Annotated in this window: 111 protein-coding genes, 1 tRNA gene and 4 pseudogenes (2 of these 116 cut by a window edge); 68 read left to right on the top strand and 48 right to left on the bottom strand. The window is 62.1% G+C overall.

The window, feature by feature from the left end; genetic code table 11:
- Window positions 1-694, bottom strand: the start of a protein-coding gene (locus tag SINAR_RS0121070) for an ATP-binding protein (RefSeq protein WP_028000904.1). It extends 1,343 nt beyond the left edge of the window; the window shows 694 of its 2,037 coding nt (coding positions 1-694); it begins with the start codon at window positions 692-694; the stop codon falls past the left edge of the window.
- A 359-nt stretch (window positions 695-1,053) separates the two neighbouring features.
- On the opposite strand from SINAR_RS0121070, the gene SINAR_RS0121065 reads away from it, so the two are divergent.
- Window positions 1,054-2,832, top strand: a complete 1,779-nt coding sequence (locus SINAR_RS0121065) for an acetolactate synthase 3 large subunit (RefSeq protein WP_028000903.1) — start codon at window positions 1,054-1,056, stop codon at window positions 2,830-2,832.
- A gap of 22 nt (window positions 2,833-2,854) precedes the next feature.
- Window positions 2,855-3,427, top strand: coding sequence for an acetolactate synthase small subunit (gene ilvN, locus SINAR_RS0121060; RefSeq protein ID WP_003534906.1), 573 nt, complete (start codon window positions 2,855-2,857; stop codon window positions 3,425-3,427).
- A 218-nt stretch (window positions 3,428-3,645) separates the two neighbouring features.
- Here the strand turns inward: ilvN and SINAR_RS0121055 are convergent, their stop codons facing one another.
- Window positions 3,646-4,491, bottom strand: coding sequence for an aldo/keto reductase (locus SINAR_RS0121055; protein WP_028000902.1), 846 nt, complete (start codon window positions 4,489-4,491; stop codon window positions 3,646-3,648).
- A gap of 323 nt (window positions 4,492-4,814) precedes the next feature.
- Here SINAR_RS0121055 and SINAR_RS0121050 point away from each other — a divergent pair, with 323 nt between their 5' ends.
- Window positions 4,815-5,024 carry a cold-shock protein gene (locus tag SINAR_RS0121050; protein WP_028000901.1) on the top strand — a complete coding sequence of 70 codons (210 nt, stop codon included), beginning with the start codon at window positions 4,815-4,817 and terminating at the stop codon, window positions 5,022-5,024.
- Window positions 5,025-5,281: 257 nt separating this feature from the next.
- Entirely contained in the window at window positions 5,282-5,503 is a 222-nt protein-coding gene (locus SINAR_RS0121045) for a hypothetical protein (protein WP_028000900.1), read from the top strand.
- 64 nt (window positions 5,504-5,567) lie between these two features.
- On the opposite strand, the gene SINAR_RS0121040 is transcribed toward SINAR_RS0121045, so the two are convergent.
- Window positions 5,568-6,296 (bottom strand): class I SAM-dependent methyltransferase, encoded by a 729-nt coding sequence (locus SINAR_RS0121040; RefSeq protein ID WP_028000899.1) that lies wholly within the window; start codon window positions 6,294-6,296, stop codon window positions 5,568-5,570.
- A 380-nt stretch (window positions 6,297-6,676) separates the two neighbouring features.
- Here SINAR_RS0121040 and SINAR_RS0121035 point away from each other — a divergent pair, with 380 nt between their 5' ends.
- The 4 genes from SINAR_RS0121035 (at window position 6,677) to SINAR_RS0121020 (ending at window position 9,007) form a co-directional block, all read left to right on the top strand.
- Window positions 6,677-7,270, top strand: a complete 594-nt coding sequence (locus SINAR_RS0121035) for a LysE family translocator (protein WP_028000898.1) — start codon at window positions 6,677-6,679, stop codon at window positions 7,268-7,270.
- 66 nt (window positions 7,271-7,336) lie between these two features.
- The gene (gene nthA / locus SINAR_RS0121030; protein ID WP_028000897.1) at window positions 7,337-7,978 is read left to right on the top strand and encodes a nitrile hydratase subunit alpha; all 642 of its coding nucleotides are present in this window, start codon (window positions 7,337-7,339) and stop codon (window positions 7,976-7,978) included.
- Entirely contained in the window at window positions 7,975-8,634 is a 660-nt protein-coding gene (gene nthB, locus SINAR_RS0121025) for a nitrile hydratase subunit beta (protein ID WP_028000896.1), read from the top strand. Before nthA ends, nthB begins: the two co-directional genes overlap by 4 nt.
- A 4-nt stretch (window positions 8,635-8,638) precedes the next feature.
- Window positions 8,639-9,007 carry a nitrile hydratase accessory protein gene (locus tag SINAR_RS0121020; protein ID WP_028000895.1) on the top strand — a complete coding sequence of 123 codons (369 nt, stop codon included), beginning with the start codon at window positions 8,639-8,641 and terminating at the stop codon, window positions 9,005-9,007.
- A gap of 81 nt (window positions 9,008-9,088) precedes the next feature.
- On the opposite strand, the gene SINAR_RS0121015 is transcribed toward SINAR_RS0121020, so the two are convergent.
- The 4 genes from SINAR_RS0121015 to SINAR_RS0121000 form a co-directional block, all read right to left on the bottom strand.
- Window positions 9,089-9,898, bottom strand: coding sequence for an anti-sigma factor family protein (locus tag SINAR_RS0121015; RefSeq protein ID WP_028000894.1), 810 nt, complete (start codon window positions 9,896-9,898; stop codon window positions 9,089-9,091).
- Complete coding sequence (locus tag SINAR_RS0121010) at window positions 9,895-10,449, bottom strand: RNA polymerase sigma factor (RefSeq protein ID WP_028000893.1); 555 nt, start codon at window positions 10,447-10,449, stop codon at window positions 9,895-9,897. Before SINAR_RS0121010 ends, SINAR_RS0121015 begins: the two co-directional genes overlap by 4 nt.
- Window positions 10,433-10,807 (bottom strand): COG4315 family predicted lipoprotein, encoded by a 375-nt coding sequence (locus tag SINAR_RS0121005; RefSeq protein ID WP_028000892.1) that lies wholly within the window; start codon window positions 10,805-10,807, stop codon window positions 10,433-10,435. The genes SINAR_RS0121010 and SINAR_RS0121005 overlap by 17 nt, the downstream gene beginning before the upstream one ends.
- Before the next feature lie 116 nt (window positions 10,808-10,923).
- The gene (locus SINAR_RS0121000; protein ID WP_028000891.1) at window positions 10,924-12,012 is read right to left on the bottom strand and encodes an AbrB family transcriptional regulator; all 1,089 of its coding nucleotides are present in this window, start codon (window positions 12,010-12,012) and stop codon (window positions 10,924-10,926) included.
- A 183-nt stretch (window positions 12,013-12,195) separates the two neighbouring features.
- On the opposite strand from SINAR_RS0121000, the gene SINAR_RS0120995 reads away from it, so the two are divergent.
- Window positions 12,196-13,323 (top strand): ATP-dependent DNA helicase, encoded by a 1,128-nt coding sequence (locus tag SINAR_RS0120995; RefSeq protein WP_028000890.1) that lies wholly within the window; start codon window positions 12,196-12,198, stop codon window positions 13,321-13,323.
- A gap of 50 nt (window positions 13,324-13,373) precedes the next feature.
- On the opposite strand, the gene suhR is transcribed toward SINAR_RS0120995, so the two are convergent.
- On the bottom strand, window positions 13,374-15,275 hold the full coding sequence (gene suhR, locus SINAR_RS0120990; protein ID WP_028000889.1) for an RpoH suppressor SuhR: 1,902 nt from the start codon (window positions 15,273-15,275) through the stop codon (window positions 13,374-13,376).
- Window positions 15,276-15,667: 392 nt separating this feature from the next.
- On the opposite strand from suhR, the gene SINAR_RS0120985 reads away from it, so the two are divergent.
- Genes SINAR_RS0120985 through SINAR_RS0120965 form a run of 5 tightly spaced genes read left to right on the top strand, consistent with a single transcriptional unit; the run spans window position 15,668 to window position 22,679 of the window.
- On the top strand, window positions 15,668-18,742 hold the full coding sequence (locus tag SINAR_RS0120985; RefSeq protein WP_028000888.1) for an ATP-binding protein: 3,075 nt from the start codon (window positions 15,668-15,670) through the stop codon (window positions 18,740-18,742).
- Window positions 18,726-19,955, top strand: a complete 1,230-nt coding sequence (locus SINAR_RS0120980; protein WP_028000887.1) for a YcaO-like family protein — start codon at window positions 18,726-18,728, stop codon at window positions 19,953-19,955. The genes SINAR_RS0120985 and SINAR_RS0120980 overlap by 17 nt, the downstream gene beginning before the upstream one ends.
- A gap of 7 nt (window positions 19,956-19,962) precedes the next feature.
- A complete protein-coding gene (locus SINAR_RS0120975) occupies window positions 19,963-20,745 on the top strand; it encodes a TfuA-like protein (RefSeq protein ID WP_028000886.1) in 783 nt (260 codons plus the stop codon).
- 32 nt (window positions 20,746-20,777) lie between these two features.
- Window positions 20,778-21,962, top strand: coding sequence for a gluzincin family metallopeptidase (locus tag SINAR_RS0120970; protein WP_028000885.1), 1,185 nt, complete (start codon window positions 20,778-20,780; stop codon window positions 21,960-21,962).
- A gap of 21 nt (window positions 21,963-21,983) precedes the next feature.
- Window positions 21,984-22,679 (top strand): hypothetical protein, encoded by a 696-nt coding sequence (locus tag SINAR_RS0120965; RefSeq protein WP_028000884.1) that lies wholly within the window; start codon window positions 21,984-21,986, stop codon window positions 22,677-22,679.
- Between the two features lie 27 nt (window positions 22,680-22,706).
- On the opposite strand, the gene SINAR_RS0120960 is transcribed toward SINAR_RS0120965, so the two are convergent.
- The 5 genes from SINAR_RS0120960 to SINAR_RS0120940 form a co-directional block, all read right to left on the bottom strand.
- Complete coding sequence (locus SINAR_RS0120960; RefSeq protein WP_028000883.1) at window positions 22,707-23,060, bottom strand: EF-hand domain-containing protein; 354 nt, start codon at window positions 23,058-23,060, stop codon at window positions 22,707-22,709.
- 17 nt (window positions 23,061-23,077) lie between these two features.
- A complete protein-coding gene (locus SINAR_RS0120955; RefSeq protein ID WP_028000882.1) occupies window positions 23,078-23,320 on the bottom strand; it encodes a glycine zipper 2TM domain-containing protein in 243 nt (80 codons plus the stop codon).
- A 332-nt stretch (window positions 23,321-23,652) separates the two neighbouring features.
- Window positions 23,653-24,318 (bottom strand): HAD family hydrolase, encoded by a 666-nt coding sequence (locus SINAR_RS0120950; RefSeq protein ID WP_028000881.1) that lies wholly within the window; start codon window positions 24,316-24,318, stop codon window positions 23,653-23,655.
- A gap of 118 nt (window positions 24,319-24,436) precedes the next feature.
- The gene (locus tag SINAR_RS0120945) at window positions 24,437-25,543 is read right to left on the bottom strand and encodes a hypothetical protein (RefSeq protein ID WP_028000880.1); all 1,107 of its coding nucleotides are present in this window, start codon (window positions 25,541-25,543) and stop codon (window positions 24,437-24,439) included.
- A 185-nt stretch (window positions 25,544-25,728) separates the two neighbouring features.
- The gene (locus SINAR_RS0120940; protein ID WP_028000879.1) at window positions 25,729-26,439 is read right to left on the bottom strand and encodes a DUF899 family protein; all 711 of its coding nucleotides are present in this window, start codon (window positions 26,437-26,439) and stop codon (window positions 25,729-25,731) included.
- A 195-nt stretch (window positions 26,440-26,634) separates the two neighbouring features.
- On the opposite strand from SINAR_RS0120940, the gene SINAR_RS0120935 reads away from it, so the two are divergent.
- Window positions 26,635-27,387, top strand: a complete 753-nt coding sequence (locus SINAR_RS0120935) for a pyridoxine 5'-phosphate synthase (protein WP_028000878.1) — start codon at window positions 26,635-26,637, stop codon at window positions 27,385-27,387.
- Window positions 27,388-27,632: 245 nt separating this feature from the next.
- Window positions 27,633-28,313 carry a LuxR C-terminal-related transcriptional regulator gene (locus tag SINAR_RS0120925; protein WP_028000877.1) on the top strand — a complete coding sequence of 227 codons (681 nt, stop codon included), beginning with the start codon at window positions 27,633-27,635 and terminating at the stop codon, window positions 28,311-28,313.
- A 54-nt stretch (window positions 28,314-28,367) separates the two neighbouring features.
- On the opposite strand, the gene SINAR_RS0120920 is transcribed toward SINAR_RS0120925, so the two are convergent.
- Entirely contained in the window at window positions 28,368-29,702 is a 1,335-nt protein-coding gene (locus tag SINAR_RS0120920; RefSeq protein ID WP_028000876.1) for a GDSL-type esterase/lipase family protein, read from the bottom strand.
- Between the two features lie 427 nt (window positions 29,703-30,129).
- Here SINAR_RS0120920 and SINAR_RS0120915 point away from each other — a divergent pair, with 427 nt between their 5' ends.
- Genes SINAR_RS0120915 through SINAR_RS0120905 form a run of 3 tightly spaced genes read left to right on the top strand, consistent with a single transcriptional unit; the run spans window position 30,130 to window position 32,601 of the window.
- Window positions 30,130-30,561, top strand: coding sequence for a hypothetical protein (locus SINAR_RS0120915; RefSeq protein WP_028000875.1), 432 nt, complete (start codon window positions 30,130-30,132; stop codon window positions 30,559-30,561).
- A gap of 45 nt (window positions 30,562-30,606) precedes the next feature.
- Entirely contained in the window at window positions 30,607-30,756 is a 150-nt protein-coding gene (locus SINAR_RS1000000135645; protein WP_084617576.1) for a DUF5989 family protein, read from the top strand.
- A gap of 12 nt (window positions 30,757-30,768) precedes the next feature.
- A complete protein-coding gene (locus SINAR_RS0120905) occupies window positions 30,769-32,601 on the top strand; it encodes a carbamoyltransferase family protein (protein WP_028000874.1) in 1,833 nt (610 codons plus the stop codon).
- Between the two features lie 44 nt (window positions 32,602-32,645).
- Here SINAR_RS0120905 and SINAR_RS0120900 read toward each other — a convergent pair whose 3' ends face one another.
- Window positions 32,646-33,167 carry a hypothetical protein gene (locus SINAR_RS0120900; RefSeq protein ID WP_084617574.1) on the bottom strand — a complete coding sequence of 174 codons (522 nt, stop codon included), beginning with the start codon at window positions 33,165-33,167 and terminating at the stop codon, window positions 32,646-32,648.
- A gap of 316 nt (window positions 33,168-33,483) precedes the next feature.
- Between SINAR_RS0120900 and SINAR_RS0120895 the strand changes: the two genes are divergently transcribed.
- Window positions 33,484-34,878, top strand: coding sequence for an aminotransferase-like domain-containing protein (locus SINAR_RS0120895; protein WP_028000872.1), 1,395 nt, complete (start codon window positions 33,484-33,486; stop codon window positions 34,876-34,878).
- Window positions 34,879-35,062: 184 nt separating this feature from the next.
- Window positions 35,063-35,488: a DUF983 domain-containing protein gene (locus SINAR_RS0120890; RefSeq protein ID WP_028000871.1), complete on the top strand. Its 426-nt coding sequence runs from the start codon at window positions 35,063-35,065 to the stop codon at window positions 35,486-35,488.
- Between the two features lie 117 nt (window positions 35,489-35,605).
- Here the strand turns inward: SINAR_RS0120890 and SINAR_RS0120885 are convergent, their stop codons facing one another.
- A complete protein-coding gene (locus SINAR_RS0120885; RefSeq protein ID WP_028000870.1) occupies window positions 35,606-36,493 on the bottom strand; it encodes an SDR family oxidoreductase in 888 nt (295 codons plus the stop codon).
- A 164-nt stretch (window positions 36,494-36,657) separates the two neighbouring features.
- Between SINAR_RS0120885 and SINAR_RS0120880 the strand changes: the two genes are divergently transcribed.
- The 6 genes from SINAR_RS0120880 (at window position 36,658) to SINAR_RS0120855 (ending at window position 42,693) form a co-directional block, all read left to right on the top strand.
- Window positions 36,658-37,062 carry a winged helix-turn-helix transcriptional regulator gene (locus SINAR_RS0120880; protein ID WP_028000869.1) on the top strand — a complete coding sequence of 135 codons (405 nt, stop codon included), beginning with the start codon at window positions 36,658-36,660 and terminating at the stop codon, window positions 37,060-37,062.
- Between the two features lie 463 nt (window positions 37,063-37,525).
- Window positions 37,526-37,990 carry an Lrp/AsnC family transcriptional regulator gene (locus SINAR_RS0120875; protein ID WP_028000868.1) on the top strand — a complete coding sequence of 155 codons (465 nt, stop codon included), beginning with the start codon at window positions 37,526-37,528 and terminating at the stop codon, window positions 37,988-37,990.
- Window positions 37,991-38,105: 115 nt separating this feature from the next.
- The gene (locus SINAR_RS0120870) at window positions 38,106-39,374 is read left to right on the top strand and encodes an NAD(P)/FAD-dependent oxidoreductase (RefSeq protein ID WP_028000867.1); all 1,269 of its coding nucleotides are present in this window, start codon (window positions 38,106-38,108) and stop codon (window positions 39,372-39,374) included.
- Between the two features lie 85 nt (window positions 39,375-39,459).
- On the top strand, window positions 39,460-40,302 hold the full coding sequence (locus SINAR_RS0120865) for a MurR/RpiR family transcriptional regulator (protein WP_028000866.1): 843 nt from the start codon (window positions 39,460-39,462) through the stop codon (window positions 40,300-40,302).
- Between the two features lie 271 nt (window positions 40,303-40,573).
- The gene (locus tag SINAR_RS0120860) at window positions 40,574-42,037 is read left to right on the top strand and encodes an MFS transporter (RefSeq protein WP_028000865.1); all 1,464 of its coding nucleotides are present in this window, start codon (window positions 40,574-40,576) and stop codon (window positions 42,035-42,037) included.
- On the top strand, window positions 42,034-42,693 hold the full coding sequence (locus SINAR_RS0120855) for an aspartate/glutamate racemase family protein (RefSeq protein ID WP_028000864.1): 660 nt from the start codon (window positions 42,034-42,036) through the stop codon (window positions 42,691-42,693). The genes SINAR_RS0120860 and SINAR_RS0120855 overlap by 4 nt, the downstream gene beginning before the upstream one ends.
- A gap of 149 nt (window positions 42,694-42,842) precedes the next feature.
- On the opposite strand, the gene SINAR_RS0120850 is transcribed toward SINAR_RS0120855, so the two are convergent.
- Together SINAR_RS0120850 and SINAR_RS0120845 are read right to left on the bottom strand one after the other, a co-directional pair.
- Window positions 42,843-43,604, bottom strand: a complete 762-nt coding sequence (locus SINAR_RS0120850; protein ID WP_028000863.1) for a thermonuclease family protein — start codon at window positions 43,602-43,604, stop codon at window positions 42,843-42,845.
- Between the two features lie 375 nt (window positions 43,605-43,979).
- On the bottom strand, window positions 43,980-44,741 hold the full coding sequence (locus SINAR_RS0120845; protein WP_028000862.1) for a hypothetical protein: 762 nt from the start codon (window positions 44,739-44,741) through the stop codon (window positions 43,980-43,982).
- Window positions 44,742-44,911: 170 nt separating this feature from the next.
- Here SINAR_RS0120845 and SINAR_RS0120840 point away from each other — a divergent pair, with 170 nt between their 5' ends.
- From SINAR_RS0120840 to ilvC, 3 genes are all read left to right on the top strand, one after another.
- Window positions 44,912-45,502, top strand: coding sequence for a transglutaminase-like cysteine peptidase (locus SINAR_RS0120840; RefSeq protein ID WP_028000861.1), 591 nt, complete (start codon window positions 44,912-44,914; stop codon window positions 45,500-45,502).
- 430 nt (window positions 45,503-45,932) lie between these two features.
- Complete coding sequence (locus tag SINAR_RS0120835) at window positions 45,933-46,580, top strand: TetR/AcrR family transcriptional regulator C-terminal domain-containing protein (RefSeq protein WP_028000860.1); 648 nt, start codon at window positions 45,933-45,935, stop codon at window positions 46,578-46,580.
- A 58-nt stretch (window positions 46,581-46,638) separates the two neighbouring features.
- The gene (gene ilvC, locus SINAR_RS0120830) at window positions 46,639-47,658 is read left to right on the top strand and encodes a ketol-acid reductoisomerase (protein WP_028000859.1); all 1,020 of its coding nucleotides are present in this window, start codon (window positions 46,639-46,641) and stop codon (window positions 47,656-47,658) included.
- A 65-nt stretch (window positions 47,659-47,723) separates the two neighbouring features.
- On the opposite strand, the gene SINAR_RS0120825 is transcribed toward ilvC, so the two are convergent.
- Window positions 47,724-47,978 carry a hypothetical protein gene (locus tag SINAR_RS0120825; RefSeq protein ID WP_028000858.1) on the bottom strand — a complete coding sequence of 85 codons (255 nt, stop codon included), beginning with the start codon at window positions 47,976-47,978 and terminating at the stop codon, window positions 47,724-47,726.
- A 197-nt stretch (window positions 47,979-48,175) separates the two neighbouring features.
- On the opposite strand from SINAR_RS0120825, the gene SINAR_RS0120820 reads away from it, so the two are divergent.
- From SINAR_RS0120820 to SINAR_RS1000000135640, 4 genes are all read left to right on the top strand, one after another.
- Window positions 48,176-49,126: an adenylate/guanylate cyclase domain-containing protein gene (locus tag SINAR_RS0120820; RefSeq protein WP_028000857.1), complete on the top strand. Its 951-nt coding sequence runs from the start codon at window positions 48,176-48,178 to the stop codon at window positions 49,124-49,126.
- Window positions 49,127-49,281: 155 nt separating this feature from the next.
- On the top strand, window positions 49,282-50,226 hold the full coding sequence (locus SINAR_RS0120815; RefSeq protein ID WP_028000856.1) for an ABC transporter substrate-binding protein: 945 nt from the start codon (window positions 49,282-49,284) through the stop codon (window positions 50,224-50,226).
- Window positions 50,214-50,912 carry a L,D-transpeptidase gene (locus tag SINAR_RS0120810; RefSeq protein WP_028000855.1) on the top strand — a complete coding sequence of 233 codons (699 nt, stop codon included), beginning with the start codon at window positions 50,214-50,216 and terminating at the stop codon, window positions 50,910-50,912. Before SINAR_RS0120815 ends, SINAR_RS0120810 begins: the two co-directional genes overlap by 13 nt.
- 47 nt (window positions 50,913-50,959) lie before the next feature.
- Complete coding sequence (locus SINAR_RS1000000135640) at window positions 50,960-51,295, top strand: hypothetical protein (protein WP_150824043.1); 336 nt, start codon at window positions 50,960-50,962, stop codon at window positions 51,293-51,295.
- Window positions 51,296-51,461: 166 nt separating this feature from the next.
- Here SINAR_RS1000000135640 and SINAR_RS0120800 read toward each other — a convergent pair whose 3' ends face one another.
- Both SINAR_RS0120800 and SINAR_RS0120795 read right to left on the bottom strand, forming a co-directional pair.
- Window positions 51,462-52,058, bottom strand: a complete 597-nt coding sequence (locus SINAR_RS0120800) for a TetR/AcrR family transcriptional regulator (protein WP_028000853.1) — start codon at window positions 52,056-52,058, stop codon at window positions 51,462-51,464.
- 2 nt (window positions 52,059-52,060) lie between these two features.
- Window positions 52,061-52,525 (bottom strand): nuclear transport factor 2 family protein, encoded by a 465-nt coding sequence (locus SINAR_RS0120795; protein ID WP_028000852.1) that lies wholly within the window; start codon window positions 52,523-52,525, stop codon window positions 52,061-52,063.
- Between the two features lie 362 nt (window positions 52,526-52,887).
- On the opposite strand from SINAR_RS0120795, the pseudogene SINAR_RS0120790 reads away from it, so the two are divergent.
- A pseudogene (locus tag SINAR_RS0120790) lies at window positions 52,888-53,061 on the top strand (transposase); the annotation flags it as partial.
- A 328-nt stretch (window positions 53,062-53,389) separates the two neighbouring features.
- On the opposite strand, the gene SINAR_RS0120780 reads toward SINAR_RS0120790, so the two are convergent.
- A complete protein-coding gene (locus SINAR_RS0120780; RefSeq protein ID WP_028000850.1) occupies window positions 53,390-53,992 on the bottom strand; it encodes a class I SAM-dependent methyltransferase in 603 nt (200 codons plus the stop codon).
- Window positions 53,993-54,186: 194 nt separating this feature from the next.
- Between SINAR_RS0120780 and SINAR_RS0120775 the strand changes: the two genes are divergently transcribed.
- A complete protein-coding gene (locus tag SINAR_RS0120775; RefSeq protein ID WP_028000849.1) occupies window positions 54,187-55,413 on the top strand; it encodes an aminotransferase-like domain-containing protein in 1,227 nt (408 codons plus the stop codon).
- A gap of 57 nt (window positions 55,414-55,470) precedes the next feature.
- Here the strand turns inward: SINAR_RS0120775 and SINAR_RS0120770 are convergent, their stop codons facing one another.
- Window positions 55,471-56,520 (bottom strand): aldo/keto reductase, encoded by a 1,050-nt coding sequence (locus SINAR_RS0120770; RefSeq protein WP_028000848.1) that lies wholly within the window; start codon window positions 56,518-56,520, stop codon window positions 55,471-55,473.
- 37 nt (window positions 56,521-56,557) lie between these two features.
- Window positions 56,558-57,232, bottom strand: a complete 675-nt coding sequence (locus SINAR_RS0120765; RefSeq protein WP_028000847.1) for a glutathione S-transferase family protein — start codon at window positions 57,230-57,232, stop codon at window positions 56,558-56,560.
- A 183-nt stretch (window positions 57,233-57,415) separates the two neighbouring features.
- On the opposite strand from SINAR_RS0120765, the gene SINAR_RS0120760 reads away from it, so the two are divergent.
- Window positions 57,416-57,961 (top strand): metal-dependent hydrolase, encoded by a 546-nt coding sequence (locus SINAR_RS0120760; RefSeq protein ID WP_028000846.1) that lies wholly within the window; start codon window positions 57,416-57,418, stop codon window positions 57,959-57,961.
- A gap of 102 nt (window positions 57,962-58,063) precedes the next feature.
- Here the strand turns inward: SINAR_RS0120760 and rpsU are convergent, their stop codons facing one another.
- The 3 genes from rpsU to SINAR_RS0120745 form a co-directional block, all read right to left on the bottom strand.
- A complete protein-coding gene (gene rpsU / locus SINAR_RS0120755) occupies window positions 58,064-58,300 on the bottom strand; it encodes a 30S ribosomal protein S21 (RefSeq protein WP_026617658.1) in 237 nt (78 codons plus the stop codon).
- A 42-nt stretch (window positions 58,301-58,342) separates the two neighbouring features.
- On the bottom strand, window positions 58,343-58,648 hold the full coding sequence (locus SINAR_RS0120750; RefSeq protein WP_028000845.1) for a hypothetical protein: 306 nt from the start codon (window positions 58,646-58,648) through the stop codon (window positions 58,343-58,345).
- A gap of 184 nt (window positions 58,649-58,832) precedes the next feature.
- A complete protein-coding gene (locus SINAR_RS0120745; RefSeq protein ID WP_028000844.1) occupies window positions 58,833-59,042 on the bottom strand; it encodes a cold-shock protein in 210 nt (69 codons plus the stop codon).
- A gap of 381 nt (window positions 59,043-59,423) precedes the next feature.
- On the opposite strand from SINAR_RS0120745, the gene SINAR_RS0120735 reads away from it, so the two are divergent.
- From SINAR_RS0120735 to SINAR_RS0120720, 4 genes are all read left to right on the top strand, one after another.
- Window positions 59,424-60,404, top strand: coding sequence for an ABC transporter substrate-binding protein (locus tag SINAR_RS0120735; protein WP_028000843.1), 981 nt, complete (start codon window positions 59,424-59,426; stop codon window positions 60,402-60,404).
- 7 nt (window positions 60,405-60,411) lie between these two features.
- Window positions 60,412-62,445 (top strand): ABC transporter permease, encoded by a 2,034-nt coding sequence (locus SINAR_RS0120730; protein WP_028000842.1) that lies wholly within the window; start codon window positions 60,412-60,414, stop codon window positions 62,443-62,445.
- Window positions 62,433-63,491, top strand: coding sequence for an ABC transporter ATP-binding protein (locus SINAR_RS0120725; RefSeq protein ID WP_028000841.1), 1,059 nt, complete (start codon window positions 62,433-62,435; stop codon window positions 63,489-63,491). The genes SINAR_RS0120730 and SINAR_RS0120725 overlap by 13 nt, the downstream gene beginning before the upstream one ends.
- A 133-nt stretch (window positions 63,492-63,624) precedes the next feature.
- Entirely contained in the window at window positions 63,625-65,337 is a 1,713-nt protein-coding gene (locus SINAR_RS0120720) for an HAD-IIB family hydrolase (protein WP_028000840.1), read from the top strand.
- 35 nt (window positions 65,338-65,372) lie between these two features.
- Here the strand turns inward: SINAR_RS0120720 and SINAR_RS0120715 are convergent, their stop codons facing one another.
- Complete coding sequence (locus SINAR_RS0120715) at window positions 65,373-65,567, bottom strand: hypothetical protein (RefSeq protein WP_003537108.1); 195 nt, start codon at window positions 65,565-65,567, stop codon at window positions 65,373-65,375.
- Between the two features lie 224 nt (window positions 65,568-65,791).
- Between SINAR_RS0120715 and ftsZ the strand changes: the two genes are divergently transcribed.
- The gene (gene ftsZ / locus SINAR_RS0120710) at window positions 65,792-66,829 is read left to right on the top strand and encodes a cell division protein FtsZ (protein WP_028000839.1); all 1,038 of its coding nucleotides are present in this window, start codon (window positions 65,792-65,794) and stop codon (window positions 66,827-66,829) included.
- A gap of 78 nt (window positions 66,830-66,907) precedes the next feature.
- Here ftsZ and SINAR_RS0120705 read toward each other — a convergent pair whose 3' ends face one another.
- The 3 genes from SINAR_RS0120705 to SINAR_RS0120695 all read right to left on the bottom strand — a co-directional run bounded on the left by SINAR_RS0120705 (window position 66,908) and on the right by SINAR_RS0120695 (window position 72,453).
- Window positions 66,908-68,839, bottom strand: coding sequence for an alpha/beta hydrolase domain-containing protein (locus SINAR_RS0120705; RefSeq protein ID WP_028000838.1), 1,932 nt, complete (start codon window positions 68,837-68,839; stop codon window positions 66,908-66,910).
- A gap of 334 nt (window positions 68,840-69,173) precedes the next feature.
- A complete protein-coding gene (locus tag SINAR_RS0120700) occupies window positions 69,174-70,943 on the bottom strand; it encodes an adenylate/guanylate cyclase domain-containing protein (RefSeq protein ID WP_028000837.1) in 1,770 nt (589 codons plus the stop codon).
- A gap of 178 nt (window positions 70,944-71,121) precedes the next feature.
- Entirely contained in the window at window positions 71,122-72,453 is a 1,332-nt protein-coding gene (locus tag SINAR_RS0120695) for a PQQ-dependent sugar dehydrogenase (protein ID WP_028000836.1), read from the bottom strand.
- Between the two features lie 276 nt (window positions 72,454-72,729).
- Here SINAR_RS0120695 and SINAR_RS0120690 point away from each other — a divergent pair, with 276 nt between their 5' ends.
- The 9 genes from SINAR_RS0120690 to SINAR_RS0120645 all read left to right on the top strand — a co-directional run bounded on the left by SINAR_RS0120690 (window position 72,730) and on the right by SINAR_RS0120645 (window position 82,832).
- Complete coding sequence (locus SINAR_RS0120690; RefSeq protein ID WP_028000835.1) at window positions 72,730-73,869, top strand: TRAP transporter substrate-binding protein; 1,140 nt, start codon at window positions 72,730-72,732, stop codon at window positions 73,867-73,869.
- Between the two features lie 39 nt (window positions 73,870-73,908).
- Window positions 73,909-74,610, top strand: a complete 702-nt coding sequence (locus SINAR_RS0120685) for a TRAP transporter small permease subunit (RefSeq protein WP_028000834.1) — start codon at window positions 73,909-73,911, stop codon at window positions 74,608-74,610.
- Window positions 74,607-76,346, top strand: a complete 1,740-nt coding sequence (locus tag SINAR_RS0120680) for a TRAP transporter large permease (RefSeq protein WP_028000833.1) — start codon at window positions 74,607-74,609, stop codon at window positions 76,344-76,346. Before SINAR_RS0120685 ends, SINAR_RS0120680 begins: the two co-directional genes overlap by 4 nt.
- 545 nt (window positions 76,347-76,891) lie before the next feature.
- Window positions 76,892-78,226 (top strand): TadE/TadG family type IV pilus assembly protein, encoded by a 1,335-nt coding sequence (locus SINAR_RS0120675; protein WP_028000832.1) that lies wholly within the window; start codon window positions 76,892-76,894, stop codon window positions 78,224-78,226.
- A gap of 865 nt (window positions 78,227-79,091) precedes the next feature.
- Window positions 79,092-79,535 carry an NlpC/P60 family protein gene (locus SINAR_RS0120665; protein WP_028000830.1) on the top strand — a complete coding sequence of 148 codons (444 nt, stop codon included), beginning with the start codon at window positions 79,092-79,094 and terminating at the stop codon, window positions 79,533-79,535.
- 147 nt (window positions 79,536-79,682) lie between these two features.
- On the top strand, window positions 79,683-80,789 hold the full coding sequence (locus SINAR_RS0120660; protein ID WP_028000829.1) for an endonuclease/exonuclease/phosphatase family protein: 1,107 nt from the start codon (window positions 79,683-79,685) through the stop codon (window positions 80,787-80,789).
- Between the two features lie 2 nt (window positions 80,790-80,791).
- A complete protein-coding gene (locus SINAR_RS0120655) occupies window positions 80,792-81,538 on the top strand; it encodes an NUDIX hydrolase (RefSeq protein WP_028000828.1) in 747 nt (248 codons plus the stop codon).
- A 174-nt stretch (window positions 81,539-81,712) separates the two neighbouring features.
- Complete coding sequence (locus SINAR_RS0120650) at window positions 81,713-82,630, top strand: PhzF family phenazine biosynthesis protein (RefSeq protein ID WP_028000827.1); 918 nt, start codon at window positions 81,713-81,715, stop codon at window positions 82,628-82,630.
- Window positions 82,631-82,756: 126 nt separating this feature from the next.
- Window positions 82,757-82,832: transfer RNA gene (locus tag SINAR_RS0120645), tRNA-Lys, on the top strand.
- A 123-nt stretch (window positions 82,833-82,955) separates the two neighbouring features.
- On the opposite strand, the pseudogene SINAR_RS1000000138330 reads toward SINAR_RS0120645, so the two are convergent.
- Window positions 82,956-83,131: pseudogene (locus SINAR_RS1000000138330) on the bottom strand (type II toxin-antitoxin system HicB family antitoxin); the annotation flags it as partial.
- A gap of 255 nt (window positions 83,132-83,386) precedes the next feature.
- Between SINAR_RS1000000138330 and SINAR_RS0120640 the strand changes: the two are divergent.
- Entirely contained in the window at window positions 83,387-84,289 is a 903-nt protein-coding gene (locus SINAR_RS0120640; RefSeq protein WP_028000826.1) for a glycosyltransferase family 2 protein, read from the top strand.
- A 12-nt stretch (window positions 84,290-84,301) separates the two neighbouring features.
- Here SINAR_RS0120640 and SINAR_RS0120635 read toward each other — a convergent pair whose 3' ends face one another.
- The 7 genes and pseudogenes from SINAR_RS0120635 to SINAR_RS0120610 all read right to left on the bottom strand — a co-directional run bounded on the left by SINAR_RS0120635 (window position 84,302) and on the right by SINAR_RS0120610 (window position 92,892).
- Window positions 84,302-85,612 (bottom strand): HlyD family type I secretion periplasmic adaptor subunit, encoded by a 1,311-nt coding sequence (locus SINAR_RS0120635; RefSeq protein WP_028000825.1) that lies wholly within the window; start codon window positions 85,610-85,612, stop codon window positions 84,302-84,304.
- Window positions 85,599-87,449 (bottom strand): type I secretion system permease/ATPase, encoded by a 1,851-nt coding sequence (locus tag SINAR_RS0120630; RefSeq protein ID WP_028000824.1) that lies wholly within the window; start codon window positions 87,447-87,449, stop codon window positions 85,599-85,601. The genes SINAR_RS0120635 and SINAR_RS0120630 overlap by 14 nt, the downstream gene beginning before the upstream one ends.
- A 21-nt stretch (window positions 87,450-87,470) precedes the next feature.
- Window positions 87,471-88,280 carry a hemolysin gene (locus SINAR_RS0120625; RefSeq protein ID WP_028000823.1) on the bottom strand — a complete coding sequence of 270 codons (810 nt, stop codon included), beginning with the start codon at window positions 88,278-88,280 and terminating at the stop codon, window positions 87,471-87,473.
- Between the two features lie 275 nt (window positions 88,281-88,555).
- Window positions 88,556-91,204 carry a TonB-dependent receptor gene (locus SINAR_RS0120620; RefSeq protein ID WP_028000822.1) on the bottom strand — a complete coding sequence of 883 codons (2,649 nt, stop codon included), beginning with the start codon at window positions 91,202-91,204 and terminating at the stop codon, window positions 88,556-88,558.
- A gap of 121 nt (window positions 91,205-91,325) precedes the next feature.
- Window positions 91,326-92,069, bottom strand: coding sequence for a FecR family protein (locus tag SINAR_RS0120615; RefSeq protein WP_234710658.1), 744 nt, complete (start codon window positions 92,067-92,069; stop codon window positions 91,326-91,328).
- A gap of 72 nt (window positions 92,070-92,141) precedes the next feature.
- Window positions 92,142-92,288 (bottom strand): annotated as a pseudogene (locus SINAR_RS1000000137875) (FecR/PupR family sigma factor regulator); the annotation flags it as partial.
- Between the two features lie 91 nt (window positions 92,289-92,379).
- Window positions 92,380-92,892 (bottom strand): RNA polymerase sigma factor, encoded by a 513-nt coding sequence (locus SINAR_RS0120610; RefSeq protein WP_028000820.1) that lies wholly within the window; start codon window positions 92,890-92,892, stop codon window positions 92,380-92,382.
- A gap of 305 nt (window positions 92,893-93,197) precedes the next feature.
- Here SINAR_RS0120610 and SINAR_RS0120605 point away from each other — a divergent pair, with 305 nt between their 5' ends.
- Together SINAR_RS0120605 and SINAR_RS0120600 are read left to right on the top strand one after the other, a co-directional pair.
- The gene (locus SINAR_RS0120605) at window positions 93,198-94,208 is read left to right on the top strand and encodes a Tim44 domain-containing protein (protein ID WP_028000819.1); all 1,011 of its coding nucleotides are present in this window, start codon (window positions 93,198-93,200) and stop codon (window positions 94,206-94,208) included.
- 238 nt (window positions 94,209-94,446) lie between these two features.
- Entirely contained in the window at window positions 94,447-95,172 is a 726-nt protein-coding gene (locus SINAR_RS0120600) for a pentapeptide repeat-containing protein (RefSeq protein WP_028000818.1), read from the top strand.
- Between the two features lie 19 nt (window positions 95,173-95,191).
- On the opposite strand, the gene SINAR_RS0120595 is transcribed toward SINAR_RS0120600, so the two are convergent.
- From SINAR_RS0120595 to SINAR_RS0120585, 3 genes are all read right to left on the bottom strand, one after another.
- On the bottom strand, window positions 95,192-95,464 hold the full coding sequence (locus SINAR_RS0120595) for a hypothetical protein (RefSeq protein WP_028000817.1): 273 nt from the start codon (window positions 95,462-95,464) through the stop codon (window positions 95,192-95,194).
- Window positions 95,464-95,793 carry a hypothetical protein gene (locus SINAR_RS0120590; RefSeq protein WP_028000816.1) on the bottom strand — a complete coding sequence of 110 codons (330 nt, stop codon included), beginning with the start codon at window positions 95,791-95,793 and terminating at the stop codon, window positions 95,464-95,466. Before SINAR_RS0120590 ends, SINAR_RS0120595 begins: the two co-directional genes overlap by 1 nt.
- A gap of 214 nt (window positions 95,794-96,007) precedes the next feature.
- Window positions 96,008-96,697, bottom strand: coding sequence for a S24 family peptidase (locus SINAR_RS0120585; protein WP_028000815.1), 690 nt, complete (start codon window positions 96,695-96,697; stop codon window positions 96,008-96,010).
- A 134-nt stretch (window positions 96,698-96,831) separates the two neighbouring features.
- Between SINAR_RS0120585 and SINAR_RS0120580 the strand changes: the two genes are divergently transcribed.
- From SINAR_RS0120580 to SINAR_RS1000000135625, 3 genes are all read left to right on the top strand, one after another.
- Window positions 96,832-97,350, top strand: coding sequence for a helix-turn-helix domain-containing protein (locus SINAR_RS0120580; RefSeq protein ID WP_028000814.1), 519 nt, complete (start codon window positions 96,832-96,834; stop codon window positions 97,348-97,350).
- Between the two features lie 141 nt (window positions 97,351-97,491).
- Window positions 97,492-98,112, top strand: a complete 621-nt coding sequence (locus SINAR_RS0120575; RefSeq protein WP_028000813.1) for a hypothetical protein — start codon at window positions 97,492-97,494, stop codon at window positions 98,110-98,112.
- 241 nt (window positions 98,113-98,353) lie between these two features.
- On the top strand, window positions 98,354-98,716 hold the full coding sequence (locus SINAR_RS1000000135625; RefSeq protein WP_084617760.1) for a BA14K family protein: 363 nt from the start codon (window positions 98,354-98,356) through the stop codon (window positions 98,714-98,716).
- Between the two features lie 14 nt (window positions 98,717-98,730).
- Here the strand turns inward: SINAR_RS1000000135625 and SINAR_RS0120565 are convergent, their stop codons facing one another.
- The 3 genes from SINAR_RS0120565 to SINAR_RS0120555 all read right to left on the bottom strand — a co-directional run bounded on the left by SINAR_RS0120565 (window position 98,731) and on the right by SINAR_RS0120555 (window position 100,544).
- Window positions 98,731-98,910: a hypothetical protein gene (locus tag SINAR_RS0120565; protein ID WP_028000811.1), complete on the bottom strand. Its 180-nt coding sequence runs from the start codon at window positions 98,908-98,910 to the stop codon at window positions 98,731-98,733.
- 145 nt (window positions 98,911-99,055) lie between these two features.
- Complete coding sequence (locus SINAR_RS0120560; protein ID WP_028000810.1) at window positions 99,056-99,256, bottom strand: hypothetical protein; 201 nt, start codon at window positions 99,254-99,256, stop codon at window positions 99,056-99,058.
- Between the two features lie 880 nt (window positions 99,257-100,136).
- Window positions 100,137-100,544, bottom strand: coding sequence for a hypothetical protein (locus SINAR_RS0120555; RefSeq protein ID WP_028000809.1), 408 nt, complete (start codon window positions 100,542-100,544; stop codon window positions 100,137-100,139).
- Window positions 100,545-100,722: 178 nt separating this feature from the next.
- Between SINAR_RS0120555 and SINAR_RS0120550 the strand changes: the two genes are divergently transcribed.
- Window positions 100,723-101,085 (top strand): hypothetical protein, encoded by a 363-nt coding sequence (locus SINAR_RS0120550; protein ID WP_028000808.1) that lies wholly within the window; start codon window positions 100,723-100,725, stop codon window positions 101,083-101,085.
- On the opposite strand, the gene SINAR_RS0120545 is transcribed toward SINAR_RS0120550, so the two are convergent.
- A complete protein-coding gene (locus SINAR_RS0120545) occupies window positions 101,086-101,490 on the bottom strand; it encodes a hypothetical protein (protein ID WP_028000807.1) in 405 nt (134 codons plus the stop codon). It lies immediately after the preceding gene.
- Window positions 101,491-101,825: 335 nt separating this feature from the next.
- Between SINAR_RS0120545 and SINAR_RS1000000135620 the strand changes: the two genes are divergently transcribed.
- Complete coding sequence (locus SINAR_RS1000000135620) at window positions 101,826-101,981, top strand: DUF3309 family protein (protein WP_020487478.1); 156 nt, start codon at window positions 101,826-101,828, stop codon at window positions 101,979-101,981.
- Window positions 101,982-102,011: 30 nt separating this feature from the next.
- On the opposite strand, the gene SINAR_RS0120535 is transcribed toward SINAR_RS1000000135620, so the two are convergent.
- Window positions 102,012-102,353 carry a GFA family protein gene (locus tag SINAR_RS0120535; protein WP_028000806.1) on the bottom strand — a complete coding sequence of 114 codons (342 nt, stop codon included), beginning with the start codon at window positions 102,351-102,353 and terminating at the stop codon, window positions 102,012-102,014.
- A 43-nt stretch (window positions 102,354-102,396) separates the two neighbouring features.
- Here SINAR_RS0120535 and SINAR_RS01000000133740 point away from each other — a divergent pair, with 43 nt between their 5' ends.
- From SINAR_RS01000000133740 to SINAR_RS0120500, 6 genes and pseudogenes are all read left to right on the top strand, one after another.
- Window positions 102,397-103,764 (top strand): terminase large subunit domain-containing protein, encoded by a 1,368-nt coding sequence (locus SINAR_RS01000000133740; protein WP_502362166.1) that lies wholly within the window; start codon window positions 102,397-102,399, stop codon window positions 103,762-103,764.
- Window positions 103,668-104,960 (top strand): annotated as a pseudogene (locus tag SINAR_RS01000000133735) (portal protein); the annotation flags it as partial. The gene SINAR_RS01000000133740 and the pseudogene SINAR_RS01000000133735, both read left to right, overlap by 97 nt.
- A complete protein-coding gene (locus SINAR_RS01000000133730; protein WP_234710624.1) occupies window positions 104,957-105,484 on the top strand; it encodes a GNAT family N-acetyltransferase in 528 nt (175 codons plus the stop codon). The pseudogene SINAR_RS01000000133735 and the gene SINAR_RS01000000133730, both read left to right, overlap by 4 nt.
- Window positions 105,481-106,836, top strand: coding sequence for a hypothetical protein (locus tag SINAR_RS1000000137870; protein WP_234710623.1), 1,356 nt, complete (start codon window positions 105,481-105,483; stop codon window positions 106,834-106,836). The genes SINAR_RS01000000133730 and SINAR_RS1000000137870 overlap by 4 nt, the downstream gene beginning before the upstream one ends.
- A complete protein-coding gene (locus tag SINAR_RS01000000133720; protein WP_050577528.1) occupies window positions 106,833-107,360 on the top strand; it encodes a hypothetical protein in 528 nt (175 codons plus the stop codon). The genes SINAR_RS1000000137870 and SINAR_RS01000000133720 overlap by 4 nt, the downstream gene beginning before the upstream one ends.
- Window positions 107,361-107,408: 48 nt before the next feature.
- Window positions 107,409-107,846: a hypothetical protein gene (locus tag SINAR_RS0120500; RefSeq protein WP_033057772.1), complete on the top strand. Its 438-nt coding sequence runs from the start codon at window positions 107,409-107,411 to the stop codon at window positions 107,844-107,846.
- A gap of 295 nt (window positions 107,847-108,141) precedes the next feature.
- Here the strand turns inward: SINAR_RS0120500 and SINAR_RS0120495 are convergent, their stop codons facing one another.
- Window positions 108,142-108,984: a glycosyltransferase family 2 protein gene (locus SINAR_RS0120495; RefSeq protein WP_028000803.1), complete on the bottom strand. Its 843-nt coding sequence runs from the start codon at window positions 108,982-108,984 to the stop codon at window positions 108,142-108,144.
- A 171-nt stretch (window positions 108,985-109,155) separates the two neighbouring features.
- On the opposite strand from SINAR_RS0120495, the gene SINAR_RS0120490 reads away from it, so the two are divergent.
- The 3 genes from SINAR_RS0120490 to SINAR_RS0120480 form a co-directional block, all read left to right on the top strand.
- Entirely contained in the window at window positions 109,156-109,971 is an 816-nt protein-coding gene (locus tag SINAR_RS0120490; protein ID WP_028000802.1) for a lysozyme family protein, read from the top strand.
- Window positions 109,972-110,091: 120 nt separating this feature from the next.
- Window positions 110,092-110,343 carry a hypothetical protein gene (locus tag SINAR_RS0120485; protein WP_028000801.1) on the top strand — a complete coding sequence of 84 codons (252 nt, stop codon included), beginning with the start codon at window positions 110,092-110,094 and terminating at the stop codon, window positions 110,341-110,343.
- Window positions 110,336-110,444, top strand: the start of a protein-coding gene (locus SINAR_RS0120480; RefSeq protein WP_028000800.1) for a DUF1515 family protein. The gene runs 230 nt beyond the window's last position; 109 of the gene's 339 nt are visible here — the first part of the coding sequence; it begins with the start codon at window positions 110,336-110,338; the stop codon falls past the right edge of the window. The genes SINAR_RS0120485 and SINAR_RS0120480 overlap by 8 nt, the downstream gene beginning before the upstream one ends.

The raw sequence follows: 110,444 nt of genomic DNA, 5'->3' as shown, positions 1-110,444 counted from the left end.
AGAAAGGGAGGTCGAGCGTGTCCGTGTCGATGACCACCGCCTGGTCCGGAAAGGCGGCGGCGAACTCGTTGTGCGGATCGAGGATCAGCACGCGCAGCTTCGGATCGGCGGCGATCGCCTTGTTCAGGAGCAGTGTCACGGCCGTCGACTTGCCGACGCCGGTGGTGCCGACGATCGCAAAATGTTTGGCAAGCATAGAGGGCACATGGATGGTCGCGTCGAGACTTTCGTCCTGCGTCAACTTTCCGATGACGCAGCTGTCCACTTGACCGGAATCGTAGATGCGGGCGAGATCGCTTACGCGGATGCGGTGAGCGATCGCTCCGAGATAGGGATAGCGGCTGATGCCGGCGGAGAATTCTTCCCGCCCATCCGGACCGACGTGAACCTCTCCCATCAATTCCACTTCGATGCGGAACGTATTGTTGGCCTCTTCGCCCCAACCCTCGGATACGGTCTGCATCGAATAGACGAGGGCGACGACACGATTGGCGCCGACAGAAATCGAAACCAGTTTGCCGACCGACCAGAGCTCGGTGAGCGAAGTCTCGCCATTTTCGGCAACCGCTGCGATGGTGGCGCGCGAGCCGTTGCAGCCGACGACCCGCCCGAGAAAACGATTGCCGGGCTTCAAGCTATCGCGTCGATCCGTCTCGCCGGCGCGAGGCGCCGTTTGATTTCCACTTTCGAGCACGCAGCACCTCGGGCGAAAACGCCAAATCAGCCGCAGGATACGCGCCGAAAGCCGGCGCCTGTTCCCTTGCGGCGTCCCACGATAGCGGCTGCAGTTTAATAACTGGTTGCTCACGAGCCGTGACGTCTGTGCCGGTCAGAGCGCGCCAAAAGGCGTTGACGGGTGGAGATTTTCCGTTTAACAAATCGCCCCATGAAAAAATTCGCGGTTATTCTTGTGGTGGGACGGCGCATGGGCAGGGTGGTGTAACCATCCGGCGGTAGCCACCCATGCGCTGAACGAGGCTCCTGACGGGGCCTTTTTTTATGCCTTCAAACACGTTATTCACGCAAACCTGAACGAGGGACGGAAGCAGGCAAATGAGCGGAACTGAGAACCAGATGACGGGCGCGGAGATCGTTCTCCAGGCTTTGAAAGACAACGGCGTCGAACACATCTTCGGCTATCCCGGCGGCGCCGTGCTCCCGATCTATGATGAGATCTTCCAGCAGGAGGAGATTCAGCACGTCCTCGTCCGTCATGAGCAGGGTGCCGGGCACATGGCCGAGGGCTATGCCCGCTCCACCGGCAAGGTCGGCGTCATGCTGGTGACATCCGGCCCCGGAGCGACCAATGCGGTCACGCCGCTGCAGGACGCGCTCATGGACTCGATCCCGCTCGTCTGTATCTCGGGGCAGGTTCCGACTTCGCTGATCGGTTCGGACGCCTTCCAGGAATGCGACACGGTCGGCATTACGCGGCCCTGCACCAAGCACAACTGGCTGGTCAGGGACGTCAACGACCTCGCCCGCGTCATCCACGAGGCTTTCCGCGTGGCCCAGTCGGGCCGTCCGGGTCCGGTCGTCGTCGACATTCCGAAAGACGTCCAGTTCGCGACCGGTACCTATACGCCGCCCTCGGCCGTTCCGACGCAGAAGAGCTATCAGCCGAAGACGCAAGGAGACCTGAAGAAGATCGAGGAGGCCGTCGCGCTCATGAAGACGGCGCGCCAGCCGGTCATCTATTCGGGCGGCGGCGTCATCAATTCCGGGCCGCAGGCTGCGCATTTCCTGCGCGAGCTGGTCGAACTTACCGACTTCCCGATCACTTCCACGCTGATGGGCCTCGGCGCCTATCCTGCCTCCGGCAAGAACTGGCTCGGCATGCTCGGCATGCACGGGACCTATGAGGCCAACATGGCGATGCATGATTGCGACGTCATGATCTGCATCGGCGCGCGCTTCGACGACCGCATCACCGGCCGGCTCAATGCCTTCTCGCCCAACTCGAAGAAGATCCACATCGATATCGACCCGTCCTCGATCAACAAGAACGTCCGGGTCGACATTCCGATCATCGGCGACGTTGCCGCTGTTCTCGAGGACATGGTTCGCCTCTGGCGCGCCGCGGCCAAGACGGTCGACCAGAAGCGGCTCGAGGACTGGTGGAAAGCGATCTCCAAGTGGCGGGCGCGCAATTCACTTGCCTATACGCCGAGTGCCGACGTCATCATGCCGCAATATGCGATCCAGCGGCTCTACGAGCTGACCAAGGACCGCGACACCTACATCACCACCGAAGTCGGTCAGCACCAGATGTGGGCCGCGCAGTTCTTCGGTTTCGAAGAACCCAACCGCTGGATGACCTCGGGCGGCCTCGGCACCATGGGTTACGGCTTCCCGGCCGCCGTCGGCGTTCAGGTCGCCCATCCGGAGAGCCTCGTCATCGATATTGCCGGCGACGCCTCGATCCAGATGTGCATCCAGGAAATGTCATGCGCGGTTCAGTACGGCCTGCCGGTCAAGATCTTCATTCTGAACAATCAATATATGGGTATGGTCCGGCAGTGGCAGCAGCTTCTCCACGGCAACCGCCTGTCGCACTCCTATACCGAGGCGATGCCCGACTTCGTCAAGCTCGCCGAAGCCTATGGCGGTGTCGGCATCCGTTGCGAAAAACCGGATGAGCTCGATGATGCGATCAAGCAGATGATCGACACTCCGGCTCCGGTCATCTTCGACTGCCGTGTCGCCAATCTCGCCAATTGTTTCCCGATGATCCCCTCGGGCAAGGCGCATAACGAAATGCTGCTTCCGGACGAGGCGACGGACGAAGCGGTTGCCAACGCCATCGATGCCAAGGGACGCCAGCTCGTTTGAGGATAAGGGTAGGAACAGGAAAATGAACGCACATCTTCAGCCGACGGGCTCCGCCTACTTCATCGCCAAGGAAACGGAGCTTGCGGAAACGCATACGCTTTCCGTTCTCGTCGACAACGAGCCGGGCGTGCTCGCCCGCGTCATCGGCCTTTTCTCCGGCCGCGGCTACAATATCGAGAGCCTGACGGTCTCCGAGACGGAGCACGAGGCGCATCTCTCGCGGATCACCATCGTGACCCGCGGCACGCCGCATGTTCTCGAGCAGATCAAGAATCAGCTCGAAAGGCTCGTTCCGGTGCATCGAGTCGTCGATCTCACCGTTCGTGCTGCCGGCCTCGGCCATGAGCGTCCGATCGAGCGCGAACTGGCGCTCGTCAAGGTGCACGGCTCGGGCGAACACCGGGTAGAGGCGCTCAGACTCGCCGACGCCTTCCGCGCCTCGGTCATCGATGCGAATATCGATCACTTCGTCTTCGAGATCACCGGCAAGCCTTCGAAGATCGAGCAGTTCATCGCGATCATGAAGCCGCTCGGTCTGATCGAAGTCTGCCGCACCGGCATCGCCGCGATGAATCGCGGACCCCAGGGGATGTAAGGAAGCGAGGAGGATTGCGCCCCCTACAGGCCCTGATTGTCCCTCATCCTGCTCCTCTCGCCGCAGGCGGGGAGAGGAGACGTGCTTCGCATGTGCAACCATTTACGGCAACGTTTGAGAAGGGGCAGGGGTGCCGCTTGTCTCTTCGCCCCGCTTGCAGGGAGAAGTGCCGGCGGGCGGATGAGGGGCAATCGGGGCCACGCCGCTGAGATTGCTCCTCAGATGACTTCCAGCCGCGTCTTCCTCCGCGGTGGCGGGAAATGGCGGTCCAACTCGGCGAGGTTTTCCGTCGTCAGATGAATATCCATCGCGTCGCGGTTTTCGCGGGCGCGTTCGGGAGACCCGGTCTTGGGGATCGAGATGACGCCGGAACGCGTCTTCAAAAAGGCGAGGGCCACCTGGGCGGGCGTCGCCTGATGCGCCTTGGCGATGTGGATCAGATCGGTATCATGCAGCAGGCGGCCCTCGTCGAGAGGCGAATAGGCCATGGCCGGCACGCCGCGGTCACGGCACCAGGGCAACAAGTCGAATTCGATGCCGCGTCGGGCGAGATTGTAGAGTACCTGATTGGCTGCGACCTTACCGCCGTCGGGCACGGCCGACAGTTCCTCCATGTCGTCGGCGTCGAAGTTGGAGACGCCCCAAGCGCGGATCTTGCCGGCCTTCTTCAGCTCTTCGAAGGCGGCGACGGTCTCGGCGAGCGGATGGCTGCCGCGCCAGTGCAGAAGATAAAGATCGATGCAGTCGATGCCGAGATTGCGCAAGCTGCGGTCGCAGGCGGCGAACGTGCCCGTCCGGCTGGCATTGGAGGGCAGCACCTTGCTGACGACGAACGCCTCGTCACGCCGGCCCCTGATCGCCTCGCCGACGATACGCTCGGCGGCGCCGTCGCCGTACATCTCTGCTGTGTCGATCAGCGTCATGCCGAGGTCGAGCCCGGTCTTCAGACTGCGGATCTCGTCAGCGGCCTTCATGCGATTTTCGCCCATCCGCCAGGTGCCCTGACCGAGTGTGGGGACCGTGCTGCCATCTGGAAAAGTGACGGTCGGAATCGGATCGTGCATCGGAAATGGTCCTGAGATTTGCGCCACCGCCGAGATTTAATGCCCTTTGCCGGAAAGTCCATAAATATAACCCGCGGTATGGCGGACCCCGGAACGACCTGTCCTTGAGGTGCAGTCGCACCAACGCCCTTCTCACGGAAGAATATGAAATTGTGCCTTGTAAGAAACACAATGATGACCTACATAACACGGTACATCGATATTGATCGACGATATTTGTTTCTGCGCCGCGGCGCGTCGTCACGAAAATCCTGACAACATCGGTTTTGATACACCGCCATTCCGCGGTGGCGTTTTTCCATGGCTATTGAAAGGACATCGACGTGGCTTCTGGAACGGTAAAATGGTTCAACAGCACCAAGGGCTTCGGTTTCATCCAGCCGGATGATGGAGCTGCGGACGTGTTCGTCCATATTTCGGCGGTTGAACGCGCCGGCCTGTCCACGCTGAAAGACGGACAGAAGGTAAGCTACGAGCTGACGCAGGACCGGCGCTCGGGCAAGACTTCGGCGGACAACCTTCGCGCGCTCTGAACGGTCCGCGCGATTGTGCCCTACAGCGCCGCGCGTCTTGTCAGACGCGCAAAGGTCGCGGTAGCTCTTTGATCTGCTGCACGTTTTTGCCCTTCAATCGATTGGGATTCACGGCGACATGCAGTAGCACGGCACTTGATGAGATTGTTATCTCCCCGCCCGTGACCACGGATGTACTGGCACAGCGGGTTGAGATGATGTGGAAGGTCGGGCCTGTCCCGGCCTTTTTTATTGGCTGAAATGATGGAGGATCTCGCATGAAGGACGTCGGCAATCGCCTTTTCAAGGCCGAGAAGAAGAATCCTGCGGATCGCGCGGATCAGGCCACACTTGCGTCACGCGCCATTATCGAGCAGGAGGCTGCCGCGCGCGTGAAGAAGACGGCTCGCCTTAAACAAATGCGGCTCGAGAAAGAGGCAGAGGAGGCGGCAAATCCGGTGGTTCCCACCAAGAAGGGGAAGGCGCAGAAGCGGAAATAGGCGAACGCCACCGCTACGCCAGGAGAGGAGCGGCAGGACGGCTCTCGCTCATCCGCGTCCACGCTTACCTCTGTGCTGCAACGAGCAGTATCATCGGTCGATCGACCTCTTCCGCGAGGTCCGGATTGCGGGCGATCTCGTCGGCGGTCGGGCTCCACTCCTGAACGCGGCGGATCGTGAAGCCGGCTGCGATCAGAGCATTCAACGTCGTGCCGAGCGTGCGGTGATATTTGACGACCCCTTTGGCGAGCCAGTCGGTGACGCGCTTTCCTTCGACCGAGTAGCGATCGAGCGGCCAGATGCGGCGGCCTTCCGTATCCGTGGACCAGCCGGGATTCGTCGGAGCCATGTAGACCGGATGCTCGATGGTAAAGACGAAATGGGAGCCGGGCAGGAGGCTCGCATGGATCGTTCGCGCCAGACGGTCGAAGTCCTCGATATAATGAAAGGCAAGCGAGCTATAGGCGAAGTCGAAGCTTGCCTCCGGCAGAACCAGTTGCTCGAGGTCGACGATGTCGTATTCGATCGCCGGATCGCTCGTATCCTGTCGCGCCCGGTCGATCATGTTTTCGGAAAGGTCGATCCCGAGCACATGGGCCGCGCCATTCTCCCGCGCCCAGCGGGCAAACCAGCCGAAGCCGCAGCCGAGGTCGACGACGCGCAAATTCCCGAGCGCAGGCAGCATGGCGCGGATCGCCGGCCATTCGGCTGCGCCGTCGTGACCATGCAGCGACCGCCCGAGCTGGCTGTATCCCGTGAAGAATTCAGGTTTATCGTAAATGTTCTGTGCCATTTTCCATCTCCAGATGCCGATGGACGGGCGCCTGAACCGCAAAGAGCCCCGTCCGGTCCGGCGAGGCTGCGGATTACGCGTGACGCTGTGATCAGCGTGTGCGAAGTCCCTGCATCCCGCCTGTTGGGATGCCGGCGACCCGAGCGACAATGCGGGTGTCATGTTCACGCATAACGTGCCTATTCCACGGAAATGGACAAGGGTCAAGCCGGAGGCCCACCGATCAAATTCGGGTTTGTCACCGTGACAAGATTTGGGTGGCGGTTGCATTTGGGTCAGCTAGGCTGACCCATCAAGGGCACCTGCCGCCCGGGAGATTACTCGACGCAGATCGCAATTTTACAACGGCGCCCTCGACAGATGCGCGCTTCGGAGGACCCATGCAACTGGATACGCTTCTGGCGTTGTTCCTCTTTGCCTTCACGACATCGATCACGCCGGGACCGAACAACATGATGCTGTTCGCGTCGGGTGTGAACTTCGGTTTCGTGCGCACCATTCCGCATATGCTGGGCATCGGCAGCGGCTTCTTCGTTCTTCTCATCGCCGTCGGGCTCGGACTCGGCGCGCTGCTTCACTCCGTACCGCTCCTTTATGCGGCGCTGAAATTCGCCGGAGGCGCCTATCTCGCCTGGATCGCCTGGAAGATCGGCACCTCACGCTCGCTCGGCGAAGGGAAGGCGAATGCGGTACCCATGACATTCCTGCAGGCGGCGGCCTTCCAATGGGTCAATCCGAAGGCCTGGGTGATGGCGGTTTCGGCCATGGCCACTTATACGAGCAGCGACAGCTATCTCATGAGCGTGCTCGTCGTCGGCCTCGTCTTCGCGCTCGTCAACGTACCCAGCGTTTCGACCTGGGCAGGTTTCGGCTCGGCCCTCAGGCAGTGGCTCTCGGAGCCTGCGCGGCTCAAATGGTTCAACATCACCATGGCCGTCTTGCTCGTCGTCAGCCTTTGGCCGATGCTCAGGTAGTCGGTCGACACGACGCTTTGGTGTCTATGCACAAAGATCAGTAGCCTACTGCAGAGGAGCCACGGGATGTCCGAGCATCATCATGGGCATGGCGACAATCACGGCCATCACCACGACAACCATTTCACCGATATGGAAGCGCGGGTGAAGGCGCTGGAGACGGTGCTGACGGAAAAGGGCCTGATCGATCCGGCAGCGATCGACGCGATCGTCGACGCATACGAGACGAAGGTTGGACCGCGAAACGGCGCGCGTGTCGTCGCCAAGGCCTGGAGCGACGGGGATTTTGCCGATTGGCTGAGACGCGACGCGACCGCGGCGATCGCCAGCCTCGGTTTCACCGGGCGCCAGGGCGAGCACATGCGTGCGGTGTTCAACACGCCCGAGACGCATAACCTCGTCGTTTGTACGCTCTGCTCCTGCTATCCCTGGGCGGTGCTGGGGCTGCCGCCGGTCTGGTACAAGGCACCACCCTATCGTTCGCGCGCCGTTATCGATCCCCGTAGCGTGCTGGCCGAGTTCGGGCTGGATCTGCCGGCGGAGAAGAAGGTCCGCGTCTGGGATTCGACGGCCGAGCTGCGTTACCTCGTCGTGCCCGAGCGGCCGGATGGTACAGACGGCTTCGGCGAAGACGCTCTGGCAGAACTCGTGACGCGCGACTCGATGATCGGCACCGGCTTCGCGCTTTCACCGGAGGCTGTGCGATGAACGGGCCGCATGATCTCGGCGGGCAGCATGGAATGGGCCCGATCGCTCCGGAAAAGGACGAGCCCGTTTTCCATGCGGAATGGGAGAAGCGCGTGCTTGGCATCACGCTTTCCTGCGGCGCTTTCGGTGCCTGGACACTGGACGAGAGCCGGCACGCGCGCGAAAGCCTGCCCCCGGCGACCTATCTTTCGGCGAGCTATTATGAAATCTGGACGCGTGCCTTGGAAATGCTTCTCAAGCGCCACGGCTTCGTGACGGAAGCCGAACTCGACGCGGGCCATATGCACGACAGGGGGCGAGAGCCGAAGCGGGTGCTCAGAGCCGACATGGTGGAGAGCGTGCTCGCCAAGGGCGGTCCATGCGACCGGCCGGTCGCATCGCCGCCGCGCTTTGCTGCCGGCGAGAGGGTACGCACGAAAAACTTCAATCCGGAGAGTCACACGCGGCTGCCGCGCTACGCCCGCGCCAGGACAGGCGTGGTGGAAGCCGTGCAGGGCAGCTTCGTCTTCCCCGACGACAACGCGCACGGGAGGGGCGAGAGCCCGCAATGGGTCTACACGGTCGTCTTCGACGCAAGCGAGATCTGGGGCGAGGGAGCTGACCCGACCCTCACCGTCTCCATCGATGCCTGGGAGAGCTATCTCGAACATGCGTAATTCGATGCCTCCTCATCCTCCATCGCCGCTTTTGGCCTCCGCGGAACTGCCGAAATCATGCGAGGGCGATCCCGTTTTTGCCGAGCCCTGGCAGGCGATCGCCTTCGCGATGACCGTGCGACTTCATGAGCAGGGTGTGTTTTCGTGGAGCGAATGGGCCGAAGCACTTTCGGCCGAGCTCTACAAGCCGGAGCGCCGGGCCGACGGCAGCGATTATTACGAGTGCTGGGTTGCTGCTCTCAGCCGCCTGGTGACGGAACTCTCCATCACCTCCGGTTCCGAACTGGAAGCGCTGGTCAAGAGCTGGCAGCGCGCGGCGGAGGCGACGCCGCACGGAAAGCCGATCGCGCTCGGGAACGATCCTCTGCGTTGAGGTCCGTCGAACGGCGATCCAACGCTCTGAACCTACGCACCTCCTCGCGGAAAACCGTCACGCACTTCTCCGCATCCCGCGCTAAGAGGTTTCCGAGCTCTCGAATTGCCGATAGCATTCGTCGGCAACCTTCTGCAGCAGTCCGCGTGGCACTTCGCCGGTTACGGCGTAACCGATTTCGCCGTCGATCCAGTAGAAGGTCTCGACATTGCCCTGGCTGGCAATCCGGAAGCTGGTTTCGCGGTTCTCGGTGTTGCGCCCGAGAAGCACGGTCAGCCGGCTGCCGGTCCCGTCCTCATACATCAGCATCGCGCCTGCTTTGCCATTGACGGGGATGAGCCGACCGCCGACCAGCGAAAAGCCTAGCGGGGAAAGATCGGGAATTTTCAGCGTGTAGTCGAGCCGCTTGCCGAGCCATTTGGCGAGATGGTCCCGCTCGCCGGCGCCGACCTCCACCGGATGGCGTACCTCGCTGGCATAGATCAGAAAAGCCGACTGCGCCTGCCTGGGGAAAGTCTCGGAAGCCGCGGCGGCCAATTGCGATCGCGGGGCGATGAGATCGGGCGCATAGGCGCCGGCGACCACGCCAACGCCGAAGATCAGAAGTCCAGCCGCCAGGCGTCGCAGCATGAACGCAGGCGTGGCAGAGCGGACGGCTCCGGCCGCCCGGTGGGCCGCGATCATCGCCCGATCTTCTTCGCCGCTGCGGGCATAAGATGCGAAATGCTGCTTCAGCGTAGCCGCCTGGGCCTGCCACTGACGTAGCTCCTCGGCCCTTGCCGGATGCTTCTCCAGCCAGGCTTCGATGCGCTTGTGTTCCGGCTGGCTCAACTGGCCATCCACATAGGCGTGCAGTTCATCTTCGGAGACGGTTTCGAATTCTTCGGTCATTTCGGTCTCCGCAGGGCGATCACGTTATCGTCCTTCATCGCTTCGGCAAGCTGGCGGCGGGCCCGCGATAGGCGGGACATCACGGTCCCGATCGGGATTTCCATCATATCGGCCACGTCCTGGTAGCGATAACCCTCAATGACGACGAGCATCAAGACGGCGCGGTTGTCGACCGAGAGCCGCTCGAGCCCGCGCATCAGGCGTTGCCGTTCCAGGGGATCCGCATTGTCCTCCACCGCACGAACGCCGAGGGCCTCGTCGAACTCTACTTCCGGATGCTGGGCGCGGCGGCGGTGGCCGTTGCGGAAAAGATTGGTCATGATGGTGAAGGCCCAGGCACGCAGGTTCACGCCGCGCCATTGTTCACGTCTTGCGAGCACTTTCTCGACGCAGTCCTGCAACAGATCTTCACCATCGGGATCGGAGTGGGCGAGGCTGCGCGAATAGCGCCTGAGCGCCGGAATCAATGCCAGGACCTCTTCCTCGAAAATATCAGGGGCGGCGGGACCGGCCCGCGCCCCAGTTTCCGGACCATCAGGGCCGTGCGGCATCCCATTCGCCCTTCACGCCGTCGCCGGTAACGTCACCCATCTTCTTGTCCTTCACCCAGAAATAAAGCGGCATCCCGTCTTTCGCCCATTGCTTGGTGCCGTCCTTTCGCTCAACGATCGAATAGGTACCGTCAGCCGTTGCATCGCCTTCCACCATGAAGGGCGGCCAATTCTTGGCGCAGGCATCATAGCAGGCGGAGACGCCATTCTGGTCGTCCTTGTAGGTGTAGAGCGTCATTCCGTTCTCGGCGGCGAGCACAGGGCCTTTCTCGGTTTCGACCGTTTTCACCGGCGGCGCGGCGAAGGCGGCGGCGGCCGTGCCAAGGGAAATGGCGACGGTCAACGAAAGCGTTCTCATAAGCGTTTCCTCCTCAAGATGTCTTCAACGCAGAACCGCGCACGGGCGGGTTCGAGAATAAGACACGGAGGGCTGTGGATTTATTCCCCGCGCAATTGATGGCTGCGGAGCCGTATTCACGCCCGGTCGGCGACGAAGCGGGCGAGGGCGGGGCCGAACAGCGTGATCAGGAGCAAACGAGCCGTCTGCAAGGCCATCACGAAAGGAAGATCGACATTGCTGGAGGCGGCGATGACCGCGATCGAATCGAGTCCGCCGGGGCTGGTCGCGAGATAGGCGGTCAGCGGATCGATGCCGGCGACCTTGATGAGCAACAGAGCGAGAAGACCGGAAAAGGATATCAGCACGATGATGGACACGATCGTCGGCATCAGGGCGCGGCGGGCGTGCGCCAGAATTGCCCGTGTGAAGCCGAGGCCGATATTCCAGCCGAGCATCGCGAAAGAGAGCGCCAGCAGCCATTGCGGCAGTTCGATCTCGAGCGTTCCGGTTATGTTGAGGGCCGAACCTATGGCAAAGGGCGCGAGAAATGCGCCGGCCGGCACGCGCAGCAACTTGCCGAGGAAGCCGCCCGCGATACCGACGGCGAGCGTCATGAAGAAGGGCAGCCCGGCAACCGGCGCAAACCAGTGAGTTGCCGATTCCGGCTCCACGCCGCTCACCCAGAGATGGGCCACGATAGTCGCAGTGCTGGCAACGAAGACGACGCGCAGATATTGCATGAAGGCGACGAGCCGGGCATCCGCGCCATAGGCATCGGCCATCAGGAGCATCGTCGAGGCAGCGCCTGCGGACGAACCCCAGATCGCGGTCGTGCCCGGCAGAATGCCCATCCGTGTGATTGTCCAGCCGCAGAGCGTACTTACACCGATCACCGAGAGAATGATGGCAATGAAGAGGGCCCAGTTGCCGGAAAAGGTCACGAGGAGGTCAGGGCTCATCGAAGCGGCGATCATCATCGCCAACACGACCTGAACGCAAAAGAAGAGCTGTCGCGGCAACCGGATCGTTCCGCCGTTCATGCCGACAAGGGCACCGGCGATCATCGGCCCCATCAGCAGACCCGCGGGAATCCCGATCATCTCGAGGATGCCGGCGAAGACGGCGGAGAGCAGGACCAGTAGGCACCATTGCCAAAATGCATACAGACGTCCCAGTCCGCCACTTCTGGGCAGCATCGGGGTTGAGGGCTGTTCCGGCTTCAAGGTCATTCTCCGGCGGGCGGCGCGGTGCCTGCACACTGTATGCAGCGCACCGTTGGTAGCAGTACAGGCAGCCCCAATTCAAGGTGCAGTGCAAAAAACTGTGCCGCCTCCAAGCCTTGGAGCCCACACGGATAGGTCAAATCCGCACTTGCGTCGGGGTCCCGAATCCTGACACTCAGAGTCATGCAGTTCGCTCCGCAACAGGATGAGGCCCTGAAAGCCGTTTCGCAATGGTTGAAGGGAGGCCGTTCTCAGCTCTTCCGGCTGTTCGGTTATGCCGGCACCGGCAAGACGACGCTTGCCCGCCATTTCGCAGAAAATGTGGACGGAGAGGTGGCGTTCGCCGCCTTCACCGGCAAAGCCGCGCAGGTGCTGCGCTCCAAGGGTGCCACGAACGCTAAGACGATCCACTCGTTGATCTACCGCCCGCGCGGTGAGGAGGAAGTGGAGGACGAGGAAACCGGCAAGACCTCGATCGCGCCGATGTTCGCGATCAACCGCCAGAGCCCGGTTGCGAAAGCGGCGCTGATCATCGTCGACGAATGTTCTATGGTGGACGAAGCCCTCGGCAAGGATCTGATGAGCTTCGGCACGCCGATTCTCGTTCTCGGCGATCCCGGGCAATTGCCGCCGGTTTCCGGCGGCGGCTATTTCACCAACCACGAACCGGATTTTCTCCTGACGGATATCCATCGCCAGGCAAGGGACAACCCTATTATCCAGCTCGCCATGCAAGTGCGCGAGGGCAAGGAGATCATGCACGGCGACTACGGCACCGCACAGGTCATCTCCAAGGGGCAGGTGACACAGCCTCTGGTGCTGGAAGCCGACCAGGTCTTAGTCGGGACCAACAGGACGCGGCGGCGCTACAATCAGCGGCTTCGCGAGCTCAAAGGCTTTACCAGCGAGTATCCGCAATCCGGCGACAAGCTCGTGTGCCTCCGCAACGATCCGGCCAAGGGGCTGCTCAACGGCTCGCTCTGGCAGGTGATGAGTTCGTCCAAGGAGACGGTTAAGCCGGGGATCAACCTGATGATCCGCCCTGAAGACGACGACATGGATCGCGGGGCCGCAAAGATCAAGCTCCTGAAGGCGGCTTTCGAGGACGTCGAGGGCGAAATCCCGTGGTCCACGCGCAAGCGTTACGACGAGTTCGATTACGGCTACGCACTCACCGTGCACAAGGCCCAGGGCTCGCAATGGAACGACGTCGTGCTTTTCGACGAGAGCTGGGCTTTCCGCGATACGCGCGAACGCTGGCTCTACACAGCGATCACACGCGCGGCCGAGCGGTTGACGATCGTGCGGTGAAGGCTCGGCCTTCCTTCAGGCCCCAGTGGTTTTCCTCCACCATCTCTTCGCTAGTAAGTCGGTGCGATCTGCAATTGCGGCAGCGGCCGCGGCGCGGTCTTCGTCAGGTCGGGTCCGTCATCGCTCCATTTCCTTCCCTCACCGATAAGCTCTTCGAGAAGCTGCACCGCCTCTTCGCGCTCCGCCTTGCTTGCAAACCGGTAGGAGGGCGGCTTCGACTTAGGGTCGCGGGCAAGGGCGTAGGCCGGCTCGTAATCGGGGATCTTCGGACGGTAGGCGTCGCTCGCGGCAATATCGATGTTGTAGCGCTGCAGTGCCGAGGCGAGATTGCGCCAGCGGATCCAGTAATGGTTCTCGAAGGAGAACCGGTCGAATGCCTCGCCGGCGGCCGTGCCTTTTTTCGAGACGGCTGCGAGGACGTCATTCGACATGGCGAGGTTGAAGCCGCCTTCCTGCGGACCCAACGAGACATGGACGATGCGTTCGCGATGGCCGGGCGCGCGTGACTGGAGGAGATCGCGCCAATTCTGCATGGTCGCGACAATCGCGAAGACGAAGGCGCAGAGTTCGTGGACTGCCGATTTGCGTGCAATCGTCTGATAGTGCCGCTGCCATCCTTGCCGGTTGTTCTCCGGCAGGAAGACCTCCGGCCGCGAGCCGGTATCGGAGGTCTCCGGATAAACGAGATTGATGGCGAAGGTGGGCCATCGCGGCAGCGCCCGGTCGAAGAGGTGGATCGGGAAGTTGCTGCCGATGCCGCCGTCGGAGAACCAGCAGATCCGGAACGCGGCGGGTCTGGCCCTGCGCTTCTTGCCGCCGGTGGTCAAGGCTTCCGTGCTGTCCAATACGGTCTTCTGTTCGTCCTCGTCCGAAGTCGTATCTTCGGCTTCGTTTTCTCCGTCGGATCCCGGCAGGCTTTCGCGGCGGGCAGGCTCATGCAGCGGCACGGCGCTGATCAGGAGGGGGAAGCTGAGGCTCATGCGTGTTGCGACGAGGACCGGCATGTCGGCGCCATGCGGGAGCAGATAGTAGTCCTCACCCGCCACGGTGACCGGCTCCCCGGCGTTCTCAACCATCCAGTCGACGACCACCTTCGGAAAAAGCGCTTCGAATTCCTTGCGGCGGAACCAGAAAAGCGCGCTTTCGAAGGGCAGGCTGCGCGGTTCCTGATGCGATATGCCCGTCGTGATCATTTTCAGGGTGACGGCCCGGTCGGAGCCTGGTTCGCCCGGGTAGCGCTCGGCCGTCCAAAGATCGCCGAAGGTGAGGGGCTGGTCCGGAGCCTTGCCGGACAGTTCCTGCAGGGTTTCGTGGAGCCAATCGGTCAAGACAATCCTTCGCCGGCGGGTGGGTCGATCCGGTGCGGTGCCGGTACAGAGGCCCATCAGATTGCGGCGCAGGACACGAGCGATGCGCAGTACCGAGAACACCGCCCCTCCCAGATAGGCGCAGATCGCAGCCGGTAGAGCCGCGGCTATCATGCCTGTTTGCCCCCCGGAAGCGTAGGCAAGACCCGTGAGTGCCGCGAGCAGCAGCAGCGTTTCGACGGGTGCGATGAGCACGACGCTTCCAAGAAGCGCAAGGGCTTTGCGAAGAACGCCGGTGCTGCCGGCGAGTGTGACGAGCAAGCGGAATGCCTGACCGGCCCCGGCCGCAGGCTGGAGGAGGCTCTTGATGAAGCCGGGCGCGGCCAGCCTCTCCGCCGCCACGGCAAGGCCCTCGAATCCCACGCGCTCCTCCGGCTGGGCGATCGCCGCCTTCATCTGCTTCCGCCGGTCTCCGATCGCAGCCGCCGCGCAGGCCGCGGCTGCGATCGCCCCGGCCGACGTGCCGCCGATATTCTTGAACCGGAAGTCGCGCGAAAGCGCCAGAGCGGCGTTCGGGTAGACTATACCGCTGGTGATGCCGCCCTTCATGACGAGATCGCAGTATTTCGCGGGAGTGCGTGCCATCGATCGTCTCCTGATGCAGATCTGACGAGAGAACATCCTCGAGGCGCCGGGTGCCTGCGCCGTCTTCTTTTCCAAGGTTGCACTCAAACCCTGCGGCAATCCAGTGCCGTCCACGGTGACGAAGTTGCCATTGCAGCATAAGAGGGCGCGTCTTAACGCCCATCGAAGGGGAAAGGTTGCCCGGTTGCGCGTTTTGCAACTGCCCGCCGATTGACATTGTCCGGACGGGCAATCAGCCTTCCGCGAGTCGGTTCCGACACCGCGTGCAGTCAGGGGTGATGTTTTCCGCACGACAGGTCGGGATCACGTCGGAAAAATGCGAGACAGACAGGTCGCCCTTGGACAGCGCCGCACGTCTGAGCGGACCTGGCTGGCGAATGCGGGAGTGGTGCATGCTGCGCGAGAGCGGGACCAACACACCACGACGAGCGGCCGAGCGTGGGAAGCGCCCGGGCGGCTCCTCCGCGCGCGGCGGCGAGCGGCGTATCGTCACGGCGCTTTGCTATGATCTGGTCGGGTCGACCGATCTGATGCACATGATGGACATCGAGGACTATCAGGACCTGATGTCCGCCTTTCAGCTTGCCTCGAAGCAGGCGATCGCGTCGCACTCCGGTGTGATGCAGCACGAGGCCGGCGACGGCGGTGTTGCGCTCTTTCCGATCGAACTCGAGGCCAAGGACGCCGCCTCGCTCGCGATCCGCGCGGGGCTCAAGATCGTGGAGGCCTGCAAGCGCGTCGGCCGCGAGGCAGGACAGGACGATCTGCAGGTCCGCGTGGGTATCGCCACGTCCGTTGCCCTCGTTCGCGAAGCGGCCCGCGGGGGCTGGACTCAGGAACCGGTCACAGGTGCGGCTCTTGCCATGGCTGCCCGCCTGCAGGCGATCACGGCGCCGAACAGCGTTCTCGTTTCCGAGGAGACACGCCACCTTGCAGGCAGATCCTTTGCCTTCGTGTTTGAGGGCAGCAAGGAGCTCAAGGGCTTTGCGGCCCCCGAAAAGGTCTGGCGCGCCCTCGGCCACAAGGTCGGGGTGGACCGCTTCTATGCCTTCGGACGAATGGGCGGACCGCTGATCAACCGCGAGAGCGAACTGAGTACCATCGCGCAGCTTTGGGATGGCGTTCTTGCGGGACAAGGCTCCGTGGTCCTGATCCAGGGGGACGCCGGTATCGGCAAATCGCGTCTTCTCCGGGAAATTCGCAGGCGGACGCGCGCCGAGCGTTCCAAGCTTCTCTTCTTCCAGTGCCTGCCCGGCGGTTTCCGCTCGACACTTCATCCTCTCTCGAACAATCTCCCGGAGGCGGTGTCGGGAAGCGGAGGGCAGGTGGGTCCGACGGCCGCCGCCGTGGCGGCGCTGTTCGCACGCAACGGTATCAGGGACGCGGAGGTCGTCGATATTTTCTCCTACCTGCTTGGGGCGCAGGGTAGCCGTCTGCAGTCGAACGAAGATCCGAAGGCGATCCGCGAAAGGGCGCATCGCGCCATGCTCCGCGCATTGGAAGCCGTGTGCCGTCGCGGGCCGGCGGTGGTGGCCGTCGAGGACGTCCACTGGATCGATCCGACATCCCGTGACCTGCTTGGCGAAGCTGCGAGGGCCATTGCAAAATTCCCCGTCTTGCTCGTTGCTACGTCGCGTCCTTCCTATGCTTCGGAATGGCTCGACGCCGCCAATCCGACGCGGCTTGCGTTGCGGCCGCTCGATTCGGATGAGACCAGGCTGGCGATAAAGGCAAAATGGCCGGAGCACCGCCTGGCGCTGCTTCCCGATCTCTTCGACGCGACCGAACGGATATCCGGCGGCGTTCCGCTCTTCATCGAGGAGATCTGTCAATGGGTGTCGCAGAACGTCGAGCCCGACACGATGCGCCTGTCGGAGAGCGCCAATCCGACGCATGTGTCGGCGTTCGAGTCGATATTGGAATCCCGCCTGCAGCAGCTGGGCACAGCCAGGGAGGTCGCGCGCGCAGCGGCAGTCGCGGGCACGCAGGTGACGCTGCCGCTGCTTCGGGCCTTGTTGCCCGATTTCGGCAAGAGCGCGCTTGCGAACGCTGCCGATACTCTTTGCGAGACGGGATTCCTGACGCGGATGAGGGTGCCGGGGCGGACCGCCTACGGCTTCCGGCATACGCTGATTCAGGAGACGATCTACAATGCGGTGCTGCGAAAGCAGCGGCAGGTGCTGCATCGGCGCCTGTTCACAGCGGTCAACCAAAATCGTGGCATGGCGGGCTGGATCGATACCGGCGCGCTTGCCGAGCATGCGGAAAGGGCGGGACTTGTCGAAGAGGCTGTCCCCTTGTTCATCGCCGCGGGAAAGGAGAGTTCGAGCCGGTCCGCAATGATAGAGGCGAGGCAGTTCCTGGAGCATGCGCTGGATCTTTGCGGCCAATTGAGCGAGAGCGACACTGCCGAACCTCTGAAGCTTTCGGCGTTGACGGCCTTCGGGCCTATTTTGATAGGAACGGTCGGCCTGAGTTCCGAACCCGCGCGACAGCTTTATGAGGACGCGGTGGAGATCGCCCGGCGACGACCGATGTCCGAGCAATCCCAATGGTTTCCGATATATTGGGGCTGGTGGCTCACAGGGCAGGACTTCCGTGTCATGCACGACCGTGCCCTGGAGGTGCGGTCGATGCTGTCGAAGGCAAACGAACCTGAGATCCAGCTCCAGGTCAACCACTGCATCTGGGCGATCGCCTTCAATCTCGGTCGCCACAGGGAAACGCAGGATGCGATCAAAGCCGGCCTGGCCCTTTATGACGAGAAGCGTGCCAAAGAGAGCCGAACGGAGTTCGGCGGGCATGATGCAAAGGTCTGCGGCCTCGGCCAACTCGCGCTTTCCCTGTGGCTCACGGGGCGCACGAAGGCCTCGGACGCTGCGCTCTCGAGAATGATCGCTTTCACCGACAGGATCGCGCATGCGCACAGCAAAGCGCACTCCCTGGATACCGAAGCGGTGTCTGCTTTTTACCGGGATGATTTCGAAAGGCTCGCCGAGGTCTCGACGCGAATGGCGGATTTCGCCAAGAGGCACAAGATGCAGTCCCTGTCCGGTCAGTCGCTCCTCTTCAGCGGGTGGGCCGAGGCGCACCGCACGAGCCTTGCGAGTGGTCATGCGACATTTCAAAACGGTCTGTCGCTTCTGCGCGAGCTCGGGGCCGTGGCGGATCTGCCGATCTATCTCTGCATGCACGCCACCCTGCTGGGTGTGGCCGGCAAGATCGAGCCGGCGATCGAGGTCGTCAACGAAGCGATCGGCAGGGGGGAGGAAACCGGCCACGCCTATTGGCTGGCGGAGTTGCACCGATGCCGCGCAATTCTCCGGGCGCGGGCAGGCGAGCGCAAGGATGCGGTCGCTGCAGATCTGCGCTGCGCCGTTGAAATCGCGCAAAGCCAGGGGGCGACGGCGCTCATCAGGAGAGCGAGGCATTCGATGCGGGAGCTCGGCATTGTTATCCGGCGCTGAACGAAACAGGGCGAAATCGAACGACGGCGCACGCGCGGCCCTCGCTGATCTCCATGCCTCGATCATCTCTGCACGGAAGGCGCCCTTTTCGGATGGCCCGGTCGAGGGGAGCCTGGAGCGCTGTCTCGCCGCCCTGCCGCCACTCTGCCGCCGCGCTTGCATCACGCGGCTGGGCGACCTGACGGGCCTCGATCGGCTCGGCCTGCCGGTGATGCAGGCCGTGCGCCCCGCCGCGCTTTCAGAGGTCACGTCTCTCGGACGCGGTCTGTCGAGGGCGGAGGCGGCAGTCGGCGCGCTGATGGAATCGCTCGAGCGTTACTTCGCCGAGGCCATTCCGGCGGAGCGGACCTTTCTGGCGACGGCCGACCAGCTCGAAGTCACCGACGGCCTTTTCGAAAACCTCGTGGTTCCCGAATGGCGCGGGAAATGGCGGCAAAGGACGATTGCCTGGATCGAAGGTATCGACGTCGTCGGCGGCTCGACATACCCGGTGCCGCTGGAACTTGTGCATACGTGCTACAGCGAACCGCAGCCGGCCCATGACGGCGTCTTTCTGCGGACGACCACCGGGCTTGCCTGCCATACGAGCCCCCATGGCGCTTTCCTGCATGGATTATGGGAATGCCTTGAACGGGACGCGATCGCGCGCGCATTCGCGACGCACGGCTTCTTCGACCGGTGGCGCATTGCGCCCGGCGGACTGGGTGCCGGGGTGGATCATATCCGAACGCTCGCGGGCACTCGCGGGATATCGTTTGCACTGTGGCTCGCTCCGTCGCCGGCGGCTATTCCCGTGGTCTGGTGTCAAACGGTCGAGACCGGCCCCGGGGAGCCGATCCTTGCGCTGCCGACGGAAGGCTATGCCGCCGGGCCCAGTATCGAAATGGCGGTGGCAAGCGCAATGCTGGAGGCGCTCTCGGCAAGGGCAGGGGCGATCTCCGGCGCCCGTGACGACCAGACGAGGGAACATTACCGCAGGAGCACCGATGCCGCGGTGGCGAGGGCCCGCGAGCTTGTCCTCGCCGATGCGGCAGCCAGGCCCGGAGAGGCAACGTCCCTGAGGATTCCGGACCCGGGTACATTGCTGGACCGGGTGGTCGAAGCCGGTCTTGGACCTGTGCTGGCCGTCCCTGTGGGCGCCGACGAGGAGGCGGGCGTCCATTGCGTGCGAACCGTTCTTCCCGGAGCCTCTCCCTTTTTCGTCGTGCGATGAGTGTGTGATGGCCGGCCGAGGCGACAATCCGATCCTGGTGTTTCTCGGTCCGACCCTGCGTCTGGCCGAGGCGGAGAAAGTCCTCGGCGCGATTTATCTGCAGCCGGCCGCCCAGGGGGATATCGTGCTTGCCGCACATGCCTTTCGTCCGCGGGCGATGGTCCTGATAGACGGGCAGTTCGAGGACAGGCCGGCCGTCCGGCACAAGGAAATTCTCTGGGCGATGGCGCAAGGGATCGTTGTCATCGGGGCCGGCAGTATGGGCGCGCTCAGAGCTGCGGAACTCGATATTTTCGGGATGATCGGAGTCGGCCTCGTCTATAGGTGGTATCGGCGTTTCGGACGTGGTCCTCTTTCCAGCCCCGCGCCCGACGATGCGGTCGCTGTACATTCGGGACCGCCGGAACTCGGCTTTCCGCCTTTGACGGATGCACTTGTCGACCTGCAGCGAACCTTTTCGGCCTGGTCACGTCTCGGTGTCCTCACTCCCTCGGAACGCGACCGTCTTACAACTATTGCGAGAAACATGAACTTCCGGGAGCGCTCGCTTTCTGCGGTCTTGCAGGCCGCTGGCTGGGCTCAAGAAAGATGCAAGGAACTGCGGGCGCGGCTGATCGGACAGAAGAGGCATGACGCGATCCTGGCACTCCAGCAAGCGCCAAGCCTTCTGGCGCAGCATAGCGGCACGCGACAAGATGGCGACTGGATCGCGACGAACACCTTCCTCCGAGATCTGGAGGCGGGCGGCATTGACTCGAATTTGGTGAACACCTATAAATTGAAACCATAATTTAGGCATTTTTATTCGGGGGGCAGTGTGCGATGCGTCTGCTTCGAGACGAAGCCCTCGAGTCCGGCGATTCACGCCTGGGCACGCGGTTCTGGATTTTCCCTCAGCCACCGTTCATTCCGGGCTATGAAAAACCGGACCGCGTCTGGCTGCCGATACCGAGGGATGAGATCGGCGAAGGGCCGAGCGACGCGACGATGTATGTCGTCGATCCGCTCGATGACAAGGAACCCTACGGCTTCGACCGGCTGCCGCCGTTTCGCGGGGCCGCCCGTGCACCGGTGGGAGCGGGTCCGGATCTCCACTTCGACAACCTGTCTCCCGACTCCCGGGCGTTCCTTCCGGTTCATGCTTATGCCTGTGTGCACTTCGTCCTGAACATCTGGCAGAGTTACCTGGGCAGGCCGGTCCGCTGGTTCTTCGATCAGACCTTTCCGCGGCTGGAGATCGTTGCCTTCGTGAACTGGGACAATGCCCAGGCAGGCTACGGCTTTCTGGAGCTAGGCTGTTCCGACATCGACGGAATAAGGCGGCCCTACGCGCTCAATTTCGACACCATCGCTCACGAAACCGGACATCTCATCCTCCTTTCGGAAACCGGGATCCCGACGGCTCTGTCGCGCGGAGGCGACTTCTTCGCTTTTTCCGAGGCCTTTTCCGACCTCGTATCGCTGATCTCGTTCCTGCACTTCGATTCCGCGATTGACAGGCTGCTCCGGCGGACGAAAGGGAACCTGCTCCTCTATAACGAACTCAACCGTTTTGCCGAGACGAGCCCGGAAACCCAGATTCGTCTCGCCACGAATTTTCGCCGCATGTCCGAGGTCACGCGCGAGGTGCATGACCGCGCGCTGCCGTTCGTGGGCGCGATCTTCGACTCGATCGTCGAGCTCTATCATCGCGAACTCGTGGCACGCGACTGTGCCGACATACGGCTGCTCGATATCGACCTCCGGCATCTGGAGCAGGATGATTTCGACCGGTTCCGTCAGGCAACGGCGGAGGCTTTCCGGATCAGGCCGATGATCTTCGGACTTGCGCTACGGTCGGCTCGCGACGCGGTGGGGCAGGCGCTCGCAGCCTCGCTGCCGTCGATCAATCCGGATGCTGTGCAACTGGCCCAGGCCGCGGCCGCCGTCGTTGCGGCCGCCGATGGAACGGCCGCCGCAGTTCTGGAGGCGAATTTCGCATGGCGTGAAATCATCAGCTCGAGATAGGGGACGGAAAAGGAGAGGAAGATGAGCAATTGCAGCAGCAATCCCGGAGTGGGCAGAGAGCCGGACGGCCTGTCCGGACCGGTTTACGACACGTACAACCCGAGCGAAGTACGCCTCTACGGGCGGCCGGCAACGCGAGAAGAGATATTCAAGATCACAGACGAGCAGATCCTGCAGAGAATCAAGTCGTCGCTACGCGAAACTTCGCTTCGGGACGATGACCTGAACACGCTCGTGAGAATAGTGAAGGAGGCGGCGATCGGAACGGTCGACAACGACGTTCTCGCGGGCATCCTGAAACAGCAGATCGTCTTCGCCATATTCGACGATGAGCTGAAATTCAATCAGCTTCCGGTCAGCGTCAACATACCGGCGAAGAATTTCGAAAAAGGCGGCGACCGATATATCAAGAGCATCGGCGTGATATACGGCTATGCCTATGAGGGGCATTGCTACAAGCTGCCGAAGCCGCAGATCATGTATCTGCCGGAAGAGCCGCGCGAGATTCTCGGCGGGGATTGCGGATGCGACTGCGGATATGTTCCCGAACTCGGCTATGCCGTCTGGCAGATCGACAAGCTCGAGCGCGTCATTGCGCTGGACGTCCGCTCCGACGACGTGAAGACCCTGGTGCTGGACGAGAACATGCCCGGCAGCCGGTCGCCCATGGCCTATGCGCAGGTCATGGCGCTTGCTCCGCAACGGCATCGCGACTGAACATCATCGGGCCGAGCGGCGTGGTGCCTATTGCAGGCTGCCGTCGCCGCTTCTGTCGGCCGACTTGAAGTCGGCCATGACCCTGTTCAGGAACTCGGTCTGGCTGAGCTTCCCGTCGCGATTGGCGTCGGTCACGGCAAACTGCTGCGCGTTCAGAACCTGCGCCACCTCTTCCGAGCGCAGGCTTCCGTCCCTGTTCTTGTCCAAATTCGCGAAGGCCGCCGTCATGAAGGCTTGATATTCAGCCCGGTCGACTGCGCCGTTCCCGTCACGGTCGAGCCGATTCATCTGGCCCTGGTTCATGGCTGTCGGCTGATCCTGTGCCGCCGCTGCAATCACCTGGCAAAGCGCGAACGCCGCCGCGAGGACTGGCCTTTTCATCAACCGGCTCCTTTGCATCAGGTGCAGGTCAGGGCGCTGCCCGCCGCGCTGCCGAGTACCGCACCGCCGCCCACGGCCCAGAGCTGGCCGGTCCCCGAGCCGATGGTCGCGCCAGCAAGGCCGCCGACGACCGCACCGCCGACGGTGCCCGCTATGCAGCCGAACTCACCGGTCCGCGCTCCCGTCGACATCGAGGCGGTTTGGCAGCCGGACAAGGCTAGGCAGCCTGCGAGAGCGAGAGTGATCGTGCAAATCTTCATTTCTTCCTCCAAGCATGCTGCCCGTATCAAATACAGATCGCAGGAGGCGCCATTAAGTGGCGTCGAATGAAATCATGCTTCCGAATATGTCCCTGGCTGAGGAGAGCTTCTTCTGCTCCATCGGAAGCCGTTTTTCAACAAAACACGCAGTCCGCCTAGAAAACCTACGAACTGGCCGGCAAATACTACCGCCGCCAATGGATGAAGACAACTCTTGGGCCCACTGATCACCGATCACCAATGGCAACAGATGATGTCGGCCGTGATGTCGGGCTCGCGGCGAAATCTCCGCCTGCCGTGCCACCGTACCATGCGCACGGCGCAGGCGTGCGTCATCCTTCGGGGCGCAGAAGGCGGCCCACTGCATGCAAATCGGGAACCACATGCGTACATAGCCCACGAATGTCTTCCGTCGGCTCAAGGAGATCCGGCACCATGATGGTCATCATTCCTGCAGAGGCTGCGGAGCGAACGCCGTTATAGGAGTCTTCCAGCGCGAGGCAGAGTTCCGGGGCCAGCCCCAGACGCATCGCGGCCATCAGGAACGGATCGGGATCGGGTTTCCCGCTTCTATAGTCCCCACATGCGACAATAATGCTGAAGCGCTCCTGCAAAGCGTGCAGCATCAGGTGGTGCTGCACACTTTCGCGGCGCGAGGAGGTGGCGATCGCCCGCGGCATGCCCAGCTCGTCCAGAACGTCCAATAGCTCCACGACTCCTGGCTTCAGCCGCAGCTCCGTGTCCGACATCGAGCGGAAAAGTTCGGCGGCCTGCGCCCACAGACGGTTGAAATCGATGAGGGGACCAAAATGGTCGCCGAGGCGGCGGCGCGTCGCCTCGCCGGACAGGCCGATGGTCTCCAGGTAGAGAGACACGGGCATCTCGTGGCCAAGGCTGCGTGCGGCGGACTGCAAGGCATTGCGGTAGAGTGCTTCCGTGTCGAAAATCACCCCGTCCATGTCGAATATCACGGCCCGTGGAGTGCGGGGCAGAAGCATCGTTATGCGTCCTTTCGACAGGGATCTGTACCGGATCACGCCGACTTTGGAACACAGCGGCCCTCGCCCCCGTTCGGCGTTGGGGAGGCAGCAGGATGGGCACTTTCCTCATCCTGCCCTAGTGACCGTGGTTCTTGTGCTGGCGGCTGACCGAGAGGATGAAGAAGGGCTCGTCGCCCTTGAGGGGCTTTAGCTTCTGCTGGCAGTTCCACGCCTCCTGAAAGCTGTCGCGCGTCAGCAGTTTGCGGTATTGCGCGGTCGCCGTCATGCATTGCATCAATGTGCTTTGCAGACCTTCCAGTGCGGCATGAGCATAGATCTCGCCATCGAGGGCGAAAAGCTGCGCCGCAAGCGAGGTGCTTTCGTAGAGCATGTCGGCCTCGCTATCGAGCCGGTCCGCGGTGATGAAGTCCTGGCGCAGCGGGATACCTTCTCCGTCGTGGGAAAGGGTGACGCGGATGCCGGACGCAGGCGCATCGTGCCAGGTGAGCGCGATGGAGAACGCAAGCGCTTGATTGCCCGAGGCCGGTGCGCGGTTCCCGTCAGACACGCTTGCTTGGGCAAGCGTTCCATGTCGAAGGGCAGCTTCGCGCAACTGGGCGGCGAATCGTCCGGTGCTTTTGTGCTGCGGGCCGGTCACCCCGATGCTGACGGAGGGAAGCCCTCTGACGGCGGCCATCGGACCATTGACGAGTTTTGCCTCCGCATCGATGCCGAGCGACATCTCCGACGCCGGGAGAGGGGCGAAAAGGAGAAGCGGCAGCACAGTGAGCACTGCCCAAGGAGAAGAGAAGGGGGCGGGCTGCCACGGCGGCCTGCGTCCGGGCCGCGGCGGGCGGACGTCCGCTGGCTTTTGACCTGAAGGCGCAGGCACATTGGATGGATGCCGTCGATACTCAGGCACATAGGTTCCCTTGGGAATGGCGATCCGCCATTCCTCTTGAGCGCCGTCGGTTTCGTAAAAAGCCTTGAGCAGCTTGCGCAGCTTGCCGGCATGGACCCGTACAAGCGGGTCGCTGTCGGCATCGAAGGTCTGGCTGCGTCCGAAAACATCGATGGCGATCGAGTAACCCTTCAACTGAGCGCCTTCACCGATGATTTCCTTTTCCACCACATAGGCGAGAAACGCGCGCAGCCGCTCGGAGCGTTGAAAGCCCTTGCTGTCGAGAATCCGGGCGAGCGCTCGCCGGATCGTCTCGTTGCATGGCCTTTCGGCTGGCGTCATCGATGGCTCCAAGAAAAGATGCGGCTTAATGCCGGAAAAGTGTTTTAGAACATAAGCAACCTTAACCTGATTCGGAACTTAGGCCCAAAGATGGTGGTTGTCAGGCCGCGCGCCAGAAAGCGAGCGTTTTTCCGGCTCGGCAACAAAGATGCGTCAATTCGCCAGGGGGCTCCAAGACGGCCGAATCATCCGCCGCTCGGATATTCGAGTTTCGGGTACCAGTCGGCACCCCGGCCTTCGGGCGTGGTGTCGAGCAGGGTCCATAACGGGTCGGGATCGGGTGCGCCGCGCGGGTCCTGGCCCGGATCGGCCATCTCGCCGCTGATCTCCGCACTCCAGAAATGCCGGATCGTTCCGTCTCTCCGGGTGAAGACCGTGTAGCCCGGAACGTCCTCATCGTCGGCACTGACATAGTCTCGGGTGAAGGCGCCGTCGCTATCGGAATAGACCTTCAATTGCGTCCAGCCGCGGGCCTTCTTTGCGGCGAGCAGTCTCTCCACCGGCGAACGGGCGACCATGGCGAGTGCCACGCGCTGCTCGATATCGGGCACCTTGCCCTCCCAGGCGGCCATCAGGGAGGTGCACATGGGGCAGGGTCTTTCGCGCTGCGGTCCGAACATGTAGCTGTAGATGATGAGGGTGTGCTTGTCGCCGAAGAGATCGGCAAGTGTGACGGGTCCGTTCTCACTCTCGAAACGGTAGGCCTTGGTCGCTTCGCCGCCCGGCGGCAATCGCCTGCGCAGCTCCGACACCCGCTCGATGTGGCGCCTCAATTCGATTTCTTCGGCGAGAAGCGCATTACGCGTCTGGCGGTAGTCGGCACTTTCGTTTGGAAAGCGGGCGCGGTTTCGCGCTGCCAGCTCCTTAGCGGCGATCGGCGTCGTCTGCATGGTCATGTCACACTCCTCCGGTTCAATATGGTGCGCTCGGCGATTAAGTTGATATCAACGTGTCTGGCCGCTGTCAAAGAGGCGCGAGGCGCAGGAACTGCGAATGAGCGATTCCTGTTTCCTGAAAACTGCGGTAGAACAGCGGCGTAGCCATCATTCGGCCCCTTGTGCAACCGGGGCGTCTCGTCTGAAAGTTCCGATATGCCTGCAAAGCTCTCCGTAAATCTCAACGCCATCGCCATGCTGCGCAACCGGCGTGATCTCCCCTGGCCATCCGTGACCGGCCTTGGCCGCACCGCCTTGGAGGCGGGTGCGAGCGGACTGACCGTTCACCCGCGTCCGGACCAGCGGCATATCCGTTTTTCCGATCTCCAGCCGATCCGCGACCTGATCGACGACGAGTTTCCGGCTGCGGAATTCAACATGGAAGGCTTTCCCAACGAGCCGTTCCTCGAGCTGGTCGAGCGGCACGAACCGGAGCAGGTGACACTGGTGCCGGACGATCCCGCGCAGGCGACTTCCGACCATGGCTGGGACTTTCGCAAGAGCCATAACCTGCTCGGCAATGTCGTCGGACGGCTGAAGAAGAGGGGTTTCCGCGTCTCCCTCTTTGCAGACGGCATTCCCGATCCGGATGCGCTGAAGATCGCGAAGGAGACCGGCGCCGACCGTATAGAGCTTTATACCGGACCCTATGGCGGTTGTTACGACGATCTGGAGAAAGCGGAGCGGCTCGCGGCCGAACTCGGCCGCACTGCGGAGATCGCGATCGGCCTTGGCCTGGCTGTCAATGCCGGCCACGACCTGACAGTCGCCAACCTGCCGTTGCTCGTCAAATACATTCCCGAACTCGCCGAGGTCTCGATCGGACACGGACTGACGGCCGATGCGCTCGAACACGGCATGGCCGAAACGGTGAGACGTTTCCGCCGCGCCTGTGGCGAGGCGGCTTAAGGAGGCCGGAAGCGAGCTCCCCTGCAACCCGGTCTGCGTCGTCGAGAGGAACGGCATCCCTTGTATTCCGACGACGATCACCTTAGCGTCTATGGTGCGGTGACTCTCGCGCCAGGGATGTTCAAGGGCCTTCTGCCGAGCGAGGCCGATCGCCGGTTCAGGCCCGGTTAAGCGCTTGTCGTTCGGAATCGTGCAAATGCTCTAAAAGGTCCCGCGGTGGGGCTCCTTATCTACGAGGTGGGGCAATGGACACGGAAGACCATCAGCATCCCGGTTCTTCCATCGGCCCTCGTATCGTCGTGGTCGCCGATCGCCCGACGGTACTGGACGACCTGTGCCGCCTGATTGATGCCGAGCCCGGGTGGAAATTGATTGCATCCTGCCGAACCGCTGCGGATGCGATCGAGGTCGTCTCCGCCGGTCCCGTCGATCTCGTGGTCGCCGACCTGAACCTGCCGGAAATGGATGACTTGGAACTCGTTCATTACTTCAGCCGCTATTGGCCGGACTTGGCCTGCGTCGTCCTCGCAGCTTCGATGAACGATGAAGAACTTGCCGAAGCGACGCGAAACGGCGTCAGCGGCGTCCTCCTGGAGGAACAGGCCGAGAGCGCCCTTATCGATTGCATCCGCGCAGTGCTGGCGGGGCGCACCTATGTTGCGGGTCGAAGCTTGAATGCCGTGGTCAGCCGGATCCGGGAACGCGACATGGAACGCCGCGCCGTCCTGCAGAAGTTGACGCCGCGCGAGCTGGAGATCTCGCGTCTGGCCGCCTCCGGGCTGCGCAGCCGGGAAATAGCCGAAAGGCTCGGCATTTCTCCTGGTACCGTGAAACTCCATCTTCACAGCGTCTACAGCAAGCTCGACATCACGACCCGGGTGGAACTCGCCAATCTCGCCCAAAGACTGCAGCTCGGCCACCGCTGACGGCAGTCTCGTCGCCCGGTGGGCGTCGTCATGCCCCAGCGCGCCCTCTGCGATCTATTCCTCGTTTTCTACGAGTTCCCGAGCGCCCGATGCCGCCGCGACCACGTGACGCCGGATTTCATTCGCCGCGAACTCGGCCCCCGCGCGGCTGAAATGAGCATCGGGCGCATACATGAGGAGGGGATCGGCTTGGGCCCGGATCGCTCCATTGAGATCGATGACCTCAATCCCTTCCGCTGCGGCGGCATCGAGGACCTTCATCCTCAGCGGGTCGAAGGGCCGATCCGATGAGAACGGTCCCATGAAACGGTCTATCCTGGGCACGTAGACCAGGGTGAAGGAACCGCCCCAACTTTCGGTAAGTTCCTTTGCCCGGTGCAAAATTCGTCTGAACTCCGGATTGTCCGGCGTAATCTTCGGATAAACCAGCCCCAGCCGCGTGAGGGTTTGTTGCAGGGCGACGAAATTGCGCAACAAGGCCGTCCTCGTCAGGAGGTCCACGCCTGTCACTGGGGTGTTCTTGTGCTCCGCCAGTAGGTTTCGGGTCTCGTGCATTGATGCCTGCACGGTTGACTGCAAACCGAAATCCGCATCCGGAGACAGCGCAGAGCGGAGCCACGGCACCGCAAGTTCGCGTTCTAGATTTTCCCAATCATTGCCTTCGAAGAAGACCATCATCACGCGGCGGGGGCGCAAAGCGGCGCCAAAGCGACCGAGTGTAGCGAGTTCGGTCAGGGGTCCGTTTCCGCGTATCCCTATGCTCGCGGTACTGATGCCGGCCGCCCTCAGCCGCGACGCCAGATCGTATCCGGGGGGCAGGCAAAAGCCCTCCACGAAGGAGTCTCCGAGAAGCATCAAATCCAACTGGTCATCATAGACATGGTCGGGATTGTTGAAGCCGTGTCGGTCCGCGGTGTAGCTGACGAGGCCGTCGCCGGACGTGCACAGCACCACCTGCGCCGAGGGGAAGCCCGACAGCAGCGCTTTGGCCAGTTCATCGGTGCCGGAAAGACGGTTCAGGTATCGAAGCGTGAAGCCGGGAACCATGTTCTCGTTGCGTCGTAGCGTCTCTGCCTGCGCTTCGCTGAGCTTGCCGAACATTCCCAAACGGACGGTCACGGCCGAGACCGTATGCATCGCTTCGAACAGGAAAAGGCCCAGCAACATGCTCGAACCACAGACACCCGCAAGGACGGACAGGTTCGGTTTCGCAAACAGGCCCACCGCGATGAATGCTGCCGCAAGCAGGCCAGGGACCAGCACGTAGCGGATGAAGTGTGGGGTTTCCGCGGAGAACTGGTGATAATGGAGCAACGCGTAGAGGGGGCTCAGCAGCAGATAGAGGGCGGGAAGCGCGCATACTGCAAGCCCGAGATGCCGCTTTGTCATTATGCATTACCTCTCTCGCAACCATCGAGCAAATCGGGGCCTTCGTGAACGCGTCGCTCAAAGTCTCATATCCTGCGCTCCGCAGTGACGGCCTGGCCGATTAAAGTCTTAATCCCGGTGGTTGAACTCGGCTAAATGGCTTCGAAATAGAAATTGTGCATATATTCTCGCGCCGAAAATATACGGATTTTTTCCACGCGAGTCTCAACCAAAATCAGGGAAGGCTGCAAGTGTGCATGCAGCGCGCGTCATGCTGCTATCTGCTTTCGGGCGGCGCGAGGGGGCAGGCGCTCCTATATCCTATGGTATATTGACCCGAAAGATTGGCGCTTGTTCTATACGCCTTCTATTCATTGTAACCCGAACGCAATTCGCAACCAGTCGTATTTTGCATAGATATTAGCACTCGCCGTCTGGGAAGTGCCCAATGAACAATTCGCATGAATCCTTTCCGGATCACGCCCTGGAGGGGCCGTCGAACCGTAGCTTCGGCTACACCGTTGGGGGAATTCTGCTCGCTTTCGTGCTCGTGAGGTGGCTGGTCACGGATTCGTTTACGTCGATCTCCGCCGGCCTTGCCGCGGCCGGCATGCTCCTCGTTTTGCTGGCGCTCGTTCGTCCTGCCTGGCTTTCGGTGCCGAACCGGCTCTGGATGCGGCTCGGCCAGTTCATGTTCAGGGTCGTGAACCCGGCGGTGATGCTGTTGATCTACAGCACGGCATTTGTGCCAATCGGCCTGTTGCTGAGGTGGCGCGGCTACAAACCGCTCGCCGCCTCTTTGGATCGGAACGCCGACACCTATTGGATATTGCGCGCGCCGAACGAACCTGACCCGGCGACGATGCGCAATCAATTTTGACCCAGGCCAAAGCGATTGCTCGGTTTGCGAGCGGAGGAGAATGGCATGGAACTGATACGTGAGCTCTGGACCTACATGGACGTCCGAAAAAAGTTCTGGCTCCTGCCGATCTTCATCGTGCTTGGCGTCTTTGGCGCGTTGGTCGTGCTGACGCAGGGTACGGCCGTGGCGCCATTCATTTACACCTTGTTCTGAGCCGCTCCGCCCATGCGCATTCTCGGCATCTCGGCCTTCTATCATGACAGCGCGGCAGCGGTGATCGTGGATGGCCGCATCGTTGCCGCAGCGCAGGAGGAGCGCTTCACCCGCAAGAAGCACGACGCCGGCTTTCCGGCCAATGCCCTGGCCTATTGCCTGGCTGCTGCCGAGTGCGAGATGGCGGAGGTCGATCATGTCGTGTTCTATGACAAGCCGTTCCTGAAGTTCGAGCGGTTGCTTGAGACGTATCTCGCGTCGGTTCCGCGCGGCTTTCGTTCCTTCAGCATGGCGATGCCACTCTGGATCAAAGAAAAACTGTTTCAGAAAAGGTTGTTGCGCAGGCAGTTGGGCAAGCTTGCAGGGACGAAAGAGTGGTCCGGCTCGCTTCTGTTCACGGAGCATCATCTGGCGCATGCCGCCAGCGCCTTCTTCCCGTCGCCCTTTCCGAGCGCCGCAGTGTTGACGATGGACGGTGTCGGAGAATGGTGCACCACATCGCTGGGACATGGTCGCGGCAAGGACTTCGAGATATTGAAGGAGATTCGCTTCCCTCATTCCCTCGGGCTGCTTTACTCCGCCTTTACCTACTATACCGGTTTCAAGGTCAATTCCGGCGAATACAAGGTGATGGGCCTGGCCCCTTACGGACGCCCGCTATTCGTACAGAAAATACTGGACAACCTGATCGACGTGAAAGAAGACGGATCGTTCCGTCTCGACCAGCGCTATTTCGATTATTGCGCCGGTCTCACCATGACCTCTGCCGCCTTTCACAGGCTTTTCGGCGCCGAACCTCGCAAACCGGAATCGCCGCTGACTCAGCGTGAGATGGATCTAGCCGCTTCGATACAGGCGGTTACCGAAGAGATCGTCCTGAAACTCGCCCGTCATGCACGTCAGGAGACTGGGGAACGATACCTTTGCCTTGCGGGCGGGGTCGCATTGAATTGCGTCGCAAATGGCAAACTCCTCAGGCAGCGGATCTTCGACGACATCTGGATTCAGCCGGCCGCAGGTGATGCTGGTGGCGCCGTGGGTGCGGCGCTGGCGGCTTGGCACGGCTACCTGGGAAACGGCCGATCCATCGACGGACGAGACCGCATGGAAGGCGCCTATCTCGGCCCGGCTTTCGACCAGCAGGAAATCGAGAAGCGGCTGACCGCCAGCGGTGCTGTGTACCAGGTCATGCCCGACGAGATGCTGATCGCGCGTACAGTCGCCGCGCTGGTGGAGGAGAAGGCGGTCGGATGGATGCAGGGGCGCATGGAGTTCGGACCGCGGGCTCTGGGGGCACGATCGATACTAGGCGACCCGCGCTCGCCGACAATGCAAAAGACGTTGAACCTCAAGGTCAAATACCGCGAGAGCTTCCGCCCCTTTGCCCCCTCCGTCAGGCGCGAGGACGTCGCGGAATGGTTCGATCTCGACGCCGACAGTCCCTACATGCTGCTCGTCGGCGATGTGCTCGACAGGCACAGACTGCCTCCCGGTTCCGCCGAGGCGGAGTTGTTCGGCATAGACCGGCTGAACGTTCCGCGATCGGAGATTCCTGCGGTCACGCATGTGGATTATTCCGCCCGGGTGCAAACGGTCCATCGGGACACCAATCCCCGTTACTGGGAGCTGCTGAGCGCGTTTAAGCAGCGAACCGGCTGCCCCGTTCTGGTCAATACCAGCTTCAACGTCCGCGGCGAACCGATCGTCTGCACGCCCGAGGATGCATACCGTTGCTTCATGGGCACCGAGATCGAATGCCTCGTGGTTGGCAACTGCTTTCTACGGAAAGAGGATCAGCCACCGACGCTTCGGCAGGACTACAAAGAGCAGTTCGAGCTCGACTAGGGAATTCCCGCATTTCTCCGAAACGCGGACAAAGATCGCGAGGATCAGGATGCCGGCGAAGACGCCGACGGCATCAAGATTGCCTTCCGCCTGAGCGACCTGATGGTCGCGTCAGTCGCACGCCAGCCAGGGCGGTTGCCGATGGGGACAGGCGCTTCAGCAGCATACGACTCTGCAACGTTGCTTGTGCCGGCATCCCCTTCGACCAGTGCCCGGCCGTCCAGCCTCGGAATGGCCGTGTCGACGGAGGCGATTGCGGCCGGAGCTTTACCCCAGCGAGACGCCAGGTGACGAAACACTCTGGTCGCGACATATATCTCTTCGGCAAACAGGAGCGTCTCGCGCACGCGCAGCCTGTCTTCGATATCGACATAAAGCACGCCGGGGATCGTCAACGGCAGCGTTGCCACGATCGGGTCCAGGACCAAATCGATGGCTTGAGGAGCAACATCATTGAGAATGAAGACGACGAGACCGGTCTGGCTTGCCCAGTAACCGGCGACGATGAGGTCAGCAGGCAAGTCGCCGCCAGAGCCGACAATCTCGATAACGCTTCGCGTTTGCATGTGTCCGCCCACGTCGGTCAAAGAGGGGCCGAGGCCAGGATTATCAATGGCAGGGGCGCCAAGCGGCGCGCGATCGCTTCTTAACTTTGATTGAATGCCTGATTTCTAAGCTTCAAATATGCGCCGAGACTATCCCTTTCATAGAGCTTGCGCCATATGCCCTTGGATATATGCCGGCAGGGGGCGCTATCCCATCGCATCCTGATCTTCCCGGCCGAATGCCAGGTACCCGCCTTTCTCCCCCCTGCCGGTCACCCCTTGCGCCCCGAGCATTCTCCATGCAATATCCATACATTACAAGACTGAAGAGGCTTTGATGGACGAGGATCGCGTGCAAGTGTCCTGGGTACCGACGCTCGGCAGGGCGAGGGGGCCCCTCTATCTCGCGATTGCCGATGAGATCGCTGCCGACATCGCGGCAGGTCGGCTGAACGACGGCATGCGCCTGCCGCCGCAGCGGGCGCTTGCGGCCACGCTCGGCATCGACTTCACCACCGTCAGTCGAGCCTATAACGAAGCGCGGCGGCGCGGCATGGTCGAAGGGCGCGTCGGGCAGGGTACCTATGTCAAGGCTCGGCGCAGGAGTGCGGGACGTCCCACCGCCGGCGGTCTTGTCGACATGAGCATGAACCTGCCGCCGCTCTTCGACGACCCGGCGCTCACGGCGCGAATGTGGATGGAGGTCGCGACCCTTGATCAGCGGGACCCCGAGCTGCTGATGCGCTACCAGCCCGTCGGCGGCACGGAGCGGGACAGGGCCGCGGGGGCGGCATGGCTCAAACCGCGGCTCGGCGATGTCCCGGCCGATCGGCTGGTCGTCTGCACGGGGGCGCAAGGGGCGCTGCTTGCGAGCGTCGGGACCCTGGCGACGAGGGGCGACAACATCTGCGCCGAGGCGCTTGCCTATCCCGGGTTGCGCTCTCTGGCCGCCTTTCTGGGGATCGGCCTCGTGAGCGTCGGGATCGACCGCAGCGGAATACTGCCCGAAGCCTTCGAGGCTGCCTGCGTCCGGTACAGGCCGAGGGCGCTCTATTGCAATCCGACGCTTCACAACCCAACGACGGCGACACTTCCGCCCGAGCGCCGCGAGGCGATCGTGGCAATCGCACGCCGCCATGGCGTCGCCATCATAGAGGATGACGCCTACGGCGCGTTGCCGGCAAACCCGGCTCCGCCGCTGGCCGCCCTCGCGCCGGACCTCGTCTATCATGTCGCAGGACTCGCGAAGTGTCTGTCTCCGGCGCTCCGCATCGCCTATCTGGTCGCGCCGGATCGATCGGCGGCCGTCCGTCTCGAGGGGGCGATCCGGGCGACAGCCGGCATGACGTCCCCGCTCTCGGCTGCGATCGCTACGCGCTGGCTGGAGGACGGAACGGCGCAAGCGGTCTTGGCAGCGATCCGCGCTGAAGCCGGCGCGCGCCAGCAGATCGCGATCGAACGGCTTGCGGGCGCCGATCTTCTCACTGATCGCGAGGGCTTTCATCTCTGGCTGAAGCTTCCTTCCGGCTGGAACCGCGGCGAGTTCACGGCGCAATTGCGAACGGCCGGGATCGGCGTCGTCGCCAGCGATGCTTTTTCGATTTCCGATCCGCCCGAAGCCGTGCGGCTCGGTCTCGGTGCCGCCCCGACGCGCGACCAGTTGCGGCACAGCCTGGATGTCATCGCGGGCCTCCTGCTGCAATCGCCGGCGGCGCAAAATCTCGTCGTTTGAACGTCCGGCACTCCGATCCGGGGTGCTGCGTGGAATTGCCGCGCCTCGTCATGCATACAATTCATTGCTTGCGTATGTTTTGTATGTCAATATCCTCCGGTGTTGATGGATGCCGCCCGGCCGACGGGAACGTCTCAGTGGGTTGCGGGTTTTCGGGGCACGCAGAAAATCGAAAGGAAGAACGATGCCGGACCATGAGTGGCCGCCCCTGTCGCCGCTGCATACGGGATTGCGCGGTCGGTGCCCCCGCTGCGGCCAGGGGCATTTGTTCGATGGCTTCCTGAAGCTCAGGCGAGAGTGCGAAGTCTGCGGCCTGGACTATTCCTTCGCCGATCCCGCGGACGGCCCTGCTTTCTTCGTCATATGCTTTGCCTGCGTGCCGAGCGTGCTTCTCGGCGTGTGGCTCGAGGTGCAATACAACGCCCCCCTTTGGGTTCATCTGCTGGTCACTGGACCGTTCATGCTTCTGACGTGCATCCCGCCGTTAAGGCCGCTGAAAGGGTGGTTGGTGGCGAGCCAGTATTTCTACAAGGCCGAGGAGGGCAAAGTGGCTCGCCGTGCGGCAGCCGCGCCGGCGCCGGAGGGTTCGGGCGAGACCGCCGCGCGCTGAAGGCGACCGCTTCAGGCTTTACCGCCAATCGGAAAGGCGTCAGGCGGCCCTGTTTATGGCCGCTCCGGAAAGGGGCCCCGGCCATTTGCCGGGGCTACCGTGGCATGCCCAGTCTAACTAATGGGCGAGTGCTGGTTTATTCGCCTCCAGGAAGGAGGCGAGATCGACGGGGTTCCTGCCGGTGAGGCTGGCGGTGTCGCCGGTGACGATGTCGAAATGTCCTTTGCGGGTATTGGCGTCGAAGGAGACAAGGATCGGGACGAAGAAATCCGGCAGGCCCGCATTCCTGAGGCCGCCGGCCAGCGCTTCATCGGAGACATGGACCACCTCGAGCTTCTTGCCGGTGGCTTTGGCTGCAAGGGCGGCGATCTCGTCGGTTGTGAGAGCCTGCGTTCCGGTGAGGGTGTAGGTGCGGCTCTCGGTCGAGTCTGACTGGAGAGCGGAAGCGGCGGCCGCGGCAAGGTCGCGGCGACCGATGTGGGAAATACGGCCTTCGCCGGCAGAGGAGAACCATTGCCCTGTCGCGAGTGCGTGCGGGAGCGACAGGAGGAGATTCTCCATGTACCAGGCGTTGCGCAGGATCGTGTAGGGAATGCCCGTCGCCTTGATGGCTTCTTCAGTGCCGAGATGGTCGGATGCAAATGGGATAACGGAAGTTTCCGGCTGCGGCATCGACGTGTAAAGGATGTGCTTCACCCCCGCCTTTCTGGCCGCCTCGACGGCGGCAAGGTGCTGCTTCAAGCGCTTGCCCGGTTCGTTGAGGACATCCGTTGAAATGATGAGAATGCGGTCGGCGCCGGCGAAGGCCCGCTCAAGGGAGGCCGGATCGTCGAAGTCGGCGGCACGCGCTTCGACGCCCTTGGCTGCGTAGTCCGCCAGTTTGGCGACGTCCCGGCTGGCGGCGATGATATCATCCGGATTCCTCTTGCCGGACGCCAGGAGCGCATCGAGCACGAGTTTGCCGAACTGGCCGGCGGCGCCGGTTACGAGCAGTTTTTCAGACATGATTTTCCTTCCGTTTCCACTCCAGCCCGTTGCGCGGCATGTCCGATCGACATGAGCTCGTTCCGAATGCTGGTCTCTTTTTGAGAGTTGCTCTTATCCCGTGATATGCTAAGAGCTGTAAAGGAGGCAGTTTTTTCTGCTGTGGTTACGGAAAGGGTACCGCCATGAACAGGGCGACGGGCGCGTTGAAAGGCAAACGGGTGGCCGTCGTCTGCGGCGTGGCCTTCGATATCGATAATTGTCCGGTGCGCGATGTGATGGACAATATCGGCGGCAAGTGGAATTCGCTGATGATCCTTTCGCTCGCCGACGGTCCGTTACGGTTCTCGCAGCTCAGGCGGCTCATCCCCGACATTTCGCAGCGGATGCTGACGCAGACGCTGCGCGATCTGCAGCGTGACGGCTATCTGAGCCGCACCGTCTACCCGACGCAGCCTCCGAGCGTGGAATACAGCCTTACGGATCTCGGCCGCTCGTTTCTTGCGGTCCTAAGGATCTTCGTCGATTGGTCGCTCGAGAACCACGACGCCATCCGCCGGGCGCGGGAGGAGTACGACAACGCGCCATAGACGGATTGTTTCCACAGGGCTGCGGCATCGGAAGCTCGTGGCAGTTGGAACCGCAATCGGCCCCGGTTTCGGCGCGGCCGTGGGATCTGCGCTCGACGATGTCGCGCTCGGCACTACAATCGGCGTTGCACCCGGTGCTGCGGCGGGGCTGCTATATCAATGCCGCCAGATCGCTTCGGCGGATCGATGAAGCAGTGAAACGATCTGAGCCTTTGCAACTGCGCACTTCAACGCAGTTTTCCGATTTTGCGCATTTCCATCATCTCGTTCCGGCCGTTGTGCTGAGGATCGGCGGGAACGCTTCGCCACGTTCCCCGTTCCATTGCTAGATTATCGTGCGGGTCCGTTTGCATGTATTTGCTTTGATCAGCGCCTGCGCAGATATTTGGCAACTGCTTGCGTCGAATCCGAATTTTCCGCGGAATCTCGGCGCACCCTGTGGCAAGGGCAAGGGAGTCGGAGCGTGCTTGACGAGAGAGACCGGAAGCTCCTCATGCTTCTGCAGCAGGATGCGAGCGTAGCGATGGGCGACCTTGCCGAGCGGGTGAACCTTTCGCTTTCCGCCTGCTCGCGACGCATTCAACGGCTGGAGGAGGCCGGATATGTAACCCGGCGCATCGTCGTACTCGACCGGGAAAAGATGGGCGTGCCGACCACGGTTTTCGCGCTGATCAAAACCGCGCAACACTCCGACGACTGGATCGAAAAGTTTCGGCGGGCGATCAGCGACATTCCGGAGATCGTCGAGGCGCACCGGTTGACGGGCAGTTACGATTACATCGTCAAGGTGGTCCTGCCGCGAGTCGAGCATTACGACGTCGTTTACAAACAGATCGTCCGCAAGGTGGAACTTTTCGACGTTTCCGCCTCGATTTCGATGGAAGTTCTCAAAAGTGGCACCGCAGTGCCCGTCGGCTACGCGGAATAGGGCGCCGAAAACATCCGTGAAGACCCGGCGGGGATGCAATGCAGCCATGCCGGGCGAAGGCTTGCGCCGCGGCGGCGCGTCTAACAGTGTGAAATGACAAACGGGACGGAAGACCATGCAGGAAAGACATCATGTCGTCGTGGTCGGCGGGGGCTTCGGCGGGCTGCAACTCGTCAACGACCTGAAGGGTGCGCCGGTCAAGGTCACGCTGATCGACCGGCGCAATCATCACCTGTTCCAGCCGCTGCTTTACCAGGTGGCGACCACGGTGCTCGCAACATCGGAAATCGCGTGGCCGATCCGACGACTCTACCGCGACCGGCAGGAGGTGACGACGCTGCTCGGCGAGGTCGTGGGCATCGATCCGGCTTCGAGAGCGGTGATGCTCGCGCATGGCCAGTCGATCCCCTACGACACTCTGGTGCTGGCCACCGGCGCGACGCATGCCTATTTCGGCCACGACGAATGGGCGGCGGTAGCGCCCGGGCTCAAGACGCTGGAGGATGCGACGACAATTCGCCGCCGCGTGCTCATCGCCTTCGAGCAGGCGGAGGTGGAGGAGGACCCCGCCAGGCGCGATGCGCTGCTGACCTTCACGATCATCGGCGCAGGGCCGACCGGGGTCGAGCTTGCGGGCATCATCGCCGAAATGGCCTATAGAACGCTGCCCGGCGAGTTCCGCAGGATCGACACACGCTCCGCCCGGGTGGTGCTGGTCGAAGCCGGCCCACGCATTCTTCCCGCCTTCGGCGAGGAGCTTTCCGCTTACGCTTCACGCGAACTGGAGAAGCTGGGTGTCGAAGTGCTGACGGGCACGCCCGTGACCAACTGCACTGAGGAGGGGGTCATGATAGGTGAGGACTTCGTGCCGAGCAGGACGCTCGTCTGGGCGGCCGGGGTCCAGGCCTCACCGGCCGCCAGGTGGGTCGGCGTCGAAGCGGATCGGGCCGGCCGCGTAAAGGTCGGATCGGATCTGACCGCACCTGATCACCCGGACATCTTCGTCATCGGCGATACCGCATCCGTCACCCAGGAGGACGGAAAGCCGGTGCCCGGCATCGCGCCTGCCGCCAAGCAGCAGGGCGCCTATGTCGCTCAGGTCATCCGTGGGCGGCTTACGGGATCGCCGTCGCCGGGGCCGTTCCGCTATCGGCATCAGGGAAGCCTGGCCACCATCGGCAAACGCGCAGCCATCGTCGATTTCGGCCGGATCAAACTCAAGGGATCACTCGCCTGGTGGATCTGGGGCATCGCCCACATCTACTTCCTGATCGGCACTCGCAGCCGCTTTGCTGTGGCCTGGAGTTGGTTGTGGACCTATCTGAGCGGCCAACACAGCGCCCGGCTGATCACGCAGAAGGATACGCTCCGAGAGGACAGATGACCGCGGGAGCGGGTCGTTGCGCCTATTGCCAAGGCTGGACGAAAATCGGACAGTCCCGTGAAACGACAGTTTCATGAGAGTGCCGATGGCCGCCAAAGAACGATCCTTCCTCGCTCGCGTCCGCGAGATTCTGCCGAAGCTGCATCCCGCCGAGCGGCGGCTTGCCGATTTCGTCTGTGATTTTCCGGGGGAGATAGCGAGCTATTCGGCGCAGGAGCTTGCGGCTTTGGCCCATGTGTCGAAAGCCACCGTGTCGCGCTTCGTCCAGCGCCTCGGCTATGAAAACTACGAGGAGGCGCGACGCCACGCGCGCGCGGACAAGCAGACCGGATCGCGTCTCTTCCTGGCGACGGCGACGGATGCCGATGGTCAGCAATCGGTTGCCGCTCATGTCGCCCAGGGCATCGCCAATCTGGAATCGACGTTTCTCGCAATCGGCGAGGCACAGATCGACGCGGCTGCCAAGGCCATCCTGGAGGCCCGTAAGGTGTGGGTCATCGGTTTTCGCGCCAGCCATTCCTTTGCGACCTATCTGCAATGGCAACTCACGCAGGTGATCGAGAACATTGCCGCTATTCCCGGAGGCGGACAGACGCTCGGCGAGCATCTGGTCAGCATCGGGCGCGACGATGTCGTCATTCTCTTCGGCCTGCGCCGCCGCGTCGCTCTGATGGAGCAGCTCATGGCGCAGGTTGGAAGAACCCAGGCCAAGCTGCTCTACATCACCGACGAGGGTGCGCCGCTCCTGAGCCATGCGACTTGGCATTTCCGGTGCCAGACGCTGGCGCCCGGGCCGCTTTTCAACCACGTGTCGGTGATGGCGCTCTGCCATCTCCTGACCACACGCTGCATCGAGACCGCAGGCGCTGCCGGCCGGAACCGTCTGCGCGGCATCGAGGCGCTGAACGACGCGCTCGAGGAGTTGTGAGGGCGGGCGCAAGGCAGGCCGCGATGGTCTGTGCGGGCCTCGCCATCGATTGAGCCCCGCCGGACGCCTCGCGTGTGGATCCTCGGGTCAAGCCCAAGGCCAGGATGACGGCGGGTCGAGCCCGTCAATGGCGACACGTCGAGCCCTGCCGGGAGGGGCAGGAATCCCTCTCCGTCGCCCCTGTGGGATTCGGGGCTATGAAACTGTAGTTTCTTGGTGTATCATTAAGAAACTAGGTTTTCACGCTCGTTCAACCACAAGGGGAACAACAATGGCAGCGGAAAATATGGTGCCGACCGGCAGGAGCTCGCCGGTCATTCGACAACTGGAATCAGCTTTCACCAAAATCGGTGTCACGGGAGCGCATAAGCAGATCCTCGCTCTCGTTCTGATCGGCTGTCTTTTCGACAGTTTCGAACAGAACACGATCGGCGTCGCCGGTCCTCTTCTGAAGGAGCACTGGGGTCTCACCGGCACGGATATCGGATTTCTCAACACGATCACCTTCGGCAGCGCTGCGATCGGACGATTGCTGTCGGGCATTCTCGGCGACCGCTACGGCCGGCGGGTCATGCTGACGATCAATCTCCTGCTCTTCACGATCGGCTCGGCGGCCTGCGCGATCGCGCCGAACTTCACCATGCTTTGTTTTGCCCGCGCGATCGTCGGCTTCGGCGTCGGCGGTGAAATTTCGACCGCGGTGACCATGCTTTCGGAATTCTGCTCGCCGAAGTTTCGCGGCACCGCGGCGGGTCTTGTGAATGTCGGCGCCGGCGGCTTCGGCAATTTCCTGGCGCCGGCCTTCGGTCTGCTGATCTTCACGCTTTTCCCCGGAGAGAACAGCTGGCGCTGGCTTTTTGCGTCGCTGGCGCTTCCGGCGCTTCTGGTCGTCTTCTATCGCCGCTACGTACCCGAGACGCCGCGGTTCCTAGCCTCGAAGAACAGGATCGGCGAGGCGAACAAGGTGCTCTCCATTCTGGCCTCGGGCTCTTTGAAACCGCGCAATCTCGTGGTGCACGAATATCTGACGACAGACCATATGGCGGACGAGGCGCCCGAGAAGAGCGACTGGCGGGAACTTTTCCGCGCACCCTTCATCGGGCGGACCATCCCGGTAGCAATCGCCATTCTCATGAGCTATGGGGCGCAATTGTCGGTCCTGACGCTGATGCCCGTCATCTTCGTATCGATGGGTTATACGCTCTCCGGCAGCCTGCTCTACAGCATGATCATCCAGAGCGGCAGCGTGCTCGGTGCGATCGCCGCTTCGTTGTTCGGCTATTATCTGCCGCGCAAGAAGGTGCTTACCGTGGGCGCGGCGCTTGCCTGCCTCGCGGCGGTGTCGATCGTCACTCTCGGCGCCAATATCTACCTCGTTCTCCTGTTCGGAGCGATCTTCCAGTTCTTTGTCCTGCTGCTCAACACGTCGATCTGGATCTATGCGCCGGAACTCTTCCCGACGAGAATCCGCGCCTTCGGGGTGGCCCTCATTCTGGCGACGGGATCGGCTGCCGGCTCGTTCGTCCCCACCATTTCCGGCATGCTGTTCGACAGCTACGGAATGATCGGCGTCTTCGGGCTCGCTGCGGGAATGTATGCGGTCTTCGCATTCTGCATTCAGCTCGGCCCGGAAACCTACGGCCGGTCGATGGAGGATCTCTCGCAACCGGCGGAGGCCGATCAGCCCAGGACAGCGCAGCAACAGGGGTCAGTCGGCCTGGAGCTCAGAACGTGAGCTCCCATCTCCTGCTGATCAACCCGAACAGCTCGCAGGCGACGAGCGAGATGATGGTCTCCATCGCGCGCAAGGCTGCGAATGGACGCCTGGCCGTGGCAAGCGCCACGGCCAGGCGCAGTCCCCGGATGATCCTGAAGCCGGAGGAACTGGCGGCCGCCGCCGAAGAGGTGGTGGAAATCGGCGCCAATCACGAGGCGGGCTGCCTCGGAATCATCGTCAGTGCCTTTGGCGATCCCGGCCTCGCCATGCTTCGGGAGCATGTCGCTATTCCCGTCGTCGGCCTCTGCGAAGCTTCCATGCTCGAGGCTTCGCTGAACGGACGGCGGTTCGGCGTCGCAACCACGACGCCCGACCTCGCCGATGCGATCGCAGAGCGGGCACGCCATCTGGGGCTGTCGCATCTCTACTCCGGCATCCGCTGCACGCCCGGCGATCCGCTCACCGTTGCCGGAGACGAGGAGCGGCTGCGCACCTCGCTTTGGCACGCAGTGCGCGCCTCCGTCGACATAGATGAGGCAGAGGCCGTCATCATCGGCGGCGGCCCGCTCGGACAGGCCGCCGAGCAGCTGCAACCTCTGTTCGAGGTGCCCGTCATAGGCCCTATTCCGTCTGCCGTGATGCGGGTTCTCGGGCTGCTGCAGGTCGACGCCTGAGCGCCTCCGGCACTGGTATGGAGGCGACAGGGCTGCGGAGATGCAATTGGGCGGCCGGGCAGGGCTATCCGTGGCACTGGTCCGTCCATCGATCACGTTCATGATTTTAGGCAGCCCACCTAAAACCATCGTCATCCGGCCGATGCAGTTCAACCGGAAACGCGGGCGCTGGACTGACCGCACCATGACTGTGGCCGCCCGTTTCTCTTTCTGGCGAGGCCTTCCGAAATGAGAATATCCCCGAGCGACCTGCCGTTCCTGACCACGAGCCGCCGCTTGCCGGGCTCGTCGCCTGCAGCAGAGTCGGACGCGACGAGGGTGAAGTCTCCGGCATTCAGCAACTCGCGCAGTCGTGCCTTGGCATAGGAACCGCGCGAACGTTCCTCGTCGCATTTCGCGCGCCTGGTTTCCGGTGCGTCGATATCGGCGATGAGAATTCTTTGCCCGTTGAACAGGAAGGTATCGCCGTCCAGGACGCAGTTATCGTGACGGATGCCGCAGAAATAGAAAGTGCCGCTCTCCGTCGGGCGCAGGCTCGCCTGTTCAAGCGACTGCTCCGCCACCGGTGCCTTGACGGGTGCCGGCGGCACCAATGCGGTCGCCGGCGCTATGGACCCGGTTTGTTCGCTCGGACGGACAGGGATTGGAATGGTGGCCAGTTCCACGTTCTTCGGCGGTTTCTTCTCGGTCGTCTTTTTTGCGTGCATCTTTCTCTCGGCCGGTTTCTCGGCCGGCGAAAACAGCGCCGTCAGCCTGGTGGTGCCGGCCAGATGGCCGAGCTCCCCCCGATGCTCGTAGGCGATAATCCCGCCGACGATGACTGCGGCCGCGAGATACCAGCGGCCCATACCGCTCCGGCTGCTCTTCCGGCCCGTGCTGCGCTTTCGTCTTTTGGAACTTGCCTTGGTCATGCGATTCGGTCCTCGATTGCGGCGGCATTATCGGAACCAGGGGTTAGTGAAAGGTTGTCGCAGGTGCACAGATCCGCGACCGCGCCGCAAAAGGGAAGGGCAGCACCTGCGGGAGCCGCCCTTCAAGAGGTCTCCGTTGACGTTGCTGGACAAGCGCCCCCGGCTTGTCACTTTCCCAGTCTGGCTGCGGCCCGGCGATTTCGACTGACGCCGAGATCGCCTGTTTGGGCCGTGTCTTGGAAGCGAACCAGGCGGAGACGGTGCCGCCTGCTCCTCCAAAGCGTGCCGATCGCGGCGGCACGCAAGCCGTCAACGGCCACGGTCGCTTTTTTCGCTGATGCCAGGGACTTTCATCGCCGCCGTGGCCGCGGCTGCTTATTTGTCGCCCTTGTCCTTCCCGCCCTTGTCCTTCCCGCCTTTGCTTCGGCCGTCCTGGTCGCCCTTGCCGCTGTCCTGGCCGCCCTTGTCGTTGTCCTGGTGGCCCTTGCCGCTGTCCTGGCCGCCCTTGTCGTTGTCCTGGTGGCCCTTGCCACCGTCCTGGCCGCCCTTGTCGTTGTCCTGGTGGCCCTTGCCACCGTCCTGGCCGCCCTTGCCGTTGTCCTGGTGGCCCTTGCCGCCGTCCTGGCCGCCTTTGCCGTTATCCTGGTTACCTTTGCCGGGATCTTGGCCACCGCCGCCACCGCCGTTGTCGCCGCCACCGCCGCCACCGCCGTTGTCGCCGCCACCGCCGCCGCCGCCGTTGTCGCCGCCGCCGCCACCGCCGTTGTCGCCGCCACCGCCGCCGCCGCCGGCACCGCCGCCGCCCCCGGCACCGCCGCTGCCACCGCCCTTCTTACCGCCGCCTCTCGTCGGGCCGCTTGCTGTGGAGTCGCTTCGATCGTGCCGTCCGGTGCCGGCGCCGATTGTCGCAGTCGTCAGGGGCGGGCACATTTTAATCTGCGCAGGGGTAAGAATCTTCGAGCGGTTTAGTGCAACGCAACATGCCGCGAAGTTGTCTTCCGAAAGCGGACTGCATTGGCGCGCAGTCATGCGCTGGCGCTGTACTGCATCTGCGTCGCTCGTAACGATTACGGCGCCAATCGTGGCCGTGGAGAGTATGAAGAATGTCCGAAATATCGATCTAGTAATTCTTTCCATTTCTATACTCCTAAAAATATCAACTTTGAAAATACTTTTAAGAATTGGGTTAAAATTAACTGTGGTCAATTTACAAATTGTTAGTAGAAGGCCACATCACTGCCTCATTTCGGATTATCAACCAAGGCTTAATCTATCTTAGCTAGTCTCTACGTCGGACCGGGGGACTTGTGCCCGCCGTTGGAGAACGCCTCGTGAAACGCTTCATTGCGCAGACAGTCTTTTTGTTGCTGGTCGCAGCCCCGGGGGCTGCCAATGCGGGTACAACCATGAAGACGGCCGGCAAGGCCTTTGCACCGCCGGCTTTCGCATCCTTCTGCGTCCGCGAGCCGCGCCTCTGCAGCACAGGCGGCGGCGAGAAAACTGTCGTTCTCGCTGCGGACAAGATCAGCGAGCTCAAGCAGATCAACAGCAGAGTCAATGCAAGCATACGGGAGCGAAGCGACCGCGCGAATGTCGGTAAGGAGGATGACTGGCGCGTGCCGACCGCTTACGGAGACTGCGAGGACTTCGCAATTCTGAAAAAGCGGGAGCTCCTGAAACGGGGTTGGCCGGCGTCGGCAATGCTACTTACGGTTGTGCGCTACCGTGGGGAGGGGCACACGGTCCTCACCGTCCGTACGAGTGAAGGTGACCTTGTGCTCGACAATCGCACCAACTCGGTCAGGGATTGGTCACGCACCCCTTATGACTACTTCGCCCGGCAGTCTCAGTCGAACGGCAAGCGCTGGGAGCTGATTGCAGGCGCGCAAAATATCTGATCGCGGCCGCGAAACATTTTTTTCTGCCGGATGCGCTCTGGTCGAGCGCTTCGAACGACGCCTTCCGGACGTAAAGCCGTTACACACTTTTCCTGGAAGTGCTCCAAGGGCCCGTTGAGATTGGGCATGCCCGCCGCGGCTCGTCTGATCTCCTCATCGCTGTGGCCGTCACGGGATCCGGCCCAGACCAAGCCCTTGGTTCTGAACAAACATTCCCCTGTGCCGCGGACGCGGCGCTGCTCTCATCTCTGTGACGAACACGGAGATGAGGAAAGATGCCGGCACGATAAACGCATTCCTGCGCTTGGGCGGCGTTAGATGCGGGCGTTTCGGAAGCGGGCCGGTCTACCCGAATGCGCTTGACGTCCCACACTCAGACGATTAGAAACAGTGAGAACCGTACCGTACGGTACTCATGGGAAGGCAGCAAGTGCAAAGCGTAGGAGCGATGAAGGAGGCAAGCGCCGCAAGTGTCCTGACGGAGCGCCAGGGAGCGGTGCTCGAACAGGCGTTGCGCCTGCTCGTCGACGGCGGCGAAAAGGCGCTGACCACGGCAGGTGTGGCGCGCGCGGCGAACTGCTCCAAGGAGAGCCTCTACAAGTGGTTCGGCGACCGTGAAGGGCTCCTTTCGGCAATGATCGCCTTTCAGGCGAGCAAGGTCCGCACGCTCGACGTCTCCGCCGCAAAGCTGGACCGGGGCAGCTTGAGGGCGCATCTCATCACCTTCGCCAAGGACCTTCTCGACGTGCTGGCAGGCGATGTCTCGCTGGCGCTCAACCGGCTGGCGATCGGACAGGCGAGCCGGGAAGGCTCGAAACTCGGCCACATGCTGCAGGAGCGCGGCCGCCGGCAGATCGGACGCAGGGCGGGGGCGCTGCTCGAGGCGGGCCGCAAGGCCGGTCTCCTCGCCTTCGACGAGGCCGACGAAGCCTATGGCGCACTTTACGGGCTCGTCGTCTCCGACTGGCATTTGCGCATGCTTCTCGGCGAGGAGCCGGGGAGCCTGAAGAAGGATTTCAGCCGCAGGGCGGAGCGGGCGGTCGACGCCTTTCTCGCGCTCTACGGCGCGAAAGGGTAGGCCGGCCGTCTCTACGGCCGCCAAAGCGAAACGGACAAGCAAAGGGAAGGAAAATTCGATGCGCGTCTATTACGATCGTGATGCCGATCTCAACCTCATCAAGTCGAAGAAGGTCGCCATTATCGGCTACGGCAGCCAGGGCCGCGCTCATGCGCTGAACCTGAAGGATTCCGGCGCGCAAAACGTCGCCATTGCGCTGAAGTCGGGTTCCGCAACGGCGAAGAAGGCCGAAGCGGACGGCTTCAAGGTCATGACGGTTGCCGAAGCTGCAGCCTGGGCCGACCTGATGATGATGGCAACGCCGGACGAACTGCAGGCCGACATCTACAAGGCTGAAATCGCCGGAAACATCCGCGACGGCGCGGCAATCGCCTTTGCGCACGGCCTCAACGTCCACTTCGGCCTGATCGAGCCGAAGGCCTCGGTCGACGTCGTGATGATCGCGCCGAAGGGCCCGGGCCATACGGTCCGCGGCGAATACCAGAAGGGCGGCGGCGTTCCCTGCCTGGTCGCCGTTCATCAGGACGCTTCCGGCAATGCGCTCGATCTGGCGCTCTCCTACGCCTGCGGCGTCGGCGGCGGCCGCTCGGGCATCATCGAGACCAACTTCAAGGAAGAGTGCGAAACCGATCTCTTCGGCGAGCAGGTCGTCCTCTGCGGCGGTCTGGTCGAACTCATCCGCGCGGGTTTCGAGACGCTGGTCGAGGCCGGCTATGCGCCGGAAATGGCCTATTTCGAATGCCTGCACGAAGTGAAGCTGATCGTAGACCTGATCTATGAAGGCGGCATTGCCAACATGAACTACTCGATCTCGAACACGGCCGAGTGGGGTGAATACGTCACAGGCCCGCGCATCATCACCGAAGAAACCAAGGCCGAGATGAAACGCGTCCTTAAGGACATCCAGACCGGCAAGTTCACTTCGGATTGGATGCAGGAATATCGTTCCGGTGCCGCTCGCTTCAAGGGCATCCGTCGCGTCAACGACGCCCACCAGATCGAGGAAGTCGGCGCGAAGCTGCGCGCAATGATGCCCTGGATCGGCAAGAACAAGCTGGTCGACAAGGCGAAAAACTAAGATCTGTCTGCAACGAACAGAAAGAAAGCCGGAGCCGACGCTCCGGCTTTCTTGTTTGCAGTGTCTTACATTGGATCCTTACCCTTCATGGCATTCGCCATATGGGACTTGCACTTTTCCTGGTCGTTCGCCGCCAGTGCTTCCTTGGCCATGGCGAGCTCCTTCTGCGCCATCTCCTTCCGGCCCGTGTCGGTGATCTGGCCCACGTCGGTCTCGAGCTTCGTCATACCTGCCTGGTCGCAAACCATATCGGCCTGGGCAAAGGCTGGGGACACGCAAGCGGCGGATATCGCGGCTGCAACCAACATTTTTGTCAACATCTGTAACCTCCAGTATCGTCGCTTCATGCGATACACGGCTCCAAACCGCCGAAGGGCCGATCAGTTCCTTGCAAGAAGCTGCGGCGGCAAGCGCGGAGAGAGGCGGCGGCAGATGCATACGGCATTGAGAAACGCGACGGCGTCGCTATCCTGCGGGGCGCGGCCCTTCGGCCAGTCCCCAAGGAGGGCGAAATCCGATGTCACGAACACGCCGTAAGCTGACGACCATCTTCTGCGCCGACGTGCAGGATTATTCGCGCCTGATGGGGAGTGACGAGGAGGGGACTCTTGCGGCTCTCAAGAGCAGCCGGGACGCCATGGCGCGCCTGATCGAGGCGCATGAGGGGCGGGTGGTCAACACCTGGGGCGACGGGCTGATCGCGGAGTTTCCAAGCGTGGTCGAAGCGGTGAGGGCGGCAATAGACGTCCAGAACGAGTTGGCTGGACTGAATGCCGGACGGCGCGGCGACGCGCGGATGGACTATCGCATCGGCCTTAATCTCGGCGATGTGATCGCTGACGGCGACGACATTTACGGCGACGGCGTCAACATCGCGGCGCGCCTGCAAGCCTCGGCGCCGGCCGGCGGCATCGTGATTTCGAGCACCGTCTATGATCAGGTCCGCAACAAGCTGGCCGTCGGCTTCGAATTCCTTGGGGCGCTGACGGTCAAGAATATCGAGGGCGGCGTTCCGAGTTACGCGGTCCAGATCGGAACGGCTGAAGGCACGGCATCGCAAACGCGCGGCAGCGGCTGGGGGAGAAAGGGTCTTTCGGATCGCGGAAGCCCTGCCGCCGACACCGGGGCAGGCCAGGCGAGGATCGTAGAACGCGTGGCGCGGGGCCATCGCATTTCCGGCGTCCTCGCGATAGCCGCAGTGGCGGTCGTTGCGATCAATCTCCTTTCCTGGGAGGGAACGTTCTGGGCCAGATGGCCCCTGTTTGCGCTTGCCTTGATCGCGGTGCTCCGTTGCCTATGGACGTCCACGAGGCTCGACCGCGGGCTCGCCCTGCTCGGGGCAGCCGGATTTGCGGTCCTCGCGATCAATCTCCTTTCCTGGGAGGGGAGATTCTGGGCGGTATGGCCTCTGCTCGGAATTGCGGTTGCGGCGGGTATTCGGTGGCTCACGCGCCGTCCCCGGCGGTGAGCACCGGCTCGCATAGGTTAAGCGACGAAGTGCATGCGGTGTAACCGGAAGTTGACGGGACTCGGCAAGCCGTGCATTGTGCCCTCCAAGGAAGATACGGCTCAGCAGGCATTCGCATAGGGACGACGTTCAGTTAACGATTTTCGGGGGGCACTGTGAGGAGAGGCCTGGATTTCCTTTGCGCGGCGGCGCTAACGGTCGTCGTGGCCGCACCGGCAGCGGCGGCGGATCTGGTGATCGCGATGCCTCCCTGGCCATCCGGACAGGCAGCCGCAAACATTCTCAAGCTCGGCATCGCCAAGAAATTCAGCCTCGATGCGGAGGTGCGCGAACTCGGAACATTGACTGCCTTCATCGGTCTCGAAAAGGGCGAGGTCGATATCCAGCCGGAGGTTTGGCGGCCGAATTTCGACGAGCTCGTCAGGAAGTTCGTGACCGAAAGGGCCGTCGTGACGCTCAGCGAGCGTGCGGTGCCGGCATGGCAGGGGATTTGCGCCACGCCGGAAGCGGCGACGACGATCAAGTCGGTCGCGGATCTCGGCGATCCGGGCAAGACCAAGATCCTGGATACCGACGGCGACGGGCGCGGCGAAATGTGGATCGGCGCCGCCGAGTGGCTTTCGACCGGGATCGAACGGGCGCGGGCGGCGGGCTATGGCTATGCGGAGAATCTGACGCTCGTCGAGGCCAAGGAGGACGTGGCGATGGCGGCGGTCGACGCGGCAATCGCGACCGCGCGCCCGATGGTCTTCTACTGCTACGCTCCGCACCACGTTTTCAAGCTGCACCAGATCTCCCGGCTCGATGAGCCGCCGCACGACCCTTCGAAATGGAAGATCGCGCCGCCAGACGATCCGCTGTGGGTCAGCAAGTCGAGCGCCTCCACGGCCTGGGACGCCGGGCAGTTTCAGATCGGCTATGCGACCGCTTTCGCAAAGAAGCATCCCGACGTCGCGCAGTTCCTGCAGAAGGTGGACTTCTCTCCGGATGAAGTGACGGCGATGAGCTACGCGCTCGAAGTCGAGCGGCAGACGCCGGAGGACTACGCCAGGAAGTGGGTTGAAAGCCACGCGGAACGGATCGACGGATGGGCGAAATGACGATGAGCCAGGAGTTCCCGAAAATACCGGTCGGCCGGCGCAAATTGGGCAGGGCGCTGCTTCTCCTCGGTCTTTGCCTCGTTCCGCTTGCAGCGCTTGCCCAGACGCAGATCTACGATTCCAAGACGAAGAAATGGGTGAATTACGACAAGAGGAAAGCGCGGCAATATTTTGCGCGAAACAATCAGGTTCCCGAGGCCTTTCGCCGGCAAATGGTGCCGTTCCGCACGGCAGAAGCCCCGGGCACGATCATCATCGACGGCAACCAGCATTTCCTCTATCTCGTGCAGCCTGGCGGTCAGGCGATCCGCTACGGCATCGGCGTTGGCCGCGAAGGTTTCGGCTGGGCGGGCATCGTTCGGGTGGGGCGCACGGCCGAGTGGCCGACCTGGACGCCGCCGGCAGAGATGGTCGCGCGCGATCCGAATGCGGCAAAATGGGCAGGCGGCATGCCCGGCGGACCGGACAATCCGCTGGGCGCTCGCGCGCTCTACCTTTACGAAGGCGATAACGATACGATCTACCGCATCCATGGTACGGTGGAGCCCTGGACTATTGGGCTGGACGTCTCCTCCGGGTGCATAAGAATGAACAATGAAGACGTCATCGACCTGCATTCGCGCGTCGCCGTGGGCGCGAAGGTCATCGTGCTGATGCAGGGGGCCGCGCTCTATAAGGGCGTGTGAATGGCCGATCGCGGCCGGCGGACTGGAGCGCGGAAGATAGGCGCGATATCGCAAGACCGGAGGATGTGGATTTGTCGACGAGTAAAGTGGGAAGCCGTTCCATTCGAGCGTCTGCGCTGGCTGCAGCCTTGCTTCTTGCCGGGTGCCAGTCGAACCCGGAACCTCAGGAAATGGCGCGCACGAGCCTCCAGACAGCGCCCGCAGACCTGCAGCTCCTGTGCGCCAATGCCGTCGTTGCCCAGGCCGGCGGCGCCAAGGTCCTGCCGACGAGTTCCCGACAACTCGACGCAACCAGCTACAGCGTCGAGCTCGATGCCGGCGGCCGCAAGTTCACCTGCATCGTGGACAGCAGCGGCAGCGTGAAGTCAGTTCAGCCGGCCTAGGCTCTGTCGACAAAGTTTTGTCCCGTCTCCCTGCGGACGCTGTGCTGAGACTCCTGCCGCTGGCATTTGACCGCTCGTGGAGTGGCGAGAATGCCCGAAATCCCGCCGCTCCGGCGCTGTGTCGATAGCTCCGCCAATCTCAGACAAGCCGACCTTCATTTTGCGGTCAATCGTCGACTGTGTCTTTGTTGTCAGAGGTATCGTTTTCGATCACCAATCGTCCCCGGAGTTGGTCGATAGCCCGTTGAAAAACGGCCGGATCGTCCATTGCCCGAGAAAGAACAATTGCTCCTTGAATAGTAAGAACGGCCTCTTCCGCGAGGATGCCCGATTGACCGGCTTCACGGCCCTGCCGAATAAGCGCTGACTGCAATGCGTCCACCCAAGCTTCGAAATAACCTCGGATGGCTTGCGCGAAGAGGTCACGCGTATTGGCGACTGCCAAGGCACCGACGAGGCACACGCGCCTGCCGGACCTGAAATATTGGTCCGTCGAGGCGAGCATTGCACCGATGGCGCCATTAGCATCGCTCTCGTTACGCAACGGGGAATATACGGCATCCTCGAACCATTGGCCGATTTCGCCGAGAACAGCCTGCAGCATCTCTTCCTTTCCGTTCGGGAAGAAGTGGTAGAGGCTGCCCTTCCCGAGACCGGTAGCCTTGCCGATCAAGGCAAGGCTTGCGCCTTCATAGCCATGTTCGCGGAAAACTTCGGCCAACGGGGCTATGGCGTCGGCTCTTTCAGCGACCATGCGGGCCATGATTAGAGGCCCAGATCGCTGAGGCTGGCGTGATCATCCGGCCGACGGCCAAGAGGCCAGTGGAACAAACGATCGCTTTCAGCAATCGGCATTTCATTGATGCTCGCGTGTCTGTGCGCCATCAGACCGTCCTCTGCGAATTCCCAGTTCTCGTTACCATAAGCACGGTACCAACGGCCGCCATCGTCGCGATATTCATACGCGTAGCGTACCGCGATGCGGTTACCGGTGAAAGCCCAAAGCTCCTTTATGAGGCGGTATTCGTGCTCCTTGTTCCACTTACGTGTCAGAAATGCCTGAGCTTCTTCGCGATTGCTCGCGAACTCGACGCGGTTTCGCCAGCGGGTGTCGAGCGTATAGGCCAGAGCGACTTTGGCCGCGTCTCGAGTGTTCCAGCCGTCTTCGGCCAACCGAATCTTTTCGATGGCGGTTTCGCGGGTGAAAGGGGGGAGTGGGGGACGTGACATCTTCAGTTCCTTGTCTAGCTGAGCAGTTGTACCGATTGGTAAAGAGTTTACCTAGCGGTACACTCGTGCGTGATTGTGTCGTTGTCAAGTGGCATTCCGTCTGACTGTTTGGGGTCGATTTGGAGCGGCGCGTGATAGCCTCGTTGGCGGCGACTGCCGGCCAGGCCGGAGCGTTCTCACTCTGGTGCGATCACGAGGGAGGCCGTACGCGTGAGCGTATTGTTTTGAAGACGGAGTTAATCTGGCCTAGGTCCTGTTGACCAAGTGGATTGCCAGATCAGTGGAAGCGTGATTCAAAACTGCCTTTTAGGAGGCGGTTTTGGCTCGTGGCGACCTGACGGATACGGAGTGGCGACCCGCCGGCATGCGACTTTCGGGCCTACAAGGATCGAAACCGCATCGAACGGATGTTCAATCGCCTCAAACAGTTCCGGCGCGTTGCAACCCGATACGACAAGACCAGAAAATCCTTCTCGGCTTTCCTCGCCCTGGCCGCAGCCAAGATATGGTTGCCGTACTTTGTCAACAGGACCTAGAGCTACCGGCTTTTCTTGTGCGTCGCAGTAACTAATGTTGCATCGCCAAAGGAAATGGAGAATTATTTTTCCAGTTCTGGCGTTTTTCTGTGATTTTTCTTCCAAAAATGTGGAGATTGTGTTCTGATACCATGGTGGGTAGGAGGAGCACTATGGCCACGATCATGCAGCACTTCGCTCTCTTCGATTTGCTCATTCTAGCTGCAATCTCTTTCCTTTTGATCTGCAGCTATTTCGGTGAGGGTGAGGCTTAAGACTCCGAGGGCGTTAACGCGTCCCATGAGCGGAATGCATCGGAAGTCATTATCGGCGTCTCACGCCGACGCGACTACCGCGGCTTGACCGCCGTGACATGAAGCCATCGGGTCGGCGTGCCGTCGTAGCTGCCCCCGTCCGTTTCGGTTATCTCTACTTCCGGCCACCCCGCATCTTCGAAGAGAGGCGTCAGATAGCCGCGCGAGGGATAATTGAAGAAGCGACCGTATCGATCGCGTCCTTCCGCCTCTCCCGACTTTAAACTGGCAGCAAGCACGCCGCCGCATTTGAGCGCACGGAATATGCGGCCGAGCACGTCGGCAAAGCGTGCGCGCGGTACATGCAGCAGACAGGCCTCGGCCCAGATACCGTCAAACGCATCGAGCGAGCACAATTCCTCAAATCGGAGCACGTCCACGCGTCTCCCGAGCAGACGCGAGGCTTCCGCCGCGAGTTCGGGAGAGCCGTCGGTCGGCCTTACGTCGAAGCCGCGCTCGAGCATATAGGCGCTATCCTGGCCGCTGCCGCAGCCAAGTTCGAGCACGCAGGCGCCGCGGGGCAGCCGAGAAAGGAATTCGTCCAGGCGGGCAGCGGGGGCGTTGCGTGGCCGTTGCGCATAGGACACGGCATTCTCGCGATAGAAGCGGTCGGTGTCGTCGCTGTCGGATGTCGGCAAAGGTGTGCTCTCTCGGTTCTCGCGTATTCGTTCCGGTCACGAGTTTTGCCGCAATGGCGCCCATATGCAACTTCCCTGGCCGGGCGGGTGACCGGCGAGCGACGGGAACGGAAGTCCGCGCAAGATAGGTCAGGAATATTGACTTAAATATCGCGCTGTGTTCATGTCGCTCGGGTGCAATCGGGAGGATCTCCATGCTGGATTGGGAAAGCATTTTTGCCACGCGCTCGAGCCGGATGAAGGCTTCGGAGATCCGCGAATTGCTGAAGCTGCTCGATCGTCCCGACATCATCTCGTTTGCCGGCGGCATTCCCGATCCGGAGCTTTTTCCGAACGATGCGTTCAGACGGGCTTACGCTGAGATATTCGCCGGGCCGACTGTAGGCGCAGCACTGCAGTATTCGGTAAGCGAGGGCTATCGCCCGCTTCGCGAGTGGCTCGCCGGTCAGATGGCGGCACTTGGCATTCCGGCCGGCGTCGACAACATCTTCATCACCTCCGGGTCGCAACAGGGGCTCGATTACCTCGGCAAGTTGTTCCTGTCGCCGAAAGACACGGCGCTCGTCACATGGCCGACCTATCTCGGCGCGCTGCAGGCTTTCAACGCCTACGAGCCGACCTATGACCAACTGAACCCCGCCGGCAACCGGACACCGGCGGCCTATGCCCAGGCCGCAGCCGAAGCAGGCGGGCGCGTCAAGTTTGCCTATCTCTCCGCCGACTTTGCCAATCCCACCGGCGAGACGGTGGACCGCACCGGGCGCGAACGCGTCCTGGAGCTTGCGGAGGAGCTCGACATCGCCATCATCGAGGATGCGGCTTACCAGTCATTGCGCTATGGCGGCGAGGCGATCCCGCCGATTCTTGCGCTGGAAATCGCGCGCAAGGGCGACATAAACAACACCCGCACGATCTATTGCGGCAGCTTTTCGAAGACCCTGGCACCGGGTCTTCGCGTCGGGTGGATCTGTGCCGCCGCGCCGGTGATCCGCAAGCTGGTGCTGATGAAGCAGGCCGCCGATCTTCACTCCTCGACGATCAACCAGATGGCGATCGCCACGGTCGCCGAGCGCGGCTTCGAGGAGCAGGTAGCCAAAATCCACGCGGCCTACAGGCAGCGGCGCGACGCGATGCTTGCGGCGCTCGAGACGTACATGCCTGCCGGCGTCACCTGGACGAAGCCCGAAGGCGGCATGTTCATCTGGGTAACCTTACCCAAGGGGATCGACGGCGCGGAACTGCTCGCCAAGTCGATCCAGACCGCCAAGGTCGCCTTCGTGCCCGGCCGCGCCTTCTTCGCCGACGGTTCCGGGGAAAACACGCTGCGGCTCAGCTTCTCCTGCGCCAACGACAGGATGATCGACGAGGGCATCCGCCGGCTCGGCGACCTCATGCGCGGCGAGGCCGCGCAAGCGGCATAAGCAGGCTCTGGATTTCGCCCCTGGTGTGTAGCGAACCAGCGATAGTGTTGCCGGTACTCAGATATGCGGCCCAAGCAGCGAGAGATCGGCTTCGCCGAGGCGGTCCTTGGCGGTCCAGAGCTGATGCCAATAGGGGTAGAGCACCGGTGGCAGGCTGACGGCATCGAGGAGCTCGCGCTCCTCATCGGTGAGCTTCAGGTCGGCGGCGGCGAGATTGTCGCGGAACTGGTCCTCGGTACGCCCGCCGATGATCACGGAGGTGACGGCCTTGCGGCCGATCAGCCAGGCGAGCGCCACCTGTGCCGGTGATACGTTGCGCTCGGCGGCAATCGCCACCAGCATATCGACGATTTTCCACAGCCGCTCCTCGTCGCGGATCGGCGGCTCGTTCCAGCCGGCGAGCTGGCGGGTGCCTTCGGGCGACTGGCCGCGTCTGTGCTTTCCCGACAGCAGGCCGCCGGCCAGCGGACTCCAGACGAGGATGCCAAGACCCTGATCGATCGAGATCGGGATCAGCTCGTACTCGGCCTCGCGGGCTTCGAGCGTGTAGTGAATCTGCTGGCTGACGAAGCGCTGGCGGTGTTCGAGCGCGCTGATACCGAGCGCCTTCATGATGTGCCAGCCGGAATAGTTGGAGCAGCCGATATAGCGCACCTTGCCCTGGCGCAGGAGCGTATCGAGCGCTTCCATCGTTTCCTCGAGCGGCGTCTGGCCGTCCCATTCATGCACCTGGTAAAGGTCGATCACATCGGTCTTCAGCCGCTTGAGACTCGCCTCGCAGGCGCTGATCAGGTGCTGGCGCGATAGGCCGCCGTCATTCGGACCCGGGCCCATCGAGAAGCGCGCCTTGGTGGCGATGAGTACGCCGTCCTTGCGCTTGCCACCGAGAACTTCGCCGATGATCTCCTCGCAGGCTCCGGTCGAATAGATGTCCGCCGTGTCGATCAGGTTGACGCCCGCATCCAGGCAGAGGTCGACATAGCGGCGGGCATCCGCGACACCGACATCGCCGACCTGCGCGAACTTGCCGCCGCCGCCGATCGTCATCGTGCCCATGGTGATGGTCGAAATCTTGAGCCCGGAGCGGCCGAGCCGACGATATTCCATTGTCTCGCTCCTTGCGTTGTTGGTCGAGTATGGGAGGTTAGAGGAACCTCGCGGGTATCGCGTCCTTGTAGGGAAATAGCGGGAAATATGGCCGCGCCTCGGCCAGTGTTCGCTGGAAGGAGGGGCGCTCCAGAAGGCGCTCGAAATAGGCGGCAAGGCTTGGATGCGTGCCGTCGAACGGGGCCACGATCCCTGCGTAGAAAAGGGCGGGCGCGGCAGCGCAGTCGGCAATCGAAAAGTTTTCTCCAACCGCGAAGAGCCGATCTTTGAAGTGGCGCTCGGCAAGCTCATACGCGTTCGCCAGCGCGGCTTGCGCATCGGCGACGCCGCGCCGGTCGTTTTCGCCGGAAGCACGCAGCGCGTCGGTAACGATCTTCTGCATCGGCACCTGGACGTAGAGATCGAAGAAGCGGTCCCAGAGCCGCGCCTCGAGCGCCAGGGCGTCGTCGCGCGGGATCAGCGGGTGACTTCCGGGGTAATGCCGGTCGAGATATTCGATGATGATCGAAGTCTCCGGCAATGTCCTGTCGCCCTCGCTGTCGTGCAGCATCGGGATTTTGCCGACAGGCCAGAGGTCCAGATAGCGCGCATGCTCCGCGGGATCGCCGAGATCCACCATCTGAGGCTGGAACGGTGTACCGGCTTCGTAGAGCGCGATCAGCACCTTGTGACAGAAGGATGCAAGCGGATGAAGATAGAGGGTGAGCGTCATGCGACATGTCCTTGGGCCGGCCCCCAGCTACTATAGCGCTGATTCGGGAAGGGAAAAGTACGCTTCTCTGCAGTGCCCTCGATGGTGGAGTTCGTCGGCTGACCTAACCGAAGGTTGCCATGAAAATGCCGGGATGACCTGATGGTCTGCAGCCGACGACGATGCCAGCCAGGATTCCTTTCGATGTTCATTGCCCATCTTCCCGCCGGTTACCTTCTCACCCACGGCATCGCGCGAAAGCATGATACGATCCGACGGCGGGCGCTCACCGTCGGGTTGATCTTTTCCGTGCTCCCGGATCTCGATCTACTGTATTTTTACTTCGCAGACGGCCGGCGTACGCCCCATCACGACTACTTGACGCATTCGCCGATCTTCTGGCTGGGAGTTGCGGCACTCACGGCGGCGACGCTGATCCTTGCCGGCAGGCGGCGGTATATTTTCTTCGTCTGGGTCGCGCTTGCCAACGTGATGATGCATCTCTTCCTCGATTCGATCGCCGCCGACATACGCTGGTTCCATCCCTTTGCGGAGACGCGCTTCAACCTCGTCGAGGTGCCGGCCCGCTTTGAGCCGTGGTACCTCAATTTCATACTGCATTGGACGTTTGCGGCAGAAATTGCGATCTGCGCGGCCGCGTTGTGGGTCTGGCGGCTGCAAAGGCGCAGGAATCGGGATCGCAGGGTCGAAGGTAACGCCGCAGTGGGGACCGAGCGAATTCACGCATGAAAACGACGCGCAGGGCGCGTCGCAAAGTGGTATCAGTCCAGAGCGCCGCGCGCTTACCAGACCTGCAAAGATCGCAGCTGCCGCGCAGCCGGAGGGCGCGCCTCAGCGCGCGCGGGCGACCTTTTTCGGCGACGGCAGCAGGCCTTCGCGCTGCAGCTTCTTGCGCGCCAGTTTGCGGGTGCGACGGACGGCTTCGGCCTTTTCGCGGACGCGCTTTTCGGACGGTTTTTCGTAGGCGCTGCGCATCTTCATCTCGCGGAAGACGCCTTCACGCTGCATCTTCTTCTTGAGAACGCGAAGGGCCTGGTCGACGTTGTTGTCTCTGACGAGTACCTGCAAACTGTATCCTTTCCGTTTTCTTGGGCTTGCTGATTTGGGTTCTTATTTCGGCGTCCTGGTGCTCAAGGGTTTGAGCCAGGGCTTGGGTTTGAAGCAGGGCCTGCCGGCGGCCGTTGCCGCCGGGCCGTGCTCCGGGACCGGCGAAACGGTTTCCGAGGGATCGATATCGTGTTCGAAGATACGCCGATCGAAGTTCTCCGTTCCGAACCGCACCCGATACTGCGCTTCCCCATGTTCGGCCGCGGGCAGGACCGACACGATGCGACAGGTCCGGTCTGCAGCCGCCGTGCGCGTGAGATCGGCTCTCAGGACGACACTGTCGCCAACGCTGCAAGTGTTCCGGTTCATGCCCATCTCCTTCGTCCCCCATCTCCTCCGTCCATGCCGCCCAGGGCGGCACAAGCAAAAAAAGGCCGGGCGTTACCCCGACCTCCTCTTGAGCGCCGCGCGTCTTTTCAGACGCGCAAGGACGCCCCGTCATTCAAACGCTCCCTGCCAGTACATCCGTGGTCAGCGGAGGCGAATGACGAATTTATGCGGCCCGCAGATTGTCTGCCGAGCTCTTGCCGGACCTGGTGTCGCGCACGATGTCGTAGGTAACCTTCTGGCCTTCTACGAGCGAACGCATTCCAGCGCGTTCAACGGCAGAGACGTGCACGAACACGTCCGTCGCGCCATCGTCAGGCTGAATGAAGCCGAAGCCTTTGGTGCTGTTGAACCACTTTACGGTGCCTGAGTTCATAACGATTTCCTTTCAATCGCTAGAGTTTCCGGACGAATATCAGCCCGGCTTGATCGATATTGAGAGGAAATCTGACGAAGCGCGTCGGCGCGTAGACAAAGGTCACAAGCAAGTTTCGATGGGCTATATATAAAGGCTGCTTCGAGATATGCAATGGACGAACCGAATTTAATTGCGCGAAGGCCTAACCGACAGCGGAAAATACGATCAAGCTGCTGATTTGAATCAGAAAATATATTTTCGGGAGATCGCCCGAAATCGTTCGGGGAATGTGCTGGACGTGCGGAAAAGGTGAGGTGCTTCCGCTTTTGCACTGTCACACCCTTGTAAAACACCGGCTCTATCCCTCGGCGCGATCTTTCTCCGACCAAGGGCAAATTCATGAAAACGCTTCTCCCCGCCGTCGCCGCGGCGCTCGTCGCCGGCCTTATGTCCACTGCCGCTTTCGCTGAAAGCCTCGTCCTTTACACCAGCCAGCCGAATGAGGATGCGCAGGCGACGGTGGATGCTTTCGAGGCGGCGAATCCGGGCATCGAGGTCGAGTGGGTGCGGGAGGGGACGACGAAGATCATGGCCAAGCTGATGGCCGAGATCGAGGCGGGCAACCCGGTGGCGGATGTGCTTCTGATCGCCGATACGGTGACGATGCAGCGGCTGAAGGAAGCGGGGCATCTGATGGCCTACAAATCTCCGGAAGCGGCGGCTTACGACGACTCGCTGTTCGATGCGGACGGCGCCTATTATTCGACGAAGATGATTACGACCGGCATCATCTACAACACTTCCGCTGCGATGAAACCGGCCAGCTGGCAGGACCTTGCGACACCGGAGGCCAAGGGTCTCGTCACCATGCCGAGCCCACTCACCTCCGGTGCGGCGCTGGTCCACGCGCAGACGCTTGCCGGCATCGGCGGACTCGGCTGGGACTATTACAAGGCGCTCGCCGAAAACGGCGCGACCGCCGCCGGCGGCAATGGCGGCGTGCTGAAAGCGGTCGCGACCGGCGAGAAGGCCTATGGCATGGTGGTCGATTTCATGGCCATCCGCGAAAAGGCCAAGGGCGCGCCGGTGGAATTCGTCTTCCCGGCGGAGGGCGTTTCCGCCGTTACCGAGCCGGTTGCGGTTCTGAAAACTGCGAAGAACCCCGAGGCAGCAAAGAAATTCATCGACTTCCTGCTTTCCGAAGAAGGCCAGCAAGTGGCGGCGAAAATGGGCTATATCCCGGCCCGCAACGGCGTAGCCTTGCCGGCGGGTTTCCCGGCCCGGGAGACGGTCAAGGTGCTGCCGGTCGATGCGGCCGCAGCCGTGAAGAATTCCGCGGCGGACCTGAAAACCTTCTCCGGCATTTTCGGTGCCGACTGAGCTTCCGATGCCCGACACCGACGAGATCGCCCGCAGCCGCCGCTGGATACCCCATGCGCCTGCTGCGGGCCCGGATCCTGAGGGGCGTTCCGGCTTGAAAATGCTGGAGCGCCCTCTGCGCGTTCTGTCGACGGCGCGGGCTTGGCAGTGGCTTCGACTTGCATTTGGCGGGGCGATGGCGGACGGGGCCGGCCGAAGCAACGAACCGACCGGGGTCCAGCTGCCGAAAGCGCTTACGCGGACCCTGCGCGGCTTCGAAGTCCCGCCGTCACCTTACGTGACGGAGGATTCACGCAAGTCGAGCTCCTCGAAAATCGGGCCGGGGTGGCGATCGGCATTTTTCCGGCTTCGCGGCCAGCGCATGTGTGCGGGCAGGGAGCCCGCATGGCTCCTGGCTTTTGTACTCGGGGCTGTCTTCCTGCTTTCTGCGCTACCGCTGATCCGCCTCGGATGGGCGGGCTTCGAGGGGCTCGAACGAGGCGGGGCGGTGAGAGTGCTGTTCGAGGCGGCGACCTTCGCGGCGCTCCGCAACACGCTGATTACGGCCACGGGCGGCATGGCGATCTCGCTTGTGGTCGGTGCGCTCTTCGCCTTTGTCGTGGCGCTTACGGATATCCGCGGCAAGCTTGCCTTGAGCTTCGCCTTCATTCTGCCGATGATGATCCCGCCGCAGGTGACGGCGCTCGCCTGGGTCGAAATGTCCGGGCCATCGAGCCCCCTGCTCAAGACGCTGGGGCTCGCACCGCCGCTCGGCAGCCCGCAGCCGTTCTATTCGCTCGCGGGCATTGCCTTTCTTCTCGGCGTCCAGCATGCGCCGCTGGTCTTCCTGGCGATCAAGGCCGGGCTTGCGGCGACGCCGCGCGACGGGGTCGAGGCGGCGCGGCTGTCCGGCGCCTCGCCCTGGCGCGTCTTTCGCGATATCGTTGTGCCGCTTTCCTCTCCAGGGATCATCGCCGGAGCGGCGATCGCCTTCGTCTCCGGTATCGGCAATTTCGGTATTCCGGCGATACTCGGCATTCCCGCCTCGATCGAGACGCTGCCGACCTTGATCTTCAGCCGGCTTGCGAGTTTCGGTTCGTCCACCTTCGGCGAGATCGCCGTGCTTTCGACGCTGATCGCGCTGATTTCCGCTGCAGGGCTGCTTCTGCAGCAGCGAGCGCTCAAGGGCAGGGAGTATCGCCTGATCGGCCTTGCCGGCGCGGGGGCCGCCTTCACGCTCGGGCGCATCCGGATCGCCGCGGAGGCGCTGCTTTGGGCGATCCTGGCACTGCTGCTGATCGCACCGCTGCTGGCGCTCTTCGCAAGTTCGCTGGTGCCGGCCTACGGCGTGCCGCTCGATTTCGACACCATGTCCCTGAATGCCTATCGCGAGATACTCTTCCGCCAGACGGTGACGCTGACGGCGCTCAAAAACTCCGTCTTCCTCTCCTCTGCAGCTGCGGTCGGGTTGCTTGTCGTCACTGTCCCGGCCGGCTACCTGCTCGCAACGCGACGCGGGCGGCTTGTCAGTCTCCTGGCGATCCTGATCGAGATCCCCTATGCGCTGCCCGGCATCGTGCTCGCAGTCGCCTTCATCCTTGCCTTCGCGGCACCGCTGCCGCTGATCGGCGTTTCGATATACGGCACGATCTGGATCATTCTCGCTGCCTATTTCTCCTCCTTTCTCGCCGTGAGTCTCAAGCCGGTGATGAGCGCCTTCCTGCAGATGGATCCCTCACTCGAGGAGGCGGCGCGGCTGGCGGGGGCGGGGTTGCTGCGCCGCATGCGCGACGTGCTACTGCCGCTTCTGGCACCGGCTGCCGGCGCCTCGATCATCCTCGTTTTCCTGATCGCGGCGAACGAGCTGACCGTCTCGGCGCTCCTCTGGTCCGCCGGCACGCAGACGCTCGGCGTTGCGATCTTCAATCTCGACGACAGCGGCTCCTCCGATCTTGCCTCGGCCCTTTCGGTGCTGGTCGTCCTCATGGTCATCGGGTTAATGGCGGCGCTCGAATTCTTCGCGAAATATCTGCCGGAAGGCGTGCTGCCATGGCGCAACTGATCCTCAACCACCTGACCAAGGACTTCGGTACCAAGGCGCCCGGCGGCGGGAGGCCGGCGGTTTCGGACGTGTCTCTGGCGCTGCGCAAGCGGGGATTCCTCGCGCTGCTCGGGCCATCGGGCTGCGGCAAGACAACGGTGCTTCGGATGATCGCCGGCTTCGAGCAGCCGACGGACGGCTCGATCGAATTCGGCGAGCGCAGGCTTTCGGATGCGACCCGGGTGCTGCCGCCGGAAAAACGCAACATGGCCATGGTGTTTCAATCCTACGCGCTCTGGCCGCATATGACTGTGGCGGAGAATGTCGGTTATCCCCTGAAACTACGCGGCATCTCCGGCGGGGCATGGCGCTCACGCGTCGCAGAGGCACTCTCGCTCGTCGAGCTTACGGATTTCGCCGACCGGCGGCCGGCCGCGCTTTCCGGCGGTCAGCGGCAGCGGGTGGCACTGGCGCGCTGCCTTGTGACGGAGCCGGACATCGTGCTGCTCGACGAGCCGCTTGCCAATCTCGATCAGCACTTGAGAAAGGCGATGGAGGAGACCTTCCGCATCTTTCACGAACGCTCCGGCGCGACGATGATCTATGTGACGCACGACCAGGCCGAGGCAATGGCGCTTGCCACCGATGTCGCGGTGATGTCGGAAGGCAAGCTTCTCCAGGTGGCGCCGCCGGCGCAAATCTATGCACGCCCGGAGGGGCGGGTGGTCGGGGGCTTGATCGGCCGCGGTGCGATCGTGCAGTTGAGATTGCCGGAGGGAGCGGGGCGTGAGCTCGATTGGCCGCTCCTCGGCGCCGCGCTTGGTGGCGGGCGCCCGGGCGGCCATGCAGGTGAGGGGGCGCTTTCCGATGTGCTCATCCGTCCGCAACAGGTCCATCAGAATAGCGAAGGCATTCCGATGCGGGTCGTCTCCTCGGTCTTCGAGGGCGAGCGCTCTTTGCTTACGCTCGCGCTCCCGGACGGGCAGAAGCTCAAAGCCTATAGCAGGCAGGCGCTCTGCCAGGGCGCCCGCGTTCCATTCGTCGTGAGCGGGGGCTGGCGGCTTTAAGCGGAGCTCGCATGACAGGCGGCCTTGCGGGCCGGAACCAGCCTTGGCCTTGCACGTTCCACCGTGCAGCACGACAATGGCGGCTAACGGTCGATCGGATCCGGCGGCCGGCAACAGAGGAGGCGGCGCGCAGATGTATGTCATGGCTCTTGCGACGGATTACGACGGCACACTCGCCGATTATGGTGCCGTTCGGCCGGAAACTCTGGAGACTCTGAAGAGGCTTAAGGAGACCGGACGCAAGCTTCTGCTCGTGACCGGGCGCGAACTGCCGGATCTCAAAAGTGTCTTCCCCGAAATCGATGTGTTCGACAAGGTTGTGGTCGAGAACGGTGCGCTGCTCTATACGCCCGAAACCGGCGAGGAACGGCTGCTTGCGCCCTCACCGCCGGAGGCCTTCATCGAGCGCCTCAAGGAAAAGGGCGTCGACAGGATGTCGGTGGGCCGTTCCATCGTCGCCACCTGGGAGCCATTCCAAACAGCCGCGCTCGAAGCGATCAACGAGCTCGGCCTCGAACTCGAGATCATCTTCAACAAAGGGGCCGTCATGGTGCTCCCGACGGGTGTGAACAAGGCGACTGGGCTGAAGGCTGCCCTGAAGGAGATGGGGCTTTCCTTTCTCAACGTGGTGGGAGTCGGCGATGCCGAGAACGACCATGCGCTCTTGAGAACGTGCGGCTGCGGAGCCGCGGTTGCCAACGCCTTGCCCGCGCTCAAGGATACGGCCGACGTGGTCCTCGAGGGTGTGCGCGGGGCCGGCGTCGAGCAACTGATGCACCGGATCATGGAGTCCGACTATGCGTTGTGCGCAAGTGCCCGCCATCAGGTGCCGATCGGTGAGGATGACGAAGGACCGGTGGAGATCGGACCGCGGGACGTGCTGCTGATAGCGGGGAGTTCCGGCATCGGCAAGTCAAGGCTGGCGACCGCCCTTGCGGAGCGATTACGGGAACGGCGGTTCCAGCTCTGCATATTCGATCCGGAGGGCGATTATGAGGGGCTTGAAGGCGCCGTGACCGTGGGTAACGGCTCTGTTGCGCCTACCGGCAGGGAGGTGCTGGAACTCCTGGCCAATCCGGACGACAACGTCGTCGTCAGCGCAACGGGCGTCGAACCCAACGAGCGGCCCGAGTTCTTCGCCGGCCTGATGCCCGACCTGTCGGCGCTGCGTGCCAGGACGGGCAGGCCGCATTGGCTGATTATCGACGAGGCCCATCACCTCATGCCCGCAGCGCGCGACAGTGCCTCTCTCGCGCTTTCCGACGACCGCTCCGGCATGATCATGATCACCGTCCATCCGGACTCCGTCTCGCCGGATGCGCTCAAGGAGATCACTGCGGTCGCAGCGCTCGGTCCGAAGGCGCGCGACGTAATCGCCACGCTATGCTCCGTCTTCGATGAGGCGCTGCCGGACGGGCTGGATGTCCCTTTCGGGGAAGACGAGGTTCTTTTCTGGCGGCGCACGCCGCCCGCGCGGGTTCGGCGGATCAAGGCCGAACAACCCCGAGAAGCCCGCAAGCGGCATACGCGCAAATATGCCGAGGGCCGGTTGGGCGAGGATGCAAGCTTCTATTTCCGCGGTCCGAAGAATGAGATGAATTTGCGCGCCCACAATCTGACGATGTTTCTGCAGATCGCCGAAGGGATAGACGATAAGACCTGGGAGCACCATTTGCGCCGCGGCGATTACTCGAAGTGGTTCGAGGAACGCATCGGCGACGAGGAATTGGCCGAGGAGGCGGCAGGGATAGAAGAGGATCGCTCGCTCTCGCCCGCCGAAAGCCGGCAGAGGCTGGCCGACGCCGTGCGCCGACGTTACACCGCACCCGCATCCGAAGCGGGTTAAGCCGGCGCCCGCCGCGGGTCGAAAGGACGACCTCTTTACTTTTTCGGCTTCTGCTTCGAGGCGGCGCTTCGGCCGTCCGAGCTTTTCGAACGTTCGTCGAACCGCTCGGCGCCTTTCCTAAGGTCGGATCCCTTTTGTGCTTCTGTCTTTTTCTCTTCCTTGGCGGCGCTTTTGCGCAGGCCGGTGGCGGATTGCTTGCCCTTCGCCGTCGGGGCTTGTTCGATACCCATGGCAGCCATTCCTCCTTGAGCGAACCCGGATTGAACGTGCAACGGTATTTCTTTGTTCCTGTGCCGATGGAGGTAGTTGTGGACTGCCTTGATTTTGTCGCTCTTGCCTTCTCCGTGGCTTTTTTGAATTCCTAGAATGACGAAGCCTGATTCGCGCCGCACCGCATTCGATCTCCGTGTTCCGAGTTTTCGGGCGGCCGGGGAACTGCCCAAGGAGAAGAACCATGACGGAATACAAGAAGCCGATCATTACCGAGATGCGCCCGAAGATCACGGTCATCGGCGTCGGCGGCGGCGGCGGAAACGCGATCAACAACATGATCGCCGAAAACCTGCAGGGCGTCGATTTCATCGCCGCAAACACGGATGCGCAGGCGCTGGCGACTTCGAAGGCGGAGCGGCGGATCCAACTGGGCGCCGCCATCACCGAGGGCCTCGGCGCCGGTTCGGTGCCGGATATCGGCAACGCGGCCGCGCAGGAATCGATCGACGAGATCATGGATCACCTCGGCGGCACGCATATGTGCTTCGTCACGGCAGGCATGGGCGGCGGCACGGGTACTGGAGCGGCGCCGGTGATCGCGGAAGCGGCTCGGCGGGCTGGCATCCTGACCGTTGCGGTCGTCACCAAGCCCTTCAGCTTCGAGGGGCAGCGGCGCATGCAGACGGCCGAACTCGGCATCGAGCGGCTGCGCGAGAGTGCCGACACGGTCATCGTCATTCCTAACCAGAACCTATTTCGCATCGCCGATGCCAAGACCACCTTCGCCGACGCGTTCATGATTGCCGATCGGGTCCTCTATTCCGGCGTCAGCTGCATCACCGACCTGATCGTCAAAGAGGGATTGATGAATCTCGACTTCGCCGACGTCAAGACGGTGATGAAGGGCATGGGACGCGCCATGATGGGCACGGGCGAAGCGACCGGCGAGAACCGCGCAATGATGGCGGCGGAAGCGGCGATCGCCAACCCGCTGCTCGACGAGGTCTCGATGCGCGGTGCCAAGGGCGTGCTCGTATCGATTTCCGGCGGCATGGACATGACGCTTTTCGAGGTAGACGAGGCGGCGACCCGCATCCGCGAGGAAGTTTACGACGAGGCCGACATCGTCGTCGGCGCGATCTTCGACCGGAGCCTCGACGGCACTTTCCGCGTGTCCGTCGTCGCGACCGGCCTCGACAGCAACCGCGGCACTCAGACGGCGGCACCAGAGGCCATGAACGGTCAGGCGGCCGAAGTGCCGACGCGGACCCTGCAGTAGGAACAGGGCGACCCGCGGCGCGTCATCCCTGTGACAAGCACAGGAACGACGGCCAGACGGATATCCCTCGGAAGGGCTCTATTCATTCATCGCGTCTATGTCCTCCTGGGCCCTGTCGAGGACATAGCCGACATCTTCGGGAAGCATGAAGCCGTCGGCGACGAGCGCTTCCGAAGCGGCCTTGACCGCAGCGATATAGGCTTTGCCATCGGGATAGCGCTCGCTGAGGGACTTGCGGCTGTCGGTATCGCTGGGTTGCTTCGGGAAGGGGATGAAGGTGCCCGTCAGACTGCAAAGCTCGCCCTTTCCGAAGCCCTCCTTGCGGAGGTTCCAGCCGGTATAGGTTCCGAGCGGTGCCTTCACGAAGGGCATGCTGACACCTCCGAGCGGATTGCCGTCCGCATCGATCGCCGGCAGGTACACCGGGTAGGCCTTTCCGCGTGCCGGCGGCTGCGAGGCATAATCCATCACCCGGAGTTCGTTGAAGACCGGACGAGCGATTTCGCCGCCGATTCTCGGCAGCTTCAGGTCTTCGAGGCGCACGAGCGTTCCGTCGGTCAGGCTGGGATAACGGCTGGCAGGTGGCGCTTTGTTCTCGGAAACCCAGTCCGCCAGCGCGACGTACAGCGCCCGCATGACCGGTGCGGCGCTCAGCGGATTCGTCGGATAGGTGCATGCCGCCTCGTCTTTCGACTGTGCCGACCAACCGTTGAAGTGCGGCGCCCCGGCTACGAAATAAAGCCGCACATTATCGGGCATCTCCAGCGGCTTTCCATCCGGCGACGTCGTTACAAGCGAGGCGCGAGCCTGCCAGAACTCCGTCGACGTGTCGGTGTGCATGATCTTCGGGCAGGTCTCGGTGGAAGAGCAGGCAGTCAGTATGCTTCCACTCTTGCCGCTCAGCTGATCGGAGGTCTCCGCATAGGTGAATGGGAATTGATCGCCCGGATAGTCGTGATCCTCGTGCTGGCGCGAATACCGGCCCGGCTGGGCGAAGCGGAAGTTGGTGAATGTCTTGCGCGAGCCGGCGATATGCGGAATGGCTCCGTCGAAGACCTTGTTGCCTTTTTCGTCGGCGTTGAAGCCATGATAGATGAGATCGCGGAGGAAGCGTCCGGATTGCGAAATCCCCATGCCGATGGTGTATTTCACCCCGTCGAGCGGATTTTGCGCGTTATGGCCTTCATTGCCTCGGAGGAAGGAGATCAAGTCGCTCGTGGCGACGAAGGCCAGGCCGGCGGGGACCGCGTCCTTCGCAGGATAGATGAATTCGTAGATCGCTCCGGCGTCCATGCCGGGGGGCCGGGTGATTTCGATTTCGGTCGCGTTCAGATATCTGAAGCTCAAGCCCTCTATCTGTTGCGGCTTGTCGGCCTCCTTGGCACGTACCGTCAGCGTCGCCCTGGACGGATCGAGGTCCTGCGCCGGGTAGGTCAGCGCCGCGGCGCTGACGCTGCCGGGCTCGTCGAAGATGAACTGCTCCCGCGACTGGCCTGAGAGACCGCTGAGAATGGGAAGGTCGAGGTTGAGAAGGTCGTCGGCAAGACCTGTTTGCCATCCGCTCCAGACGACGGTATCGCCGCGATTCATGAGAAACCCGTCGCCGGCATCGGTCGCGGCGGACGGAACGCCGGTAGATGCAGCGCGATTGAGAAGCATGAAGCTGAGGTTCTTGCCGCGATTAGGCACTTCGTAGAAGAGAACGGGCGAACGCTGCGCCACACTCATGGGCCGCAGGATCGAAACCTCGGTGCTGAATTCGATTTCGCCCGACGCGTTCACCGGCGCCTTGTCGATGTCGACGATATTGGCAACACGCGGCGACTTCGGGTCGACGGCAAAGGTTGCGATCGCATCGATCCGTTCATAGACCCCGGCATTGCCGAAGACCTTACCTTCAAAGGCTGGTCCCGAGGCCTTGATCTCAAAGCCGGTCACACGGGCCAGTGCGCCGCTGGACAGCAGAGTTGCAGACACCATGGCCGATGCGAAGGCCAAACGTTTCAACATGTGATCTCCTCCTTTTGATTACCACCGGACGCACGTCCGCTCCTTGCCGATTTCCGGCCTCCGTGCCGAGCTCTGGTATAATGAGTTACCCATCTTGCGTACAACGTCAAGATTTATGTATACAAGAACGGGACGTCGCAATTTTTACGGGGTGAGCGGATTGCCGGCGCCACGCTCCGGGTGGTTTCTCTCCCCGATGGAGAGTTGTCGCGCGAGTGACGGATAGTTGGGGGCGCCGCTTATCCCTTCGCCCCGCCTGCGACGAAGCAGCCGGCAGCCGGCAGCCGGCAGGCGGCAGGCGGATGCGGGCAAATCATTCCGCAGCGGCTGGATATCAGTCGGGCAGACCGGCGCGGCGCAGATCGCCTACGAAGCGGTCGATGAACTCCTCGGGCATAGCCGGCGCGCTACCGAAGTAGAATTCAGCGCGCGCCTTTTGCGCGGTCATGTCCGGCCGCCGACGAAGAAGGCTCGCGACGGCCGCGCTGGCTTCGTCGGTCCGCCCCTCGGCGCCGAGGGTGGCCGCCAGCACCATTGCCGGCCAGAAGGTGGCGTTCTCCTGGCGCAGGGAGGCGCGTGCCGCTTCGGCGGCTTGCGCGAAGCGACCCGATTGGTAGTGGGCGATGGCCACCATGTTGTAGAAGGTCCACAGATGCGGATCGCGGGGGCTCAGCCGGAATGCCTCGTTGATGGCGGCAATACCGTCCTCCGGGCGGCCGACATAGCAAAGCGCCTGCCCGAGGGCGAAGTGGCCCTGGGCGAAGCTTGCGTCGAGCCTCAGCGCATTGCGCAGGTGATCGATACCGCGCTGCGGCTGGCCACCGAGCGCCCGTGCCCGGCCGAGCGCCAGATGTGCAGCCGGCTCGCGATCGTCGAGCGCGATGGCACGTTCGGCAAGCGCCGTCGCGTCGGTGATCCGCTCGGCCCGCTCTTCCAGAGGCCCATACCAGCCGAGCTGTATATGGACATAAGCCAGCCGCGCGTGGGCCTGCGCAAAGGCAGGCTCGAGATCGATCGCGCGCTCCAGGAGCTCTTTGGAGATCCTCAGGTCCTCCAGATTGAACTTGTATAAATGCCACAGCCCCTTGAGATAGATGTTCCAGGCATCCATGTCCGTTGCGGTATGGCCGCGCAGCGCGGCGAATTCGATGAATCCGAGTTCCGGCTGTATGGTGCCGGTGATCTGTCCCGCGATCTCATCCTGCAGCACGAAAACGTCGTCCAGCATTCGGTCGTAGCGTTCTGCCCAGAGCAGCATGCCGGTTTCGCCGCTCAGCAACTGCGCCGTGATGCGGATGCGGTTCGCCGAACGCCGTATGCTGCCCTCGAGCACATATTTGACACCCAGGTCTGCCGCCACCCTCCTTACGTCCACCGCCATCCCTTTGAAAGTGAAGGAGGAGTTGCGGGCGACGACGCGCAGCCAGCGGCACCGGGCAAGCGTGGCGATCAATTCCTCGGTAAAACCGTCGGAGAAATGTTCCTGTTCGTCGACGCTCGAAAGATTGACGAAGGGCAGGACGGCAATCGACGGGCGCTTCTTACCGAGCAGGGGGTCGGTTTGCGCCGGCGCCGGCGGCGCTTCCCCCGCCACGGTGCCCGGCTGCCAGCACCAGGCGCGCAGGGGAGCGGGAAGACCGGCAAATGTTCTGCAGCCGGCGTCGATCAAGGGGAAATCCACTTTCAAGCCGACCTGATCATAGACCTGCTGCGACACGCAGACGCCGCCGGGCGGCGCCATCTCCTGCAGGTGCCCGGCGACGGCAATGCCTTCGCCATGGATGTCGCCATCGTCAGCGACGATGTCACCGAGATGGACGCCGACGCGCAATTCCAGGCGTTGCGCTTCCGCGCTTCGCGCGTGGTCGTGCATCGTCCGCTGGATCGCAACCGCGCAGGCGACGGCGTCGAGAACGCTTGCGAATTCCGCGAGCGTCCCGTCACCCGCCTGCTTGACGATCCGTCCGCCATGGACCGCGACCAGGGGCAGAATGAAGGCGTCACGGCACTGCTTGACCGCCCGGTGGGTGCCGGCTTCATCCAGCCCCATCAGCCGGCTGTAGCCGACGACGTCTGCGTCCATGATCGCTGCCAGCCGCCTCATGCCGTCTATCTCCCGGCGATGTCGTAAGCCAATCCGGTCAGTTGAATGTGTCTGGGCGGTATTCGGTGCGCGCTTCCGGTCCGTGCAAGAAAAACAAGGCGCGAACGCCAAGAAAAAAGCGCATTGCCCTCGCCCGAGCGGGGAGAGTAGCAATGGCAGAGCAGCGAGTCTATCGGAGCTATCTTCGGCTGACGCGCCAGATGACGTTGCCGACATCGTCGGCAACGAGCAGAGCGCCGCGCTTGTCGATCGCCACGCCGACCGGCCGGCCCATTGCCTTGCCGTCCCGGCTGACAAAGCCGGCGAGAACGTCTCTCGGCGGACCGCTCGGCTTGCCGTTCCTGAACGGGACGAAGATAACCTTGTAGCCGCTATGCACGCTACGGTTCCAGGAGCCGTGCTGGCCCACGAAGGCACCGTTGGCATAGGCACGCCCGAGCGATGCGCCTTGGGAGAATGCCAGCCCCAGCGAAGCGGTGTGCGAACCCAGAGCGTAGTCGGGCTTCACGGCCTTCGCCACGAGGTCCGGGCGCGGCGGCTTGACGCGCGCGTCGACATTCTGGCCAAAATAGCTGTAGGGCCAGCCATAGAACGCACCGTCCCGGACGGAGGTCATGTAGTCAGGAACGAGATCGTCGCCGAGTTCGTCGCGTTCGTTGACGGCGACCCAAAGTTCGCCGCTTTCCGGGTTCCAGGAGAGACCATTGGGATTGCGCAGGCCCGAGGCGAAGACCCGGGTGCGGCGGCTTGCCCTGTCCACTTCCAGGACGGCGGCGCGATATCTTTCGGCGGCCATGCCGTTTTCCCCGACATTGCTGTTGGAACCCACGGTGACATAGAGCTTTCGTCCGTCCGGACTCGCGATCACGTCCTTCGTCCAATGATGATTGAGGCTTCCCGCCGGCAGGTCGACGATCTTTTCGGGTTTGGTTACGCGAGTCTGGCCATTGGAGTAGCGGAACGCGACGAGCGCGTCGGTATTGGCGACGTAGAGCGTGCCCCTGGACAGCGTCATTCCGAAAGGCGAATTGAGGCCTTCAGCAAAGGTCCTGCGAATGTCGGCGATACCATCGCCGTCGGTATCGCGCAGGAGCGCGATGCGGTTGGCGCTGGTCGTCGCGGCACCCGCTCGCTTCATTGCCTGTTTCATGAAGATCTTCTTGAGGCTGAATCCTTCATCGTGCTTTGCCGGTGCGTTGGTTTCGGCCACCAGCACGTCGCCGTTCGGCAACACGTGCAGCCAGCGCGGGTGATCGAGGCCGGTCGCGAAGGCATTCACCTTCAATCCCTCTGCCGGCTTCGGCGCGGCGCCCTGCGCCCAGCCCTTCGCGTCGGCGATGTTGACGGTCGGGATCACCGTGGGGCGCGGTTTCGGCAAGGTCGGGTTCGGGCCATAGCCGATATTGCCCGTCCTGCGCGCCGTCTGTTGCGCCGAAACTCCGGCGCAACCGGCCATAAGCGCAGCGGCCATGGTGATGACGATCAGTTTTCGCGGAACGACGGTATTCATCCTATGCCCTCCCGGAGAGATCGGCGGTTCTCGCCGTAAGACGGAACACCGCCTCATACTATTCCCTTCCTCTTCCAATCGGCAGCGCCCCCGGCGCGTTTCCTGCAATCTTTGCGAGGGGCCGCATTCGGGAGTATTCTCGTTGCAGCAAGAAGAAAATCGGGGCGCAGCGCGTCTCCAGACGATGCTTGTGCCTCTTCAGCCATTGTGAATGCCCGCGAGAGAATCCGCTCCCATCGACGGGAGGCAGCTCGCGCGCAGTTTCGGGAGGAGAGTATGAAACATACAGCCGAGAGCGGAGGGACATCGCGCCGCAAATTTCTGCGCGGCGCAGCCGTGGCCGGGGCGGCCATGGCTGTAGCACCGAGCATCGTCAAGGCACAGGGACCCGTCAGCATGCGCTGGCAAAGCACCTGGCCGTCGAAGGATATCTTCCACGAGTTCGCGCTCGACTTTGCAAAGAAGGTCAACGACATGACCGGTGGAGACCTCAAAATAGAGGTGCTTCCGGCCGGTGCCGTGGTGCCGGCTTTCGGACTTCTCGACGCGGTCTCTGAAGGAACGCTCGATGGCGGCCACGGCGTGATGGTCTATCACTACGGCAAGCAGACCGCACTGGCGCTGTGGGGATCGGGACCAGGCTTCGCCATGGACGCCAACATGATGTTGGCCTGGCACAAGTATGGCGGCGGCAGGGACCTGCTCGCAAAACTCTACGAGTCGATCGGCGCCAATGTCGTATCGTTCCCCTACGGACCCATGCCGACGCAGCCGCTGGGCTGGTTCAAGAAGCCCGTCGCCAAGGCGGAGGATCTAAGAGGGCTGAAATTCCGCACCGTCGGGATCTCGATCGATGTGTTCACCGGGCTCGGCGCGGCCGTCAACGCCTTGCCGGGCGGCGAGATCGTCGCGGCGCTCGATCGCGGACTTCTCGACGCGGCGGAGTTCAACAATGCCTCGTCCGATCGCGTGCTCGGCTTTCCCGACGTCTCCAAGGTCTGCATGCTGCAGGGCTATCATCAGAATGCCGAGACCTTCGAGATACTGTTCAACAAGGCGAAATTCGACGGCCTGCCGGAACAGATGAAAGCAATCATAACAAATGCCGTGGACGCGGCGTCGGCTGACATGGCCTGGAAGGCGATCGATCGTTACTCCAAGGACTATCGAGAGATGCAGACTGCCGACCAGGTCAAGTTCTACAAGACGCCAGAGGCGATCCTCAGGCGGCAGCTCGAGGTCTATGACGAGGTGGTGAAAAAGAAATCGGCGGAGAACCCGGTGTTCAAAGAGGTTCTGCAGTCGCAGATCGCCTTTGCAGAACGCGCCACGCGATGGGAGCAGGATACGGTCGTGAACCGGCGGATGGCCTTCGACCACTATTTCGGGCGAGACGGGGTCGCCAAGTCGCTCTGACCTCAGCCCGATGCCGCGCATGACCGGCACAGGCCGGTGATGCGCGGTGACGGCACGGCCATCCGGGGAGTGCGCGTGAACGTTCAGCATCTGCTCATCAGGATCGACGCCATCAGCGTCTGGACCGGCAAGGCGGCCGCATGGCTGATCATCGGCCTGATGGTGCTGGTGTGCGGCGAAGTCTTCAAGCGTTACATCCTGAACATGCCGACCGCATGGATCTTCGACGCCAGCAACATGCTCTACGGCAGCCTCTTCATGCTGGCGGGGGCCTATGCGCTGGCGCAGAACGCGCATGTGCGCGGCGATTTCATCTACAGTTCGTTGAGGCCGCGCACTCAGGCGGCGCTCGACCTCATCCTTTACATCTTCTTCTTCCTGCCCGGCATCGCGGCCTTGATTTATGCAGGTTACGACTATGCCGCGTTGTCGTGGCGGATCGGCGAGCACTCGACAGTCACGGCAGAAGGGCCGCCGATTTATTACTTCAAGACGGTTATTCCGATCGCGGGCGCGCTGGTCATTCTTCAGGGCCTGGCGGAGATCCTGCGCTGCATCCTCTGTCTGAGAACCGGGGCGTGGCCAGCCCGGCTGAAGGACGTCGAAGAGATCGATGTCGTGGCCGAGCAGCTGGCCCATAGCGAGCATATCGACGAGGAGACGCGCGAGGCAGCCATCGAACGCGCGCAGGACATCGACAGGGCGGCCCGGCAGCGCGGGCTCGGAGGGGGAGAGCCGTGACCGAACCATTCCTTGGCTTGACAATGCTGGCCCTCATCGTGGTCGTGATCATGATGGGATTTCCGACGGCTTTCACCCTGATGGGTCTCGGCATGCTGTTCGGCTTCTACGCCTTCTACAATCCGGCGGAGCCCTGGATCGATAACCGGGTCTTCGATCTCATGGTCCAACGCACCTATGGTGCCATGACCAACGACGTGCTGATCTCCATCCCGCTTTTCGTGCTGATGGGTTACGTCATGGAGCGGGGCGCGCTGGTAGACAAGATGTTCTACAGCGTCCAGCTGTCGTTCCGGCGCGTTCCAGCATCGCTTGCCGTTACAACTCTTATCGTCTGCACTTTCTGGGGCATTGCGAGCGGCCTGGTCGGCGCCGTCGTGGTGCTGATGGGCGTGATCGCCATGAACCCGATGCTGCGGGCTGGTTACGATGTCAGGCTTGCCTCTGGCGTCATCACCGCCGGGGGTACTCTGGGCATCCTGATTCCGCCCTCGGTGATGATCATCGTCTATGCTGCGGTGGCCGGGCAGTCGGTGGTCAAGCTTTATGCGGCGACGATGTTTCCCGGCTTCTTTCTGTCGCTTCTCTATCTGGCCTATGTTCTCGGTTGGGCGATGCTCAATCCGAAAATCGCGCCGAGCCTGCCCGAGGAACAGACGCGCGTTCCGGTGCCGTCATGGATGAGGCGCCTCGCAGAGGTCTATTCACCCAACATGCTCGCCGGGCTCCTTGCCGCTCTGGTCTCACCGTCACGCGCAGCCGCGATCGAGGTGGGCGAGGGACGGCTCACCTATTGGAAACTCGTCAAGAACGTTGCAGCGGCACTCGTTCCATTTCTGCTGACCGCGTCCACGCTCGGGCTCCTCTGGTGGTATGTCGTCATTCATCAGCAAGCCGCCGCAACGGAAACACCGGAGGGACTGGAAGAGCTCGGCGCACCGGTTGCGGATGCCGGGCCCGCGACGACTGGCGGCCCTGCGGCGAGCTTCTACGTCTGGTTCGGCCTCGCCGCCGCGGTCGCCGCCTTGTCGCTCCTGCGTTACTATCGCAATATGACTGCCGAACGGCTGCAGGTGGTGAAGCTCCTCGTTTCCTCAGTCATGCCGCTCGCAATCCTGACGGTGGTGGTGCTCGGGGTGATCCTGTTCGGCATAACCACTGCAACGGAATCCGCCGCAGTCGGCGCGGCCGGTGCGTTCCTGCTGGCGCTCCAGGCGCGGACCCTCGACTGGCAGCGCACCAAGGAAGCGGTGTTCCTGACCGCGAAGACGACCGCCATGGTCTGCTGGCTCTTCGTCGGTTCGGCGCTTTTCTCCGCCGTTTTCGCGATCCTCGGCGGACAGGCGCTGGTGGAGCAATGGGTGCTCGCACTCGATCTCACGCCGATGCAATTCATGATCCTGTCGCAGGCCATCATCTTCATACTCGGCTGGCCGCTCGAGTGGACCGAGATCATCATCATCTTCGTGCCGATCTTCCTGCCGATGCTCCACCATTTCGACATTGACCCGATCCTCTGGGGCGTGCTCGTCTTCGTAAATCTGCAGGCTGCTTTCCTGTCGCCGCCAGTTGCTATGTCGGCCTACTATCTCAAGGGCGTGTCGCCGCCGCAGGTGACCCTCAGCCAAATCTTCGCGGGCATGATGCCCTACATGCTGATCGTCATCCTCTGCATGATCATGATGTATATCTGGCCAGGCATGACGCTCTGGCTGCCGGAATATCTCTACGGCTGACGCCTCGCTCGCTGCGACGGCGCCGATATACCAAGAAACAGGGCCTGCCGTCAGCGAGCAGGCCCGATAGATTGCGGCGAAAATTATCAATCTCGATATTCAGCGGCAGCAATATCAGCCTGGATGCTAAACGCTTCGGGCATATCGATCACTCTCCGCCCGGGGGCCGCCGCGGGCCCAACCGGGTACACGTTCTCAATCAGATTCCACTACAGAGCGACCTCTGACCTAAATTGCTACTGAAATCATTTCCCTGATTGCCCCACCATTTTTGACGCGATTGAGGGTCTTGGTCCAGTAACTTTTCAGGGCGATTTGTAACCAAGTACGATCGATTCTTGCGCAAGAGGCGGCTGAAGAGGGCGACAGCCCAAGGCCTTCAGAGCTGTCGCGACGGAGCGCGTCGATCGCCGTGCCCGCAGCGCGACGGAACTGGAGAAAGGCGGCGCATTTCTAAAGATTTCATAAAAAACGGCCAGGTTTGCTAACGTTTTTAAAATTAGTTAATGCTTATGTGTTGCGGTGGAGCTGCTGAGGGGAAGGTTATGAGGGCCGCGACGTTCCGCCTGCATCTGAAAAGATTGATGCGCGAAAGGGACGGCAACTTCGCCGTTCTTGGCGCTATCGCATTCGTGCCGATCATCGGCGCCGCTGCTCTGGCGATCGACTTCGCCGGGGCTTACTTCGAAGCGGAGAAGATCCAGAGCGCCCTCGATGCAGCCGCGCTCGGCTCGGTACGGGCCTATGGCGAGGGTGCCACCGAAGACGGCGCCTATGATGCGGCACAAAAGTTTTTCTGGAGCAACTACGCGCTGCCGCAGGAGAGCGTCGTCGACGCGTTGGCCGTCGCCACGGAGCCGTCCACGCAGGCCTTGACCGTGAAATTTACGCGCGGCGTGAACGAAGATACCGCCACCGCCGAGTTCGTGCTGAACCACAAGCCGCTCTTTCTCGAGCGCTTGCCGCTGCAGATCCGGCGCCTAGCGGTTGCCGCGCGCGCATCCGGCGCGGAGGCCTGCATTCTTGCGCTTCACAAGACGGCAGACCGCGCATTCGAGGTCAGCGGCAGCGCGATTGCCGACCTGACGGGGTGTGCGGTCCTTTCGAATTCGAACGACGATCAGTCGGTTTATATCGGCGGCTCAGGCAAGCTCAAAGCCGAATGTCTCTACGCGGCGGGGCGCATCTACAGCTCGCCGCTAGCGATACAGCTCGCCTGCGAGGCGGCCGTCGAAGGATCGCCGCGCATACCCGACCCGTTCGCGAGCAAAGTGCTCCCCAAGCCTTCGGGATGGACGGATCTTTCCGGCTGCGGCCAAGCCTTCGTCGCCGGAGGCGGCGGCAATGGCGATTGCAACGGCACTGGCAAGACCCCGAAAAATGCCGACGGCCATGTGGTGACGCTAAAACCCGGAACTTACGGGGGGCTGGACCTGAAAGGCGCCGTCACACTCCAGCCGGGCAATTACATCATCGATGGAGGTCGGCTGGAACTCGGCAGCCAGACGGTCGTAAGCGGCCAGGGCGTCACCTTCTTTCTGATGAACGGTGCCGCGCTCAGGATCAACGGCGGCGCCACCTTCAATATCTCACCTCCGCTGGCGGGTAACTGGGCCGGCTTCTCGATCGTCGCACAGCACGGCAACACCGCGTCGGCCGTCATCAACGGCAACAGCAAATCCTCGCTGACGGGGATCGTATATCTCCCCGACGCCGCCGAGCTCCAATATGCGGGCAATGGGACGACCAGCGGCGAGTGCATCAGATTGATCGCACAGGAGATCACCCTGATCGGCAACAGTACCTTCAAGATGGATTGCAGCAAGGAGCTTGCAAATACCCATTTCAATTATCCGGGCGCTATTCGATTGGTGCGCTAATTCATCTCTTTGAGCCACGCGCTTCCGAGCGAAAAAAGCGCCACGCAGCTCTTTTGGAAGCGCTCCGGACCGGCCAGAACGGCCGTCGCCCGAGCTGACGCTCAGGTGCCGCAGCGGCGAAGCTGACCGTAGGGATGCCGGACCGAACAGCTACCGCCGACCGGCGAAAACGCGCCATTTCCGGGTTACAATAGCGAATCGGCAAAGAAATTGGCGCCATTTGCGCAATAGAAGCGGCCTTTGCCACAATTTCGCTTCACCTAGCCGGCAGATTTTCGCCGCTAACCACCGGCTGGCAGGGGAATTCCAAGCTCTCGCAAAGCGACCGCCATCAGGTTGGGGCACGGCCATTGCAAATTGCGGGCCGGCTGCAACACCGGACCGAAAATCCATATTCGATTTTCGGTGACGGCTATTTGCAGCCTCAAAGCGCTAGAGAGTCCTTTGTGCTTTGTGACGAAGGCGTGGTGCAGCCTTAACGGTTGCCGGCACGGCAGCGCCCATGAGCGGGCCGCGCAGCGATTCAGGTATGCCTTGGCGCCCTGAACGGGCGCTGGGTACCGCCGCTTGCCGCACGCCTCGGTCAAGGACGCTCTAGCCCTTTGATTCCGGAGCATTTCCTCTTCGAACGGGACGCATTCCCGTTCGCGGAGCGGCTCGACGTGCGCGATGCGCGCCGGCGGAAGGGGCGAACTTGTTGCGATGGACGGAGGCGAAGAGGCAGGCGAGGGCCGGCATGAGGCCGTCCGCGCCGGCTGCATGTCGTCGGATCGCAGCCGATCCAAAAACATGCAGCAAATCCAGGTGCTACAGCGACTTTTACGCGTCCGGCAGGACGCGGGGACGCTGTAAGGGAGACCAACTCATGAAGGTTGTCGCGCTTCTGACTGCAGCATTTCTAGCGTTTACGTCACCAGATACCGCATCGGCGGGAATGCTGACCCAAGCGCAGCAATATGCCGGGTTGCACGAGGTGAAAAACAACAAGCGCCTTCGCGCCGCACTCGGAATCAATCCGGCCCGTACGCCCTGGTGCGGCCATTTCATGGGGATGGTTGCCCGAAAGGCGGGCCGGGAGCCGCCGAAAAGCTACGGTATCGCCCGCTCGTGGCTGCGGTTCGGCGCGCCGGTCAAGCTTTCCTACGCGCGCCCCGGCGACGTCGTCGTCGTCCGGGCCGGACGGAGCTACCACGTCGGCATCCTGTCGCAACTGTCCAAATCGACCGCACGTCTCATCGGGGGCAACCAGTCGGGCCGCGTGCAGCTATCCTATTTCAGCCGGGCCCAGGTGGTGGCCGTAAGAAGGTAGCAGGCACAGTCCGCGCGGGCGCGCCGCAACTCTCACATGAGAGGACCGCGGGTTGCGTGCCTTACCCGAGGGCCGCCTAACCTGCAGCTTTACACCTTTGCTCGTCCCGCTCTAATGTCCGCGGCAATTCAATGTGGAATTGCCCTGATGTCGCTTCGCCTTGCCACCTTCAATATCGAAAATCTCCTGAGCCGCTTCGATTTCTCCGGCTTCCGCAACCAGCTCAAGCAGGATCGGGTGCTGCGGCTCTTCGACGTCCGCAGCGAGGCGGAATATCAGCGCCTGGAAGAGGCGCGCACAATTGCGCATACGGACGATACCCGGCAGATGTCGGCGCTGGCGATCGCCGATTGCGACGCCGATATTCTCTGCCTGCAGGAGACCGACAGCATGGCAGCGCTGCAGGCTTTCGAATATGGATATCTGTTCCGCATGGCCGGAAACGGTTACCGCCAGAAATACCTGATCGAGGGAAACGACACCCGCGGAATCGATGTCGCGGTGCTGATGCGGGAGGAGACGCGCGACGGCCAGAAGATCGAGTGCCTGGAGGTCAAGAGCCATGCAGCGCTCACCTATGCGGATCTCGACCTTTTCAACGACGAACTGGCACTTACCAATCGGCCCCGCGACCGCATCTTCAAACGCGACTGCCTTGAGGTGGACGTGATGATCGGAGGGAGGCCGTTGACACTCTATGTGGTGCATCTCAAGTCCATGGGGCCGGCGCGCGACGGTCTTGACGGCCGCCAGGCGACGATGGCCGTGCGCATCGCCGAGGCGAAGGCCGTGCGTCATATCATCGAAGGCCGCTTCGGCCGCGGACATACGGCCGGCAAAGTCTTCGCCATTTGTGGCGACATGAATGACTATCAGGAGAAGGTGAACGTAGAGGGCGACCGGCGCAACGGCTACGAGTTCGTGCCGACTTCGGAGGCGACGAGCGCACTGGACGTCCTCAGCCACGATGGTTTCGTCGAAAATCCGATGCTGCGACGGCCGGCCCTCGATCGCTGGACGCTTTTCCACAGCAGGGGACCGGAAGAACGCCATCTCTGCCAGCTCGACTATATCTGGCTGTCGCCGGAGCTGGCGCGGCGCAATGCGACCCGCGTGCCGGAGATCATCCGCGCCGGTCAGCCCTATCGCACGATCTTTCCTGCGGGCCAGGAGGTCGAGCGTTATCCACGCACCGGTTGGGACCGGCCGAAAGCCTCCGACCATTGCCCTGTCGTAATGACCCTGGACATATAATAATGACACTCGAAACCGACCGTTCGCAGTGGCCCGCCGCAGGGACGATCTTTGCGGTCTCGGAAATCGACATAGAGGTTGCGGCCGAGCCGCACCCGTTTCACCTGGCAGAGGCGGAGCGGGCGCGAGAAAGCTGGCAGCGCGAAATCGCAGCGAACCCGCATCTCTTCGACGGGAGGATGGTATTGCAGCGATCGGTTCGCATAACCGATGGGCGCATCAGCGCGCGCGGTCATATCGTTCCCTATTCGACCTTCCTCTGGTGGCGGAAAACGAGGGCGCCGGGAGCGAGCCACATCTTCGGCATGCCGATGCTCGTTTCCTCGGACGGCGCCCTGATCGCGATTCGCATGGGTGCACACACGGCCAATCCCGGCCGCGTCTATAGTCCCGGAGGCTCGCTTGAGCCGGAGGATATCTTTGACGGGCGCTGCGATATCGCTCGCAATATTGCGCGCGAAGTCATGGAGGAGACCGGCATTTCGCTTTCCGAGACGACCGCGGAACCCGGCTGGCACGCCATCCACATGGATGGCACCCTCACCGTTTTTCGCGTTTTCCGACTGGCAGCCACGGCGGAGGAAGTCATTGCGCGCGTGGCGGCGCATGTTGCTGCCGATCCCCATCCCGAGATCGACGAAGCGGTGGCGATCCGAGAGGCGGAGCCGACCGCACATGATTATCCGGAGTTCATTCCACCCATACTCGAATGGCTTTTTGCGCGTATCCGCAGGCAACAGATGGCGTGACGGAACGCTGCAAGCGGCTTTTTGCCTTGCCGACGGGGCGTTGGCGTTGCAAGGTCGCGAGCGGCGCGGCACCGCCAGAGTCTGCACCCGACTCTGGGGCGTCGTCAGCGGGGTTCCGCGATGCAGCGTATCCGGACCCGATCCACAGCGACCCGGACCGATAAGGGGAAATGTATGGCACGGCGCTACGCGATCTACGATGTCTTCACCGAGAGGCGTCTGGCTGGTAATCCTCTGGCAGTGGTGTTCGAGGCCGAGGGGCTGACCGACGAAGCGATGCAGGCGATCGCCCAGGAGTTCAACCTTTCCGAAACGGTCTTCATCCTGCGACCCGACAGTGCTGCCCACTCCGCTCGCCTTCGGATATTCACGCCGGCCCACGAACTGCCCTTTGCCGGACACCCGACGGTCGGGGCGGCCGTGGCGATTGCGGAAGCAAGCTACGGTGAGGTCGGCAGTGCGCTCGAGCTGATGCAGGTGCTGGAAGAGGAAGTAGGGCCGGTCCGCGCTGCCGTCCGGCTGAAGCCGGGGGCTGCGACCTTCGCCGAATTCGATTTGCCGCGCAAACCGAGCCGGCTTCACGCGCAGTTCGACCGGCAGGAGATCGCCGACGCACTTGCACTCAAGACGACGCAGGTCGGCTTTGAAAATCACGTGCCTTCCTTCTGGAGTGCTGGCGTTCCATTTGTCATGGTACCCCTGCACGACGTGGGCGCGGCGGCTTCGGTCGAATTCGATCCGCAGCGCTGGGAACATCTGGCGCCGCTTGCCGAGGGCCGGCTCGCCGCGGCCTATCTCTACTGCCGCGGCGGAATCAACCACAGGGCGCGCTTCCATGCCCGGATGTTCGCCCCGGGCATGGGGCTGGTGGAGGACCCGGCGACCGGCTCGGCCGCGGCCGCTCTTTCGGGCGCCATCAATTTTTTCGACGGCCTGGTCGACGGCCATCATCCCATGCTGATCGAGCAGGGCGTGGAAATGGGCCGCCCGTCCTTCATACACCTGCATCTTGATATAGCGGAGGGCAAAATCGCGAGCGCGCGGATAGGCGGCCATGCGGTAAAAGTTGCCGAAGGGGAGTTGGTGGCCTGAAGCGCGGCACGAGGGACGCGCGAATGCACCGGCTGAAATTTTTGCAGAAAACTTGCAAAGGGCGCTGGACAAGCCCGGCGAACGCCATTATACGCCCCACCAGACCGCAGCGAAGCGGTTCCGGTCGGGTGATTAGCTCAGTTGGTAGAGCAGCTGACTCTTAATCAGCGGGTCCACGGTTCGAGCCCGTGATCACCCACCATTTTTCTCCTCCTCTCAAAGATCCGTTAATGGCTTGCCGAATGTACGGCATGGAGGGTCGTTCTAAACTTTTGAAACGGCGCATTCCCGGACGGAGACCGTCACGCTTTTTCCTGGAAAAGCCCTAAGCCGACAAGCGGGACTCAGGATAAGGGACGCAGCCGGCACTTGCCCGTTCGATCTCGTGCTTGGCAGCGCGAGCAAGAAATCCAGAGCGCGTAACGCCGTGGGCTTCGGTGGAGGCATCTTCTGCTTCAGGACATCTTCGGGAAGCGTAACATTCACTCGAATGGCTCTTTTTTTTGCTAGCGCATCGGCCGGAAGTCCTGCCGCGGCAAGTGCCACAGATTGCAGCGGAGTTGAATTCTCGCGGCGATGCCGGTAAACGCATCCTCCTGCAGCGGCCGATCGGAGCGAACCTTGAAAGATCTTCACTATCCCTTTCGCCAAGCTGAGAATGAGCGGGGTCGGAGAGGGATATTCGATCGCGTACTTACCCGCTACGAGACCTACAAGCTCACGGCGCGTATCCGCAAGCGGAGACGGTCGATCGAGATGTCATGCCTGATCGAGGGCGGCCAGAGGCCACTCGGCAAGAGCGACATTCCGCTCGTGTTCAATACGCATAACGACCGCAAGTTGCTGCCGTCATTTCTGAGCCACTACAGAAGGCTCGGCGTTACCCGCTTCATCTGCGTCGATGACGTATCGTCGGACGGGACGCGGGAATATCTGCTTGCGCAGGAGGATGTGGACCTTTGGAGTTCGCCGGTGCGGTATCGCGATGCCCGCAGGGGGCGCGAATGGCGTGAAGCTCTGTTCGAGCGCTATGGCTGGGACCGGTGGTATCTCAATGTCGATTCCGACGAGTTCCTGATTTACGAGGACTGCGAGAACCGGCCGCTCGGTGCTCTTCTGCAGGCGCTGGAGAGCAAAGGGGAGAAGCGCCTCGCAGCCCCCATGCTCGACATGTATCCGATCGGTCGGCTCGGAGCTGCCACGCTCGACGGCGATGGCCTCATGCCGTGGGAAATCGCCGACCATTTCGACGGCTCCGGATACGAGATCAGCTATACGAAGCGGGCGATCAGCATCACGGGCGGCCCGCGGAAGCGCAAGTTCGACCATCTGCTCGAACTCATCAAATATCCTGTGATCTTCTGGGACGGGAATTGCAGCCTCGGCGTCAGCATCCACCAGCCGCTGCCCTGCGAAAGGAATTTCCCCGCCGTCTCCGGCGTATTGCTGCACTTCAAGTTCTTCTCCGACTATAAAGACAAGATCGAGCAGGCAGTCGCCGACGGGCAGTATTTCGATGCTGCGGCCGTCTACCGCAAGATGCTGGACAATCTTCAGGAGGCCGGCGAGTTCGACTTTTCCGATGCATGCTCGACGCGGTTCTCCGGATCGGCGCAGCTGCTCGAACTCGGGTTCATCGCGCCGATCGGCTATCCGTAGAGCAATCGCGTCCTATTCCTCACGAAATGCCCGACTGATCTGGTCCGACAGGGGTTTGACCAGATAGGAAAGCGCCGTTCGTTGCCCCGTTTGGATGAAGGCCTCGGCCGGCATGCCCGGAAGAGGCTCAAGGGAACCCAGCCGCGAGAGTTCGGCGCCGGACAGGGCGACGCGAACGACGTAGTAGGAGAGGCCGCTTCGGGGGTCTTCGGTAAGATCGGCGGCGATGCGGGATACCGACCCGCCGAGCTCGGGCGTCGTTCGCTGATTGAAGGCCGACAACCGCAGGACGACGGCCTGACCGAGCTGGATCTGGTCGATGTCCTGCGGCCGTATGCGCGCTTCGATCGCCAGCCTGTCGCTGTCGGGCCCGATGGACATGACGACATCGGCCGGCGAGATCACGCCACCAACCGTATGGACGTCGAGCTGATGCACGATGCCGCTCTGCGGGGCGAGCATATCGATGCGTTTCAGCTGATCCTCAGCGGCGATCTTGCGTTCGGTGAACTCGCCGAGCTGTGCCTGCACTTCCCGCAACTCCCGGCCGACCTCCGTCTTGAGATCCTCGTCGATCTGCAGGATCTGCAATTTCGTCTCGGCAATCCGGCCCGCCGCCTGGGCCTGCTGAGCGATTTTCTCGCCGCGCAGGCCCTCGAAGGTTGCCGCCCTCGTTTCCAGCTCGTTCAATCGCTGCACCGATACGATGCCTCTCTGATGCAGGCTCCGCAGAGACGCGATTTCACCTTCGAGTATCGAAAGACCCCGTTCATGAGCCTGCTGCTGGGCCTTGAGGCCGGCGATTTCATGCTCGAGCTGGGCGATACGTTCGAGCAGCTGCGATCTGCGCCCCTCCCGCGACCGCCTGCGGTATTCGAAGAGCTTGCGCTCGCTGTCAATGGCGGAGGCGACGGCCATTTCCCCCGCTCGGGCCGTCAGGTCCGCCGGAAATTCCAGATCGGCGCGGTCGTCCCTTTCCGCCTCCAGACGCGCGAGGCGCGCCATGAGTTCGTCCATGCGCTTCGTCACGATGCCGAGGTTCGCCCTGGTCTGCGTCGGATCCAGACGCATCAGGACCTGGCCCGCCTCGACCTTGTCACCTTCCTCCACCAGGATCTCACCAACGACGCCGCCGGTCGGGTGCTGGACTTTCTTGACATGGGAGTCGACGACGAAGTGGCCCGACGCAACGAGGGCCCCCGCCAATTGCGTCGTCGCTGCCCAGGCGCCGGCAGTTGCCAACAGTGCCAGACCGACGCACATGCCGACAGCGAGGTGCCGGCGGACGGATCGGGTAACGGCTTCGGCTTCATTGCTTGACATCGATGTTCTCCGCTTCGACCGCCTCTGACATCGTTGGCTCGTTGCCGGTACTCGTAACCACCTTGAGCGGTGCGAGGGCTCTTCCCGAAACCGAGAAGGAGCGGACTGCCGCAGGAGGTGCGCCGGCCTCGCGAACCGGCAGCTTGAGCACCTGGGAGAGGACCTCGTCCTTCGGGCCGAATGCCTTGACCTGGCCGTTATCGACGACGAGGACCAGGTCCGCCGCGCCGATGGCGCTCGGCCGATGGGCCACCACCACCGCAATGCCTCCCCGGCGTCTCACCGACAGGATCGCGTCGATGACCGCTTTCTCGCCTTCCGCATCGAGATTGGCGTTGGGCTCGTCCAGCACCACCAGGAAGGGATCGTTGTAGAGCGCCCGGGCAAGACCGATACGCTGGCGCTGTCCGGCGGAAAGAGCCGAGCCGGCCTCGCCGATGCGCGTCTCATACCCATGTTCGAACGTCACGATGAGATCGTGAACGCCCGCAGCCTGCGCCGCCTTGACGATGGCCGTCGGGTCGGGACTGTTTTCGAAGCGGGATATGTTCTCCGCGATCGTCCCGTCGAAGAGTTCGACGCCTTGCGGAAGATAGCCGATGTGCCGGCCGAGTTCTTCACGGTCCCATTGCTCGTAGCCGGCGCCGTCAAGCCGCACCTTGCCGCCGGCCGGCTGCCAGGCGCCGACCAGCGCGCGGGTGATCGTCGACTTTCCGGAGCCGCTTGGCCCGATGATGCCGACGGCTCCCCCGGCCGGGACGGAAAAGCTTACGCCGGCCACCGTCGGCTTTCCGCCTGAGCCGGGCGGAATGACGGTGAGACCCTCCACGGTCAGCGTCGATTTCGGGGCGGGAAGGGGCATTGGCGGCCGTGCGGGCGGGATGAGCTGCAGCAGGTTCCGGAGCCGTTCCCAGCTCTGTCGCGCCATCAGGAAAGGCTTCCAGGAGCCGATGGCGAGGTCGACGGGAGCGAGGGCCCTTCCCATCATGATCGAGCTTGCCACCATGACGCCCGCGGATACCTGCTGGCCGATGACGAGCCATGCGCCGACGCCGAGGATTGCCGATTGCAGGATCATCCGCAGCATCCTCGACACGGAACCGAAGGCACCGGCTACGTCGGCCGCACGACGATTCGCCCCGAGGTACAGATGATTTGCAGACTGCCAGCGTTCCTGCAGGCGCATCTCAAGGCCGAGGGCCCGTACGGTTTCGGCATTGCGGCGGGCAGCTTCCATAAAAGCGTTGCGGTCGGTGCCGTAGCGGGTCGCGTCTCTGGTCGGCTGCACTGAGAAACGATCGGTCAGCAAGGTCATTGCCGCGAGAACGAGCGCCCCGACCAACGCCGTCATCCCGATCCAGAAATGGAAAAGGAAGCATATTCCGAGGTAGACCGGCATCCAGGGCAGGTCGAAGAAAGCCGTCGGGCCGGGACCGGCCAGGAAGCCCCTGACATTGTCCAGGTCGCGAAGCGGCTGCAGCCCGTCGCCGGGCATGCGCGTTTCGAGCGGCAGGCGAAGGATGGCGCTGTGCACGTGTCCCGAAAGCCGATGGTCGACGCTTTCTCCGATCCGGAGCAGGAGCCGCGAGCGCACGACTTCCAGCAGCGCCTGGAAGCCGTACATGAGGGTGGCGAGCCCGGCGAGCCCGACGAGGGTCGGGAGGCTGCGGCTTGCCAGGACCCGGTCGTAGACCTGCAGCATGAACAAGGGAGAGGTCAGCGCCAGCAGGTTTACAATGCCGCTGATGATTGCTAGCCCGGTGAAGGCTGTCCTGGCTGCCGGGATCACCGCCGCAGCTTCAAGCTGCGGCGGCGTCCGTTTGGATTTTCCAAACATGCCGATTTCGAGTCCGCGGGATCAAGCGACGAATTCGAAGTTGCCGGCGACCAGGGCAGTCTTGGTCACGCCGTTCAAGGTGATGTCGCCGAGCGAGCCGAGGTTGATGACCGTGTTGGCGCCGACCTGCGTCGAGGCCGCATAGACCTCGGCGAAGCTGTCGAAGGCCGTGCTCTGCAGCGCGAGGCGGACGATGTCGCCATTGGTGCCGGCGGTGAAGCCGCTGACGACGTCCTTGCCGATCGTCGACAACAGCGCACCGTCGATGTCCCGGTCGAAGACGAAGCGGTCGCGGCCGGCACCGCCGTTCAGCGTGTCGTTGCCGTCGAAGCTATAGAGCCAATCATTGCCGGAGGTGCCGTTCTGGACCGTCCCGACCTCTCCGAGGTAGTCGAAAAGGCCGGCCTGCTGTTTTCCGCTTTGCGAGGTGACTCCCGTGAAGTTCGCCAGCGGGTCCGAGTCGACGTTGCTGTTGTGGGTTAGCGAATAGATCGCGCCGGTGAAGGTTTTGGACGGGCTCGCGCCGCCGAGATCGATGCTCAGCTGCGTCGACGCCATCTCGAAGCCGGACGAAGACTCACTGAGGCTCCTGCCGAATTCGAGGCTGTCGACGGTACCCGTGAATCCGGCAGGGATGATATAGGAGAAATTGCCTTCGAGAATGACGCCGGAATTCGTGCCGCCGTCGACATTGCCGCCTGCCCACTCGTCGTAAGGCGGAATCGTCGAGTCGAACTGCCCGTTGCCCTCGTAGTTCAGATTGTTGGACCAAGCCTTAAAGTAGTTGAGGAGGTTGGCGCTTGCGGCTGTCAGATTGATGGTTGCAACCATGGTGAGTTTTCCTTGGTTTTGAACGATGGCCGCAGGTTGATCCTGCGACAGTGTGCTGTGAGCAATTGTCCCATGTCTTGTCGCCCGAAGTGGCTTTTCGTTTTGATTGAACCGGAGCGAGAAGCGCTCCGGTCGTCGTTACGCAGAGCGAAGCGAATGCCCCTCATCCCGCTGCCGCGACCTTCGTTCACGGTGAGAAGGGATAAGTCTCAGGCCCGCCACTCCCCTGGAGCGTTGCCGGACGGAACCGTGCCATCCGCTTCACTCGAACCACTTTAGAACTTGAAGTTCAGGGCGACCGTCGCGGTCCGTCCCGGCGCCGGATAGTAGAAGGCACCCAGGGCCGGTGCATATTGCTCATCGGTTATGTTGTTGATGGCGAAGCGCAGTTTGGCGCTTTCCGAGAAGCTGTAGGAGCCGTAGATATCGAAGACCTTGTAGCCCGCGGTGTTGAAAAGGCCCGCCAACTGACCGACGGTGGGCTTTGAATCGCCGACATAGGTCGCGCGTCCGCCGAGAACCAGCTTCCGCTCGAACAGGCGGATGCCGGCATCGAGCGTGAATTTGTTCTCGGGTGGGACGAACAGAACCGACGGCACCGGCGTGTTGCCGCTCGCGGCAAGCGAGCTCCCGGTCGGCCCGGAGTAACTGTAGGAGTCGGCGTAATCGGTTTTCAGGTAGGTATACGAGGCGCCGACATAGGCGCTTCCCATGTCGTAGTTCGCCTCGATCTCGACCCCGTTCATCCTGGTATCGCCGTCGAGATTGACGTGCTGGAAGAGGTTTTTGTCGAAGGTGGCGAAGTAACCATTTCCAAGCGTGATATACTCCTGAACGGTCCTGTCGAAGTAGACGGTCTTGAGGCGCAGGCTGTCGTCGGCCGTTAACAGTCCGTCCCGTGCGATATTGATCCCGAGCTCCCATGTCCGGCCCCGTTCCGGCTTGAGGTACGGGTTGGGGATATAGGTGGCGATGGCATCACCGGGATGACCGCCCGAGGTCAGCGCTTCCATGACGGATGGCGGCCGGTAGGTATGCGCATAGGTAACGAAGGGCTGAATTCCTTCGAAGGGCACGACGGCGATCCGCGCCGACGGAAGAAGCGCGCCGCCTGACTTGTCGATATCGACTCGTTCCAAGACCGCTTCACCGCCGCCATAAACGGGGTCTTCGTCGTAATAGGCGCACTCACCGTCGTCATAAAAATAGCCGCACACTCCAGGAACCACAATATAGCGTGGCGTCCTCCCTCCGACTTCCGTGAATCCCTTCAGGCGGTATCGGTCGTACCGGAGGCCCGCACCGATCTCCAGCCAATCGTCGTGCTCCAGGGTGGCGTTGAGAAACGCGCTTGTCATCGACCGGCGGCCGACCGGATTCAATCCCTTGTAACCGTAGGCTTCGTCGAAGCCGTTCTCATCGACGAGAGGCGGCGTGGTCGTCTTGCCGTCGTCGGAATAGGCCTCGCCGCCGTAATTCAGCGAGAGGTCGCCCAGAGCCGTTTCGAAGCGGCTCGTATTGTCGAGGCTGCCGCCGAAGCTCGTCATCGCATAGGTGATCGGAAGCCTCGGGGTATAATCGCGCAGTTCGTCATTGACCAACCGGTTGTACCAGAGGCGCCCCTTGAGGTCGATCAGTTCGCTGTCGGGATCCCATTCGAAGGATGAGCTGACGGTGTTGTTGAGATAGTTCTGCGGGTCGTCGCGCAGGTCGCCGAAGACGAGTCCGCCCTGTATCGCCTCGGAGTCGTTGCGAAGCCAGCTGAGGTCGAAGGTGAAGTCGTCCGACGGCGACCCCTCGACTTTCACGAGCGTGCCGAAGGTTTCCAGACGCGAGAACAGGAAGGCATCGTCGACGGCGGTCGTGACTGCGAGATCGAGCAGCGGGGCTTTGCCGTTCTGGCCGAATTCATAGTCGCCGACACGCTTGCGGCTGATCCCGCCGAGAACGGAGAAGTCCTCCGAGAACCTGGCGGCACCGATCAGAGAGCCGTTGAAATAATAGGCATTGGTGCCGGTCTCGGCGTTAAGCTCGGCGCCCCAGTCCCGGTCCGGCTTTATGATGTCGTCCGCCGTAACCGTGCGGAAATTCACCAAGCCGCCCAGCGAGCCTGCGCCGCCGACGCCGGCGACCGCGCCTTTCTCGACCTCCACCGACCGAAGGAAGGCCGTGTCCACATAGACGCGTTGGCTGGCGCCGTGCCCGCCGCGCTGGAAATCCTGCCGCGCGCCGTCGATCATGGTGGTGACCCGGTTCTGATCCTGGAGGCCGCGCACATTGATGGCGATGCCGGGGTTCTGCGCTTCCGAACGGTTGCTGGTGACGCCGGCAACCGTGTCGAGCACGTCGTTGGCGTTGCGCGCCGCCCGGCTCTGCACCGCCTCACGCGAAACGACGCTGACGGAAGCCGGTTCCTTGTAGACCCAGTCGGGCGTCCCCTGAAAGCCGGCGCCCGAATTGGCGTTTCGCCCGGTCTTGCCGGTCACGACAATCCGCCTGAGAACGGTCGCGCCTTCCTCTGCGCCGGCTCCGGTCTCCTGCGCGGTGCCGATGACCGCCGCGCGATTAGCCGTGAACAGATAGTGCACTCCCGTGCCGTCCAGCAGCTGCGCCAGCGCCTGCTCCGGAGTCATGCTTCCGCGCACCGCTCGCGTCGTAATGTTCGGTGCCGCAGCCGATGCGGCCTGGCTGATCTGGATGCCGGACTGGCGGTTGAAAAGGGCGAGCGCCGAAGCCAAAGGCTGCGACGGGATATCGAAATTCCGGACCGCTTGCGACTGCTCCGGCCCGGCAGCGATGACCTGGGCAGCCGTTTGCGGCGCAGTGCAGATCACGGCGATCGCCGCCGAGGTTGAAAGAAGGAAACCGCGAAGGTGCCTGGTGGTGAAGTTTCTGTCGCGCTTCGGCGCTGCCCCATATGCCATGATATGCCCAATCTTCTGCTTGTCACAGGCACCGCCCCCGGTGCCCTCGACCAGATAGACAAAGCGGCAGATCGGTTTTTTCACGGGGACATGGAAAAAACCTGAAAATAGATGTCATGTTTTAGAAGCGAGAGATGACGCGGGCGAAGCTCGAGATTTTCCTGACCTTGCCTCCATAAGGGTCGACCAGAGCGCCGAGCGCCTCGTCCGGCGCCGTGAGGTCGTAGATGCCCGTTACCCGCTGCCCGCCGAGGACGGGATCCGGCAGGGATATCCAGGCTGGATGGTAGCGTCGTATCCGTTCCACGACGGAGGAGATGGTGGCATCCACGACATGAAGGCGTCCGTGCCGCCAGGCGCCGATAGACGCCGTGTCGATGTCGGAGGTCGTCATATCCTGCGTATCGCGGTCGAAGATGAGCATTTTTCCGGGGGTAAGACGCCGCTCGGCGTGCGCCTCCTGCCCGGACGGAGAGGCCGTGACCAGTCCCCGCTCAAGACTTACCCGGGTGCTTTCGCTGTCGATCATGACGTCGAATGCGGTGCCGAGAACTTCTATATCGAGGCCGCCGGCATCCACGACGAATGGGCGCGCGGGATCGTGCGTCACATCGAAGTAAGCTTCGCCCTGAAGCAGTCTGAGGCTGCGTCGGCTCTGACCGAAGTCCATGGCGATCGCGCTCCCGGGCGCCAGAGTCACTGTGCTGCCGTCCTCAATTTCGAGGGAGCGAGTCTCCGCGGTCCCCGTGCGGTAATCCGATTGCAAGACGATCAGCAAGCCGGGAACCCACGCGACGAGAAGACAGATGACCATCGCACAAGCTGCGGTCGCCAGGGCCGCTCGGCCGCCGCGCCGGGCGGTCATAGAGCTGTCCGTCGAGGGCTTTTCCCCCGCGGCTCGCGACGCTCCGGCGGACAACCAGATCCGACAGGTCTTCTCCCATTCTCGCCTGTGGTCTCGGGAAGTGGCGACCCATCGTTCAAAATGCAAACGGATGTCGGGGTCATCGGGCGCTTCGCGAATGCGAATGAGCCAGTCCGTCGCCTCTTTCGAGAGCTCCGCTGCGTTGTCGTCAGGCGTCATGGTTCCATCATCCGGCTGCGCGTAGTCTGCATCTCGCTCACTTTGAGGATAGACAATCGAGGGTGCGGCTTTTTTCAAATGTACCGGACGTTCATTCGTCATGGTCGAGGCCTGCCTTCAAGTACTCCATGGCGTCTCTGACGAGGCGGTGGGCCGTCGGTATCGAGATACTCAGTTCTTCGGCAATGTCCTTCAAAGTCGCTCCCTCGAAGCGGTACAGCTCGAATGCCCGTTTCATGCGATCCGGAAGATCTCCGAGCGCCCGGGCGATCCGGTCTGCGGCTTCGGACATCAGGAACTGGACTTCCGGCGTCTCGACGGCCTGCGGCAGCGCCCACCACGGTATATCTGCGGACTCGACGACGTTACTCTCAAGCTTTCGCCGCGACCGCCTGTTGAATGAAAGGTTGCGTACGATGCGAAACAGGTAGGTCTTCGGCGGCATCTGCTCGTCTGCCGTTTCCCGCACGAAGCGAAGATAGGCATCCTGCACGACATCCTCGGCATCGTCCTTCGATCCCAGCAGCGGCGCGGCATAGTTGATCAGGGACCTGCGGTGCCGCAGGTACATGTGAAAGCGGTCGCCCTTCTTTTCAGTACTCATTGTCCAGCCGATTATTCCAAGATCGCAGCGCCGGCCGCCGGCCGTTCTGGAAAGGACACGGACGAACGCGCTAAACGAGCGGCTATGCTTATGCTGTCACCCGGAATGCCGCAACAAAGTTGATTAAAAGAATCATGTTTAGCGGTAATTTTCCGTTGGAATGCGCCTGCAAAGCGACCCGGAAAAAGCGAGGATGCACAAACTGCCCCGAATTCGGCGAAAGACGCAGCGGCGGACTTAAATTCCGGTACTTCCGGCTCTATATGGCGTTCGATGACCCGCTTGCGGTCACGAAACAGGGAAGGATGGAAATGCAGCGTTTCGGACGAGTTATGGCCATTGCGGCGATTGGTTTGGCGTCGGTACTGACCGTGGCCGATGTCGCCGATGCAAGGCGGGCGGGGGGTGGTTTCGGCTCACGCGGCAGCCGGACCTTTTCCACCCCGCCGGTGACCCGGACGGCGCCCGCGCCTGCCGCGCCGATCGACCGGACGATGACGCCCCGGCAGAACGCGCAGCCTTCGACGGCCACCAGCCCGGCTGCGCAGAACCGCACGACCAATGCGCGTCCGGGCTTCTTCAGTGGTTTCGGCGGATCGATGATCGGCGGTCTGATGATGGGTGGCCTGATCGGCATGCTGCTCGGCCACGGCATCGGCGGCGGCATCGGCTTCCTCGGACTGCTGCTGCAGGTAGGCCTCGTCGTTCTGATGATCTCCCTTGCGATGCGTTTCTTCGGCCGCAATCAGCGTCCGGCCTATTCGGCGCCCTCGGCATCCGGCCGCTCTTCGGCGGCACCTGCGGGCTCGCCATCCTTTCACATTCCGCGAATCGGTGAAGGTACCGGCGCGGCGTCGTCCTCGCCGCGATCGTCTGCTGCCGCACCGGCTTCCGGAGGTGACGATGAAATCAGCGTCGGCCAGGAGGATCTCGATCGGTTCGAGACGATGCTCAGAGATGTGCAGGCTGCCTATGGAGCGGAAGACTATGCGGCGTTGCGCCGGCTGACGACACCGGAAGCCATGTCCTACCTCGCAGAAGAACTCAGCGACAACGCAACAAAGGGCCTCAGGAACGAGGTCCGCGACGTTCACCTCGTCCAGGGCGATCTCGCCGAGGCGTGGAGAGAAAACGGAACCGATTATGCGACCGTTGCCATGCGCTACGAGAGCATCGACGTGTTGCGTGACCGTACCACGGGGCGTGTCGTCAGCGGCGAGGCGGACAGGCTGACCGAAGCGGTCGAGATATGGACGTTTCAGCGCAAGCCCGGCGCCGACTGGCAGGTATCCGCCATTCAGGGCGTCGAGGCTTGACTTCGACGCCACCAGCGCCCCGAGGTTCAGTCGGAGGACGGCTCTTATCCATACGGGCGTCGCGACCTTGACGGAATGTGAAGATCGGCTATTGACGGCATCGCTCTTTGCCGCTCTTTTCTGATGCGCGAATTCGCCGTAACCTATTGAATTCCAGGGCTTCGTTGCGCGGTTCGCGCAGCCGGCAGTGGGGTGCGGGTCTGTTTTTTTGACTTGGGCCCGGTCCAGGAGCAGCGACATGAAGAAGCTTGGCATGATAGAAAGCAGCTCGAGCGGCGCGGCGTTCTTCGCCGTGGCGATCATGGTGTGGGCCCTGGCCCCGGGCATTGCCGCAGCGGCGGATTGCAAGAGCTCAGCGGGACCCGGCATCGACTGGCGAGACTGTAACAAGAAGCAGATCATGCTCCGTGGCAGCGATCTCCCTGGGAGCAATCTGTTCAATACCGACTTTACGATGACCGACCTGCGCGGTGCCAATCTCGTTTCCGCAAATCTCGAGAAGGCGACGCTCGTTCGCGCTTCGCTTGCCGGGGCCAGGGCGGACAAGGCGAACTTCAGCAGGGTCGAGGCCTATCGGGGCAATTTTTCATCGGTTTCCGCGGAGAGCGCCTCCTTCGCGAGTGCGGAGCTGCAACGCACCGACTTCACCGGAGCGCGTCTGACGGGTGCCGACTTCGAGAAGGCGGAACTCGGGCGCGCCAATTTCGACAAGGCTGTGTTGACGGGCGCGCGTTTTTCCATGGCCAACCTTTCGCGCGCCAAGCTGAGCGGTGCGGTTTTCGAAGGGCAGATCGATCTGGACCGTGCCTTTCTCTTCCTAACCAGAATAGAGGGTCTCGACCTTACCAGAGCTTCCGGGCTCACGCAGGACCAGGTCGATCTTACCTGCGGTGACGGCGCGACCAGATTGCCTTCCGGCCTGACCGCGCCCGCCAAATGGCCGTGCCCTCCCGACGACGATTGACGCTCGAGTAGCCGGCGGTTCAACGATTACCGTTCGGTGGTGCGAGTCCGGCGGATACAAGCCTGAGGCCGGGTAGGGCCGCCGGCGGCGCCTCCGCGCCGGGCATGCTTTCCCGTGCCGCCGCCTCGGCCAGCTCGTAGCCGAGAGCCAAAGCGATTTTCTTCAGCATTTCGCGGGCGCGAAACTCGTGACGGGCGACAGCCTGGTTCTCGGTGACGAAGTAGGCGGCACTGACCGCCTCGATGAGATTGAGGGCCGCGAGATTGACGACGGCGTAGGTCTCGGCACGCATTACAGGGCGCCTCCGAATTGCTGCCGGGAATTGTGGGTACCGAGCTGCCGCTGCACTTGGTTCGCATCAGCGCCGCTGCCGAACTCGCGCTCGCGATTGAGTGCGAAGAAGGCATCGTCGACGAGGTCCGTCGCGGGCCGGGCTTCACGCTGGAAAACATGCCCATCTGCCCCCAGATGCCAGGCGAGCGAAGCCAGGCTGGAATAGGCGGAAGAGAGGAAGCCCTTGAGCGCCATCTGGTTCTGCGCGTCGGTGGAACGGAGAAAATCGGCGGCGAAGAGCTCGTCAACCTGGCCATGAAGTTCGGACCTGATTCGGGGGAGGGACATGTGGCGCTTATTCTCCTCAATTGACTGCCGGCGTTCGTACGCCGTGCAACTCTGCCCTGTGTTCACCCAATGTTGCACCCAACACGGTGTATGTCAACATGATTTGTGTTGAAATCGACGCGACATCGAGGATGTCGCCGCGTTACGTGCATAGAAAATGGGTTTCGGGCGGTGAACAGCTCCGCCTGGAGATTTGTAACGGAGTTCGTGTCGCTCAGGCGTTGCCGGCGAGCGCGATATAGTGGACCGAGTGAACGGTATGGGCTTCGAAACGCAGCTCCTTATGAGGGTTGAACTGCTCGAGGACCAGTTCGGAGCTGTTGTGACGCACGAATTTCTTGACGTAAGCCAGCAGGGCGCCGCCTTCTTCCAGCCGAATCTGGGCGATCACGTAGTCGCCCTTCCGGACACGCCGGCTCGGATCGACGAAGCAGACTTCCCCATCTTCGTAGCGCGGATACATGGAATCGCCTGAGACCGAAACCGCATAGGCGCCCGAGATATCCGAGAGTATCGGCGGCGCCATGACCTCGTATAATACATTGCCGTTCATTATGAATTCACCATCAACCCCGCCGACGGCCTGGCCGAAGACAGGGATCTTTTTTCCCTGGCCGATCACCTTGGCGCCGATGCGCGCGTTCGGCGCGTCGACCGGGGTCATCATCGAGTCGGATGTAGCGCCAATGGAGATCCGGCGATCGGTGCCGGTCAGCAGCCAGAGCGGGTCGACGTTGAACTTGCGGCCGTAAACCTCGGCTTCGCTGAGTTCGAAGTCGTTCTGACCGTTTTCGTGGGCGCGATAGGTCGAGGCGACGATGCCCAAGGCATTCGCTGCGTCGGAGGCGAACCGATAGCCCGCTTTGACGCGCGCCTCACGCAATCTTCCAGCTCTTTCGCTCATGACACGGGACATAGCAATGTTGATAACATAAATCATGTTGACAACGCGACATTATAGATGTCATTGATAAAGTCAAGTCGCGGCTGCGTTTGCTCCGTGACTGCCGGGGCGGCGGAAAGGGAATAGGAGAAGCGATGGCGGAGAATTCGGAACTGGCAAGGCAGACACGACACTATCACGCCGTGCGGGAGCGGCTGGCTCACCCGAGCGAAGCGATGGGCCGATCCGCTCGCATCAAGGAACTCGAAGGACAGCTGGTCGACCTCGCTTCCGACAATGAAGCGAAAGGACGGCGGATCGCGAGACTGGAAGCCGATCTTGCCGATGCGGGAGCCCGGCTGCTCGCGCAGGCCCGAATCCTGCTTGGCAGCCGAGATACCGGTGCGTCGAACGAGGACGGCGGCGACAGGGCGCCGATCGAGGAGATCGTTGCCGCCGTGCTCGAGGACTTTCCCGGTGTGAGCTGGGACGACATCATCAGTGTGCGCCGGGAGCGCCGGCTGGTGAAGCCGAGGCACGCCTGCATGCGCGCGGTTTATGAGCGCCGCCGGGATCTCTCGCTGGCGGGGATCGGCCGCATCTTCCATCGAGACCACACGACGGTGCTTGCGGCCGTGAATGATGGCGGTGCCGGAAGCGGAACAGCTTCCTGAGATGACGCCCTCAGCCGAGCCTGGTGGCGGGCTCGCATTCCATATCCACCCTCAGTTCACCCTGGATAACGTCACGTCCCGCTGCTTCACCGCGGGTCGGCCGCGACAGATGTCTCAATCACCACACTCGAAAGGATTCCCATGCTGACCAAGGCGCAGAAATTGCGTGCAAAGCGCAAGGCACAACTCGGACGGCCGCGGAAGGCCAATGCCGAGCGATTTGCCTGCGGCAAGATAAAGCCGGAGTGGTCCAAACAGGAAAGCGAGAAGGATGCGATGGCTGTGGCGCTTGCAGCGCGCAAGCGCATGCATGGCCTCGAGACCAGGGGCGCCCTTGCCGGTTACACGCTCGGCCGGCTGTTTCTCGATGGCCGGATCACCGAGCAGCAGCGTGAGGCGGGCGACGACTACGCAGCGGCGATGGTGCGCTATTATCATTTGACGGGCATTCCCTTTCCGAGCGTCAGGGCCCAGCAGATCGATCACGTGAGAGGGCAGGCGGCCGAGCCAAGCGAGGCTCGCGCCTTGAAGGCGAGGAACGCTGCCGAGAGAATGATGCGGCTTGAAGGCCTGTTGCTCGGATGCGAGGAGGGGCGGCAGGTGAAAACCACCGTCTTCAATGTCTGCGTGATGGATTACGAAGGGCTGAGAATGATGCCGGAAGCCCAATTGGATTGGCTGAAGCGGGGCCTGAATGTCCTGCTCTTCGAAAAGGGCTTGCGCGAATATGGTAAGAAGGATAATTCGTTTACTCCAGGATAGGAATATTATCCTGATCATGCCTCCGGCCTAAGCCGATTCCGGCCATGCGCCCGCCAGAATGCCGGGCATGCCGTTGTCCCAAAACCGCTGCACTTTTGGGCTATTTAGAGGTTAAATGCGTTCAATGCGAAGCGCCTCGAACGAGGAGGCGCCTCGATCGTTTACTCGGATTGGAATGACGGTGAGGTCTGTGAAAGCTTCAGCTACGCTCGCCTTGGCGGTGATGACCGCAGCGATAGGCATGCTGCCGGCACAAGCCCAGACGTGCACGGGAATTTGCGCCGGCCGTCCCGCAGGCAGCAACAACCACAACCTTTTCATCGAGAGGGAATACCGTGACTTCCTGCAACAGCGATATCCGAACTACGGTTCCCGCTATCGCGGCAGGGCTCCTGATATCGGCATAGGTCCCGGTGCGACCGTAGGGGGCCCTTTGCCCGGAGCGGTGAACAGATCGCGCCTGCGCCAGCGGCAAAGGGTGCAATTCGACGCCAATGCGCATCTTCGCTGGTGCCAGGAGCGCTACGCCTCGTATCGCTTGTCGGACGATACGTTTCAGCCCTTTGAGGGCGCACGCCGGCGGTGCAACTCACCTTACGACTGACGGCGGGCCATGCCTCAGCGTGTCTTCCGCAGAAGCTTCAAGGCGACATAGGCGGCGGACTGCGCCTGAAGCTGGGTACTGAACTGACCCTGGGCCGGGTAGGTGACGCCGCGAAAGCGGAGCACGAAGGCCCAGCGACCATTCGTCCGTTTCCCGATCTTAATTTCGCCGTCCGGCTTGTTCTCTGAGTTCACCGCAAGCTACCTCGATCGTCGTGCATGCCGGATACCGCCGGCGCGAGTAACTTGCGCATCCGGTGGCGAAAGGCAAGAGCTCACGACGGCCGGGATGTCTGTTGCTATTCCCCTGCGGTAAGTGAACGCTCAGTCGCGACGACTGTCATTCGACCGCCTGCGCCGGGCCGAAACGCTCCATCACGAACGAAGTCTGGATGCCGCCCTGGAGGCGATCGGTCTTCTCGAGTTTTATGGTGGCGAACTGGCCGGACGGTTCAGGGGTTGTGCGCTGCCAAGCGGTGGTGACAAATAGGCCTGCACCGGCGACAAAGCCGATGGCGACATAGATCCAAGGATTGCGCATGGACAAAGCTCCTTCTCTCGGGAAGGCAAAATGCATCGTGGGCAGCTGTGGTTCCCCGGAGCGACCGGGATGCGGGACTAAAATTCGGTCTTTAAAGATAAATGTTCAAAGCAATGTATTCTCGCCTCGGCACGCAACGCCATCCGACATCGAGCACCGATGGCGAATTGAATGCTGCCTTTCCTGCGAGGCATCAATATCGAAGTATATACCCTAGCCCTTGTGCATCAGCCTGCCTGGATTGAAGCAGAGGCCAATGTCTTATGCAAGGAAATTATAATATACATCTGTACAACAAAATTTGAGCAGCCTCTTGCCTGCAGGCATCCTTGCAGCGGGGTGCGCGCGGCCGCAGCAAACGAACTCACCTTGTCCAGTCCGCCGTGAGACATAGGAAAGATTTCCCGTGGGTAAATCGAAAAACGACTACATTCTGCCGGGTGAAGGCTTGCGAACCGCGGGGCAGTTGCGCTATTCCATAAATCAAGGATAGGAATTTTATCCTCTCAAGGCTTCGGTAAGCGGGCTAGATCACGTCGAGGATACCCTCGGCTCCTGCTCTGATCCTGGAGAAGCGCCCTCGAACACATCCGGCGCTCCTCTCGGTGCGACGTGCTCCTCATTTCCAATTCATGGCTCACGGCGATGCTGCGCGTTCCAAGGACGCGGCGGCACCGTGTGCGGCCGGCGATGCGCCTTCCGCGTCTCCCGAATCCGCCTGGCGGATTCTGCGAGAAGACGCGTCGACCCCCAACCTCGCATGATGCAGGCGCCAGCGGCGCCGGGCGAGTGGCGGCATCGCCGGCCGCAAATACACTTGATCCAACGCAGTACCCGCGAAACGTGTTCAGAGAGACTTGGCCTCGGCGACCGGAGCCGGTTAGCCCAGGTACTCGACGGCTATGACGAGTTTGCCGAAGGGTATTTGCCCCGGGTCGCCCGATATTCTCGGGGTGTAGTAAAGGGGAACGACGCGGGGACGTCCGCTCCAAAGGCGCAACGTCGGAAAACCAGTGCGGGTCACACAGCAGGCATCCTGCTGCGAGGGACCGTTCCAAAAGCTGAGCGAGTAGAAGGAGGCCGACATATTCCGCAATTGAATCATGTGCTCACCGATCGGCATGAAACAATCATCTTTTCCATCGCACCAACCGGTCGAGTGCTCGAAGCTCCTGTCGGCCATTTGAAGCCAGGCTTTCACGAAGTAGCGCGGTTCGCCCAGTTCCCCCGCAGAGGAGGAGACCGTCGAGGCGACAATGAAAAAAGCGGCGGCGACGTTTCGGTGCACGTTTCCCTCCCGGCGTGGCGGTTTTCTCTTCCATAAACGAGGCGGTGCAGGCCCGTTGCGCCTCAATCTGATCCGGGATCCGGGCGCAATTATGGATTGCATTTGACGGGCAATCCAGTTCCAGAAATTGTAGCCGTTAGGTGCCGGCCCAGAATGACGACGAGCGGAGAAGTTCATAATGAAAGATCAAAGCGCCACGCCGGAAGCGGAAGCGCCGGACGACGCGACGGGAATGCCGGCTGCGAAAGGTGAGGGCAGCCCGCTGGGAAGCAGCTTTCTCGGCGCCGTGCGGGCGGATTTTGCCCGGCATGGCGTCGACGTCATCGCCCGCATTCGCGACGAGAAGCCGGAAACCTACCTGAAGTTCGTCGCTTCGGTTCTGCCGAAGGACCTGAGTGCCGCAGCCGGCGGCGTGGAGGAGTTGTCGGACGAACAGCTCATTGACCGGATCCGCGCGCTGGACGCTGCGATCCGGCCTTTGATCGCTGCCGGAAAGAAGGGCGGCGGCGGGCGGAAACGCGCGCCGCTCCGCAAAGCATGATCAGTGGGTTGGCGCCACCCTTGCCGGGACGGAAGCCTGACCGCTCGAGAAAATGATGACGGCAAAGAGCAGGATGCCGGCGAAAGCGATCAGCGACGAGACGGCGACGACCGGCTCCATTGCGGCGTTTCCGGACAGGAGCAGGTAGAGCGACGGAATGAGGACAGCCACGCCGAAGGTGTAGACGCCATACTGGACCATCGCCAGCCGTCTTGCGGCCTTTTGCGGATTGAGCGCGTGATAGCCTCCGAAGATGGCCATGGTGACCCAGCCGAGCAGGTTGGCATGGGCATGCGCGCCCGTTGCGGCATGGTTGCCCGATATCGACATGTGCAGGCCGATCGAAATGCCCAGGATCAAAAAGATAATTGCGGTTCTGAAATAGAGATTTGCAATACGTGGCATCGGTTCCCCTCCGAGAAAACGCTAAAATTAGCATGTCCTCACACATATGAGAACACTCCGATAAAAGGGTCTTTCGTACGGCGCCGCTGTTCCATATGTGACAAGTCAAAAAATGGAGCCGGATGGCGGAGGAGATCGCGCCTTTGATCGAATGATGCCCCTCTATGCATCGCGAGGGCCTGGAACATATTGTGACTTTCCGCATTCGGTAGGATGAACAATGTGCTTTGTAGCACTCCAACTTCTTTCGAGACGCGCAAAAGTCGCTGCGGAAACTTGATCTGGCGCGTGATTTCGTTCCTGGGAAGTACGATTGTGCAAGGGAGAACCGCGATATGCTTGGCACCGTCCTCCTCATCATTCTGATCCTGCTTTTGATCGGCGCCATTCCGGCCTGGCCCTATTCGTCCGGTTGGGGCTACGGTCCTTCAGGGATCCTCGGCGTATTGGTCGTGGTTCTGCTGATATTGCTCCTGATGGGCAGAATCTGAAGGCTTGCGAAGCACGCGAGGTCGTTGATCTCACCAGCCCGCGCCGTCGATCAGGCGGTGCGGGATGTCCTCCCAGACCGAGCGATCGAAAATGCGCATGTTGACTCCCATGCGTGACGCGTTGCGGCCCACCGGCGCCCAGTGGGTGGTGCAGCCGCAAACGCTGCAGTGATACATGCTCAGGGTCCTATCGCCCTGCACGTAGCCGACGAGCTTTCTTTCCGGATCGGCGATGCTGACGTCGGTCGACGGGTAATATCCCCAGAGGGTACCGAGCCTGCTGCAGAGCGAGCAGTTGCAATCGCCGAGCGTCTCGGGGCGGACGGGGACCGCAACGCGGACCGCCCTGCAATGGCAGTGGCCTTCGATCATCATCTTCCTCCCTCAGGCACGTCGTACAATCAGCACGGCGACAATGCCGGGCGATCATTATCGATCTTATTCGGCCGCAGTCCAGGCAGGCGCCCGCGGCGCGCAGAAGGAAGACGATTCGGCCCGAACGCAAGAGCGCCGGCGGCACCGCAACCTTCAAAAACCAGAGGCACGTTCACGGATGAGCACACCCGAACCATCCGCGCCGAACGGTGCGCCCGGCCTTTCCGCAATGCTCAAGGAACAGCTGCTGCTGCTGGCGGAGCTTCACCGCCGGAGAAGAACGGACATGCTTTCCGCCTATCGTCCCTATGTCAAGCAGTCGGAGTTTCATGCGGCCGGCATTTCCTATCGCGAGCGGCTGTTCATGGCGGGCAACCAGCTCGGCAAGACGCTGGCCGGCGCAGCGGAGGCTGCGATGCATCTGACCGGGCGCTATCCCGACTGGTGGCAGGGCAGGCGGTTCGAGCGGCCAATCGTCATGCTGGCAGGCTCGGAGTCCTACGAACTGACGCGTGACGGGGTGCAACGGCTGCTGGTCGGCCCACCGCTGAATGAGGAGGAGTGGGGCACCGGATTTCTCCCGAAGGCGGCGATCAAGGCGACGACGCGCCGCGCCGGCGCTTCCGGTGCTCTCGACAGCGTGACGGTGCGGCATGTTTCGGGCAGAGCGTCGACGCTGCTCTTCAAGGCATACGAACAGGGCCGCGCCAAATGGCAGGCCAATACGGTGGATTACGTCTGGTTCGACGAGGAGCCGCCCGAGGACGTCTACTTCGAGGGGATCACCCGAACCAACGCCACACGCGGCGCCATCGCGGTCACCTTCACGCCGCTCAAGGGCATGAGCGCGGTCGTCGCCAGATATCTGATGGAAGAATCGAAGGACCGCGCGGTCATTACCATGACGATCGAGGATGCGGAGCACTATACGCCGCAGGAGCGGCAAAGGGTGATCGACAGCTATCCCGCCCACGAGCGCGAGGCGCGCACCAGAGGTGTTCCGGCGCTCGGATCCGGCAGGATCTTTCCGGTGACCGAGGAGAGCATACGTGTCGATCCCTTCGATGTTCCGAGGCATTGGGTGCAGATCGGCGGGCTCGACTTCGGCTGGGATCATCCTTTCGCGGCGGTCGGCTGCGCCTGGGACCGGGATGCGGACGTCTTCCACGTGACGAAGATCTATCGCGAGCGGGAGGCGACGCCGATCATCCATGCGGCGGCACTGAAGCCCTGGGGAGCGGCGATGCCCTGGGCATGGCCGCATGACGGATTGCAGCACGACAAGGGCAGCGGCGAGCAGCTCGCGGCGCAATCGCGGAGCTGCGCCGCCTCGTTTTCGCCGGCGGCACCGGCGAAGAGAACCTGCTCTCGAACGACGAATGGGACGAGGTGCCCTTCGCCGACCTGATCGTCGAGCGCCGGCCGCATCAGCGCGAAGGCAATTCCGTTTATAACGGCACAAGCTGGACGACGGCGCCGGCCATAACATTCACCGACGGCACGACGATGGCGCAGCTGAATTACGGCTGGCTGTTCAAAAACCGGGAGTTCTTCCTGAAGAACGGCACGCTGGACGCCTATTACCTGCCGGTGAACGCGGTGGGCGGGGCGGCGGCCCTGTTTCCGCTCGGCGGCGTGATGAAAAAGGGCGGTTCTCTGCTGACCGGCTTCTCCTGGTCGCTGGAGAGCGGCGACGGACTCAACGACATGTGCGTCTTCGTCTCGACCGAGGGCGAGATCGCCGTCTATGCGGGCTCCGATCCGTCGAGCGCATCCGACTTCGCCCTCAAGGGCGTCTATCAGATCGGCAAGCCGCTCGGCAAAAATGCCTGGATCAGGGCAGGGGGCGACATCCTCATTGCCACGACGGACGGGCTCACGCCGATGTCGCAGGTTTTCCAGCGCGACCGGCAGGCGCTTTCGCTCGTCTCCGTCTCCCGTCCGATTGAGGATGACTGGCGCCGAGCCGCGAACGCCACCGGAACCGGCTGGACGCTGAAGCAGTGGCCCGAGCAGAACCTCGTTTTCGTAGCCTTTCCGGAAAACACGGTGGTCAGCGACACGACCTTCGTCCTGAACGTGCTCACCGGCCGCTGGTCGACGATCAGCAACTGGCAGGCGCTCTGCTACGAGACGCTGCAGGGCGGGCTCTTCTTCGGCTCGCTCGACGGCTACATGTGGCAGGGGGACGCCGGCGGCACGGATGACGGTCTGACCTTTTCGGCGACCTATCTTTCGCAATTCTCGCCGGCCGCCCAGTTCGGGCAGCGGGCGACGGCGACGATGGCGCATATGTACTTCCGGGCGAAAACGAAGCCGAAAGTCAGACTGTTCGCCAGGGCGGACTATGACCGGTCGACACCGACGTTCAATGCGGTGAGCGAGGGCGATGCGACCTCGTCGGAATGGGATGTCGGCCTGTGGGACGTGGCGATATGGGACGGCGTTTCCGAAGTGCAGCGCTACGACTTCCGGCAGAACGTGCGGGCGGCCGGCGACATGATCGCGGTCGGCTGCGTGATCACCTCGGGCGGGAACTTCAAGCTCGATATCGAGGTCGATCTCGCCACCGTGCAGGTCTCGGTCGGGGAGGCGAGCGCTTGAGCCTGATCTGGGGCGGGGCATCGAACCCCGACGTCAATCAGGCCATCGCCCGCTTCGTCGCCAGCCGCATTCCGGGCTGCGATCGAGGTTTCGAGCATTTCACGACGCTGGGCATGATCGAGGGCCAGCGCCTCGTCGCCGGCGTCGTCTTCCACAACTACGCGCCCGAGGCCGGCGTCATAGAGCTTTCGTCCGCTTCGACCAGCAAGCGCTGGCTGACACGCCCGATGCTCAAGGCCATGTTCGGTTACCCCTTCGGCCGGATCGGCTGCCAGATGGCCGTCCTCCGGGTTTCCGAGCGTAACACCGTGATGACCGAAATAGCCGAGCGTTTCGGCTTCAAGGCTTACCGCATCCCGCGCCTGAGAGGCCGGGAGGAAGCGGAAATCATTTTCACGTTCACAGATGACGACTGGCGCAACCACGCCGTCAACAGAGGTAGACGCCATGCTGTGTCGCGCCGGCCTGATGGCCTCCGTCAGGTCAACTACGGCGCGCTCTTCAATGCAGGAAACAAGGGATGAGCGGCTATACGGGTTACCAGGGCGCGAAGCCCGATTCGCGCGAAGAACTGGCAAAGCGGTTGCGGGCGCAAATTCTCGGACAGGCCCTGCCGCAGACCATCGGCGGCGGCCTGGGCATGCTCGGCGCGGGGCTTGCGGCCGGATTCGCCAAACGCAATGCAGTCTTTCCGACCGCTCCGGGCGGCGGGCAGCCGCAGCAGCCGGCCCCGCCGCTCCCGCCCCCGGTAGAGATAGGCGCTCCCGCTGTCCCGCCGCAGCTGGTCGCCCAGACTCAGATGCAGCCGCCGCCACCGCAGCAGGCACCGCAAGGAGGCTCTTCCGAAGAACTCCTTTACCAAATCCTCACGCATCCGTTCTCCACGCCGGAGGACAAGGCCGTGGCGAATATGATGCTTCAGCAGCGGATGCAGCAGCAGCAGCAGAGCGCCCGCGAGCAGCAGATGTGGATGGAGCGCCAGCGCTATGAGCATGAAGCGAAACGCAACGGCCCGGCCTATGAGCTCGGGCTTGAGAAGAGCCGACTGGAATTGGAGGACGCGAAAAAACCCAAACGCGAGCCACTGATCAACGCCGGCAATGGGAACGTCTACGATCTGAATACTGGCGATTGGATTGCGCCTCCGAGGAGCGATGCGCCTGAAGGCGCGTTCCGATTCAGCGGCAACTCTGTCGAGGCACAGGCCTTGAACGGTCTCATAGATAGCCGGCAGCTGACTCCGGAGCAGGCGCAGCAGCTCGCCGCCAGGAAGACGATTTCGGGCCCGAACGGTGAACTGATTTTCCTAACCCCTCAAGGTGTGTTCGGGGCGCCGTCCCAAGGCGGTGGAGTCGTGCAGCCTATCATGCCTAACGGTGGCCAGCAGGGACCGCAGGGAGGCAGCCAGGCAGCGCCGCAACCATCGACGGCGCCGCTTTCGCCGGGGCAGTCGGTGCGCGGCGGAAATATCCAACTCACTCAGCCGAGGGTGGCCGACAACATGGCGGATATCGCCGATGTAGGCGGGTTCGATCCGACGATGATCACTGCGTTTGCAACGGGCGGAATTAAGGGGGCGGCGATCCAGGCTCTCACGCGCAGCGCCAACGCCATCGCTGGCCGGAACACGCAGACACGCGATCTGATAGCGCAAGCCTTGATGGAAACCGCGCCGACGCGCGCCAATGAGAGACTGCTTCAGGCAGTGAGGCGCTTCGGCTCACCGGTTCGTCGACGACGACCGATCCGTACATTTCGTTTTACCAAACGACCACCCGCAAAGCCTACATCCAGTATGTCGACGGGACCGGCGACAACCAGGGGCTACGCCTCTATAACGATGTCGCGACCGGCGGAGACACGGCCCTCACCTTGAAGAATTCAGGGGGAGTCGACAGCCTCGAATTCCAGGTCAATGGCGCCGAATACGTCGTCTATCACTCGGGCAATCTCTCTTCCGCCGATCTGAACTCGATCTATGGATACACGCCGGCGAACTCCGCGAAACAGGTCATCGCCGGCAACGGTCTGACCGGCGGCGGCACGCTTGCGGCGGACCGCACGCTGACGCTCGGCACACCTGGCGACATCACCAACTCGACGACAAACTCCGTCACGTCTACCAGCCACACCCATGCCCTCGGGTTTACTGCGGCGGAGGTTTATACGGGGACCGGAGCAAACGACACAAGCTTCCCGCTGGGCCACATTGTGGTAATGGGAAACGATGCCAACATCGCGCGCAACGCAGCCAGCAGCCCCGCGCTCAACAACTCCATCAACAGGTACTACGTCCCTTCGACCCACCCGCACGCAGGAGCAGCGTTGGCTGGTACTTGGCGTTCGCGCGGGGTAGTCAATGCGAACGGCGAGTACAACATTATGCAAAGGGTTGCTTAAGTGCAAAAGTCTACTTTCGAAGTTGTTGCCGTCCACAAGATCACTGACATGGCGGCCCCTGGTACTTACGTGCTTGATGTCACCCTAAGCGTCAACGGCGTCGAAGACCGTTTTGAGCACTATGTTTCGACGCCAAATGACTCTGTTGGTGCGAACCCAGCTATTCGAATGTGGATGATGCGGCACCCCGAATTCCCGGTTCACAGCTATGTGCCGCCCACGGCGAACGAGACTCGTACATCGCTACCTTTGCTGACCTCGCGTCAATTTCGTTTAGGTCTCGTCAATAACGACTTTACCCTAGTTCAGGTCGCCGCGGCGATTGAGAGAATGCAAGAAAGTACCGCAAAGGAGGTCGCGAAAATCGAATGGGAATACGGCACCACTTTTAATCGAATGCACCCGCTGATCGCTATCGTTACCGCCGCGCTGGGTCTCTCCGACGAACAGGTTGACGAAATGTGGTTGGCTTGTGTCGACTTATAGAGTCTTCCCGCCGTTAGCGACACCTGAATACATCGGTCCTGCTTCCAGCCGGCAGTTGTCTTATCAGGATCATGCTCGCTCTGGAGATACCCGTGTCCGTGCACGTCGCGCCGGTCTTCCGCTTATCCAGTCGAATGGCCCGCAGTACGCGGGTTTTGCTATTTTGACCTCGGCACCATCGACCTTCAGACCTTCGAACTACAGGCCACAACCATCTTTGCAGCCGATTTCACGCAGGCGGGCCGACTGATGATACTCGACTGCTCTGCGGGCTGTTTCGTCGCGACTGTCCGATTTAGAAGATCCAAAGAAGCTTATATCGGGTCTTGCGACGCGCATCGTTCCAACACATTCGGAAGAACTTAAAGCGTGTCAGAAGGCTGGCAGCCGGAAGTTTTTTCCTCAGGTTGTAGCAGCCTACAGTATACCTCAGCCGCTGACCAAGTCTGTCACGGAAACGCTTGGCGCCATAGCGCTGCTCAGACCCTGAGCCCAAGGTGAAATCAAATGTGGGTCCGTCGACGTATACGACGAGATCTAGAACCACCAGCTCCGACACGACGTAGGATGCAAAACACCAAGGATTTCCAAGTTCGAACCAGCGCGACATGAGCAGTTCTTTTGCGTCGGCTCTGTACAGACCGTAGATCCACTCAGCAGGAAAGGTCAGGTTTCTTGGAACCTGACCGGACACGTACTTCCTTGTAAAATCGAAGGCGGTATCGTTCGGGGTCTTGATTCTGCTTCCGCCTGGTCCCACCAGCTTGGTCGGGCATGCAGCCAGAAGCTTTTCGGGATTGAGGTCCAGTGCCTGCACCAGACGAGCCAGGAAATCCGGCGAAGAGTGATCATCACATGCACGCAGGCAAAAGTATTCTCCGCGTTCTGCGCCGAGTTGCACTGCTCTCGCGAAGTTCTCTATCGCGCTTACATGTTCTTCGCACCTGACGACGGAGAAGCGATCATCCGATCTGCAAAATTGCTCGGCTATGTCGACCGTCTTATCCGTCGATTTATTGTCGAGAATGATTGCTTCGAAGGCGTCGAACGTCTGTTCTGCAATGCACCGCAGACTGCTGACGAGTGTCTTTTCGCCATTGTAGACGGGGAAAACGACGACGACCTTCGGCTTGGTCACTGATTTTGTCTCTATCGTTGAATTAGCTTGCACATATCGAATGGCAGGACGATCCGCAACGGGGCTCGTCGGCGTCAGAGCGCCAAGCGGCCTCTTAGGCGGCAGCCAGTTCGCGACCGTATCGTCTCCTGTCTCCAATACGACCTGCAATCTTCAGCAGAAAGGAAACCCATGACCAAAACCGTGCCGCAAGGCGCGGCGATGCTGCTCGACTTTATCCGGAAGGCGGAAGTCGGCAGCAGCGGCCGTGCGTCCTACGACGTGATCTATGGACATAAGCAGGGGAAACTGGCGAAGCCGCTTACCCAAATGACGGTCGCCGAAGTGCTGGGCGCTCAGAAGGGATGGTCGAGGGCGCACGGATCGAGTGCGGCGGGGGCCTATCAGGTCATGCGGGCCACGCTCGTCGGTCTTTCCAAGGAACTGCCGTGGCTCAGCGGAGATCAGCGTTTCGACCCCGCGCTTCAGGACAAGCTCGCCCTTCACCTTCTGAACCGCCGTGGTTTTGCGGCCTTTGTCTCCGGCGAAATCGGCCCTGTTGAATTTGCGAGGCGCCTGGCCATGGAATGGGCGTCGCTGCCGGTTCTCGCCGAAAGCCAGGGTGACCGGCAGCGGATAAGGCGAGGGCAATCCTATTACGCCGGCGACGGGCTCAACAAGGCGCTGGTGAGGCCGGAAAAGCTGGAGGCCGTGCTTCGTTCGGTGCTGGCAGCCGGTTCACGAGAGGATGCGTCGGACGGCGCGGGCGAGGAGCCGGCGCTGGTGGTTCCGGCGCGCCCGCGCAACAAGCCCGTTTCCCGGTCCGGCCGCTTCTGGACGTGGTTGCTGACGGCCGGCGGCACGCTCGTCACCGCGCTGAAGGAGTTGAACCTCGTCGCGCTGGATTGGCGTGTGCAGCTTGCGATCCTCGCCGTAATCGTCGGTTTTGCCGTTTACGCCATCTGGTCGATGCCGGCGGTCCGCGATGCCCTGGGCCTTACGCGATGACGTTTCCGTGGAGCAATCTGGTCATCGGCGCCCTGATCCTGGCCGGAATTTCCTGGGCCATACACGAAATCCGTTCAGATGCCGCGCAAGCGGTCCGTGATTCAATCGAAAGGCAGAACTATGAGGCAGCAAAGAGCGCTGACGCGAAGCGCTTTGACTACGATGTCTGTTCTTCTTCTGGCGGGCTGTGGAACTTCGGGACCGGCCGATGTGAGTGGCCTTCGCAGCATCGTCGGAACTGAGCTTTCCGGCGCGCGCGGCGCTACGCAGGGCGACCAGCGCAAGATCGACCGCACGGTGGTCGGCCTCTGCGCGGCATCCGTCTGGACGCGGGCGGAATGCGCGAAACACGGGGAAGGCGGAGATGATTGATGCCGGCGTGTACCAGCAGCTCGGCACCTTGGTGGCCGAGGTGAAGAACCTGCGGGAGGACCTGCGCCGATCGGAGGACAGTTCGGATGCCGGCCGCGTAT

Source organism: Sinorhizobium arboris LMG 14919 (assembly GCF_000427465.1).
Lineage (GTDB): Bacteria > Pseudomonadota > Alphaproteobacteria > Rhizobiales > Rhizobiaceae > Sinorhizobium > Sinorhizobium arboris.
This window is presented reverse-complemented; position numbering and strand designations above follow the sequence as displayed.

Excerpts from the sequence above, each read along its gene's own strand:
- SINAR_RS0121035 (WP_028000898.1), top strand. The coding sequence starts at position 6,677 with ATGCAACTGGATACGCTTCTGGCGTTGTTCCTCTTTGCCTTCACGACA.
- SINAR_RS0120950 (WP_028000881.1), bottom strand. The coding sequence starts at position 24,318 with ATGCTTCTGCCCCGCACTCCACGGGCCGTGATATTCGACATGGACGGG.
- SINAR_RS0120965 (WP_028000884.1), top strand. The coding sequence starts at position 21,984 with ATGAGCAATTGCAGCAGCAATCCCGGAGTGGGCAGAGAGCCGGACGGC.
- SINAR_RS0120705 (WP_028000838.1), bottom strand. The coding sequence starts at position 68,839 with ATGTTGAAACGTTTGGCCTTCGCATCGGCCATGGTGTCTGCAACTCTG.
- SINAR_RS0120700 (WP_028000837.1), bottom strand. The coding sequence starts at position 70,943 with ATGAGGCGGCTGGCAGCGATCATGGACGCAGACGTCGTCGGCTACAGC.
- SINAR_RS0121045 (WP_028000900.1), top strand. The coding sequence starts at position 5,282 with ATGAAGGACGTCGGCAATCGCCTTTTCAAGGCCGAGAAGAAGAATCCT.
- SINAR_RS0120625 (WP_028000823.1), bottom strand. The coding sequence starts at position 88,280 with ATGGTTGCAACCATCAATCTGACAGCCGCAAGCGCCAACCTCCTCAAC.
- SINAR_RS0120750 (WP_028000845.1), bottom strand. The coding sequence starts at position 58,648 with ATGAACCGGAACACTTGCAGCGTTGGCGACAGTGTCGTCCTGAGAGCC.
- SINAR_RS0120610 (WP_028000820.1), bottom strand. The coding sequence starts at position 92,892 with ATGAGTACTGAAAAGAAGGGCGACCGCTTTCACATGTACCTGCGGCAC.
- SINAR_RS0120660 (WP_028000829.1), top strand. The coding sequence starts at position 79,683 with ATGTCGCTTCGCCTTGCCACCTTCAATATCGAAAATCTCCTGAGCCGC.
- SINAR_RS0120560 (WP_028000810.1), bottom strand. The coding sequence starts at position 99,256 with ATGCGCAATCCTTGGATCTATGTCGCCATCGGCTTTGTCGCCGGTGCA.
- SINAR_RS0120925 (WP_028000877.1), top strand. The coding sequence starts at position 27,633 with ATGGACACGGAAGACCATCAGCATCCCGGTTCTTCCATCGGCCCTCGT.
- SINAR_RS0120675 (WP_028000832.1), top strand. The coding sequence starts at position 76,892 with ATGAGGGCCGCGACGTTCCGCCTGCATCTGAAAAGATTGATGCGCGAA.
- SINAR_RS0120865 (WP_028000866.1), top strand. The coding sequence starts at position 39,460 with ATGGCCGCCAAAGAACGATCCTTCCTCGCTCGCGTCCGCGAGATTCTG.
- SINAR_RS0120945 (WP_028000880.1), bottom strand. The coding sequence starts at position 25,543 with ATGACGCCAGCCGAAAGGCCATGCAACGAGACGATCCGGCGAGCGCTC.
- SINAR_RS0120725 (WP_028000841.1), top strand. The coding sequence starts at position 62,433 with ATGGCGCAACTGATCCTCAACCACCTGACCAAGGACTTCGGTACCAAG.
- SINAR_RS0121020 (WP_028000895.1), top strand. The coding sequence starts at position 8,639 with ATGCCTCCTCATCCTCCATCGCCGCTTTTGGCCTCCGCGGAACTGCCG.
- SINAR_RS0120770 (WP_028000848.1), bottom strand. The coding sequence starts at position 56,520 with ATGGAATATCGTCGGCTCGGCCGCTCCGGGCTCAAGATTTCGACCATC.
- SINAR_RS0120970 (WP_028000885.1), top strand. The coding sequence starts at position 20,778 with ATGCGTCTGCTTCGAGACGAAGCCCTCGAGTCCGGCGATTCACGCCTG.
- SINAR_RS0120800 (WP_028000853.1), bottom strand. The coding sequence starts at position 52,058 with ATGGCCCGCATGGTCGCTGAAAGAGCCGACGCCATAGCCCCGTTGGCC.
- SINAR_RS0120915 (WP_028000875.1), top strand. The coding sequence starts at position 30,130 with ATGAACAATTCGCATGAATCCTTTCCGGATCACGCCCTGGAGGGGCCG.
- suhR (WP_028000889.1), bottom strand. The coding sequence starts at position 15,275 with ATGGCACGCACTCCCGCGAAATACTGCGATCTCGTCATGAAGGGCGGC.
- SINAR_RS0120615 (WP_234710658.1), bottom strand. The coding sequence starts at position 92,069 with ATGACCGCCCGGCGCGGCGGCCGAGCGGCCCTGGCGACCGCAGCTTGT.
- SINAR_RS0120870 (WP_028000867.1), top strand. The coding sequence starts at position 38,106 with ATGCAGGAAAGACATCATGTCGTCGTGGTCGGCGGGGGCTTCGGCGGG.
- SINAR_RS0120900 (WP_084617574.1), bottom strand. The coding sequence starts at position 33,167 with ATGCAAACGCGAAGCGTTATCGAGATTGTCGGCTCTGGCGGCGACTTG.
- SINAR_RS0120775 (WP_028000849.1), top strand. The coding sequence starts at position 54,187 with ATGCTGGATTGGGAAAGCATTTTTGCCACGCGCTCGAGCCGGATGAAG.
- SINAR_RS0120590 (WP_028000816.1), bottom strand. The coding sequence starts at position 95,793 with ATGTCCCTCCCCCGAATCAGGTCCGAACTTCATGGCCAGGTTGACGAG.
- SINAR_RS0120920 (WP_028000876.1), bottom strand. The coding sequence starts at position 29,702 with ATGACAAAGCGGCATCTCGGGCTTGCAGTATGCGCGCTTCCCGCCCTC.
- SINAR_RS1000000137870 (WP_234710623.1), top strand. The coding sequence starts at position 105,481 with ATGAGCGGCTATACGGGTTACCAGGGCGCGAAGCCCGATTCGCGCGAA.
- SINAR_RS0120760 (WP_028000846.1), top strand. The coding sequence starts at position 57,416 with ATGTTCATTGCCCATCTTCCCGCCGGTTACCTTCTCACCCACGGCATC.
- SINAR_RS0120795 (WP_028000852.1), bottom strand. The coding sequence starts at position 52,525 with ATGTCACGTCCCCCACTCCCCCCTTTCACCCGCGAAACCGCCATCGAA.
- SINAR_RS0120765 (WP_028000847.1), bottom strand. The coding sequence starts at position 57,232 with ATGACGCTCACCCTCTATCTTCATCCGCTTGCATCCTTCTGTCACAAG.
- ilvC (WP_028000859.1), top strand. The coding sequence starts at position 46,639 with ATGCGCGTCTATTACGATCGTGATGCCGATCTCAACCTCATCAAGTCG.
- SINAR_RS0120905 (WP_028000874.1), top strand. The coding sequence starts at position 30,769 with ATGCGCATTCTCGGCATCTCGGCCTTCTATCATGACAGCGCGGCAGCG.
- SINAR_RS0120545 (WP_028000807.1), bottom strand. The coding sequence starts at position 101,490 with ATGCCACGTATTGCAAATCTCTATTTCAGAACCGCAATTATCTTTTTG.
- SINAR_RS0120825 (WP_028000858.1), bottom strand. The coding sequence starts at position 47,978 with ATGTTGACAAAAATGTTGGTTGCAGCCGCGATATCCGCCGCTTGCGTG.
- SINAR_RS0120850 (WP_028000863.1), bottom strand. The coding sequence starts at position 43,604 with ATGACCAAGGCAAGTTCCAAAAGACGAAAGCGCAGCACGGGCCGGAAG.
- nthB (WP_028000896.1), top strand. The coding sequence starts at position 7,975 with ATGAACGGGCCGCATGATCTCGGCGGGCAGCATGGAATGGGCCCGATC.
- SINAR_RS0120935 (WP_028000878.1), top strand. The coding sequence starts at position 26,635 with ATGCCTGCAAAGCTCTCCGTAAATCTCAACGCCATCGCCATGCTGCGC.
- SINAR_RS0120985 (WP_028000888.1), top strand. The coding sequence starts at position 15,668 with ATGCTGCGCGAGAGCGGGACCAACACACCACGACGAGCGGCCGAGCGT.
- SINAR_RS0120730 (WP_028000842.1), top strand. The coding sequence starts at position 60,412 with ATGCCCGACACCGACGAGATCGCCCGCAGCCGCCGCTGGATACCCCAT.
- SINAR_RS1000000135625 (WP_084617760.1), top strand. The coding sequence starts at position 98,354 with ATGCTGCCGGCACAAGCCCAGACGTGCACGGGAATTTGCGCCGGCCGT.
- SINAR_RS0121065 (WP_028000903.1), top strand. The coding sequence starts at position 1,054 with ATGAGCGGAACTGAGAACCAGATGACGGGCGCGGAGATCGTTCTCCAG.
- SINAR_RS0120585 (WP_028000815.1), bottom strand. The coding sequence starts at position 96,697 with ATGAGCGAAAGAGCTGGAAGATTGCGTGAGGCGCGCGTCAAAGCGGGC.
- SINAR_RS01000000133740 (WP_502362166.1), top strand. The coding sequence starts at position 102,397 with ATGCCGGGCGATCATTATCGATCTTATTCGGCCGCAGTCCAGGCAGGC.
- SINAR_RS0120595 (WP_028000817.1), bottom strand. The coding sequence starts at position 95,464 with ATGCGTGCCGAGACCTACGCCGTCGTCAATCTCGCGGCCCTCAATCTC.
- SINAR_RS0121010 (WP_028000893.1), bottom strand. The coding sequence starts at position 10,449 with ATGCCGCACGGCCCTGATGGTCCGGAAACTGGGGCGCGGGCCGGTCCC.
- SINAR_RS0120655 (WP_028000828.1), top strand. The coding sequence starts at position 80,792 with ATGACACTCGAAACCGACCGTTCGCAGTGGCCCGCCGCAGGGACGATC.
- SINAR_RS0120535 (WP_028000806.1), bottom strand. The coding sequence starts at position 102,353 with ATGATCGAAGGCCACTGCCATTGCAGGGCGGTCCGCGTTGCGGTCCCC.
- SINAR_RS0120975 (WP_028000886.1), top strand. The coding sequence starts at position 19,963 with ATGGCCGGCCGAGGCGACAATCCGATCCTGGTGTTTCTCGGTCCGACC.
- SINAR_RS0121055 (WP_028000902.1), bottom strand. The coding sequence starts at position 4,491 with ATGCACGATCCGATTCCGACCGTCACTTTTCCAGATGGCAGCACGGTC.
- SINAR_RS0120605 (WP_028000819.1), top strand. The coding sequence starts at position 93,198 with ATGGAAATGCAGCGTTTCGGACGAGTTATGGCCATTGCGGCGATTGGT.
- SINAR_RS0120890 (WP_028000871.1), top strand. The coding sequence starts at position 35,063 with ATGCCGGACCATGAGTGGCCGCCCCTGTCGCCGCTGCATACGGGATTG.
- ilvN (WP_003534906.1), top strand. The coding sequence starts at position 2,855 with ATGAACGCACATCTTCAGCCGACGGGCTCCGCCTACTTCATCGCCAAG.
- SINAR_RS0120635 (WP_028000825.1), bottom strand. The coding sequence starts at position 85,612 with ATGTCAAGCAATGAAGCCGAAGCCGTTACCCGATCCGTCCGCCGGCAC.
- SINAR_RS0120720 (WP_028000840.1), top strand. The coding sequence starts at position 63,625 with ATGTATGTCATGGCTCTTGCGACGGATTACGACGGCACACTCGCCGAT.
- SINAR_RS0120820 (WP_028000857.1), top strand. The coding sequence starts at position 48,176 with ATGTCACGAACACGCCGTAAGCTGACGACCATCTTCTGCGCCGACGTG.
- SINAR_RS0120600 (WP_028000818.1), top strand. The coding sequence starts at position 94,447 with ATGAAGAAGCTTGGCATGATAGAAAGCAGCTCGAGCGGCGCGGCGTTC.
- SINAR_RS0121015 (WP_028000894.1), bottom strand. The coding sequence starts at position 9,898 with ATGACCGAAGAATTCGAAACCGTCTCCGAAGATGAACTGCACGCCTAT.
- SINAR_RS1000000135620 (WP_020487478.1), top strand. The coding sequence starts at position 101,826 with ATGCTTGGCACCGTCCTCCTCATCATTCTGATCCTGCTTTTGATCGGC.
- SINAR_RS0120685 (WP_028000834.1), top strand. The coding sequence starts at position 73,909 with ATGCGCGGTGACGGCACGGCCATCCGGGGAGTGCGCGTGAACGTTCAG.
- SINAR_RS0120845 (WP_028000862.1), bottom strand. The coding sequence starts at position 44,741 with ATGGAAAGAATTACTAGATCGATATTTCGGACATTCTTCATACTCTCC.
- SINAR_RS0120940 (WP_028000879.1), bottom strand. The coding sequence starts at position 26,439 with ATGACCATGCAGACGACGCCGATCGCCGCTAAGGAGCTGGCAGCGCGA.
- SINAR_RS0120575 (WP_028000813.1), top strand. The coding sequence starts at position 97,492 with ATGCTGACCAAGGCGCAGAAATTGCGTGCAAAGCGCAAGGCACAACTC.
- SINAR_RS0120640 (WP_028000826.1), top strand. The coding sequence starts at position 83,387 with ATGTCATGCCTGATCGAGGGCGGCCAGAGGCCACTCGGCAAGAGCGAC.
- SINAR_RS0120955 (WP_028000882.1), bottom strand. The coding sequence starts at position 23,320 with ATGAAGATTTGCACGATCACTCTCGCTCTCGCAGGCTGCCTAGCCTTG.
- SINAR_RS0120630 (WP_028000824.1), bottom strand. The coding sequence starts at position 87,449 with ATGTTTGGAAAATCCAAACGGACGCCGCCGCAGCTTGAAGCTGCGGCG.
- SINAR_RS0120895 (WP_028000872.1), top strand. The coding sequence starts at position 33,484 with ATGGACGAGGATCGCGTGCAAGTGTCCTGGGTACCGACGCTCGGCAGG.
- ftsZ (WP_028000839.1), top strand. The coding sequence starts at position 65,792 with ATGACGGAATACAAGAAGCCGATCATTACCGAGATGCGCCCGAAGATC.
- SINAR_RS0120580 (WP_028000814.1), top strand. The coding sequence starts at position 96,832 with ATGGCGGAGAATTCGGAACTGGCAAGGCAGACACGACACTATCACGCC.
- SINAR_RS0121005 (WP_028000892.1), bottom strand. The coding sequence starts at position 10,807 with ATGAGAACGCTTTCGTTGACCGTCGCCATTTCCCTTGGCACGGCCGCC.
- SINAR_RS0120735 (WP_028000843.1), top strand. The coding sequence starts at position 59,424 with ATGAAAACGCTTCTCCCCGCCGTCGCCGCGGCGCTCGTCGCCGGCCTT.
- SINAR_RS0120860 (WP_028000865.1), top strand. The coding sequence starts at position 40,574 with ATGGCAGCGGAAAATATGGTGCCGACCGGCAGGAGCTCGCCGGTCATT.
- SINAR_RS0120885 (WP_028000870.1), bottom strand. The coding sequence starts at position 36,493 with ATGTCTGAAAAACTGCTCGTAACCGGCGCCGCCGGCCAGTTCGGCAAA.
- SINAR_RS0120690 (WP_028000835.1), top strand. The coding sequence starts at position 72,730 with ATGAAACATACAGCCGAGAGCGGAGGGACATCGCGCCGCAAATTTCTG.
- nthA (WP_028000897.1), top strand. The coding sequence starts at position 7,337 with ATGTCCGAGCATCATCATGGGCATGGCGACAATCACGGCCATCACCAC.
- SINAR_RS0120500 (WP_033057772.1), top strand. The coding sequence starts at position 107,409 with ATGGCGGCCCCTGGTACTTACGTGCTTGATGTCACCCTAAGCGTCAAC.
- SINAR_RS1000000135645 (WP_084617576.1), top strand. The coding sequence starts at position 30,607 with ATGGAACTGATACGTGAGCTCTGGACCTACATGGACGTCCGAAAAAAG.
- SINAR_RS0120695 (WP_028000836.1), bottom strand. The coding sequence starts at position 72,453 with ATGAATACCGTCGTTCCGCGAAAACTGATCGTCATCACCATGGCCGCT.
- SINAR_RS0120810 (WP_028000855.1), top strand. The coding sequence starts at position 50,214 with ATGGGCGAAATGACGATGAGCCAGGAGTTCCCGAAAATACCGGTCGGC.
- SINAR_RS0120880 (WP_028000869.1), top strand. The coding sequence starts at position 36,658 with ATGAACAGGGCGACGGGCGCGTTGAAAGGCAAACGGGTGGCCGTCGTC.
- SINAR_RS0120620 (WP_028000822.1), bottom strand. The coding sequence starts at position 91,204 with ATGGCATATGGGGCAGCGCCGAAGCGCGACAGAAACTTCACCACCAGG.
- SINAR_RS0120745 (WP_028000844.1), bottom strand. The coding sequence starts at position 59,042 with ATGAACTCAGGCACCGTAAAGTGGTTCAACAGCACCAAAGGCTTCGGC.
- SINAR_RS0120650 (WP_028000827.1), top strand. The coding sequence starts at position 81,713 with ATGGCACGGCGCTACGCGATCTACGATGTCTTCACCGAGAGGCGTCTG.
- SINAR_RS0120995 (WP_028000890.1), top strand. The coding sequence starts at position 12,196 with ATGCAGTTCGCTCCGCAACAGGATGAGGCCCTGAAAGCCGTTTCGCAA.
- SINAR_RS0120960 (WP_028000883.1), bottom strand. The coding sequence starts at position 23,060 with ATGAAAAGGCCAGTCCTCGCGGCGGCGTTCGCGCTTTGCCAGGTGATT.
- SINAR_RS0120490 (WP_028000802.1), top strand. The coding sequence starts at position 109,156 with ATGACCAAAACCGTGCCGCAAGGCGCGGCGATGCTGCTCGACTTTATC.
- SINAR_RS0121040 (WP_028000899.1), bottom strand. The coding sequence starts at position 6,296 with ATGGCACAGAACATTTACGATAAACCTGAATTCTTCACGGGATACAGC.
- SINAR_RS0120665 (WP_028000830.1), top strand. The coding sequence starts at position 79,092 with ATGAAGGTTGTCGCGCTTCTGACTGCAGCATTTCTAGCGTTTACGTCA.
- SINAR_RS0120485 (WP_028000801.1), top strand. The coding sequence starts at position 110,092 with ATGAGGCAGCAAAGAGCGCTGACGCGAAGCGCTTTGACTACGATGTCT.
- SINAR_RS0120550 (WP_028000808.1), top strand. The coding sequence starts at position 100,723 with ATGAAAGATCAAAGCGCCACGCCGGAAGCGGAAGCGCCGGACGACGCG.
- SINAR_RS0120715 (WP_003537108.1), bottom strand. The coding sequence starts at position 65,567 with ATGGGTATCGAACAAGCCCCGACGGCGAAGGGCAAGCAATCCGCCACC.